This is a genomic window from Mesorhizobium sp. CNPSo 4688 (assembly GCF_057784295.1).
In genome coordinates this window covers 163,925-277,508 of the sequence record NZ_JBWLUY010000008.1, presented here as the reverse complement: position 1 = coordinate 277,508, position 113,584 = coordinate 163,925, and the positions used below count along the sequence as shown (strand labels likewise).

The following is a 113,584-nucleotide window of genomic DNA, read 5'->3' as shown; positions in this document are numbered from 1 at the left end:
TGGAACCAGCACGGCGCCTGGATCGTGTCGGGCGAGCGCCGTCTCGGGCCGGGCGTCGAGGAGCGCTTTGGCTTTGGCCGGACGATCGACGCAAAGACGGCGCAGGCCGAGGCGGTGCGCCGCCTGACCTTCCGCTCCGAGCTTGCCGCCCTGCTCGGCCAGGACGGGTTTCTGGTCCTGCCCACCGTTCCGGGTCCCGCCCCTCTCGTCAAAAGCGAGCCGCAGCAGCTTCAGGCCTACCGCGAAAGGGCCTTGCATCTTCTGTGTCTTTCGGGTCTTTCCGGCTTTCCGCAAATCACCCTGCCGCTGGGCTCGGTCGACGGCGCCCCTTTCGGCCTCTCGCTTCTCGGCCCTCCCGGCAGCGACATTGCCCTGATACGGCTCGGCCGGCGGCTTCTCGATACGGCACGAAAGGCCTGATCCATGGACACACTGACCCGCATGCGCGCCTTCATCGACGTCGTCGAGGCCGAAGGCTTTTCCGCCGCTGCGCGCAAGATCGGCCGCTCCAAGGCGCTGCTGTCGAAATATGTGCGCGAACTCGAGGACGAACTCGGCGCGCTGCTGCTCAACCGCACCACGCGCCAGTTCTCGATGACCGAGGCCGGACACACCTATTACAGCCGCGCTTCGGAAATCGTGCGCGAGGTCGACAGCCTGGCCGACGCGGTACGCGAATCCTCCGGCGACGTGCGCGGCAGGATCAAGCTGTCGGCGGCACGCACCTTTGCCGATGCGCCGATCGGCCAGTCGCTGATCGACTTCGCCAAGCAGCATCCCGACATCGTGCTCGACATCCATCTCGACGACCGTTTCGTCGATCTGGTCGAAGAAGGTTTCGATCTTGCCGTGCGCATCTCGCGGCTGGAGAACTCGTCGCTGATCGCTCGGCGCCTGGGGCCATTCTCGGTCAGGCTGTGCGCATCGCCGGAACTGATCGCCAAGCACGGCAAGCCGACGCGCCCGCAGGATCTCGCCAACATGCCCTGCATCGTCGATACCAATGGCCGTTCGCTCGCCAACTGGCGCTTCAAGGGCGAGGGCGAAGAGTCGGTCAGCGTCAATGTGTCGGGGCCGATCGAGGTCAACAGTCCGATGGCCGCACGTGCTGGAGCCGTGTCGGGCCTGGGCTTCACCATCCTGCCCGATTTCATCGCCGCCCCTGACCTCGCCTCCGGCCGGCTGGTTTCTTTGCTCGACGACCGCATCCAGTCGGGCAGCGGCATTTTCGCTGTCTACCCCCACCGCCGCTATCTGCCGGCCAAGGTTCGCGTTTTTGTCGATTTCCTGGTGCAGTGGTTCAAGACGCGCGAAGGGGCCTGACCTGTCTTAGCTGTGTCGCGGTCCCAATTTCGCCCGCTTTCTGGTAACCTCTCGAAATCTCTCCGAGGCCGATGGAACAGCGACCGAGAATGCACTTGAAACAGCACGCAATCATGCTGGCTTCGGCCTTGGCGGCGCCTTTTGCCACCGTCGGAGCGGCTGCGGCGCATCCTCACGTCTTTGCCGAGGCCCGCCTCGACGTGATCCTCTCGCCGGATCACCAAAGTGTGAAAGCGCTGCGCCACCTCTGGCGCTTCGACGATTTGTTTTCGAGTACGGTGATGATGGAGTTCGACAAGAACTCCGACCTGAAGCTTGACGACAAGGAGCTGAAGGATGTCGCCGACACCGTCCATGCCTCGCTGGCCGAGTTCAACTATTTCCAGCTCGTCACCGTCAACGGCAAGGACGTGCCGATGACGCCGCCGCCGCATTTGATGGCCAATTTCGACAATGACCAGCTGATCATCCTGTTCGAATCCGAACCGAAAGAGCCGATCAAGCTCGCCGGCAAGATCGATTTCGGTGTCTACGATCCGACCTTCTACACGGCGATCGATTTCACCGAGGATTCGAACATCACCGTCGAAGGCCTGCCGTCGAACTGCACCAGCAAGGTCATCCGGCCCGATCCGGACGAGGCGATCAAGGAAAACCAGAAGACCTTGACGGAAGCCTTCTTCAACGACCCGACAGGCACCGACATGAGCAAGATCTTCGCCACCAAGCTCGAACTGAACTGCCCGCCAGAAGGATAGATCCGGTGATGAAACCGTCCCTGCGTTTGGCATTCGGCCTCGTGGCCGCTGCCCTGGTGATGACGCACTTTCTCGGGCAGGCCCACGCCCAGAGTTCGCTCGGCATCGGCGTCAATGACGGCATGGCGCCGACCACCGGACTGTTCGCCCACATCCTGATGTGGATCAATCTCAGGCAGCAGGAATTTTACCGCGCGCTGGCGACAGCGATGAAGGCGATGCGCGAGGACGGCAGCAAGATGTGGCTGCTGATCGGCCTGTCCTTCGCCTACGGCATTTTCCACGCCGCCGGCCCCGGGCACGGCAAGGCGGTGATCTCGTCCTACATGGTCGCCAATGAAGTGGCGCTCAAGCGCGGCATCCTGTTGTCCTTCGTCTCGGCGCTGCTGCAGGGCCTGACCGCGGTCGTGGTGATGCTGCTTGCCTATTTCGTCCTGCGCGGCACCGCCATCTCGATGACCGACGCGGCCTGGTTCATGGAAATCATGAGCTACATCTTCGTCACGCTGTTCGGCGCCTGGCTGTTGTGGCGCAAGCTCGGGCCAACGGTCCTGCGCTGGTTCGGCAAGGCGCCCGCCTACAGCCTGTCGGCGGCGCATGCCGGCCATTCCCATGGCCATTCTCACGCCGGCCACTCGCATGCCGCCCACAGCCATGCGGCGCATGGGCATGCGCTTCACGCCCATCACGATCATGCCGCGCACGATCACCCTCACGATCACAGCGCCCACGATCATGCCGGACACGATCATTCCCACCATGATCATTCCCATCACGACCACGCTCACCACGATCATGCGCATCACGACCATACTCATCATGATCATGCGGCGGGCGAGGTCTGCGATACGTGCGGCCATTCGCATGCGCCCGATCCGGCGCTGCTGTCGGGCGACCGCTTCGACTGGCGCACGGCGTGGTCGGCGGTGGCCGCTGTCGGCATCCGCCCCTGCTCCGGAGCGCTGATCGTGCTCAGCTTCGCGCTGCTCAACGGCCTCTGGCTCGGCGGCCTGCTGTCGGTGCTGGCGATGTCGCTCGGCACCGCCATCACCGTCTCGGCGCTGGCGACCATTGCCGTCACCGCCAAGAACTGGGCGGTCTATTTCGCCGGCGACGGCCGCATGGGCAACCGCATCCACACCTTCGTCGAGATCGGCGGCGCCGCCTTCGTCTTCCTGTTCGGACTATTGCTCCTGTCGGCGAGCCTGACCGGCAGCGTTTGACGCTAACGGGTCAGCCCTGACCCGCTATCTTGCCGCCCAATTCATCCTCGATATGGGCACGGATAATTTCATCAAAGCTCTTTTCGGCGCTGAAGCCGAGGTCTCTTGAACGCCGTGCCTCGAAGCGCGTCGGCCAGCCCTTGACGATCGCCCAGATCGTTTCGTCGGGCTCCTCACGGATCAGCTTCACCACCTCGGCGCCGGCAATGCGCTCCAGCGCCTCGATCTGCTCGCCGACGGTGACGGCAACGCCGGGCATGGTCAGATTGCGGCGCGGCCCGACGGCGGCACCATCGATCCCCGCGGCATGGATCAGGAAATTCACCGCCGAGCGCGGGCTGGCATGGGTGTGCAGCACCGAACGCGGCACCGGCAGGATCGCCTCCTGCCCGGCGAGCGGCTCGCGAATGATGCCCGAGAAGAAGCCCGAAGCCGCCTTGTTCGGCTTGCCGGGCCGCACGCAGATGGTCGGCAGCCGGATGCCGATGCCGTCGAAGAAGCCGCGCCTGGAATAGTCGGCCAGCAGCGCCTCGCTCATCTGCTTCTGGGTGCCATAGGAGGTCAGCGGCGTCGGGTGGAAGTCATCAGGGATGACATCCGGGAACGGCGCGCCGAACACCGCGATCGACGAGGTAAAGACGAGGCGTGGTGCAAAGCCTGCCAGCCGCACGGCGTCGAACAGCGCCCTGGTGCCATCGAGGTTGACGCGGTAGCCGAGATCGAAATTGGCTTCCGCCTCGCCCGACACGATACCGGCGAGATGGAACATCACGTCGGGGCGTGAAGCGACCAGGCTTTCGGCGGCACCGGCATCGGCAAGGTCACCGGTATGCGTGGCGATGCTCACACCCTCCATCGCCGGCGCCTGCGGCGGCACGATATCGTGCAGGTCGAGCGCCGTGATCTTGCGGCCGTTGAGCGTGCCGTCCTTGGCCAGCCGGGCGATAAGCTTGCGGCCGACCATGCCGGCCGCGCCAGTAATCAGGATACGCATGTCGAAAGCCTCTTATTTGCCTTTGTTCTGGCTGCGGCTGCGCAGCCAGAACACCAGAAAGAATGCCAGCACGAAGCCGATGCCGACGATGCCGGCAAGAACCGTCGAGACATTGCCGAGCGCCAGCATCACCGTCGGCAGGTAGAACGCCGCGATGCCGAACAGCAGCATGATCCAGGCTGCGGCAATCAGCGCGTTTCTGTTGTCGCGATCCATCATGCCGTCCTGCCGTCACGGGTGCTCGTCAACTTGGATGCCAAAGCCATGAAATTCCCTGTCAGTGATAATGGCCGTGATGCGCTGGCGCACCATGGCCGTGGTCATGATCGTGATCGTGCTCGTCATGGCTGTCGGCGCACTGGCCGAATTCCGGCTCGACGGTGGCGTGGCTGATGCCGTGCTCTGCGGCGAGCCGCTTCTTGATGGCGCTGACCGCCTGATGCGGGTCGACGCCATCGTTGAGGCAGGCATGCAGCGTCGCCATGTTGCTCGAGCCATCCAGCGACCAGACATGCATGTGGTGCACCTCGCGCACGCCCTTGACGGTGCCGGCAATGTCCTTGGCAATGAGGTCGCGGTCGAGGCTCGCCGGCACGCCTTCGAGCAGGACGTGGGCGGCTTCGCGCATCAGCGACCAGGCGGTGGACAGGATCAGCACCGAGACCAGCACCGACAGGATCGGATCGATCGGCGTCCAGCCGGTCGCCAGGATAACCAGCGCCGCCACGATCGCCGCCGCCGAGCCGAGCAGGTCGCCCAGCACATGCAGGATGGCGCCGCGCATGTTGAGGCTGTCGCGATCGCCGCCATGCAGCACGAAGAAGGAAGCGATGTTGACCAGAAGGCCGGCGATCGCCACCACCAGCATCGGCCCGCCCAGCACTGGCGCCGGCGTCATCAGGCGGCCCCAGGCCTCGTAGATGATCCACAACGCGATGGCGAAGATGGCGATGCCGTTGGTGTAGGCGACCAGCGTCTTGACCCGGCCGAAGCCGTAGGTGAGACGCACGGTCGCTGGTCGTCCTGCGAGATGGAAGGCATACCAGGCAAGGCCGAGCGCGATGGAGTCGGCGAGCATATGACCGGCATCGGCCAGCAGCGCCAGCGATCCCGTCAGCAGGCCGCCCAGCACTTCGGCGACCATGAAGCCGGCGGTCAGGCAAGCCGCGATCAGCACACGCTTCTTGTCGGTCGAGCCATGCACATGACCGGCGCCGTGGCTGTGTCCAGCATGCGAACCGTGATCATGGCTGTGCGCCATCGCCTAAACTCCTGCTACGCGCCGAACTCGGCGCGGAAATCCTCGAGCCGCCGCTTCTGCCGGCCTTCGCCATCGAAATTGGCCGGATCGAGCCAGGCCTCATAGGCTTTGCGAAGCGCCGGCCATTCCTTGTCGACAATCGAGTACCACGCGGTATCGCGGTTTTCGCCCTTGACCACAAGATGCTGGCGGAAAATGCCCTCGAACTTGAAGCCGAACCGTTCCGCCGCGCGCTTCGACGGCTCGTTGCGGTTGTTGCATTTCCACTCGTAGCGGCGATAGCCGAGCTCGTCGAAAATGTATTTCATGAACAGGAACTGCGCTTCGGTCGCCGCCGGCTTGCGCGAAATCAGCGGCCCCCAATAGATGTTGCCGATCTCGATGACCCCATAGGCGGGATCGATGCGCATCAATGTCTGGCGTCCGGCGACCTTGCCGCTGGCCTTGTCGATGACGGTGAAGAACAGCGGATCTTCGCTCTTCTCGACCTTGTCCAGCCAAGGCTGGAAATCGGCGCGGGTTTGCGGCGGATAATCGGGCAGCCAGGCAAAGCGGCCGTCGATGTCGGGCACGGATGACGCTTCGTAGAGGCCGTCGCCATGCTTTTCGGCGCTGAGCGGCTCAAGCCGGACGTAGCTTCCTTCGATAGGCTTGCGCTCGGGTCGCGGACGCGCTTGCCAGTCTTTGAGATTTTCAGACACGTAAAACTCCAATCCGTTTGACTTTTGTGAGCAGACGCTCACAAAAACGCGACCCAACAGTAAGAACCACACGGACAGGAAAAATGCTCCACACGATTTCGGCCTTCGACCGCCTCGGCGAGGAAAACGCCTTTGCCGTGCTCGCGAGGGCGACGGCGCTGGCGCAACAAGGCCGCGACATCGTCAATCTCGGCATTGGCCAGCCCGACTTCAAAACGCCGCAGCACATTGTCGAAGCAGCGATCAAGGCGCTGCGCGACGGCCACCACGGCTATACCCCGGCCAACGGCCTGTTGGCGACGCGCGAGGCGGTGGTGCGGCGCACACTGACCACCACCGGCGTCGAGGTCTCGGCCGAGAATGTGATGATCCTGCCCGGCGGCAAGCCGACCATGTTCGCGGCCATCCTGATGTTCGGCGAACCCGGCGCCGAAATCCTCTATCCCGATCCCGGCTTCCCGATCTACCGCTCGATGATCGAATTCACCGGCGCTGCACCCATTCCCGTGCCGATCCGCGAGGAGAACGGCTTTGCCTTCTCGGCTGAGGAGACGCTGGCGCTGATCACCTCGAAGACCAGGCTCCTGATCCTCAACTCGCCAGCCAACCCGACCGGCGGCGTCACCCCGCGCGCCGAGATCGAGAAGTTGGTCAAGGGACTGGAGAAGCACCCGCAGGTCGCCATCCTCTCCGACGAGATCTACGACGTCATGACCTATGACGGCGAGGCGCATTTCTCGCTGCTCAATTTCCCGGAAATTCGCGACCGGCTGATCGTGCTCAACGGCTGGTCGAAGACCTGGGCGATGACAGGCTGGCGCATGGGCTGGTCGATCTGGCCGAACGGTGACAAGGGCGCCCATCTCTACGACAAGGTGCGCAAGCTGGCGGTCAATTGCTGGTCCTGCGTCAACGCGCCCAGCCAGTTCGCCGGCATCGCGGCCATCGACGGCCCGCAGGACGATGTCGACAAGATGATGCGCGCCTTCGACAACCGCAGGAAGATCGTGGTCGAGGGGCTGAACGCTTTGCCCGGCGTCTCCTGCATCACGCCCAAGGGCGCCTTCTACGCCTTCCCCAATGTCTCGAACACCGGCTGGAAGGCGAAGAAGCTCGCCTCGGCACTGCTCGAGGATGCCGGCGTCGCGCTGATCGGCGGCCCCGATTTCGGCATTCTCGGCGAAGGCTATATCAGGCTCTCCTACGCCAATTCCGAAGAAAACATCTTGCGCGCGCTGGAGCGGATCGAGGCGTTTCTGAAGAAGTGACCCCCTCATCCGGCCGCTTCGCGGCCACCTTCTCCCCGCTGGGGAGAAGAGACGGGCACAATCGCCAGCGCCCTCCTCTCCCCTCGGGGAGAGGTCGGATTGCCCCGAATTGCCCTTCGCAATTCGGTTGGCAATCCGGGTGAGGGGGCGTGCTACCCCCTGCCCACAAACGGCATCTTCGTCGCCATCACCGTCATGAACAGCACATTGGCGTCGAGCGGCAGGCTGGCCATGTGGACGACAGCGTCGGCGACGCGCTGGACGTCCATCACCGCTTCGGCGGCGATCGAGCCGTTGGCCTGCGGCACGCCGACGGTCATCGCTTGCGCCATGTCGGTCAGCGCGTTGCCGATGTCGATCTGGCCGCAGGCGATGTCATAGGGCCGGCCATCGAGCGCCAGGGTCTTGGTCAGGCCCGTTATGGCGTGCTTGGTCGCGGTGTAAGGGACAGAACCTGGCCGTGGCGCATAGGCCGAGACCGAGCCGTTGTTGATGATGCGGCCACCCATCGGTTTTTGTCTGCGCATGGCGCCGAAGGCGGCGCGGGCGCACAGGAACGATCCGGTGAGATTGACGCCGACAATGTCGTTCCAGACTTCGACCGGGATCTCGTCGATCGGTGTCGACTTGTAGCTCATGCCGGCATTGTTGAAGAGCAGGTCGACGCGCCCGAAAGCAGCCGCCACCGTCTCGAACAGATCGTCCACCTGATTGGCCTTGCTGATGTCGCAGGCGACCGCCAGCGCCTTGGCGTCCGTCTTGCCGGCTTCAGCGATCGCGGCGTCGAGCACCTGTTTGCGGCGACCACAGAACACGGTGTTCCAGCCCGCCTTGAGCAGCGCCGTGGCGACGCTCTTGCCGATGCCGGTGCCGGCGCCGGTGACGATGGCGGTTTTCTCTGTGAGGGCCGTCATGATTTTGCTCCTGCGCGCCGCGCATCCCCGGCACAAATCGGGATGCATCCGAATGCACCGAGGCATCGCAAATGATGGGGATCATGGCAAGCCGAACAACCTGTGATCGGCCGAACAAAAAGGGCGGTCATTGGCGACCGCCCTGATCTGAACCGGGCTTGGGAGGAGGAAAAGCCGATCCGACTGCTAGAATCATGCGCTTCCTCGGTAAACGAGACGTTAATGCATTTTCCAGACTCGGTCGTACTGCCTACCAGCGCGGGTTCGGCGCGGTCCCGGCCGGGGCCGGCACCTTGGCCGCCGACACCGTTGCCTCGACATGGTCGACCAGCGCGTCCGGCAGGCCGAGCCGGCCGGCGAGGAGGTCGAGATAGCCGCGTTCGGCGCGCGTATCGGGATCGATGGTCAGCCGCGACGCCGTGTACAGCTCGAGCCTCTGCTCATCGGTCTTGGCGCCGGCGACCAGCGTGTCGAGGTCGAGCGGGCTGTCCAGCTCGGCCAACAGGAATTTTTCGGCATCGGAACCGACGCCGGCGAGCTTGAGTTTGCCGGCGATCTTTTCGCGTTCCTCGTCGTCGATATGACCATCGGCCTTGGCCGCCGAGATCATCGCCCGCACCAGGGTCAGCGTGAACTCGTCCTCGCCTTGCGGCGCCTGCGAAGGATGGAAGCCCGTGTCGGCGGGCGGCGGCAGCAATTCCGGCTGGCCGGCGGCCGGCGCCTGCTCGGGGGCATTGCCGGCCTTGTAGTTCTGGTACGCCTTGTAAGCGAGACCGCCGATCGCAGCCAGTCCGCCGAGCTTTATGGCGGTGCCCGTCACCTGGCGTCCTGTGCCGGTCCCAAGCAGCACCGCGGCCAGCGCACCGGCGGCCAGTGGATTGTCCTTGGCCATCTGCACGGCCTGTCCTGCCTTGTCGCGGACGGTGCCGGTGGTGCCGGGGACTTGCGAGCCGAGCAGGTCGTCGAGAAGCTTCTTGGGGTCGAACATAGTGCCTCCAGAAAAAGGCCCGCACCAAACACGGACGGGCGGGTTTTGGACGTTGCAGACGTAGGTCCCGCTTGTTGACATTACAATGACGGACAGGCGCTTTGCCAGCAATGCGGCCTTGCGGAAAATCGGATTGCGATGTGTCGAAATGGACAGGGGGTTGCGTTAGTGTCCCCGCCTTCTGACGAGGGAGGAACTGTCGTGATGGAAGGATCAGAGCGTGAGCCGGCGCGCGACCCGCAGGATCTCGAGCGCCTGCTGATCGACCGGCAATGGGTGGGAGATATTGACGGTATGGTGGCGCTGTTCGAGCCGGGCGCCGTGATCGAAAGCGGCGAGGTGGAATTGACGCGCGGTCGAGAAGCCATCCGTACTCTGTTCGAAGCCTTTGCCGCGAGTGGGCAAAAATTCCAGCGCGGCGAGCAGCGCCCGGCGGCCATCAACGGCGACCTGGCGCTGACCTCGACCCGGCTTCCCGATGGCACGGTGACTTCGGAGGTCGCACGCCGACAGAGCGACGGCACATGGCTGTGGGTGATCGACCGCTATTCCGTCGCGTGGTGATACAGCCAGGCCGTTGCCCCGACGCTAGCTGCCGATATGCTCCCTGCCTTGCGCTTGCGCCAGTTCGACCTGGCGCTGGCGCTCGGCGTAGCGGGCGCGGTCTTCGTCGGAGCGGGCCTCGTAGCAGTGTGGGCAGGAGACGCCGGTAGCGTAGTGAGGCGACAGTCGGTCCTCCGGCGTCAGCGGATGCCGGCAGGCGCGGCAGAGTTCTGCATCGCCCTCGGCGAGACCATGCGAGACAGAGACTCGCTCGTCGAAGACAAAACACTCGCCTTGCCACAGGCTGTCTTCGGCCGGCACCTCTTCGAGATATCTCAGGATGCCGCCCTTGAGATGGAACACGTCTTCGAAGCCGAGCGACTTCACATAGGCCGTCGCCTTTTCGCAGCGTATGCCGCCGGTACAGAACATCGCAACCTTGCGGCCGTCGAGTTGGTCGCGATGTTTTTCGACCCAGGCCGGGAATTCGCGAAAGCTCGACGTGCGCGGATCGATGGCGCCCTCGAAGGTGCCGATCGAGACCTCGTAAGTGTTGCGGGTGTCGATGACGATGGTGTCGGCATCCGAGATCAGTGCGTTCCAGTCGGCCGGCGCGACATAGGTGCCGGCGCTCGTCGCCGGATCGATATCCTCGACGCCCATGGTGACGATCTCGCGCTTAAGCCGTACCTTCATGCGATGGAACGGCATCTCGGCGGCATTGCTGTATTTGACCTCAAGATCGGCGAGGCCTTCGGTGGACTCGAGATAAGCGATCAGGTCGGCAATATCGGCCTCCGAGCCGGCGACCGTGCCGTTGATGCCTTCCTGCGCCAGGAGCAGCGTGCCCTTGATGCCACGGCCGCAGCAGAAGGCGGCAAGGGGCGTCCGCAGAACGCGCAGCGCCTCGAAGTCGCCCAGACGGGCAAATTTATAAAGTGCGACGACGCGCACAGGTTCATGGTTGGTCATCGCCAAGCCACTAAACCGTGGTCAAAGCGGATTCAAGGCAGAGCTAAGGAAGCCTTGTCGGCATTCGCCCACAGGCGCGGCGGCCGACAGATGTGACATCGCGGCAGGCCGGGTTTCGTGGACTCGGAATCTGCCTTCTGCTAATCGGTTGAAATCATCCCCAGGAGAGACAAGCCAATGCCCAGCAAGACCGAAAAGCTCCTGTCGCTGCTCAACGGCCAGCCGGTCATCCCGGTGTTGAAGATCGCCAATGTCGCAGACGCCGTACCGCTCGCCCGGGCGCTTGCCGCCGGCGGCCTGCCGGCAATCGAGATCACGCTGAGAACCGCCGATGCGCTGGAAGCGATCCGCCGCGCCGCCGGTGAGGTCGAGGGCGCCATCGTCGGCTCCGGCACCATTCTCGATGCCAAGCAGTTCGACGAGGCAGCAGCAGCCGGCTCGAAATTCATCGTCAGCCCCGGCATCACGCGCGAACTGCTCGCGGCAGCCAAGGACAGCGACGTTCCCCTGCTGCCTGGCGCCATCACGCCCGGCGAGATCATGGCCGCCCGCGAGGCCGGCCTGCGCTTCCTGAAATTCTTCCCGGCCGAACAGTCCGGTGGCATCGCCTCGCTGAAGGCTTTCGCCTCGCCACTGGCCGATGTGAAGTTCTGCCCGACCGGCGGCATCTCGGCCAAGAATGCCGCCGACTATCTCAGCCTGCCCAATGTCATCTGCGTCGGTGGTTCCTGGGTGGCGCCGGACGAGCTGGTCAAGGCTGGCAAGTGGGATGAGATCGAGGCGCTCGCCCGAGAGGCAAGCAAGCTCAAGAAGTAAACGCCAGTCACGAAAACCCGGCCGGCTTGCGCCGACCGGGTTTGCTGCATTGATATCCCCAGGTTGGAACGAACCCAGCGTAACCCGCAAAAAGGTCGTCGTTCCGGCCTCACGAGAAGTTCAGCCGCGCGTGATCGGCCGGGCTGACCTGGCATAACTGCCTGTGATCTGGATCGAGAGAGTTGGTTCCCGCTCATGGGCTCGAACCACGATTCACGCCTTCAAAGGGCGCTGTCCTACCATTAGACGAAGCGGGAATGCAGCTTGCTGGTTAGCATTCCGCAACGCTGGAAGCCAGTGCTGGATATATTCGCCAAAAGCAAAAACCGCGCGGGTTGCCCAGCGCGGCTTTTGATATTTGTCCAAGCGCGACCGCTACTTCGTCTGGAAGCGGGCGACCGAGAGGAATTTTACGGCATTGCCGGTGAAGCGGTTGGCATCGGCCATCTGGTTGTCCGCCTGGAAACCTGCGGTGTAGACCTCGCTCGGCGGCGTATGCACGATGTTGTAGGCATAGCGCGGCGCAGTCGTCGGGCTGGAAACGGTGGCAATGGTGTCGCCACTGCTCAGTGCCCAGCGCGCCGCCTGCGGTTCGGCCGCCACCACCACGGCCTTCGGCCCGGGCTTCAGGTCGCGGGCCGAGGCCCTGGCTTCCTTGCGCGTCGTTTTCACACCGGCGCCGATCACGGAGGCCGGATCGGTACCGGCTGGACGGGCGGCAATCGCGCCGCGAGGCGTTGCGGCATCGACGCCTGACGGATCGTTGAACGCCGAGCGCGGCTCGAGCGAGGCAACCTGATAGTCGTCGGTGATGCTAGTGGTATCGGCGGCACTGGCCTGTTCGAGAACGGCCTTGACCTCATCCGGACGCTGCGACGGCAGCACCGAGAAGACATCCGTTGCGGTCTGCTTGTGCGCGGCCGTATCGGCCAGCGCCAGCAGAACGCCCTTATCCTGCGGCGAAAGCTCAGCCGGCGGCGAGGAGCGGTCGGGACGCCAGGTCGGCAACGGGACGTTCACGGCAACCTGCGCCGGAGCGGCAGCCCCTTGGTCGGCACTGCTCACATCGGCCATGCCGAACGGCACATTGGTAGGCGCCTGCGCTGTCGCCACTGTCTGTTCGGTGGTGGCGTCGGCCATGCCGAACGGTACCGTCTCAGGCTGCTGCGCCCCGACATCGGCCTTGGGCCGCGGCGCGAAATCGGGCAGCGGCACTTCCTTGGCCGGGAGTGCGGCGATGATTGTCTCCGGCGTGTCCTGCTGCGGCTCGGAATCGTCCGCGCTGTCGTCGGCAAGCTGCGGAACATTGGCGCGCTTGGCATTCTGCGGCGACACGATCGCGATGCCGGGCAGGTTGCTGTTGTCGTTGCTCCTGGCAGCCAGGACCGGCTTCACGCTTCTCGCCGCCGGCGCATCGCTTCTCGGCGACGGCGCGGCGGTCGCGACATCGGCGCTGTCGTCGGCTTCGTCTTCGCCGCCACCGCCAAAGAAAGCGGACAGGAAGCCACCGGATTTCTTGGTGCTGCCGCCAGCGCTGGCCATCATGATGGCCGGAGAACCGGCGCCCTTGCGCGCCTTGTAGGCGGCGAGTGCCTGGTCATAGCCCGGCAGCGGCTTGCCGTCGCTCGGCACATGCAGCGTCTTGCCATTGGGGAACAGGCTGACCAGTTCCTGGCGGCTGATGCCGGGCCAATGGCGCACATTGCCGACGTCCATATGAACGAAGGGCGAGCCGGACGACGGATAATAGCCGACGCCGCCGCCCTGCATCTTGAGGCCGATGTTGCGCAGCTTCTTCAGCGGTACGCCCGGAATGTAGAAGTCCATCGCCTTGCCCAGCATGTGCTGGCTTTCCTTGGCGACGCCTCGGCTGCGGCTGCGCAGCATCGAGTTGGTCGCCGGCGAGCGATAGCCGCAGACGACCTGGATGTAGTCGGTGGCGCCGGCCTGCCGGTAGGCTTCCCACACCAGGTCGAGCAGGCGCGGGTCCATCTTGGTCGGTTCGTTGCGACGCCAGTCGCGCAGAATGATGTTGATCTTCCTGAGGCCTTCCGGATCGTAGCGGCCATTGCGCTTGTAGACGATCTCGGCCTTTTCATGCGTGTGGAGGTGATAGAGTTTCAGCGAGCGCGTTTCGGCGCTTGCGCCGGCAGCAGTTGCGGCAAGGAAACCAAACGCAACAATCACCGCTGCCAGCCATCTCGGCCAGACGCCAATGTGATAGTGCCGCCCGTTGCTGTGTCGTTCGACTTTGTTCAAATCAAAAGGCCTTGCAGGCTGCCGTTTGTCCCCGGATTTGCCCAAACGGATGCGTGGTTCTCACATCCGAATATCGATCCTAATGGTTAATCATCGCTTATTGAAGCCGAAATGCGGTAACACCGTGGCGATATCCCGTCAAAAATAATACACAGGATTTCTTGGTAAACTGCTGGTTTAGATCAAGATTCAGCCTTTTCCGCTACACGATCTGTTACTGTTAGCCTTAATGCGTGAACAACGCCGTTCCGCATCGCCATATTCCCGCCCCAACCCCTCATGCAGCGCTAGATATCGCCTCGCAAGCTGGTCCCGGCCTTGCGCCAACAAGCTGTGGAATTCGGGTTTCCAATGCATGGTCGCTCAAAAGTGGTCCCGGTTTTGAGAGAACGACATGCGGAATGCAAAGACCTAAAGCGCGTCGCCGGATTCCGTTCAAGCGCGACGCGCTTTAGGAGGCAAGCCGGTCGAGGCGGCCGGTTTCCGGGTCGATGCCGTATTCTTTAAGCTTACGGTAGAGCGTCGAGCGGCCGATGCCGAGTCGGCGGGCGACTTCGCTCATCTGGCCGTTATAGTGGTCGATGGCGAGCTTAATCATTTCGAGCTCGACATCGGCCAGCGCGCGCACATTGCCGCGCTCGTCCAACGCCCTCAGCGTGCCGAAACGCTGAAGCAGCCTGGCCGGAGGTTCGATCTCCGCCGCGACGGGATCGACGCCATCAGTCTGGACACTATCGCCTTGCAATTCGCTGCTCCAGACCATGACGGGGTCCGACAGGGACGCGTCGGCCTCGAGATTGACGGTGCCCTCGACTTGTGCCCGGATCTGCGGGAATTCGTCTGCTGTCAGCACGTCGCCCTCGGCAAGCACCGAGGCCCGGAACACGGCGTTTTCCAGCTGCCTGATGTTTCCCGGCCAGTCATAGGCCTGCAGCATGGCCAATGCGGCTTCCGAAATGCCGTGCAGGCGATGGCCCGCAGGCGCCACCTTGTCCATGAAATGCTTGACCAGGTAGGGGATGTCGTCGCGCCGGTCGCGCAGCGGCGGCACGAAGATCGGGTAGACGTTCAGCCGATAGAACAAATCCTCGCGGAACTTGCCGTCCTTGACCTGCTGCAGAAGGTTGCGGTGCGTGGCCGAGATCAACCTGATATCGACCCTGACCGTGGCGCGACCGCCGACCGGATCGACCTCGCCATCCTGCACCGCGCGCAACAGCTTGACCTGCACGTCGAGCGGCAGGTCGCCGATTTCGTCCAGGAACAGCGTGCCCGAATGCGCCTCGACGAACTTGCCGGTGTGTTTGTCGGTGGCGCCGGTGAACGACCCTTTCTCGTGGCCGAACAGGATCGATTCGACCAGATTGTCGGGAATGGCTCCGCAATTGACGGTGACGAAGGGTTTTGAACGACGATCCCCGGTGCCTTGGATGGCGCGCGCCACCAGCTCCTTGCCGACGCCCGATTCGCCCTCGATCAGGATCGGGATGTTGGAGCCCGCCGCCTTCTGGCCGAGCCGGATCACCCGGTCCATCGCAGGGCTGTGCGTGATCATGTCCTTGAAGGTCAGGTGGCCGCCACGCCGCCGCGATGTGCGCTTAACCTCATCCTCGACCGCCTCGACCTTGAGCGCGTTGCCGATCGCGGTCTGCAGCCGGTCGGGGGATGCCGGCTTGACGACGAAATCGAAAGCGCCATGGCGCATCGCCGAAACCACGGTCTCGATGCCGCCCTGCGCGGTCTGCACGATGACGGGAACCGTGATGCCGCGTTCGCGCATCGCCTTCAGCACGCCGATGCCGTCGAGGCCGGGCATGACAAGGTCAAGGATGACCGCCGACACATCGCGCGCGCCGGGTCCGTCGAGAGCTTCGAGGCCGGCCTCGCCGCCATCGGCGACGATGGCACTGTGGCCGAATTTCGTCACCGCCGCCTCGAGCAGCCTGCGCTGCACGGGATCGTCATCGACTATGAGAATGGAACCTGTCATGACTGATTTGAGTTGCCTGCCTGGGAAATCCCCATGGATCATCCTGGCACAGGGTTCTAAACAAGGTTTCAAAAAACCCGGTGAATGAATTCCTTAGGATTTGACCGGCTTGCCCTTCCCCTTGATTCCAGAAGGTAATTGTTGATGCGCAGGATTCTCGGTCGGCAGCTTGCGGCGGCAGCGTCCGGTCAGGGCGCGGCGGAGCTCGGCGACCTGCCGGAATGGAATCTCGCCGATCTCTATTCCGGGATGGAAGCGCCCGAGCTGAAGCGCGACATCGCCAAGGCGGCGGCCGATGCCGTCGCCTTCGAGAACCGCTGGAAGGGCACGCTGGCCGCGGAGGCCGAGCGCGGCAGCGCCGGCAAGCTCGGCGAGGCGCTGAGCGCCTATGAGGCGCTGGAGGAGCTGATCGGCCGCATCGTCTCCTATGCCGGCCTGATCTATGCCGGCAACACCGCCGATCCGCAACGCGCCAAACTCTATGGCGACATCCAGGAGAAGATGACCGACGCCAGCGCGCATCTGTTGTTTTTTGCGCTGGAGCTGAACCTGATCGACGACAAGGCGCTCGAAGCAGCCCTTGCCGCCGATGCCGGCTTTGCCCACTACCGACCCTGGGTGCTCGATCTCAGAATGGACAAGCCATACCAGCTCGAGGATCGGGTCGAGCAGCTTTTCCATGAAAAGTCGATCACGGGGCGCGGCGCCTGGAACCGCCTGTTCGACGAGACGATGACCGATCTGCGCTTCGACATAGACGGCGAGGAGCTGACGCTGGAGCCGGCACTGAACCGCCTGCAGGACGCCGATGGCGAAGTCCGCCGCCGCGCCGCCGAGGCGCTGGCCGCCACCTTCCGCAAGAGCCTGCGCACCTTCACGCTGATTACCAACACGCTGGCCAAGGACAAGGAGATTTCCGACCGCTGGCGCGGCTTCGAGGACATCGCCGATTCACGCCATCTCGCCAACCGTGTCGAGCGCAGCGTGGTCGATGCGCTGGCCTCCGCCGTGCGCGAGGCCTATCCGCGCCTGTCGCACCGCTACTACGCCATGAAGGCGCGCTGGCTCGGCATGGAGGTGATGAACCACTGGGACCGCAACGCGCCACTACCCGAGACCCCGCAGGCGGTGATCCGCTGGGACGTCGCCAGGAACACGGTGCTGTCGGCCTATCAGCGCTTTTCGCCTGATATGGCGGAGATCGCCCGTGTCTTCTTCGACCGCAACTGGATCGACGCGCCGGTCAGGCCCGGCAAGTCGCCCGGCGCCTTCGCCCATCCGACCGTTCCTTCGGCGCACCCCTACGTGCTGCTCAACTACATGGGCAAGCCGCGCGATGTGATGACACTGGCGCATGAGCTCGGCCACGGCGTGCATCAGGTGCTGGCCGGCGGCCAGGGTGCGCTGATGGCCTCGACGCCGCTGACCTTGGCCGAGACGGCCTCGGTGTTCGGCGAGATGCTGACCTTCCGTTCGCTGCTCGATCAGACCACCGACAAGCGCGAACGCAAGGCCATGCTCGCCCAGAAGGTCGAGGACATGATCAACACGGTCGTGCGCCAGATCGCCTTCTATGAGTTCGAGCGCAAGGTGCATGCCGAGCGCAAGAACGGCGAACTGACGTCCGACAAGCTTGGTCAGTTCTGGCTCGAGGTACAGGCCGAGAGCCTGGGGCCGGCGATCAAGCTGCGCGAGGGCTATGAGGTCTTCTGGACCTACATCCCGCACTTCATCCATTCGCCCTTCTACGTCTACGCCTATGCGTTCGGCGACTGCCTGGTGAATTCGCTCTACGCGGTCTACCAGAATGCCGAGCACGGCTTCCAGGACAAGTATTTCGAGATGCTGCGTGCCGGTGGCACCAAGCATCACTCCGAACTCCTCGCGCCCTTCGGCCTCGACGCCACCGACCCCGCCTTCTGGCAGATCGGCCTTGGCGTAATCGGCGGCCTGATCGACGAGTTGGAAGCGCTCGACAGTTGATGCTACGGAGCCGTTGAACCGGTAGCGCAGAGCAACAGGTTCGGCGGCGGCCTCGACTTAGCGAAATCGCAGAACAGTTTAGCCGGAATGCATGTGACGGCAGCTCTGTTCTTGTTCTAAATATCTGTTCTTGAAGAACTCTCGGGCCAAATTTTCCGTTAGCTTTCCAGAATCCGTATGATAGCCTTTCGGACTGAAGCTCAGCCGGTCGCGCGGCTTAGGCCGGACAGCATCCCGGCCGATGGCAGCGGTCCGGCGAATGCGACAGCGACGGTTGGCAATGGGCGGGAAAGCCGAAAGCCGGCAATCGACGACAGACCGGCTGTTCCCTGAACCGCCGAACCACCAATGGATGATCCGATCTGCCAAGGTCATGACTTGAGACGGCGGCGGACGGATCCGACTGGAGAGAGACGATGACCTTCTTCTACATTGTCCTGGCGTTCCTTGTAGGTTTGTTGGTTGGGTGGTTTATCTGGGGCCGGCTGCGCGGTGAGCTTGACAGCCTGCGCGGCGACCTCGACCGCACCCGCGGCGAGCGCGATAGGCTGCGCGCCGATTCCGATCGCCTGACCGGCGAACTCGACGCCTGCGGCAAGACCCGCGCCGATCTCGAACGCCGGCTGCGTGAAACGTCTGCTCCATCGGCCAAACCTTCCAGCTCGGCGCCGGCCGCATTGGTCTCGACACCCGCAACGGCCAAGTCAGCTCCGGCGGCGAAGCCGGCCGCGCCCGCGAAACCCGCCGCGGCAAAGCCTGCAGCCGCCAAGCCAGTTGCGGCCAAATCCGCCGCCAAACCGGCTGCCAGCAAACCCGCTTCTGCCAAGGCGAGCGCCGCTCCGAAGCCCGCCGCTTCAAAGCCGGCTGCAGCCCCGAAGAAGGCTGCACCGACAGCTGCGAAGGGCGACAATCTGCGCCGCCTGATCGGCATCGGACCGGTCAACGACAAACTGCTCAAGGGCCTTGGCGTCACCACCTACGCCCAGATCGCCGCCTGGACGGCGTCCGACGTCAAGCGCATCGAGGACACGCTGAATTTCGACGGCCGCATCGCACGCGAAAAGTGGATCGAACAGGCCAAGCTGCTTGCCGCCGGCGACGAGAAGGAATTCGCGCGCCAGTTCCCGACCGCCGGGACCGCCAACAACACCTGATCTGATCATCGGCAATAAGCCCGACAAAGCGGCGCCTTCGGGCGCCGCCTTTGTTTTCGCAAGTGCCACCGTCTTTGCGCCCTGCGACGCCGCTCCCTCGATTGCACGCCGCCCGCCCCCCATATAGAGCGGTTCTGGCGTCATCGACCGCAGCATCCGAGGCCCATGCCCCTGCCCTCTGCCATTTTCCGCAACGATGAAAGCGGCCGTCAGCTGGTCTTCGACCGCCCGGCCGACATCATCGTCGCCTATGAGGCCAAGGATTTTCTGCCGGCTCTGGCGGCTGCGCAGGCGGCATCTGACGCCGGCAAATGGCTGGCCGGCTATTTCTCCTATGAAGCGGGTTATTTGCTCGAGCCGAAGCTGGTGCCGCTACTGCCCGAGGGCCGGCGCGCGCCGTTGATCTGCCTCGGTGTCTTCGACGCCCCGGTCGAACAGGCGGTACCGCAGGGTGGCGCGGCGACCAATGGTCCGATCTTTGATGCAAGAGCGTCATGGTCGCAGGAGCAATACGCTGACCGTTTCGCGCGCCTTCACGAGCACATCCGCAAGGGTGATTGCTACCAGGGCAATCTGACCTTTCCAGTCCATGCGCAGTGGTCCGGCGACCCGCTCGCCGCCTTCGACGCGCTGACCGGACGCCAGCCGGTAAAGTATGGCGCGCTGATTTCGCTCGGCGATCCAATCGTACTGTCGCGCTCGCCCGAACTGTTCTTCGAGATCGACACCGAAGGCATGATCGAAACCCATCCGATGAAGGGCACCGCGCCACGCGGCGCGACCAAGGCCGAGGACGCGCGGCTGAAATCCTTCCTCCGCAATGACGAAAAGAACCAGGCCGAAAACCGGATGATCGTCGATCTCCTGCGCAACGACATCTCGCTGATCAGCGAGGTCGGCACGCTGGAGGTGCCGGAACTGTTTCGCATCGAGAGCTACCCGACCGTCCACCAGATGGTGAGCCGTGTGCGGGCGAAGCTGTTGCCCGACCTCGGCATCCGCCAGATCTTCGCCGCTCTGTTTCCCTGCGGCTCGATCACCGGCGCGCCAAAAATCCGCGCCATGGAAATCCTGCACGATCTGGAAGCCACGCCTCGTGACATCTATTGTGGCGCCATCGGCTGGATCGCGCCCGGCGGCACGATGCGCTTTTCGGTGGCGATCCGCACCATCTCGCTCTTTTCCAGCGGCGAGGCCGTCTACAATGTCGGCGGCGGCGTCGTCTTCGATTCGACGGCCGAGGAGGAGTATCAGGAGTGTCTGCTGAAAGCGCGCTTCGCGACGGGAACACCGCCGACTTCGACCTGATCGAGACCATGCGCTGGGAGCCCGGCCAGGGGTTCCTGCGTTTCGAGCGCCACCTCGCGCGTCTCTACGGCTCGGCGGAGGAACTGGGCTTTGCCTGCGATCCGCAGCGCATCGGCGAGGTGCTGGCCAACGCCGTCGGAGCGCAGCACACGGCGTTACGCACCCGTCTCGTCCTGCAGCGCAATGGCGAGGTCACGGCTGCAGCTCAGCCTTACGAGCCGCTCGCCGCCGACAAGGTCTGGCGGCTGCAGCTGGCGCGGGTGCGGCTCTCCTCCACCGACACGCTGCTGCGCCACAAGACCAGCCGGCGTCAGCTCTTCACCCATGCTCGGTCTGAATATCTTGTCACCCAGGCCGACGAGGTGTTGCTCGCCAATGAGCGCGGCGAAATATGCGAAGGCACGATCACCAATGTCTTCGCCGATTTCGGTGACGGCGTGCTGATGACGCCCCGGCTCGATTGCGGCCTGCTGCCTGGCGTATTGCGCGCCGAGCTGCTGGACGAAGGCCGCGCCCAGGAAGCGATCTACAGCTATGACGATCTGAAGTCCGCCAAGTCACTCTTTGTCGGCAATTCGCTGCGCGCTTTGATCCCCGCGCGACTTGGACCATGATCCCAGGAAGTGGAAGCCGCTTTTCGGAAAAAGATCATGGTCTGGAAAAAGGCTGACAGAGGTCCGGGAGAAAAGAATGTTCGTGGTTTCGCTGAACTACAAGGTGCCGCTGGCCGAGATCGATCGGCTGGCGCCCGAACATATCGAGTGGCTCAAGGCCTGCTATGCGGAAGGCATCTTTGTCGCTTCCGGACCGAAGAAACCAAGAACCGGCGGCGTCATTATCGCACGCGGCCCCCGTGAGGTGCTCGACGCCAGGCTGTCCGCCGATCCTTTCGCCAAGGCGGGCGCCGCCGACTACGATGTCACTGAATTCCAAGCAAAAATGACCGCCGCTGCATTGGACGCCTACAACGAGGCATGAGCGTCCGCCAGCCCACCCATACGCCGTACGATGGCTCCTCGAAACTCTTCACCATCGGGCTGAAGCCGCTCGGTCTCGACAAATGGATCGAGGTCGACGAACACCTCATCGACCATCTCGCCGAAAAGCGGCGGCTCTATGCCGAAATTCCCGGCAAGGTGTTTGTCGAGGAGAACGACACGCGCGACGCCCAGCGCGAAGTGCGCGACCTCATCGAAGCGCATCTGCTGGCGACATTTCCGGACACGTACCGACGCACGAGCGCGGGGATCGAGGTTATCGGGGCCGAAGGCAACAGAGCCGATGTCTTCAGCGACGCCCCACTGGTCGCAGCCTCGCTGCTCGTCCAGGAAGACCTGATCGTGATGCACCGTGACGACAGCGGCTGGCGGCTCGCCGCCGGCTCGCTGTGCTTCCCCTCATCCTGGTTGCTGGTCGAAAAATTCGGGCGACCGCTGCAGGAGATTCACGCACCGGTGCCGGGCTTCGGTCCGGGCACCAGGCCGGCTGAGCTGATCAACCGCATGTTCGACGGCCTGCAGGACCAGGCCGTCGAGCGCTTCAACTGGTCGATCCAGGCCGACGATGCGCTCTATCACCCGCTCTCCAATGTCGAGCGCGTCGACCGTGCCACCAACCGCCCCTCGCGCTTCCCGGACGGCGATGTCAACGCTCACGCCTTCATCCGCGTCGAACGCCAGACGCTGCGCAAGCTGCCCGTGTCGCGCGACATCCTGTTCACCATCCGCATCCATCTCGACCCGCTGAAGGTGCTGGCGCGGCATCCCGACCGGGCAACGCTTGCCGCATCTTTCGCGGCACAATTGCTGGCCCTGGATGAGGCTCAACTCGACTATAAGGGCATGACCGCTGACCGCGACCGCTTGGGCGAGCTTTTGAAAACGATGACGCGCTGAGCCACGCTACAAGCTGGCGGCCAGGAACTCGACGAATGTTCTTGCCCGGGCGCTGGCCTTGCGTCCGGCCGGAAACAGCGCCCACAGTTCAACAGGCGGCAGCGCCCAATCGATCAGGATCGGCCGCACCGCACCGCTGCGCAATTCTGCGTCGAACATCCATTCGGAGCCGACCGTGAAGCCGATGCCGGCAAGTACTGCCTCACGTATCCCTTCGGCGGAAGTCACGCGCAGCCGCCCTTGGCCGGCAAGCGAAACCTCTTCGGCGCCTCGCCGGAACGTCCAGCGATTGGAAATGCCTGCTTGGACGAAAAGGATCGCCTCGTGCTGCGACAGCTCATTCGGCGCCATGGGTTCGCCCTGGCGTGCCAGGTAGGAGGGTGCCGCCACCACGAGACGACGACAGGTGGCGATCTTGCGCCCGACATGGGCGGGGGCGAAGCTTTCACCCAGACGCAGCATGACATCCACCCCTTCCTCGACGAGGTCGACATTCCTGTCGTCCATCGCCACCTCGATGTCGAGTTTCGGATGAGCGTCGAGGAAGGTCTTCAGCCGGGGCACGACATGCAGGCGGCCGAAGGTCACAGCCGTGCCGATGCGCAACAAGCCGGTGAGTGCCGCCGACGCGCCCCGCGCCGCGTTCTCGGCTTCGTCCGCTTCGTCGACCGCGCGTTTGGCGCCTTCGTAGAAGCTGAGGCCGGCATCGGTTGGCGAGAGACCGCGGGTGGTGCGCGACAGCAAGCGCACGCCGAGCCGTTCCTCGAGCTGCGCGATGGCCTTCGAGACGGCTGGCTGTCCGACGCGCAAATGCCGTGCAGCGGCCGAGAAAGAACCGGTTTCGACGACCCGTATGAAGGTGCTCATCGCTGCCAGCCTGTCCATTTATTCTTCCTCGGAATTAGTTATATGGCAATTATTGCCCTACTTGAACGATTTGGGAATAGCCAATTGCCCTGATGTCAAATCCATTCAGCCATTCGGAGAAACAAAATGGGCAAGCTCAACAACAAGGTCGCCATCGTCACCGGCGCCGCGCGAGGCATCGGTGCGGGCATCGCCAAACGGCTGGCGGCGGAAGGCGCCGCCGTCGTCGTCAACTACGCCTCCAGCCGTGAGGCTGCAGAACGCACTGTCAAGGAGATCGTAGCCGCTGGTGGCAAGGCGACCGCGGTTCAGGGTGACGTGGCCGACGCCGCCGAAGTCGAGAAGATATTCGAGGCCGCAGAGATCGCATTCGGCAAGCCAAGCATTCTGATCAACAACGCCGCGACCGCCAGCTTCGGCACGTTCGAGGAAGCCAGTGAGGCGGATTATCGGCGGCTGTTCGACACCAACGTGCTCGGCACGATCCTGACCACCAAGGCGGCCATGCGCCACTTCCCCAAGACCGGCGGCAGCATCGTCAACATCGGCACGATCTCGAGCTGGAACCCAGTGCCAAACACCAGCCTCTACTCCGCCAGCAAAGCGGCGATCGACACACTGACGCTTAGCCTGTCGAGAGAACTCGGGGCCCGCAACATCCGTGTCAACATCGTTGCGCCTGGCTATACCCACACCGAAATGACCGAGGGCATGATCGGCACCGATTTCGGCAACATGCTGATCGCTGGCGTCCCCCTTGGTCAGCGCTTCGGCAAGCCGGAAGACATCGCCCCGACCGTGGCCTTCCTCGCCTCGGACGAGGCGGCCTGGCTGACCGGCGAACGCATCAACGCGTCCGGCGGCGCTCGCTGATACGACGCCGGCTCAACATCCGCCATCGGGCAGGCTGCGGCCTCCCGGTGGCATCACCGAGCACCTCACGCTGGGGCGCCCCAGGCGTTCTCGCCGCTTTTCGCTTTATTGTGACAATGATCTATGGTTTGTCGCGACGCGGCCAAGCGGCTGTTCCAGAGTGTTTTTTGAAGGAGTGCTCGATAAAATGGCGAATGAAAACTGGCCCGTTTACGGTGAAATCACCGGCCCTGTCGTGATGATCGGCTTCGGTTCGATCGGACGGGGAACGCTGCCTCTGATCGAGCGCCATTTCAAGTTCAACAAGTCGCGCATAACGGTCGTCGATCCGCTCGATACCGATCGCAAGCTGCTCGACGAGCGCGGCATCGCCTTCGTCCAGGAGCACGTCACCGAGAAGAACTACAAGAAGCTGTTGACCCCGCTTCTGACCAATGGTGGCGGCCAGGGCTTTTGCGTCAATCTGTCGGTCGACACCGGCTCGGTCGACCTGATGCGGCTCTGCCGCAAGCTCGGCGTGCTCTACATCGACACCGTCGTCGAGCCGTGGCTCGGCTTCTACTTCGACGCCAAGGCGGACAATGCCAGCCGCACCAACTACGCGCTGCGCGAGGCGATGATCAAGGAGAAGCACGACAAGCCCGGCGGCGCGACGGCGGTTTCGACCTGCGGCGCCAATCCAGGCATGGTCTCGTGGTTCGTCAAGCAGGCGCTGCTCAACCTCGCCGGCGATCTCGGCCTCGAATTCTCCGAACCGGCGCAGGATGACCGCGACGGCTGGGCCAGGCTGATGAAGAAGGCCGGCGTCAAGGGCATCCACATCGCCGAGCGCGACACCCAGCGCACCAAGAAGCCCAAGCCGATGAACGTGTTCTGGAACACCTGGTCGGTCGAAGGCTTCATCTCGGAAGGCCTGCAGCCGGCCGAGCTTGGCTGGGGCACGCATGAGAAATGGATGCCGAAGAACGGCAAGGAGCACAAGCATGGCTCCAAGGCTGCGATCTACCTGGAGCAGCCTGGCGCCAACACCCGCGTGCGTTCATGGTGCCCGACGCCGGGCGCGCAATACGGCTTGCTGGTGACCCACAACGAGGCGATCTCGATCGCCGACTTCTTCACCGTGCGCGGCAAGAAGGGCAAGGTCCAATACCGCCCGACCTGCCACTATGCCTATCATCCCTGCAATGACGCGCTGCTGTCGCTGGACGAAATGTTCGGCGCGGCCGGCAAGCCACAGCCGGTCCATCATGTGCTTGACGAAAACGAGTTGGTCGACGGTGTCGACGAACTCGGCGTGCTGCTCTACGGCCACGACAAGAACGCCTACTGGTACGGTTCGCAGCTGTCGCTGGCGGAGGCACGCAAGCTGGCGCCCTACCAGAACGCCACCGGCATGCAGGTCACCTCGGCCGTGCTCGCCGGCATGGTCTGGGCGCTGGAAAACCCGGAGGCAGGCATCGTCGAGGCCGACGAGATGGACTACAAGCGCTGCCTGGAAGTGCAGTCGCCGTATCTCGGGCCGGTCAAGGGCTACTACACCGACTGGACGCCGCTCGATAACCGTCCGGGTCTGTTCCCGGAGGACCTCGACAAAAACGACCCGTGGCAATTCCGCAACATCCTCGTCCGATAGCGGTTCCATACCCCTGCCTCACCGCCTTGCAATCGCCCGGAAATCGGGCGATTGAAGGGATGCGGACGAGAGCAGTGTGCGCCCCTTTGGGCGCACGAGGGACCGCTCTGGAAACTTGAGGCCACGCACATCGTGTTTCCCAAACGTCGTTTGGCGATTGGGCCGATGCGTCAGGAGAGGATTTCATATGACGATTGCGCGCAAAATTCTTTCGGCGGGCGCGGCGGGCGCTCTTGCGACGATGCTTGCCGCCTGCACCACCGGCGGCTCCGAGGGGCCATCGATCGGATCGCAGCCGCGAGGCGTCGAAGGGTCCTGGCTGAACGCCGAAGGCAAGGCAGTCTCGACATTGAACGGCGGCGTCTTCACCACCGTTTCGGCAGAGACCGGCGAGAAATTCGCTGATGGCAGCTATACCAAGACCGGTGCCACCTCGGTTGAGATCAACGGTACCTCGCTGATCCGGCAGCAACCGATCGCCTTCAACTGCCTGCTGGTGTCGATCAACCAGCTGAATTGCACCAGCTCCGCCGGCCAGAACTTCGTGCTCACCAGGCGCAGCTGAGCCTATCTCATACGGCCTTGCGAAAAGGCGGCGGCGCGATGCCGCCGCCTTTTTTATGCCGGCAAACCGATGCCGATTTCGCCCGCCCTGATTCTTCTTGCATCGCCACAACCGCGATGTGAACATGACCAAAAGCTGGCTGTTATTCTGCAGTCAAGCAAGAGCGTTAAACGCTTGGTCAGATCCATCCGGGAGACGAAGATGAAGAAGCTCGCCGCCATTGCCGCCCTTTCTGCCTCGACGCTCGGCCTGTCGGCCGTGCCATCCTTTGCCGACTACACGTTGAACATCCTGCATTTCAACGACTGGCACAGCCGCATCGAAGGCAACAACAAATACGAGTCGACCTGCTCGGCCGAGGAGGAGGCCAAGGGTGAATGCATTGGCGGCGCCGGCCGGCTGGTCACCGCGATCGCTCAGGAGCGCAAGAAGCTCGAAGGCCAGAACGTGCTGCTGCTCAATGCCGGCGACAGCTTCCAGGGATCGCTGTTCTACATCACCTACAAGGGCTCGGCGGAGGAGGAATTCCTCAATCAGATCAAACCCGACGCGGTGACGCTCGGCAATCATGAGTTTGACGATGGCGAGAGCGCGCTGGTACCTTACCTCGACAAGGCGCAGTTCCCGGTCGTCAGCGCCAATGTCCTGCCCAACGACAAGTCCGGCGCCGCGGGCAAGATCAAGCTGTCGATCGTCGTCGAGGTCGGCGGCCAGAAGATCGGCATCATCGGCGCCGTGACCAATGACACGCCGGAACTAGCCTCGCCTGGCCCCAACATCACCATCGCCGACGACGTCAAGTCGATCACGGCGGAGGTTGAGAAGCTGAAGGCGCAAGGCGTCAACAAGATCATCGCCGTCACCCATATCGGCTACAGGCGCGAGCGCGATGTCATTGCCAAGATCCCCGGCATCGATGTGGTCGTCGGCGGCCACAGCCATTCGCTTCTGTCCAACACTGACCCAAAGGCGGAAGGCCCCTACCCGACGATGGTCGATAACCCGGACGGCTCCAAAGTGCCGGTGGTGCAGGCGGCCTCCTATTCGAAATATCTCGGCGAGTTCAAGGTCGTGTTCGACGACAATGGCAACGTCAAGGAAGCCAGCGGCGATCCGATCTTCCTCGACAAGTCGATCACGCCTGATCCCGCCGTGCTTGCCCGTATCAAGGAACTCGGCGCGCCGATCGAGGCGCTGAAGAACAAGGAAGTAGCCGAGACCACCGAGGCCATCGACGGCAGCCGCGAGAATTGCCGCACCAAGGAATGTGCGATGGGCAACCTCGTTTCCGACGCCATCCTCGACCGCGTCAAGGGACAGGGCGTCGAGATCGTCGTCTCCAATGGCGGCGGCCTGCGTGCCTCGATCGACAAGGGCACCGTGACCATGGGCGAGGTGCTGACCGTGCTGCCGTTCCAGAACACGCTGGCGACCTTCCAGATTTCCGGCAAGGACCTGGTTGCCGGGCTGGAAAACGGCGTCAGCCAGGTCGAGGACGGCGCCGGCCGCTTCCCGCAGGTGGCAGGTCTCAAATATTCGTTCGACAGGTCGGTCGCGCCCAATGCCGGCCGCGTCAAGTCGGTCGAGGTGATGGAAGACGGAGCCTGGGCGCCGATCAACCCGGACAAGGACTATCTGGTCGCTACCAACAATTACGTCCGCCAGGGCGGCGACGGCTACAAGGTCTTCGCCGACAAGGCCAAGAACGCCTATGATTATGGCCCCGGCCTGGAACAGGTGGTCGCCGACTATCTCGCCGCGCACCGGCCCTATACGCCCAAGCTCGACGGCCGCATTAGCGAGATCGCCGCAACCGTGGCAGCGGCTCCGGCCGCCGAGCCGGCCAAGCCTGCCGAACCGGCGCCTGCCCCAGCCGAGCCAGCGAAGCCGGCCGAGGCAGCTCCAGCACCGGAGCCGGCAATGCCCGCGTTGCCGGCAGGCTCTGGCGACATATCCACCACCCCGCCGACCGTGCCGGCGGAAACCGCCCCGGCAGCACCTACCGAACCGGCCAAACCGGCTGAGGCAGTCCCTGCCCCCGCAACGCCTGCCCCGGCCTCGCCGGCAAAGCCGGCCGAGGCCAGCCACGTCATCGTCGCCGGCGATACCTATTGGGACCTGGCCAAGAAGGCCTATGGCGAGGGCGCCAAATGGAAGGTGATCTCTGAGGCCAACAAGGGCTACGAGCCACGCCGGCTGCCGATCGGCGCAACCCTGACCATACCGCCGGCAGCTAATTAGAGCCGGTAGAAATCCGCAACACCCGTCCGGTCCGCCGGGCGGGTGTTGCTTTTCCGGACAGGTGCGGCCAGACGTGGCATTGAAAACGGGCGCAGCGCCGTTAGTTTCGCGGCGTGTCCGGAGAATTGCCATGACGATTGATCCCAAAGCCGCGAAAGCGTTCGGCCCACTGCCGGCTGGACATCCGCCGGTCAAGGCAGGCAAGATCGGCGTCATGCTGGTCAATCTCGGCACGCCCGACGGTACCGATTTCAAGCCGATGTGGCGCTACCTCCGTGAATTCCTGTCTGATCCGCGGGTCATCGAACTCAACAAGGCGATCTGGTATCCGATCCTCTATGGCCTGGTGCTGACGACGAGGCCGAAGAAGTCCGGAGCCAATTACGCCAGGATCTGGAACCAAGAGAAGAACGAGTCGCCGCTGCGCACCTACACCCGCGCCCAGAGCGAAAAGCTGGCCGCGGCCCTTCGCGACCTGCCAGATGTCGTCGTCGACTGGGCGATGCGCTACGGCAACCCTTCAACCGCGAGCGTCGCGCAACGGCTGGTCGCTCAGGGCTGTGACCGCATCCTGTCCTTCCCGCTCTATCCGCAATATTCGGCGACCACGACCGCGACCGCCAATGACCAGTTGTTTCGCGCGCTGATGAAGATGCGGGCGGCACCGGCGATCCGTAGCGTGCCACCCTACTATGACGAGGCGGTCTATATCGAGGCACTGGCGCGTTCGATCGAGCAGCATCTGACGACACTCAATTTCGAGCCGGAGGTGGTCATCACTTCCTATCACGGCATCCCGAAGCCCTATTTCGAGAAAGGCGATCCCTATTACTGCCACTGCCAGAAGACGACACGGCTGTTGCGTGAACGACTGGGGTGGGATGAAAAGAAACTGATCATCACCTTCCAGTCGCGCTTCGGCGCGCAGGAATGGCTGCAGCCCTACACCGACAAGACGGTGGAGAAACTGGCCAAGAACGGCGTGAAATCGATCGCCATCGTCAACCCCGGCTTTTCCGTCGACTGCATCGAGACGCTGGACGAAATCGGCCGCGAGGCGGCCGAGACCTTCCACCACGCCGGCGGCGCGAAATTCGCCCACATCCCGTGCCTCAACGACAGCGCAGAAGGCATGGCGGTGATCGAGGCGATGGTGCGGCGCGAACTGTCGGGCTGGGCCTGAGCCCGCTACGTTGTAGCGATCGATCGCCACTGTTGCGGTATTCTACGCACTAATAATAATCAGCGATCACCTGATTGTAACATTATTGAAACACACCTAAGTGTTTGGTGAAGTCGGTTGCATGGAATCAACGCCATGTCCGGCATCTGAGGGAGATTTAAATGGACTTCAGTGGTTTCGGTATTGCAATTGGTGCGCTTGCCTTTCTGGTGTTGGTGCTTCTTATCAAAGGCATCCGGACAATCCCGCAAGGCTACAATTATACGGTGGAGCGCTTTGGCCGTTACACCAAAACACTGAGCCCCGGCCTCAACCTCATCGTGCCGTTCGTCGACCGCATCGGTGCCAAGATGAACATGATGGAGCAGGTGCTCGACGTTCCGAGCCAGGAAATCATCACCCGAGACAACGCCATAGTCGGAGTCGACGGCATCGCCTTCTACCAGATCCTGAATGCAGCGCAGGCCGCCTATCAGGTCGCCGGCCTCGAGAACGCCATCCTCAACCTGACGATGACCAACATCCGTACCGTCATGGGCTCGATGGACCTCGACGAACTCTTGTCCAACCGCGACGCCATCAACGAGCGGCTGCTGCGCGTCGTCGACGAGGCGGCGCACCCGTGGGGCATCAAGATCACCCGCGTCGAGATCAAGGACATCAATCCGCCGGCCAACCTCATCGAATCGATGGGCCGGCAGATGACCGCCGAACGTAACAAGCGTGCGCAAATCCTTGCCGCCGAAGGTCTCAAGCAGTCGCAGATCCTCGAGGCCGAAGGCCGCAAGGAAGCCGCGTTCCGCGACGCCGAGGCGCGCGAACGCTCAGCCGAAGCCGAAGCCCGCGCCACCCAGGTTGTGTCGGAAGCCATCTCCAAGGGTGACGTGCAGGCCCTCAACTACTTCGTGGCGCTGAAATACACCGAAGCGATGGGCAAGATCGGCACCGCCAACAACAGCAAGGTCGTGCTGATGCCGATGGAAGCCTCGGCGCTGATCGGCACGCTCGGCGGCATTAGCGAGATCGCCAAAGAGGTGTTCCGCAGCGAAGGCACCGCCGGCGCCGCGCGGCAGGCTGCCCGCCCTCCGGTGGTTCGCCCGAGCGAGAACTGAGATCACGCGACAATTGAGATCATAGGAGCATACTCCCATGTTCGACCGCATCATTTCCGAACTTGGCCCGTGGAACTGGATGGTTCTGGGTTTGGTCCTCCTGGTGATGGAGGTCATAGCGCCAGGCATCTTCATGCTGTGGATCGGCATCGCCGCATTGGTGATCGGCTTGATTTCGCTGCTTATCTGGGACGCAAGCTTCTGGACCTGGGAAGTCCAGGTCCTCGCCTTCCTGGCGCTGTCGCTGGTCTCGGCCTTCGCCGGCAAGAAGCTGGTTGGCGGGCGTCATGACGCGACCGACCAGCCGCTGCTCAACCGCCGCGGCGCGCAGATGGTCGGCAAGATGGCCACCCTTGCCGAACCGATCAAGGACGGCCGCGGCCGCATCAAGCTCGGCGATACGCTGTGGCGCGTCTCGGGTCCCGACCTGCCGGCCGGCACACAGGTGCGTGTCGTTGCTTCGGCAGACACCGATCTGGAGCTGACGGTCGAGGCCGTTTGAGACGCTTCTAGCTAGAGAGCTGACGCCGCCTTGGCGATGAAATCCGCAACGAAGGCGGGCTGCGACAGCATCGGCACGTGCGAGCTATTGAGTTCAAGGGTCTCGGCGTTCATCCTGGCCGCGGAATCGCGCTCGACCGCGGGCGGGATGGTCTCGTCCTGCTCCGCGACGATGTACCAGTTTCGCCTTGACCGCCATGCCGCGGTGCTGACCTTGTCGCCGAAGCATCTCACCGCCAACGGACCCTGCGTCGCGTAGACGATATCAGCCTCGTCCGCTGGAATGTCCTGCACGAAGTGCTTGCGCACACCTTCGGCGGTCAGGGCGACATAGCCTTGGCCGTAGGGTTTGATCTCTGCGGCGCCCGGCGCCGGCGTATAGTCCTTCCACCAGTCCTGAAACGATTGACTGCTGTCCGGCGCGCCCGCCGCGATGTAGACTAGGCCCTTCACATTCGGATGGTTGCCCGCCTCGGTGATGACCGCGCCGCCCCAGGAATGACCGCAGAGGAGCACAGGGCCCTGCTGCATGTCGATGACCCGGTGGGCGGCCGTCACGTCGTCGGCCAGCGAGCTCAGTGGGTTCTGGACGGCGATCGCCTTCAGCCCGCGTTTCGTCAGCAGGGGAATGACCTTTGCCCAGCACGAACCGTCGGCAAAAGCGCCATGCACGAGAACAATGGTGTTGATGGCCATGGGTGTCTCCTTTGTGTTGAACTTCGTCCGGGAAATTGTCGCCTACCGCGATGCGCTCGCGGCATTCTCGATGAAAGAGGCCACGTCCTGCGGATGCGACAGCATTACGGCATGACTGCTGCCGATCTCGACCAGCTTGCCGCCGGTTCGCTTCGCCATCATCCGCTGCGTGCTCGGCGGGATCATATGGTCCTGTGTCGTCAGCAAGAAGTAGGTGGGCTTCACCTTCCACGCTGCCTTGGTGAGCTTGGTCTGCGGGGCCTGTAATCCCCATGGCATTTGCGCTGCCGCCATGAACCGCGTCGTCGACGGATCCACATCAGCGGCGAAAGCCGTGGGGAATTTTGCAGGGTCCACCATCAGATAGCCATCGGCCGGTGGCAGCAACGGTGCGCTGGGCTCCTCCGGTGTGGGCTTCTCCGCTAGCTCGATGACGGATTCGCCGATATCCGGCGCGAATGCCGCCAAGTAGACGACGCTCCGGACCTTGGGATCGTAACCTGCTTCGGTGATGACCGCGCCGCCATAGGAGTGCCCGACCAGGATGACCGGATGTTTGGCCGCCGCTATGACGCGCGCAGTGGTCGCGACATCGTCGTCGAGCGTGCGCGTCGGGTTCTGCACGATGAGCGTTTCATATCCATCCTTGGTCAAGATGTCGTAGACCGGCTTCCAACCCGAGCCATCGACGAACGCGCCGTGCACCAACACTATCGAGAGCGGCTGCTCCGTCTGCGCCATGGCGCGGATCGGCCAGGCGATCAGAAATGCCGTCAGAAATGCGCAAAACCATCGAATCATGACGTCAGACTCCTTGAAGTTACCGGCTTTGGTGATCCCTAGCCTTGTTTCTGGCGCGCGATGAGTGCGTCGCCGCAGCGTTTTTTCACCGGACCGAGCGCCTTGACGAATTCGAGCTGCTCACCATCCGGACCCTTGCAATAGATCAGCTCCCAGCCTTCCGAGAGGCCTTGAGTAATGGGGTTGGTGTAGGACTTCATTGGTGCCGCTCGGCGCTGCTGCTCCGACGTAACCGTGATGACGCGATTAGCCCGCACCTGGGTCATTCCCCGGCGCGCCGCTTCCGCTTCCAGGTCGTGGATGAACCTGTTGAAGTCGACGTCATCCCGAACGTAGAAGCAGATGTGCATCGAGCGTGGGAATGCCGGGCTCAGGTGGTCGCGGGGCTCGGCGAAGCTGTCGCCGCTGCCTGAGGGCTGGCCGGCGTCGCGATATTGCAGCAACTCGATCACCACATTGTCGAACTGGATGAAGCGAACGTCGAGGCGCTGGCTGCCGCCCCGGAGATCGGGGATTCCCATCGTGTGCGGGTTAACGCGGCGCTCGCGCGCTTCGATTTCCTGGTCGGTCAACAGCGTGTTGTGGATCGGCTCGCCCTGGAAATCCCCGTCGCGGAAGATCTCGGTGCCGCCCAGCACCTCGGTGTAGAAGGCAAAGGCGCGGTCCATGCTCTGAACGGTGACGCCGAAATGCTGGACACCCTGCAGCCGAGCGGAGAGTGGCGCGGCATCGCGCGCCGATGAAGCGGTGCTTGTCTCTTGGCTCATCATCGGACTCTCTGGTTTCATGGACGCGCTTCAACCCTGGCGAACCGCACGATAGGCGCGCGGCGAAATGCCCGTCAGATTGCGGAACACCTGAGTGAACTTTGCCTGCGAGCCGAAGCCGGTCATCGAGGCGATCTCGGACAACGGCAGTTGGCTTTTTTCCAGCCATTTCTGCGCCTCCTGCACCCGCCGGAAACTCACGTAGCGATGCATTGGCACACCGGTGGTGGCGCGAAAAAGACGTGCAAGGTGGTACTCGCTGACGCCCGCTTGCTGCGCGAGCGCCGAGAGACCGATGTCGTCGGTGAAATGCGCCTCGATATAGTCGATGACTCGTTCGAGGCGATCGCCGTCCAGATCCGGCAGCTTCGCGGGGCGTACCCACCGGTCGATAGAATACTTCTCGAGCAGGTATGCCGCGAGCGCCGCCTGCATGCCGTCTAGATAAAGCCGCTCGGTGGGTTCCATTGCCTTGCCGAGCGCCTCTCGGAAGGCCATGGCGATTCCATAGAACTTCGGGTCTTCTAAGGCGCCGGTATAGGACAGCTCGGCCTTCGCCGGATCGACGTCATAGTCGGCGGCGGCACTTCTTTCGATCAAGCCTGGCGGCAAGTAGATATGCAGGCTTTCGAGCGGTGATGTGATGCCGCTGGCTTTCTCAAACGTGCCCACCGGGCAGACGCAGGATATGCCAGGCCGGATGAAGTGCCGATGCGTCACGCCGTTGGCCGATTGCAGCGCATAAGTCCGGCCGGCGAGCACGAAGACAAGTTCATGGCTCTGGCACACGCCAGGTTCGTGATGGCCCGGCTTCAGCCGCCGGCGGTCGATGCGCAGACTGGAAAAATGCGCCGATGCGACGAGTTCGGTCGTACCTTGATACTTTCGGTCGCTATGCGTGCTGAGCATCATCGCCGACCATATCGCGCGGAGGGGATCGAGGTATTTACGCTTCCTGCGCAGCTATGCGCAGATCTTGCTGTTTCGGGCGCGGACGGCTCGGCTCACCGCTTGCGCAGCAGCCGATACTGGCCGGGCGTAAGTCCCGTCGCCTTGCGAAAAACCCGAATGAAGTTTGCCTGAGAGCCGAAACCGGTCTCGTGCGCGATCTCCACCAGCGAGGGTTTGCCAAGTAGGCGCTTTTGCGCTTCCTGCACGCGGCGGAAAGTCACGTAGCGGTGCGGTGAAAGGCCGGTCACCTCGCGAAACAGCCGCGAGAAGTGGAATTCGCTGAGACACGCTTCCGCAGCCAGATCGGCCAGGCTTATCTCTCCGGTGAGATAGGTTTCGATATAGTCGAGCACCCGCTTGAGCCGCTTGTCGTCGAAATCCGGCAATCGCCCAGGCGGCCGCCAACGGTCGATTGCGTAGGTGCCGAGCAGATATCCGGCGAGCGCCGCCTGCATGCCATCCAGGAACAGCCGATCCGTCGGCTCAGATGGTCGCCCCATGACGTCGTTGAACCCCATGGCGATCTGGTAGAGCTTCGGATCCCTGAGGCAGCCAACGTAGCACAACTCGGCCTTGGCCGGATCGATGTCATAGTCGGCGAGCGCGCTTTGCGCGATGAGAGTATCTGGAAGATAGATGTGCAGGCATTCAAGCGGCGACGTGTTTGCACTTTCGCTTTCTTCGACGCCCCGGGGCAGAATGCAGGCGATTCCAGGCTGGATGAAAAATCGGCCTGTCGCGCCGTTGGTGTTCTGCTGCGCAAAAGCACGGCCGGCGATTACAAAGGCCAGTTCGGTGGACGATCGCACGCCCGGCGTATGGTGGCCCGCTTCAAGAAGCCGCTGCTCGACGCGCAGGTGGGGAAGCTCGATGGCTGTCCTAAGTTGGCTGCTGGCCTGGTACTTGTACTCGCTGTGCGAATTCAGTGCCATGATCGCCTCGCAAAAGCGCTGACGGTGCTCTGTCGATGGGCAGGGCCAATCTGTAGCCTAAATGCTTGGAGTCGACAATCTAGCGATCGAGCGCGGCCGCCGCTTGAAGCGGCGGAAGCGAACTGAAACAGCCTGCCACTATGCTGCGCCGATGCGCAGCAGGTCGTGCAAGTGGACCAGTCCCACCGGCCGCCTGCCCTCGACCACCATCAGGCTGGTTATGGCCGAGTTGTTGATGGTCTGCAGCGCCGTCGCCACCAGCGTGTCGGGGGTGGCTGTCTTCGGCTTTTTCGTCATCACCTGATCGACGCTCATCTCCATGAGATTGCTGCCGATATGGCGCCTGATGTCGCCATCGGTGATGATGCCCACCAACGCGCCGTCAGCCGCTGTTATGGCCACGCAGCCGAATCCCTTGTTCGACAATTCCAGGATCGCCTCGCGCATGCCGGTGCCCGAAGCCACCAGCGGCAGCCTGTCGCCGACATGCATGATCTCGTGGATCTGGGTCAGATTGGCGCCGAGCTGGCCCCCGGGATGGAAGGTGCGGAAATGATCGGGCGTGAAGCCGCGCGCTTCGAGCAACGCGATGGCCAGCGCATCGCCGACGACCAGTTGCAGCAGCGTCGATGTCGTCGGCGCCAGGCCGTGCGGGCAGGCTTCCGGCACGGATGGCAGAAGCAGCACCACGTCGGCTGCGCGCGCCAGCGCCGAAGTCGCGCCTGCGGTAATCGCAATCAGCGGGATCGAGAAGCGCCTGGAATAGGCGACGATACCCATCAATTCCTTGCTCTCACCGGACCAGGACATGGCGATGATGGCATCATCCCTGGCGATCATGCCGAGGTCGCCGTGATTGGCCTCCGCCGGATGGACGAAGAAGGCGGGCGTGCCGGTCGAGGCGAGCGTGGCGGCGATCTTGGAGCCTATATGGCCGCTCTTGCCGACGCCGGTGACGATGACCCGGCCATCGATGCGTGAGATGATGTCGACGGCGTGCGCGAAGGGTTCGGCCAGTCCGTTTTCCAGCGCGGCAGCCAATGCCGCCACGCCGGCCTGTTCCGTGGCTACCGTTCTCAGCGCCGAGGCGATCGAAGCCTCCAAAGGCTTCTTTTCTGGGGATCCCGCATGCATGGCTGATGCGATTAGCGCGTTGCCGTTCGCCTGTCCAACAGAATTGCCGTCCGGCCAGGTCCGACAAGACCCCTTCAACCCTCCGTTAACCATCCCCGTTTACGGTTCGGTAAGTATGGCGCGCTTGCGCCGCGCAAGCAGTGGTGACGATGTCGCGGGCCCAGCCTGAAAAGAAAAAAGGTCGAACGGGCGGAGCCTTTTGCGCTCTGCTTGTGGCGACGAGCGTGCTCGCATTGCTGCGGCCAACTGCGCTTTATGCCCAGGAAACCGAGTTGCGCGGCGAAGTTTCGGAATCGGCGATCCTGTCCGACCAGCAGCGCCGGACCAGGCAATTGAGCAAGGCCAACACGCAGGTCAAGCCGGCGCCTGCCGACACCGCCCCCACGGAGAACACACCAACCGCCTATGTGCCGGCCAGCGATGGCGCCCTGCCTGACGACACCGACCCTTCACAGGCCGGCGCGAACAGCATTTTCGATACGCCTGCGACTACCGACGATTCGTTCGCGGACAAGCCGCCAACCGTGCAGCCACGCCGGCCATCGACGGCAAAACAACGCGCCGCCGACGCGGACAAGGCCAAGGACAAAACCAAGGCTGCCAACAAGAAGAAGCCTGGCCAAGCTACGGACGCGACCACCGCCGGAACGACTTCGACCGACACGACCACAGGCGATACGGACCAGGATACGGCCAACCGCCGCGCCCTCACCGTCGATAGTGTCGACCGGCAGAAGCTCGATCCCGGCGCCGAGCGCACCGATGCCATCGAAGGTCAGAAGAAGAAGCCCGAGGACGACCCCTACGCGGCAACCGGCATCAAGGTCGGCTCCTTCCTGCTGCGGCCGACGCTCGAGCAAGGCGTTACCGTCACGTCGAACGCCGATTCCAGCTCTGGCGGCAAGTCTGCGGTGCTGTCCGAAACGGCGTTGCGTTTCTCCGCCGCCTCCGACTGGCGCGAAAATTCGGCTGTCATCGACGGCTACGGCACCTTCCGCAACACCGTTTCGGGCCAGAAGATCAACGAGGGGCGCGGTCGTATCGAAGGCACGCTCAATGTCGACCTCGACAATGAACTGCGCGCCATCGCCAAACTCGGCTACGAGATTGCGCCGGAATCGGCCTCCTCGCCCGACGCCATTGCCGGCGTCACCTCGCAGCCGATCCGCCAGACCGTCGACGGCAGCCTCGCCGTCAAGAAGGATGTCGGCAAGCTCCGCTTCGCGCTGACCGGCGCGGTCTCCCACGATATCTATGGCGACGCCAAGCTGACGAACGGCACCGTGTTGTCGCAGAAGGATCGCGATTCCACCCTCTACACCGCGACCTTGCGCACCGGCTACGAGATCTCGCCCGCCATCACGCCTTTCGCCGAAGTCGAAGTCGGCCGCCGCGCCTATGATCTGCGCGTCGATTCAAGCGGCTTTGAGCGGTCCTCGACGCGGCTTGGCGCGCGGGCCGGTATCGAAGTGGACATGGGCGAGAAACTGGCCGGCGAATTCTCGGCCGGCTGGCTCCGGGAAGCGATCGACGACAACCGGCTGGAGGCGAATTCGGGGGCGTCGGTGAATGCCGACCTCAAATGGTCGCCCGAACGCGGCACCATCATCGGCCTGACCGCACAGACCATGATCGAAGACTCGACGACGGCCAATGAGAGCGGCGACCTCCTCTATTCAGGCCGCCTCACCGGCGAACGGCAGATCCGCGCTGACCTGACCGGCAACGCAGCCCTTGGCGTCGACTGGCGCAATTATACCGGCTCCGATGGACATGATCTGACATTGAGCGCCGAGGCCGGGCTGACATGGTGGCTGAACCGCTATGTCGGCCTCACCAGCCGCGCCCGCACGGAAAAGCTGACCAGCAATCTGCCCGGGCGCAACTACACCGCCAACAGCGTCTACCTCGGGCTGAAATTGCAGCGGTAGCTAGAAGGCAGCGCCGCGGCGCTCGGAGGGCTTCATCTCGTCGAGCAGCGTGCGGATGACGCCGGCCATGTTCTCGTTCATGTCGCTGCGCCACAGGGCGAAGGCGACATTGGCCTCGACGAACCCTTCCGGCGAACCGCAGTCGAAGGTGCGGCCTTGATAGTGGTAGCCAAAGAAGGGCTGTTGCTTTTCCAGCTTCAGCATCGCGTCGGTAAGCTGGATTTCGTTGCCGGCGCCCTTTTCCTGGCTTTCGAGGATCGTGAAGATCTCGGGCTGCAGGATGTAACGGCCGTTGATGTAGAGATTGGACGGCGCAGTGCCGGCCTTCGGCTTCTCCACCATCTCGGTGATGCGGAAGCCGTGATGCATGTCCTCGCCGCGCCCGACGATGCCATATTTGTGGGTTTCGGCCGGATCGCATTCCTGCACGGCGATGATGTTGTTGCCGGTCTCCTCATAGAGTTCGACCATGGCCTTCATGCAGCTCTTTTCCGACTGCATGATCATGTCGGGCAGCAAGAGCGCGAACGGCTCATCGCCGACCAGTTCGCGCGCGCACCAGACGGCGTGGCCGAGCCCCATCGGCACCTGCTGGCGGGTGAACGAGGTCTGCCCCGGCGCCGGCTGCAGCCGCTGCAGGCGGGCGAGCTGCTCATCCTTGCCGCGCTGGGCGAGTGTGTCGTAGAGCTCGAACTGGATATCGAAATGGTCCTCGATGACCGCCTTGTTGCGGCCGGTGACGAAGATGAAATGTTCGATGCCGGCCTCGCGCGCCTCATCGACGACATACTGGATGACCGGCCGGTCGACGACGGTCAGCATTTCCTTCGGGATGGCCTTGGTGGCCGGGAGGAACCGCGTGCCGAGACCGGCGACCGGGAAAACTGCCTTGCGAACTCGCTTCATGCGTCAATTATCCGTTTGATTGCCTGCTCCGCAATCCCGTTTCGAGACATTTTCACGCCGAAATCGAGGATTACGAGCTGCTGGTGAGAACTTCCAGTGCCTAAAGCATCGACGTGTCTTTTCGTTCCCGACGGCACCTATGGTAAACTAATTCCTAACCCGGTTCGGCGATGAATGGTCTTTCCTGAGATAGTGAAGGAGGAAAAGATGTCCGTTCGCAGTGCCGCAAAACGTTTTACCAGCGTCCTGACGGCGGCCAGCCTCTCGCTCGCCCTGCTGATGCCGGCCGGACCGGCCTTTGCCGATGCCGGTTTCCGGCAATGGGTCGCCGGCTTCCGCGCGACCGCCGTGGCGGGCGGCGTTTCCGGCGCGGTCTACGACCAGGCGTTCCGCGGTATCAACGAACCCGACCCGGTGGTGCTGGAAAAGGCCCGCACGCAGCCTGAGTTCAGCGCGCCCGCCTGGGACTATTTCGACAACCGCGTCCATGACCAGTCTGTTGCAGTCGGCCAGCAGATGGCCAAGAAATGGAAGCCGTGGCTGGACCGGATCGAAGCGCGGTTCGGCGTCGATCGCTACATCCTGCTCGCCATCTGGTCGATGGAATCGAACTATGGCGAGATCCTCAAGCGCGACGACATCATGCGCAATGTCATCCGCTCGCTGGCGACGCTCGCCTATGGCGACCCGAAGCGGTCGAAATTCGCCCGCACCCAATTGGTTGCGGCGCTGAAGATCCTGCAGACCGGCGACATCGACGAAAGCCACTTGATGGGCTCCTGGGCCGGCGCCATGGGCCAGACCCAGTTCATCCCGACCAGCTACCAGCATTATGCCGTCGACATGGATGGCAACGGCAAGCGTGACATCTGGAATTCGATCCCCGATGCGCTGGCGACATCAGCCAATCTGCTGAAGAAGAATGGCTGGCAAGGTGGCAAGACCTGGGGCTATGAGGTCACCATTCCGGCCGGCAAACTGCCCGCTGGCTCGAAGACGCTGGCGCAGTGGCAGGCGCTCGGCGTCGCCAGGGCCAATGGCAAGCCGTTCAGGAACACAACCGACAAGGCGACGCTGAAAGTGCCGGACGGCCGCGGCGGACCGGCCTTCCTGATGATCAAGAACTTCTCCGTCATCAAGGCCTACAACAACGCCGACAAATATGCCCTCGCCGTCGGCCTTCTTGCCGACGAAATCGCCGGCTCTAGTGGTCTGGTGCAGGACTGGAAGCGGCCTTTCACCAAGCTGTCCTTCGAGGAAAGGCAGGAGTTGCAGAAGCGGCTTTCGCAGCACGGGCTTTACGACGGCAAGTTCGACGGCAAGATCGGTGACGGCACGAAAACCGCCATCATGACCTATCAGGCAAAGGTCGGCTTGACCCAGGACGGGTATCCGAGCATGGAAGTGCTCAAATGGCTCAGAAAGAAATAGGGCCAGCTGCAGTGCAGCGCATTTGCGACGCGCAAGGGACGCTGTAGCATCGATCTGTGCATGATCCCTGCGAGGGTCATGCACCAAGGGATGGAGAGGGTGCTTGGTTTCGCCAGCGCGTATCCGTGTGATCGTATTCCGCTTGCCGATCCTCATTCTGGCCGTCGTCGTCCTGGCGACAGGAATCGCCGGCACTTTCCACACACCGGCTTTGGCGCAGGAACAACCGCAGAACCGCGGCTGGTCGCTGCGCGACCTGTTTTTCCCGCGCCGCAGCGAGCGCATCGAGCCGCCGCTCGACATCGGCAAGGCAAAGCCGAAGGTCAAGAAAAAGCCCCGTGCGCCCGTTGAACCTGCCGTTCCGATTGTCGAGAAGGCGCCGGATTCCCGCGTCATCCTGGTGATCGGCGATTTCATGGCGAGTGGCCTTGCCGAGGGCCTCGACGCCGCCTTTGCCGCCAACCCCGCCATCAGGATCGTCGAGCGCGCCAACGGCTCGTCAGGCTTCGTGCGCGACGACGTCTACAACTGGCCCGAACAGGTCAAATCGCTGATCGAGACCGAGAAACCGGCAGCGGTGGTCGTCATGCTCGGCTCCAACGACCGCCAGCAGATGCGCGTCAACGACGTGCGCGAACAGCCGCGTTCCGAGAACTGGACCAAGGAATACGAACGCCGGACCGAGGCGTTCGGCGAGGCGCTGGCGTCGACCAAAGTGCCGTATCTGTGGGTCGGCATGCCGGCCTTCAAGGCGCCGAAGATGACCTCCGACATGCTCGCCTTCAACGACATCTACCACTCGGCCGCCGAGAAGAACGGCGGCGAATTCGTCGATGTCTGGGACGGGTTCGTCGACGAGAACGGCGCCTTCGTCTCGACCGGCCCCGACATGAACGGCCAAGCCGTGCGGCTGCGCTCCGACGACGGCATCAACGTCTCGAAGGCCGGCAAGCGCAAGCTCGCCTTCTACACCGAAAAACCGCTGGCCAAGATACTCGGCCTGGCAGCGCCGGGAAGCGTGGTAACGGCTGCCGCACCCGCCGGCGCCCCGGTCGAGGCGCCGTCCCTGCCCGCCGCGCCCATCGTGGTCGACCGCACGGCGCCGATGCTGCTCAACGATCCGTCGCTCGACGGCGGTACCGAACTTCTCGGCGCCGCGGCGACGCCGAAGGCCAATCCGGATCTGCCCGGCGAAAAACTCATCCTCGAAGGCAAGGCCCCCGAGGCGTCACCCGGCCGCGCCGACGATTTCTCCTGGCCGCCGAAGGCACAGCCGCCGGCGACAGCAGCGGCAACGCCCGATACGACGACGGCAACTCCTTGACCGACGTTCCTGCCTAGCGGCAATTCCGCGCCAAGCCGAACAATGGCACTATCAGTTTTTGGCCGAAGTCAAAGTCGGGGGCGAATATGTCGGCAACGGGCTACGCATTGCTTGGGTTCGTGAGTTGGACCCTTTTATTGCTCACATGGATGGAGATCTTGCGCACGCACCTCGTACTGAGCGGCCGCATCCTCGCCAATGGATTCGCGCCGGATAACGCAGGTCTTTCGCCCTTTTTGCGGCGGCTTGCGCGAGCCCACGCGAATTGCATCGAGGGACTCCCAATCTTCGGAGGTCTCATGGCCTTGGCCATGATGACCTCGCGGACCGGGATCACCGACCCGCTTGCGTACTGGTTTCTCGTTGCGCGATTGATCCAGTCTGCCATTCATTTGACGTCGACCAGTCCAAACGCGGTCAAGGCTCGATTTTCCGCGTTTGCGGTCCAGATGGCCATCGGCCTCTATTGGGCAACCAAGCTGCTGATCAGCTAAGCGCTTCGGCAGGTACGGACAGCGATTCGGCCGCAGATATCGCCAAGCCGAGGAAATGTCTCCGGCGCTGTCATGAATATCAGCGAGGCAACACCGTAGACCCCATCAGCGCCTCGTCGATCGAGCGCGCCGCCTGGCGGCCCTCCCGGATCGCCCACACCACCAATGACTGGCCGCGGCGCACATCGCCGGCGGCAAAAAGCTTATCGACGCTGGTCTTGTAGTCGCGATCGTTGGCTTCGACATTCCTGGAACGCCGGCTGTCGGTCGTGATCTTCATCTGACCGTCCAGCTCCTTCGTGACGCCCACGGCGGCCGGTCCGGCAAAGCCGATGGCGATGAAGGCGAGATCGGCGCGGATGACGAATTCGGTGCCGGCGATCGGCTTGCGCTTCTCGTCGACCTCGCAGCACTTGACGCCGGTCAGCTGGCCGTCTTCGCCGATGAATTCGAGCGTCGCCACCTGGAATTCGCGCTCCGCACCTTCGGCCTGTGAGGACGAGGTGCGCATCTTCGTCGCCCAATAGGGCCAGACAGCAAGCTTGTCTTCCTTTTCCGGCGGCTGCGGGCGGATGTCGAGCTGGGTGACACGCACCGCGCCCTGGCGGAAGGCCGTACCGACGCAATCGGAAGCGGTATCGCCGCCGCCGACGACGACGACATGCTGGCCGCCGGCGATGATCGGATGCGACGGCCATGCCACCGACTGGATCGGCTCGCCGCCCACGCGGCGGTTCTGCTGCACCAGATAGGGCATGGCATCATAGACGCCGCCGAGATCGTCGCCAGGGATGTTGGCCGGACGCGGCGATTCCGAACCGCCGCAATAGAGCACCGCATCGTATTCGGCGAGCAGCTCTGCCACGGGCTTGTCGACGCCGACATTGATGCCGCAATGGAAGGTCACGCCCTCGCCCTGCATCTGCTCGATGCGGCGGTCGATATAGTGCTTCTCGATCTTGAAGTCGGGAATGCCGTAGCGCATCAGCCCGCCGGGCCGGCTTTCGCGCTCGTAGACACTGACCTCGTGCCCGGCGCGGCCGAGTTGCTGCGCGGCCGCCATTCCTGCCGGGCCGGAGCCGATGACGGCGACCCGCTTGCCGGTCTTCTTCTCTGGCGGATAGGGCCGGATATGGCCGGTCTCGTAAGCCTTGTCGGCGATCGCCTGCTCGACCGTCTTGATGGCGACCGGAATGTCCTCGAGGTTCAGCGTGCAGGCCTCCTCGCAGGGCGCGGGACAGATGCGGCCGGTGAATTCGGGGAAATTGTTGGTCGAATGCAGGTTGCGGATCGCATTGTCCCAGTCGCCATTATAGACGAGGTCGTTCCAGTCGGGGATCTGATTGTGGATCGGGCAACCCGTCGGCCCATGGCAGAACGGAATGCCGCAATCCATGCAGCGCGCGGCCTGTTTCTCGACCTCCTTGTCCGACATCGGCAGCGTGAACTCGCGGAAATGCCGGATGCGGTCGGAGGCCGGCTGGTACTTGTGCACCTGCCGGTCGATTTCGAGAAAGCCTGTTACCTTGCCCATAGTCCAGTTCCTGCTGTCCAGATGGTGCGGGGTTCGCCGCACCCGTTAACCCCTTGAGGCAGCCATGGCAACCTTGCGCCAGAGGTCAAACTGTCGCTGAAAGTTCCGCCGGGAAGCCTGGGCTCCCCGGCAAGTCTCAAAAAGCCTATTCCGCCGCCACGCCCATGCGCATGCGTTCCATCTCGATCAAGGCGCGGCGGTATTCGACCGGCATGATCTTGCGGAATTTCGGCCGGAAGGTCGCCCAGTCGTCGAGGATCTCGCGGCCCCGCACCGAACCCGTGTAGTGCACATGGTTCGAGATCAGTTGGTAGAGCCGCTCCTCGTCATGGCTGGTCATGTCGCCCGAGACGTCGACGCGACCCTTGTGGTCGAGATCGCCGCCATGGTGCAGCAGCCTCTCCATCAGATCGTCTTCTTCCGGAACCGGCTCCAGCTCGACCATCGCCATGTTGCAGCGCGCGGCGAAGTCGCCGGCCTCGTCCAGCACATAGGCGACGCCGCCCGACATGCCGGCGGCGAAGTTGCGGCCGGTCTGGCCGATGACGACGACGATGCCGCCGGTCATGTACTCGCAGCCATGGTCGCCGACACCTTCGACGACGGCGGCCACACCCGAATTGCGCACCGCGAAGCGTTCGCCGGCGACACCGGCGAAATAGGCCTCACCCTCGGTGGCGCCATAGAGAACCGTATTGCCGACGATGATCGATTCCGCGGCGACGATCTTCGACTCTTCCGGCGGCCGGATGACGATACGTCCGCCCGACAGGCCCTTGCCGACATAGTCGTTGGCGGCGCCGACGAGATCGAACGAGATGCCGCGCGCAAGGAACGCGCCGAAGGACTGGCCGGCAGTGCCGGTCAGCTTCACCTGGATCGTGTCTTCGCGCAGGCCCTTGTGCCTGAAGCGCTTGGCGACTTCGCCCGACAGCATGGCGCCGGTCGAACGGTCGACATTGCGGATGTCGACCTCGATCTTGACCGGCTGCTTGGCCTCGAGCGCAGGCTTCGCCAGTTCGATCAGCTTGCGGTCGAGCACGTCGTCGATCGGGTGCTTCTGCCGCTCGGTCCAGTGCACCGCTTCATGCGGCGCGTCCGGCTTGAAGAACATCTTGCCGAAATCGAGCCCGCGCGCCTTCCAGTGCTGGATCATCTCGCGCTTTTCCAGAAGGTCGCTGTCGCCGATGATCTGGTCGATATGGGTGTAGCCCATCTCGGCCAGCAACCCCCTCACCTCTTCCGCCACATAGAAGAAGAAGTTGATGACATGCTCCGGCGTGCCCTTGAAGCGCTTGCGCAGCACCGGGTCCTGCGTCGCGACGCCGACCGGGCAGGTGTTGAGGTGGCACTTCCGCATCATGATGCAGCCGGCCGCGATCAGCGGCGCGGTCGAGAAGCCGAACTCGTCGGCGCCGAGCAGCGCACCGATGATGACGTCGCGCCCGGTACGCAAGCCGCCGTCAACCTGCAGCGCAACGCGCGAGCGCAAGCCATTCAGCACCAGCGTCTGATGCGTCTCGGCAAGGCCCATTTCCCATGGGCTGCCGGCATGCTTGAGCGAGGTCAGCGGCGACGCGCCGGTGCCGCCATCATAGCCCGAGATGGTGATGTGGTCGGCGCGCGCCTTGGCGACGCCGGCCGCAACCGTGCCGACGCCGACTTCCGACACCAGCTTGACCGAGACGTCGGCGGCCGGATTGACGTTCTTCAGGTCGTAGATCAGCTGCGCCAGATCCTCGATCGAATAGATGTCGTGATGCGGCGGCGGCGAGATCAGGCCGACGCCCGGCGTCGAATGCCGGACCTTGGCGATGGTGGCGTCGACCTTGTGGCCGGGCAACTGGCCGCCCTCACCGGGCTTGGCGCCCTGCGCCACCTTGATCTGCATGACATCGGAATTGACGAGGTACTCGGCGGTGACACCGAACCGTCCCGAGGCGACCTGCTTGATTGCCGAACGTTCGGGGTTCTTGCCGCCACCGGGCAGCGGCAGATAACGATCGGCCTCTTCGCCGCCCTCGCCGGTGTTCGACTTGCCGCCGATCTGGTTCATGGCGCGCGCCAGCGTGGTGTGCGCTTCGCGTGAGATCGAGCCGAACGACATTGCCCCGGTCGAGAAGCGCTTGACGATGTCGGCGGCCGACATCACGTCCTCTATCTCGACCTTCTTGCGGCCGGTCTCTTCCGCCAGCTTGATCCTGAACAGGCCGCGAATGGTTTGCGCCCGCGCCGTCTCGCTGTCGATCTGCGCGGAATACTCTTTGAACGTCTCCCATGACCCCTGGCGTACGGCGTGCTGCAAGGTGGCGACCGCGTCGGGCGACCACATATGGGCTTCGCCGCGCATGCGGTACATGTACTCGCCGCCGACCTCGAGGCTGTTGCGAAGCACCGGATCGTTGCCGAAGCCGTCGGTGTGGCGGCTGAGCGTCTCGGCCGCAACCTCGTCCAGGCCCACACCCTCGATCAGCGTCGCGGTGCCGGTGAAATACTGCTGCACGAAATCCGACTTCAGCCCGATGGCGTCGAAGATCTGCGCGCCGCAATAGGACTGGTAGGTCGAGATGCCCATCTTGGACATCACCTTGAGGATGCCCTTGCCGATCGACTTGATGTAGCGCGAGACGACTTCGTAGGCGTCGACCTCGGCCGGCAGTTCGCCGCGCTTGTGCATGTCGAGCAGCGTGTCGAAGGCGAGGTACGGGTTGATCGCCTCGGCGCCATAGCCGGCAAGGCAGCAGAAATGATGCACTTCGCGCGGCTCGCCGGATTCGACGACCAGACCGACCGCGGTGCGCAGCCCCTTGCGGATCAGGTGGTGATGCACGGCGGCTGTCGCCAGCAGCGCCGGGATGGCGATCCGATCAGGACCGACCTGCCGGTCCGACAGAATGATGATGTTGTAGCCGCCGGCGACAGCTGCTTCCGCCCGCTCGCACAGACGTTCGACGGCGCCCTGCATGCCGGCAGCGCCCTCGCTCGACCCATAGGTGATGTCGATCGTCTTGGTGTCGAAACGGTCTTCCGTATGACCAATCGAGCGGATCTTTTCCAGATCGCCATTGGTCAAGATCGGCTGGCGCACTTCGAGCCGCTTGCGGCGCGAATTGCCGACCAGATCGAAGATGTTCGGCCGCGGCCCGATGAACGACACCAGGCTCATCACCAGTTCCTCGCGGATCGGGTCGATCGGCGGGTTGGTGACCTGGGCGAAGTTCTGCTTGAAATAGGTGTAGAGCAGCTTCGACTTGTCCGACATCGCCGAGATCGGCGTGTCGGTGCCCATCGAACCCACGGCTTCCTGGCCGGTGGTCGCCATCGGCGACATCAACAGCTTGGTGTCTTCCTGGCTGTAGCCGAACGCCTGCTGGCGATCGAGCAGGCTGACATCCTTGCGTAGCGCGCGCGGCTCGACCGGCTTCAGATCCTCGAGGATCAGCTGCGTGTTGTTGAGCCAGGTCTTGTAGGGATGCCTGGTCGCGATCTCCGACTTGATCTCCTCATCGGAAATGATGCGGCCCTTGGCGAGGTCGATCAGAAGCATGCGGCCGGGCTGCAGCCGCCACTTCTTGACGATCTTCTCCTCCGGCACCGGCAGCACGCCGGCTTCCGAGGCCATGATGACGCGGTCGTCGTCGGTGACGATGTAGCGCGCCGGGCGCAGGCCGTTGCGGTCGAGCGTGGCGCCGATCTGGCGGCCGTCGGTAAAGGCGACCGCGGCCGGCCCATCCCACGGCTCCATGAGGGCTGCATGGTATTCGTAGAAGGCCTTGCGGTCGGCATCCATGAGCTTGTTGCCGGCCCAGGCTTCCGGGATCAGCATCATCATGGCGTGGCTGAGGCTGTAGCCGCCCTGAAACAGGAATTCGAGCGCATTGTCGAAACAGGCGGTGTCGGACTGGCCGTCATAGGAGATCGGCCACAGCTTCGAGATGTTGTTGCCGAACAGCTCGGAATCGACCGAGGCCTGGCGCGCCGCCATCCAGTTGTTGTTGCCGCGCACCGTGTTGATCTCGCCATTGTGGGCGACCATGCGATAGGGATGCGCCAGCTTCCACGACGGGAAGGTGTTGGTCGAGAAACGCTGATGGACGAGGATCAGCGCCGTCTCGAAACGCGGATCCGACAAATCCTTGTAGTACGCGCCAACCTGGTAGGCCAGGAACATGCCCTTGTAGACGATGGTGCGCGCCGACAGCGACACGCAGTAGGCGCCGATATCCCTGTTGTTGTTCTCGGCGTAGATGCGGCCGGAAATGACCTTGCGCAGCAGGTACAGCCTGGCCTCGTATTCCTCGTCGTCGGGAATGTCGGCCGTGCGGCCGATAAAGACCTGGCGATGGAACGGTTCGGATGCCGCGATATCGGGTGCCTTCGACAGCGATGAATTGTCGACCGGCACGTCACGGAAACCGAGCAGCGGCAGCCCCTCGGACTGCGCCGACTCGGCGATGATGTCTTCGACATGAGCGCGCAGTGCCGCGTCCTGCGGCATGAACCAGTGGCCGACGCCGTATTGGCCCGCCGCCGGCAGTTCGACGCCCTGGGCCGCCATCTCCTCGCGGAAGAAGCGGTCCGGGACCTGCACCAGAACGCCGGCGCCGTCGCCCATCAGCGGATCGGCGCCGACGGCGCCGCGATGCGTCAGGTTTTCGAGCACGAACAGCCCGTCCTTGACGATCTGGTGCGACTTGACATTCTTCATGTTGACGATGAAGCCGACGCCGCAGGCGTCATGCTCATTGCGCGGATCGTAGAGACCCTGCGCGGCCATGCCATTGGTGGTTCGGCCGCCATTGGTAATGGACGGATTTTTAACGGCTGCCGCTTTCGTCTGCGCGGCCTGGCCGGTAATCGCAGATGGCGTCAGTTCCGTCATCGTCCTGTCCTCCGTTCCGGCCCCTGGCACTTCTTGCGTTTGGGGCGCTGGTCTACCTTGGGAAGCGACTGGCTTCCGCTCTCATTCTTGCGGCACGTCTTGCGAAATCCTTGGCGAACCGAGCGATGCGCCGCCGGCTCGTATCCGGTATCGTACAGGCCACAGCCGAGCCGTCTACCCGTCGCTCGCGGCAACGGCCGGAGTGGCCCAAATGATACGCCAATCCAGCCTGACTTGTGCGACAAAATAAGACAGCACTACTGTCCTAAATTTTTATGGCAGAAATCCTCAAGCCGCACAAGACCGATTCACAAAAATCTTGGGCGTTTCGCGACAGAAAATTACGCGGCGCGCGGCTGAAACGAAAACTTCGGTCCCCGCACGCCTTTGTGATCGGCCTCTGGCTTTACCGCTTTTTCAGCCCTTGGCCCTTGCGCGTCAAACCCCGAAGCAGCCATGGTCGCGCTCCTTTTCGCAAACAGCCATGGACTTTCCGAATGTTCTTTGCATCCGACAACTGGGCGGGCGTCCATCCCGACATCTCGGCCAACCTGACCCGCCATGCTGCCGGCATCGCCACCGCCTATGGCGATAGCGACCTCGACCGCGCCCTCCACAAGCGCTTCAACGAGATCTTCGAGCGCGAGGTCGCGGTCTTCTTCGTTGCCACCGGCACGGCGGCCAACGCGCTGTCGATGGCGTCGTTGAACCGGATCGGCGGCGTCGCCTTCTGCCATGCGGAAGCGCATATGAACGTCGATGAATTCGGCGCCGCGGGTTTTTACACCGGCGGCGCGCGCATGTCGCCCGTTCCGGGGCCTCTGGGGCGCATCAATCCGCAGGCGCTCGACCAGGCCATCAAGCGCTATTCGCGGGACCTCGTCCCCGCCGGCCAGCCGATGGCAGTGACGATCACCCAGGCGACCGAGGTCGGCACCGTTTACACCGTCGACGATATCAAGGCGATCGCCGAGGTGGCTCGCCGTCACAAGCTGCCGCTGCACATGGACGGCGCGCGCTTCGCCAACGCCGTTGCGGCGACAGAAGTCACCCCTGCCGAAATGACCTGGAAAAGCGGTGTCGACATCATCTCCTTCGGCGGCACCAAGAATGGCTGCTGGATGGCCGACGCGGTCGTGGTCCTCAACCCCGACGTGGCGCGCGACCTGCGCCTGCTTCGCCAGCGCGCCGGGCAAACTTTCTCCAAGGCGCGCTTCATCTCGGCCCAGTTCGAAGCCTATTTTACCGACGATCTGTGGCTGAGGATGGCGCGCCACGCCAATGCGATGGCCGCAAGGCTGGCGGCGGCGATCGAGGACGCGCCGTCCGGCCGGCTGGCCTGGCTGCCGCAGGCCAATGAAGTGTTCGCCATTCTCGACCGTACCAAGGCGGAAAAAATGCAAGGCCACGGCGCCAAATTCTATGAATGGGGCGTGCCGCAAAGCTTCGACGGCCACCTCGGTGACAATGAAGCGATCTACCGCTTCGTCGCCAGCTTTGCGACGACCACTGAAGAAGTCGACCACCTCGGCCACATGATTGCCTGAGCTTTTCCGATGACCAAGCCACCTCTCGGCTCAACAATGCGGCTGGTTCGCCCGGCGCCGAACGTGCTGGGCTTTTACGATGGCCGCATCGACGGCGTTCGCGCCTGGTCGGACGAGCCGAACTGGCTGGACGACGGTGCCTATGCCCTCGGCATCTGCACCTATGCCGTTGTCGACGGGCCGCACGCGCTTGTCTACGACACGCATATTTCACTGCCCCACGCGCGCTTTGTCCGGCAGACGCTCGAAGCCATGGGCGTCAGCTCGATCCGGGTCGTGCTCAGCCACTGGCATGACGATCATATTGCCGGCAATGAGGTGTTTCAGGATTGCGAGATCATCGCCAACACGCTCACCGCCTCGGCGCTGGTGCAAAACCGGGCTGAGATCGAAGGCGGCATTCCGCCGATCAAGCCTCTCGTGCTGCCGAACAGGACCTTCGAAGGCAGTCTCGACCTCACGGTTGGATCGATCGCCGTCGAGTTGCGCCAGGTCGAAATCCACAGCCACGACGGCACGGTGCTGTTCATGCCTGGCGACGGCCTGCTCCTGGCAGGCGACACGCTGGAGGATCCGATCACCTATGTCAGCGAGGCGGATCGTCTGGCGCAACACCTGGTCGATCTCGAACGCATGGCCGGCTGGCCGATAGACCGCATCCTGCCCAATCACGGTTCGCTCGAAGCGATAGAACGAGGCGGCTACGACAAAGGCCTCATCGCCGCCACGCAAGCCTACGTCCAAAAACTGCTTCGCTGCCGGCACGAGCCCGATCTGGCGAAGCAGGACTTGAAAACCTTCGGCGCCGACATGTTCGCCACCGGTGCGGTCAAGTACTTCGCGCTATACGAACCCGTTCATCGGCAAAACGTCGAGGCCGTTCTCGCGACCGGCGCCAGCAGAACGCGCTAGGCGAGGAAGGGCCGCAGCAGAAGCTCCAGGCCAAGCAGGATCAGGAAAATGAGGAACCAGCGCCGGAAGGTCGCCGGGCTGATCCGCTGCCGCAGCAACTGTCCCAGCCACATGCCGAGCAACGCCGGCAGGACCGCCAGCGACGACATGGCGATATGCTCGACCTGGAAGGCGCCATGCGAGGCGAGGCCGGCGGCAAGTGCGATGGTCGATACGGTGAAGGAAAGACCGAGCGCCTGGATCAGGTCGTCGCGGCTCAGCCCGAGGGCCTGGATATAGGGCACTGCAGGGACGACGAACACGCCGGTGCCGCCGGTAACGAGGCCGGTAAGAAAACCGACAATGGGCGATGACCAGCGTTCGGCCGACATCGGCACCGTCAATTGCCGCGCCAGCAGCGTATAGACGGCATAGACGATCAGTGCGGCACCGAGGCCGGCGGTCGTCCATTTGACGTTGTCGCTGGCCAGCAGCCATGAGCCGGCCAGCGTGCCGGCAACGATGCCGATCGTCATCAGCCATAGCCGCTTGAGGATCGAGGCAAAGCTCGGTCCCGCGAACAGCTGCCAGAAGTTGGTGACGAAGGACGGCACGATCAGCAGCGAGGCCGCGGCGACCGGCGGCATGATGGTGCCGAGCAGGCCCATGGCCAGCGTCGGCAGGCCCATGCCGGTAACGCCCTTGACGAGGCCGGCGAGCAGGAAGGTGACGGCAATTGCGGCCGTCAGCGCCAAGGAGAAATCAGACATCGCCCTTCATGGGAAGACGGCGCCTATTCCAAAAGAGCCAGACCCCCCGGTTCTGGGTGACACAGATTCCGCGCAACAAAAAAGCGGGGCCGCGCGGCGCCGCTTTCGTCTCGGGTGGAGACGCTTCTGTCCTTGGGCGTGACGCCGCCGTCTTGATTACGCGGCGTTCTTGGCCTCGATCTGCTTGGCCTTCTCGGAGCTCGCGGTAATCGCGATCTTGCGCGGCTTCAGCTCCTCGGGGATGTTGCGGGTGAGATCGACGAAGAGCAGGCCATTCTTCAGCGTGGCGCCCACAACCTCGACATGGTCGGCAAGCTGGAAGCGGCGCTCGAAGGAACGCGAGGCAATGCCGCGATAGAGCAGTTCGGAGCCTTCGCCATTGCCGTCTTCCTTGCGCTCACCCTTGACGGTCAGCACGTTGCGGTGGGCTTCGATCGAGATCTCTTCATCCGAGAAGCCGGCAACCGCCATCGAGATGCGATAGGCGTTCTCGCCGGTGCGCTCGATATTGTAGGGCGGATAGGTCTGCGCGCCATCGGGCTGGGCCAGCGAGTCGAGCATGGTGAACAGGCGGTCGAAGCCGACGGTCGAGCGATAGAGCGGGGAAAAATCAACGTGACGCATGAGGTGTTCTCCTGTTTGAGCAACATGGTTTGCGCGTGGCCGGTGCGAAACCCTGAAAAAGGCGTTTCGGCTAGACCAGCAGCCCCGACATCGGCGGCTGCATCCAACATTTGGGGAGCGCAAAAGCGCATTTCAAGGATTTTTGAAGAGCTGTGAATTGAGGCGTCGATGAACGGCAGATGAACCGCCGCTTCGGCGCCCGTTCAGCCGGCCGGCGCTAGAGTGCAGCCAGGATCAAGAACCAGGCGGCGCCGGATGAAGGTGCCGCGACGAGGCCGAACCGGGTGTAACGTCCCTTCCTCCCGGATCGACAGAGGCCGGAAGCATGCCGCCGCAGGCTGCTTCCGGCCTTACTCGTTGTTCGTCCGCCCCTTGGCGCCCCTCCCTTTGCTTTTCATCCATTGGCGTCTATCACCATGCCGACGCCCTGCCGGGCGAGACACCACCAAACGCAAGCGCCGAATGACGGACCTCTTCCACCCCACGCCAGGCAACCCGCCGCCGCAAAATGTCGCCGGAGGCTTCTTCACCACGCGCGATCGTAAGCAGATCCGCTACGGCCTGTTTGCCGCGGTCACCCGGCCGCTGAAGGGCACGGTCGTCCTGCTGCCCGGCCGCAACGAGTGCATCGAGAAATATTTCGAGACCATCCGCAACCTTGCCGATCGCGGCCTTGGCGTCGCCACGCTCGACTGGCGCGGCCAGGGCGGTTCGGACCGGCTGATCCGTGACCCGCAACGCGGCTATGTCCGCTCCTTCTACGACTACACCGGCGACCTCGAGCAGTTTTTCGAGGACATCGTGCTGCCCGACTGCCGCGGCCCCTACTACATCCTCGCCCATTCGGCCGGAGCTGTGATTGCGCTACTCGCCGCGCCGTCGATGGTCAACCGGGTGCGCCGCATGGTGCTGATCGCGCCATTCCTGACGGTGCCCGATTTTCCGCTGTCTGTAAAAACGGTGCGCCGCGTCTGCTCGCTCTTGTGCTTTCTCGGCCTTGGCCGGCTCTATGCCGCCTGGGGCCCCAGACCCAGGCAGACGCTGCCCTTTGCCGTCAACAAGGTGACATCGGACCCTGAGCGCTATCAGCGCAACACGAAAATCTACGAGGACTATCCAGAACTGGCGCTCGGCGGCCCGACGATCCGCTGGCTGCAGGCCGCCATCAAGGCAAGCGAAGCCATCAGCGATCCGGATTTCATGGCCAGGATCCAGGTTCCGCTGCTGGTGATCGCCGCCGGTGCCGATCAGGTCGTTTCCACCAAGGCCGTGGAAGCCTACACAAGGCGTCTGCGCCTCGGCTCCCTGCTGATGATCGATGGCGCCAAGCATGAGATCCTGCAGGAAGCCGATGTCTATCGCGAGCAGTTGCTCGCCGCCTTCGACGCCTTCATTCCAGGCCAGGACGACCCCACTGCCTGATGCCGCCGGCGCCGCAGGGTGCGGCGCCTTGAGCTTACGCCTGCTGACAGCCTTCTGTCAGGAGGACCGCCCGGCAGCGCCGGACGCACGCAAAGAGCTAAAGATTCTGACAGCCGGTGCTGCCCCGGAATGCTCATCTCCACGTCGAACTGAACGCCAAGGAGATGACATAATGACCGAGAAGACCTGCGCTGCCTGCGATTGCCAGCTGGACGCCAACCCGATCCGCGTCAAGGTCGGCGGCAAGACCGTCGAGGTCTGCTGCGAGGAATGCGCGATTGCATTGAACGAAGCCGGCGCCTCGGTGGCCGGCGCCTCAGTGGTCGGCAACGGGGAGGCCTGAGCGATGCGCCCCGATCATGCAACGGTGGTGCACCTGGCACAGGCACCCACAACCCAATCCGCGACCTTCTGGCGGTCCTTGCGGACACACTGCATTGCGGCGGCCAATTGGATCGGCCGCCAGCTGGAAAGGCGTCGGAGTCGCCTCGCACTGCTCGAAATGACCGACGAACAGCTCAAGGACATCGGCCTGTCGCGCGGAGAGGCCCACACGGAATATATGCGCCGCTTGTGGGACTGAGCCGGGCTGTTTGCGAAAACTCTGACAGGTGAAGTCTCCTGACAGGTTTGGACAGGCCGATCGCCTAGAGTGCCGAACAGCTTTCGGTGCAACGGGGGACGCAACGGTCATGTCGCAGTTCACGGTACAGACGCTCCTGGACACCGGCACCGTCAGGGTAAGGGACGTCGTCTGCAGCGGCGAATGCCGGCACAAGAGCGAAGAAGAATGCACCGCGGCCACGCATCTGGTGTTTCCCTATCGCGGTGTCTTCGTGCGCCATGTCGGCCGCAACGATGCGGTCGCCGAAGCCAACCAGTTGCTGTTCTTCAATGAGGCCGAGCCCTATCGGATCAGCCACCCGGTCGAGGGTGGCGATTCCTGCCTCGATCTCGTCATCGAGGAGGCGCAACTGCAGGAACTGACGCCGAAGGAGCAGCTGCGCTCGGGCAGTGCGTTGGCGTTTCGCCGCCAGCGCCGCCGCATTGACCCGCGGGCTCAGGCGCTGGTGGCAGTGCTGCGCCACAGCCTGAGCCGCAACATTGCCGAAACGCTGGAGGCTGAAACCCTGGCGCTGACGCTGGTGCGGCGCTCTCTCGGCGAGCGCACCTCGCATGCCGCCGGCGCCAGTGCTGGCCGGCAGAAACTGGTCGACCGTGCCAAGCTCGTTCTGTCCTCGGATCTGTCGCGGCGCTGGACGCTGGCCGAGATTGCCGCCGAAGTCGGCGTCTCGCCGGTTTATCTCACACAGGTTTTCCAGCAGGTCGAGGCGATGCCGCTCTACCGCTATCATCTGCGCCTGCGTCTGGCGCGTGCGCTCGACCTTTTGGGCCGCTACGACAATCTGACGACGCTCGGCATGGACCTCGGCTTCTCCAGCCACAGCCATTTCAGCGCGGCGTTCAGGCAGGTCTATGGACGAACGCCGGCGGAATTCCAGCGCTCGATCAAGCCGCGCTGAAGTTATCAGCCGCGCAGGGCCGCCATCGCCGCCGCGTGAAGTTCCGGCGTCGCCGCGGCCAGTACGTCGCCGCCCTTCTCCGCCGGGCCGCCGTCGAAGGTGGTGACGACGCCGCCGGCCTTTTCGATGATCGGGATCAGCGCCACGATGTCATAGGGCTTCAATCCGGGATCGGCGACGATGTCGACGCTGCCCGAGGCGATCATGGCGAAGGCGTAGCAATCGGCGCCATAGCGGACGAGTTGGACCTCTTTTTCGAATTTGTCGAAACGTGCGCGCGCCTCGCCTTTGAACAGCGCCGGCGTGGTGGTGAACAAGGTCGCCTCGTCGAGCTTCGTCGTCTTGCGCGTCGACAGTTTCCGCGGGCCGCCGGGGCCTTCATAGTGGGAGCCGGAAGCGTTGGCGTAGAACAGCTCGCCGGTGAAGGGCTGCGCCATCATGCCGGCGACGGCATCGCCGTCGACGGTGAGCCCGACCAGCGTCCCCCACACCGGCAGGCCGGAAATGAAGGCGCGGGTGCCGTCGATCGGGTCGATCACCCACACGTGCTTCGAGGAAATGTTTTCGCTGCCGTGCTCCTCGCCCAAAATGCCGTGATCGGGATACTCGGCCGATATCAGCGCCCGGATGGCGCGTTCCGTCTCACGGTCGGCTTCCGTGACCGGATCGAAACTGCCCTTTTCCTTGTTGGCTACCGCGCCCTGGGCGCGGAACCGCGGCAAGGTTTCAGCCGCCGCCGCTTGCGCGATCCGGCGCATGAAATCGATGCTGATGTCCACCTGATTCTCCCGCATTGCAGAGTGCCCGACCCGGTCTGCCGGCACTTTTGCGCCAAAACAAGCCGGTTTATCGATTTATCACTGAGATAACTGTTGCCAAAATATCACATTGGCGCCACCGAAGCGCAATTTCCACATCAGAGTGAATTAAAAAAGGGTGGAGTCGGTTGACATTTGTGCATCGCACAATAACTTTGTTGTCGGACAGGTTTTCCTGTTCATGCCCTCCTTGGGCGTTTCCTCCCTAGACTTCGACCGTGTCGTGCAAACGATGCGGTCTTTTTTTACGCCGCCGCATGGCTGGCGCGGGATCTCATGGATAGCCACCGCTCCGGCGTCATTCGGCAGCCAGCGGCAGGTCGATGAAATGGTGGTCGGGCATCGCCATCAGGTCGGCCGAAAAGCGCGCCATATCGTCGGCCAGCGCATCGAAACCGGCGGATTTCTGGAACGTCCGCTCATTCATGTAGAGCCCGCGATTGACCTCGATCTGCAGCGCATGCAGATGGCGCGCCGGCCGGCCGTAATGCTCGGTGATGAAGCCGCCGGCATAGGGTTTATTGTGGGCGACGGTGTAGCCCATGCCGATCAGCAGGCCGATCGCCGTCTCGGTCAGCGCAGCCGTGGCCGAGATGCCGAAACGGTCGCCGACGATGAAGTCCGGCCGCAGGCCGCTGTCGCCCACCCTGATGCTGGCGGGCATCGAATGGCAGTCAATCAGCACGGCATAGCTGAACCTGGCATGGGTCCTGGTCAAAAGCCGCTTCAGCGTCTCGTGATAGGGCTTGTAGACGGCCTCGATGCGCTGCACGGCCTCCGCCAGCGGCAGGCGGCCGGAATAGATGTCGAGCCCCTCGCCCACCAGCTTGGGCACGGTGCCGAGCCCGCCGGCGACGCGGGCCGAGCGGATGTTGCAGAAGGACGGCACCGGCTCGGCGAACATGCGCGGGTCGAGTTCCCACGGTTCGCGATTGACGTCGAGATAGGCGCGCGGAAAATTCGCCGCCAGCATCGGCGCGCCGAGCGCCACCGCGCTGCCGAACAACTCGTCGACATAGCAATCCTCGGAACGGCGGATGGCGTTGCGGTCGAGCCTGGCCATGGCCAGGAAGCGGTCGGGATAATGCCGGCCGCTATGCGGTGAGTTGAAGACGAAGGGAACGCGCTGCTCGGCGCCCGATCGGATTTCGAAGGGTGGAACGACCGAAAAATCCTCGGCTGCCGTCGTCAATTTGAACGAACCCGGAAACAGCAATGCATCATGATGGGAAACTGCCACCTCATCGGTCGCATGTCCAGCATTTCGGCGCGCCAGAAACCCCGTCAAATCAGGATTAATGCTGCTAGCGTTCACTTGATGTTTACCGTCACCTCCTCATATACAGGATGGTTAACGGGTTTGCCGGACGGCAGGCTTGGGCGGGTGATTCGGACGGGATAAGATGGCACGCATTCTGCTGGCGGAAGACGACGACGACATGCGCCGGTTCCTGGTCAAGGCACTGGAGCGGGCCGGCTACCATGTCAGCGATTTCGACAATGGTGCCAGCGCCTATGAGCGGCTGCGCGAGGAACCCTTCTCCCTGCTGCTGACCGACATCGTCATGCCGGAGATGGACGGCATCGAGCTTGCCCGCCGCGCCACCGAGATCGATCCCGACCTCAAGGTGATGTTCATCACCGGTTTCGCGGCCGTCGCGCTCAACCCCGATTCCAAGGCGCCGAAAGACGCCAAGGTGCTGTCGAAGCCCTTCCATCTGCGCGATCTCGTCAACGAGGTCGAAAAAATGCTGCAGGCCGCCTGAAGCACTTCGGGCGCGATGCCGCCGCTCGCCTTGGCGGCGCGACAAAACGAGCCGTTCTTTCCCTTTTCCGGCTATTGACGCGCTGGATCAAAAATGGTGTATGCGCGGCTTCGGATGGGCGTGTAGCTCAGCGGGAGAGCACTGCATTGACATTGCAGGGGTCACAGGTTCAATCCCTGTCACGCCCACCATCCAGACCAACGCGGCTTTGATTTGTTCCGCATGCCATCATGCGCTTGTCGGAACGAGATGACACTGTTCATGGCTCCGCCATGGCGCAAGGTCATCGTTTGGCGGCGGCGCCGCCAAACCATTTCCTCCAGAATATCCATTTGGACCTTCTGCGCTTGCGAAGCCGGACAATCGGCCTGTCGAAATCATCCGGGTTACCGCACTCGGTTAGAAACCGTCGCCGCCATTCGTCGCTTTCCTCGTTTCGCTGCGGGCTGAGACTCACCTTGCCCTCACGGGGGACGGGAGCATCCAACCCCGCCAGCAGGCCGATGCGCTGGCTGATGCTGTCGAAATCATCCAGCGTGTCTTCATAAAAAAGGCGGAGCGGTTCGATCCCGGTCCTGGCAAAAAACGAAGTCCAGCGACCGGTGCCAATGGCTATCTGGGCAAGGGCGAAGTCGATGCCATACGCCGAATACTCGGCATTTTTCACGGCAGCAGATTTGCTGGTCCAGGCACCGTCCTGCCATGCTTTCGCCCAGGAAATTGCCTGGCCCAGCCGATCGCGTCTTTCAAGGTATATCCACACCGGGTCAGGAAACCACTCGGTAAGCCTGATATCCCTGCTTAGCTCATAGAAATGGGACGGAAATAGTTTGGTTGCGGCCACTCCGTTTGGCGTAGCGCTGGCGGCAATACGGGCGCAACGCTCGACGGTCGGGGTCTTCTCTTCCCGGTTGAAGTACTCTTCCGGATTTCCCAGCACGCCCGTGCTGCGCATCTTTTCGCAAAGAAGCGTGCTGCCGGATCGCTGCAAGGTCGCGATAATGAGCGTCTTGCCAGGAGGTTTCCAACCTGTGGGCGGGCTGATCGGCATGTCTGACAAATACCAAGGAGACCACAGCCGAGTCCACCTTGCCAATTCAAGGAATGCAAAACCGCCCCGGCGCGAGCCGGGACGGCGCGGCCTCTCGGCCGGATCATTGCGGCCGCGGATCGGGCCTGTCGGGCTTGTCATGGGGGTTGTTGTTGCCTTCACGGCACGGGGTGCCGATGCCGCAGCATTTGCCGTTATAGGTGACACCAGGCTTGGTCTTCTCGCATTCCCTCGGCGGTGCCGTCTGACACCCCGCCAGCACCGAAACGGCGATGGCGGCGAGAAAGACGTTTCTTGAAGCGATAGACATGGACGTTCTCCTTGATGGGTCGTGTTTGCTACACAGCGCTTGGTCGCGGGCGGCAACGAAATGGTTCACGAGCAAACTGAAATCGCCGGCAAAGCCTTTGCGGTGCAGGCTGGTGAGCGGGCACGACAATGCCTGGGACAAATTTTCAGTCGTGACGCCCGGGCGCGATGGCTTTAAGGCTGGGGACAAGACGCGATGTTCGGGGGAACAATGCGAATGACGACATCAGTATGGTCGATGATCTCCGACCATTGGCGCACTCGCTCCGGCGGGTGGCCATGACGTCAATTCCGGCGGAGCGGAAGGCGACCTGGCGACGCATCTACCTCGAACTCAAACGGGCGAGGAAATATCTCCAATCGCCAGGTTCAAGCCTTGGCGGCGTTCTGGTTGCGGCAAAGCGAACGCTCGAACACAGGCGCGATGTCAGGCTTCGCCTCAGGGCGGCGCGTGACGCATACCCTGCCTTGCCGATTGCGGCGGGGAAGGACAGCTTCATGCTCGTCCGCATCATTGGCAACGATCTCGAGCCGCGGCACCGCAAAGGCCAGTCCTTCGACAATGCCAGCTTCATCCTCGACAATGAGCCTGCCTTTCCTGACTGCGACAAGTTCTGGATCGTCAATCGGATAGCCGATCCGGATGAGGAGGCCCGCATCGTCAGGCTGCTGGAGGGCCGCGGCCAGAGCTTTGTGCGCATCCCTTTCGACCTCGAGGCCTATGGCCGGATTGCGTGGGATATCGACAGGCTGGCGGCAAAGGAACTCCGGTTTTCCGGCAAAGGCGGCCGATCGGCCGAACTCACCGCGGCGCGCTACGAAACGTTCATCAGGCACAGCAAGAACCGCTATCTGATGAACAACAACGGCGCCCGCAACAAGGCGCTTGAGATCGCCCGCACGCGGGCGAAGTGGCTGATGCCGTGGGACGGAAACTGCTATCTGACCGAGCAGGCATTCCGGCAGATACGCTGGGCAATCGAGGCAAGGCCGTATCTGCCCTATGTCCTCGTGCCGATGGCGCGCATTGTCGAAAACCTGGCTCTGCTCGACGAGAATTTCAAACCGCCGGCCAGGGAAGAGCCCCAGATCATCTTTCGCGCCGACACGACCGCGTTGTTCGACGAAGATTATGCCTATGGCCGCCGGCCCAAGGTCGAAATGCTGTGGCGGCTCGGCGTTCCCGGACCATGGGACCGTTTCCGCGACGACCCGTGGGATTTCCAACGCCCGTCCCTGGCCCCCGATGCCGGGCTTTTCCACAAGGCCGGCTGGGTGGCGCGCCTGGATTCCGGGCGCTCGCATCTGGAAATCGGCAAGGCCGGTTTCGTCGCCCGCTGGGGCAGCCGCGACGAAGCCATCGTCGATATGATCGACCGCTGCGATGCCCTGGCGACCGCCGCCAGGCTCGACCCGTCGCGCCTGGTTTTTTACGACGACGCTGTTCTTGCAGCAGTATCCCAAGGCAATGACGTCGAGCTTCGCCGCCATCTCGAAACTGCCGCGAGCGAGGTGCTCGCCCGCGCTCCTGGCACCGATCTCGATCAAGCAGGCGAGCCTGCCCGCCTGCGCCATGTCCTGCACGACGCCACCGTGCTGGCGCTGGCGGCGACCGTGCTCAGTGAGCAGCGCTTTGCCGCCGATGCCGCGCAACGGATCCGCACATGCTTCATCGACCCTGACACAAGGATGAACCCGTCTCGCGCAAAACAAGGTGTCTTCGAGCTCGGTGGTCTCCACTTCTTTCTCGATGCCGTCCGCCTTGTCGAGCGGGCCGGGGCGCTGACCGGGCGGGAACGGGAGGACTTCCGGACCTGGCTTGGCGGCTACGGCAAATGGCTGGCCACCGTACCGGCGACAGAGTTTGGCAAGCACTGTATTCTCAGCGATCTTCAGCGGGCATCGATCGCAATGTTTCTGAACGACGGCGCAACGCTGGCCAGGGTCCGCCTCCACGCCCGCGAAAGGCTGGCGGCCGAGATCGCACCCGACGGCTCGCTTTTGAGCCAAACCTCCAGCCTGTGCGGCGCCATGCTCGCCTTGCAGGGCTGGACAGCCCTGGCGCGGGTGTTGTCCTCGGTCGGCGACGATTTGTGGCGGCACCAGGCTGCCGGGGGACAGGGCCTGGTCACGGCGCTGCGCCGGTTTGCCGCCGACATCGACGGCCAAGATGTTGAGACCATCGACCGGGATCTGGCTCGGCCACTGCTGTTCGATCTCGCATGCCACGGCCCCGAGACGACAGCGCTTGATGTCAGCGTCGGGAGATCGCTTTTCCATCCCGACCAGGGCATCGCACCGTTCTGGGTCTGGCGAAGGCAGTGATAGACTAGATCCTGATCCCGGCTTTCCAGAGCCGCAGCCGCGCTTTCAACAGCGGGCTGGATTCACGGGTCGCGATCGGCCGGATGTAGCGCCTGATCGTCCTGAACAAGGCATTGGCCGGTTCGGAAGCCTGCGATCTGGCGATCATCTCAAGCGCCTGTTTCAGTTCGCCAAAGCCGTCATGCAGAATATGGGCCGCACAGGCCGTGGCATAGGGATGACCGGCCTTCGCCGCGGCAAAATAGGACGCGAAATCCTTGCCCATGGCGTGGCCGTGCACTGTCTTGCGCGACAGAGCCAAAAGCATTGGCAGCGGCATCTTGGGACGCGCCTCGAATTGCACCGTCATGCGCGACTTCAAAATGGCTTCCCCTGCTGCGTAATCCTTCTCGCGAAAATAGGCCGCCGCGATCTTGAGGGGATAGGCATCGTTTTCAGGATCGAGCGCGTAGGCCTTGCCGAGAATGTCCCTCGCCTGCGCCGGGCTGATGTCGTCCTCAATGTTCAGGAACGCCGACAGATAGCCGAACGCCGCTTCGAATGGATGATAGTCGGACTGATGCTGCTCCAGCTCTTCGAGCATGAGTTGCGCCGCCAGGGGCGGGCTGAACAGCGCCGTGGTCCTGGTGCACGGAACGCCGCTCATCACAGACGACACGGATGCGAACACGCTGCTACCGGCGTAAATCCGCTGACAACGCGCCAGAAGGCCCATCTCGAAAAATGCCCTCAGCGTCTCATCCTTGAATTCGTTGGCGCCGAAATCGTCGGTCAGCAACGCGCCGGTTTGCGACCTCAGATAGTCGAGCGTCGCCCCGTCCTGGCCGACCAGCAGAGTCGCAATACCCTGTGACGCGAGCTCGGCCACAATCGCCTTGGCCAGCGTGGAAGGGATTACCTTGCCGTTGAAATTCAGCATCGAACGGTATTTGCCGCGAACGATGTCGCCGCTGCGAAGATGCAGGCCTGCCATCTGCCCCGGAAATCGGCAGGATTCGGCGGTGCGCAGCGCATGGTTCACCGGCTCGGCAAAGCCGAGAGTCCTGATCGTTTCGGATGTCGCGATCAGCTTTCCCTTGTCGCGAAAAGACTCCAGAACGTTGAAATCGTTGCAGAGCCAGCCGCGAAAAAAGCTTCGGCGGGCTGACGCATTCAGGCTTGCGCGGGTGAATTTCCCTTTCTTGAGAACCTCGAGATCCGTCTCTCTGATCTTTTCGCCCAGCCAGTGTTTCTCGATGAATTCGGGATTAAATATTTTGTCGACCGTATCGACAATGTGAAACGTCTTGTCCGAGACGGCTCTCTTCCAGGTGAAACCGAAGCGGTGGCCTGTCGCATCGGCAAGCGCCTTTGCATTGACCATGGCCAGAAGCCGGCCGCCCAGCCCGTCATCCCTGGTCGCGGCAATCAACTTTGCATGCTGAGGATCGGGATCAGGCCGCGCCGAGGCGGACGTCACCCTTCTCAACATGGCTGAGAAACCACGCATATGTCTGTTCCAATCCACTGCGAAGCACGTAGCGCGGGCGCCATCCCGTTGCAAACAGCCGCGACACATCCATCAGCTTGCGCGGCGTGCCGTCCGGCTTGGTCGTATCAAAGGTGATCGTAGCCTCGACGCCGGCGACGGATGCGACGGTTTGGGCAAGCTCGGCAATGGTGACATCCTCCCCCGAACCGACATTGACTTGGCTGTCGCCGCTATAATTCTTCAACAGCCAGACCAGCGCATCGGCAGCGTCGTCGACATGCAGGAATTCGCGCCTCGGCGTGCCCGAGCCCCAAACCTCGAGGCTGCTGCCGCCGCTCAGCGCCAGCGCATGCGCCTTTCGCATCAGCGCCGGCACCACATGGCTGCTCTGAAGGTCGAAATTGTCGCCTGGGCCGTAAAGGTTGGCCGGCATCGCCGAGATATAATCGACGCCGTGCTGGCGCCGATAGGCCTGGCACAGTTTCAGCCCTGCGATCTTGGCGATCGCATACCATTCATTGGTGGGCTCGAGCGGGCCGGTCAGCAGTGCATCTTCCGGGATCGGCTGTGGCGCGAGCTTGGGATAGATGCAGGACGAGCCGAGAAACAAAAGCTTGCCGACCTCGCTGCGAAAGGCGCTGTCGATGACATTGCTCTGCATGACCAGATTGTCCTGCAGGAAATCGACGGGGAACATGTCATTGGCCAGGATGCCACCAACCTTGGCGGCCGCCATCACCACCGCGTCCGGCCGGTGCTCGGCCATCCAGCGCCGCACGCCGGCCTGGTCGAGCAAGTCGAGCCTGTCGCGGGATGCGGTGAGCACCTCGCAATCCTCGCTCGCCAGCCGTCGCACGACGGCCGAACCGACCATGCCGCGATGCCCGGCGACGAAGACACGCTTGCCTTTCAGCTCAAATGTCACGTCCATCGGCCTGCCTCACGCAGAACGGCTGTTCTGCCGCGTGCCGCCGGCAGCACGCGCCAGATCGGCCTGCACCATTTCCGCCACAAGATCCCTGAACCCGGTCGTGTGCGACCAGCCAAGTCTCGCCTTGGCCTTGGCGGGGTCGCCGAGCAAAAAGTCGACCTCGGTCGGCCGAAAATAGCGCGGATCGATACGCACCAGGACCGTGCCCGAGCCGGCATCGACACCAACCTCGTCGACACCCTCGCCTTGCCAGCGGATGCTGCGTCCGGTCTCGGCAAATGCCAGTTCGACAAATTCGCGCACCGAATGCGCCTCGCCGGTCGCCAGCACGAAATCGTCGGCTTCGCTGTGCTGCAGAATGCGCCACATGCCTTCTACGTAGTCGCGCGCATGGCCCCAGTCACGCCTGGCGTCGAGATTGCCGAGATAGAGCGTGTCCTGCAGGCCGTGTTGGATCGAGGCGACGGCTCGTGTGATCTTGCGGGTGACGAAGGTTTCGCCGCGCGTCGGGCTTTCGTGGTTGAACAGGATGCCATTGGCGGCGAACATGCCGTAGGCTTCGCGGTAATTGACCGTGATCCAGTAGGCGTAGAGCTTGGCCGCGGCATAGGGCGAGCGCGGATGGAACGGCGTCGTCTCGCTTTGCGGGACCTCGCGCGCCTTGCCGTAAAGCTCCGAGGTCGAGGCCTGGTAGAAACGCACCGATTTTTCCATGCCGAGGATGCGGATCGCCTCCAGCAGCCTGAGCGTGCCCAACGCATCGGCATTGCCGGTATATTCGGGCGTCTCGAAACTCACCTGGACATGGCTCTGGGCGCCAAGATTGTAAATCTCGCTCGGCCGCGTCTCCTGCACGAGGCGAATGAGATTGGTTGCATCGGTCAGGTCGCCATAATGCAGGAAAAAGCGCGCACCGCGCTCGTGCGGATCGACATAGATGTCATCGACGCGCTCGGTATTGAACGAAGATGAGCGGCGTTTGACGCCATGGACAATATAGCCCTTCCGCAGAAGAAAATCTGCAAGATAGGCCCCGTCCTGCCCGGTTACACCGGTGATGAGCGCCACTTTTTCCGTCATTGCCGCATTCGTCCGCATCTAATCCGGCAACGGAATACAGATTTGACGCAAGAACGCAAATCCCCCACACGGGGGATACTTTTCAGCCAACGGTTGCGTTGCGCTCAGGCACCCGCGACCGCGCAGAAATGCTTCATCCTGGCCAACGCAAGCGCGGGATCGGCGAGCAACCCTGCCTGGTCGCCAAGGCGAAAGATGTCGGCATAGTGCAGGATGCCGCGCGCCGACTGCATGCCGCCGACCATTGTGAAATGATCCTGATGGCCGTTGAGCCAGGCCATGAAGACAATGCCAGCCTTGTAGTACTCGGTCGGCGCCTCGAAGATCTTGCGCGACAGTGGCACCGTCGGCGCCATCAGCGCGTCATAGCCGGCGCGGTCGCCGTCAGCCAACTTCGCCAGGGCCGCATTGGCGGCCGGGGCGATGGCGTCGAATATGCCGAGCAAGGCGTGCGAATGCCGCTTCCCGTCGCCTGCGATCAGTTCAGGGTAGTTGAAATCGTCGCCGGTGAACATGACGACGCCGTCCGGCAACCGGTCGCGCAGGGCGACTTCCTTGCCAGCATCGAGCAGGGAAATCTTTATCCCTTCGACCTTGCCGGCATGGCGCTCGATGATGGCGACGACGGTGTCGAGCGCAGTCTCGAAATTCTCACTGCCCCAATAGCCCCTTAGTGCCGGATCGAACATGTCGCCCAGCCAGTGCAGGATGACCTTGCCGGAGGCCTGACTGAGGATGCGGTCGTAGACCCTCATATAATCATCCGGGCCTTTGGCGACCGCCGCCAGCGCCCGACTGGCCATCATGATTGCCTTGCCACCCTGCCCTTCGATGAAGGTGAACTGTTCCTCATAGGCGGCGATCACGTCATCGAGCGTCCTGGCAGCCCCCGGCATCAGATGATCGGTGCCGGCGCCCGATGCCAGATCGGCGCCTTCGACGCTGCGCGCCTCGGCGATCGAGCGCCGGATCAATTCCTGCGCATTTGTCCAGTCGAACCCCATGCCGCGCTGCGAGGTATCCATCGCTTCGGCGATGCGGAAGCCGAGCCGCCACAGATGGTGGCGAAACGCCATCGTCCTGTCCCAGTCGACCGCAGGCTTCGACCACGGATTGGTCATCGCAAGCGGGTCGGCGACGACATGCGCCGCGGCATAGGCAATGCGCGGGAAAGCAGCACCTATTCTGGGCTCCACCGGGTTGCCCACGAGCTTGTAGCTGACGCGGCCGCCATTCTCCGCAGGCAGGGTAATATCCATGGCAACCTCCGTTTCCAGCATCCTATAAATGGAACGTTCCAATAAATCAAGAAGCTTTATGATTCCTGAGATTGAACCGGTCCAAATGCCGAAAAGAGGCCAAGAGCCTTGCTAGGCATCACATTCATCAATTTTTCGATCCTCTCCAGAATCCCGATTGACTCTCGTTTGGCACAGTGATTAGAACGTTCCAATAGATTTGCCAATCCAGGCGGAGGAAACCACCCGTATGGCCAGCCGGCCCAAGGCAACGATCCTGGACATCGCCCGCGAGGCCGGTGTGTCCAAATCGACGGTGTCGCTCGTGCTGCAAGGCTCAGGGCTGATCCGGCCTGAGACCGCGGTCAAGGTTCGCAAGGCGATCGAGGATGTCGGCTATGTCTACAACCGCGGCGCCGCCAATCTGCGCAAGGCCCACTCCAACGTCATCGGCATGGTCATCAACGATCTCACCAACCCCTTTTTCGCCGAGCTGGCGGTCGGCATGGAGCGTGTCTTCCAGTCGGCCGGCATCGTGCCGTTCATCGCCAACACGGCGGAAAATCCTGTTCGTCAGGAAGAAGTGCTGAAGTCGCTGATGGAACAGGGCGTCGCAGGCCTGATCGTGTCGCCGGCGCGCGGCACGACGCCGGGCGCCTTCCGCCGCATCGAGACGGCCGGCGTGCCGGTGGTCTTCGCGATGCGCCGCCTGCCGGACAGCCGCATCCCGGTGATCGCGCCCGACAATCATCGCGGCGCGTACCTTGCGGCCGCCCATCTGATCGGCAAGGGCCATCGCCGGCTGGCTTTCTTCGGTGGCACGTCCGATCTGGTCGTCTATCAGGAGCGCCTGGGCGGCTTTCGCGAAGCCTGCGAAACATTGGGCATCGCCAGGCGCGACGTGCTTGTCGTCGAAGGCGAAACCAGCCGAAGGGGCGGCATCGCCTGCCTGGAAACCGCCCTTGCCATGCCCGAGCCACCGACGGCGGCGCTGTGTTTCAACGACGCCGTTGCCTTCGGCGTCATGCTGGCGCTACGCAAGCGCGGGCTGGAGCCCGGCGCGGATTTCGCCGTTGTCGGTTTCGACGACGTGGTCGAGGCCGAGCACTACATGCCGGCGCTGACCAGCGTCTCGGTGGACACGGCAGGCCTTGGCGAGCGCGCCGCGCATGTCATGCTGAAGATGATCCAGTCGCGCACCACGCGTGCCGAGGACCATATCGGCGCCGTCAATCTGGTCGTCAGGGAAAGCTGCGGTCCCGATCGCCGCGCCCGGAACACGCCTGCAGGAATGGGAGACGCGGCATGAGCGTCAGATGGGGATTGATCGGCGCCAGCACGATCGCCAAACAGTTCATGATCAACGCCATCCGTGCGCAAGAGGGTGGCGAGATATCAGTGGTGATGAGTTCCAGCCCGGAGCGGGCCAAGGCCTATGCCGCGGAAAACAACATTCCGCTCGCCGTCTCGACACTCGACGACCTGCTCGGCGCCGGCATCGACGCCGTCTACATCTCGACCACCAATGAACTGCATCTCGAACAGGCGCTGGCCGCCATCAAGGCGGGAAAGCATGTTCTGTGCGAAAAGCCGCTGGCGCTGACCAGCGCCGATGCGCGCACCATGGTCGCCGCCGCCAAGGCAGCCGGAATCGTGCTTGGCACCAACCATCATCTGCGCAATGCCGGCGCCCACCGCGCCATGCGCGATGCCATATCAGCCGGCCGCATCGGCAAGCCGATCGCCGCGCGTGTCTTCCATGCCGTCTACCTGCCGGAGAACCTGCAGGGTTGGCGCATCACCAAACCTGAGGCCGGCGGCGGGGTGGTGCTCGACATCACCGTGCACGATGCCGACACGCTGCGTTTCGTGCTTGGCGACGACCCGATCGAGATTTCCGCCTTCACCCAGTCGGCCGGCATGGCCGGCAGTGGGCTGGAAGACGGCGCCATGTGCATCTGGCGCTTCAAGTCCGGCGTCATTGCCCAGTCGCATGAAGGCTTCACCACAAAGTTCGCCGACACCGGCTTCGAGGTGCATGGTTCGGAAGGCTCGTTGATCGGCAAAAATGTGATGACGCAAAAGCCGGTCGGCACGGTGCTGCTGCGCACAGCCAAGGGCGAGGAGGAACTGAGTTTCGACCACGAAGACCTCTACGTCCGGTCGCTGCGCCAGTTCCACGCCGCCATCAGCGGCAAAGGCCAGCCCTCCGCCACCGGCGAGGACGGCGTCTGGTCGCTCGCGTCAGCAGAAGCGGCGTTGCAGTCGGAGAAATCCGGCAAGGCGGTCGCAATCGATCCCAAGCTCGGGAGTGCCAAGTGAGCAAGCTCGTCTCCGCCGCTGCGGCCGCCGGCCTGATCAAGGACGGCATGACCGTATCCGTCTCCTCGTCGAGCGGCCTCGGCTGCCCGGATGCGGTGCTGGCCGCCATCGGCGAGCGCTTCGACACCGAAGGTCATCCCAAGAACATCACCACGCTGCACCCGATCGCCGCCGGCGACATGTACGGCATCAAGGGCATCGACCATCTGGCCAAGCCCGGCCTGTTGAAGCGCACGCTCTGCGGCTCCTATCCCTCGGGCCCCTCCTCGTCCGAGCCGCCGCAGATTTGGAAAATGATCGGCGACAATTCGGTTGCCGCCTACAATGTGCCGTCCGGCATCCTGTTCGACATGCATCGGGAGGCCGCCGCCAAGCGGCCGGGCGTGCTGACCAAGGTCGGCCTCGACACTTTCGCCGATCCGCGCCACCAGGGCTGCGCCATGAACGCGGCCGCCAGCGAGCCGATCGTCTCGGTGCAGCAGTTCGACGGCGAGGAATGGCTCTATTTCCGCGCGATCGTACCCAACATCTCGATCATCCGCGCCACCACCGCCGACGAGCGCGGCAACCTCACCTATGAGCATGAAGGCGCCTATCTCGGCGGTCTCGAACAGGCACTCGCTGCCCGCAACAATGGCGGCATCGTCATCGCGCAGGTCAAGCGCGTGGTCGAGAACGGCACGCTGAAGCCGCACGATGTACGCGTGCCCGGCGTTCTGGTCGACCATATCGTGGTGGCGCCGGATCAGTTGCAGACGACGCTGACGCCTTATGATCCGGCGATTTCAGGCGAGATCTTCCGGCCGCTGTCGAGCTTCCGCAACGCCGAGATGAACGTCCAGAAGGTCATCGCACGCCGCGTTGCCATGGAATTGCGCGACGGCATGGCCGTCAACATCGGCTTCGGCATCTCCGCCAACGTGCCACGCATCCTCCTTGAGGAAGGCCAGCACGGCAAGGTCACCTGGGTGATCGAGCAGGGTGCGGTCGGCGGCGTGCCGCTGCTCGACTTCAAGTTCGGCTGCGCCTCCAATGCCGAGGCGATCATGCCCTCGCCGCACCAGTTTATCTACTTCCAGGCCGGCGGCTTCGACGCCTCGCTGCTATCCTTCCTGCAGATCGACCGCCACGGCTCGGTCAATGTCTCCAAGCTGTCGGCACGGCCGCATGTCACCGCCGGCGCCGGTGGCTTCGTCGACATCACCGCGCGGGCGAAGAAGATCGTCTTCTCCGGCTTCTTCAATGCCGGTGCGAAACTGTCGCTCGCCGAAGGCGGCATCCGCATCGACACCGAAGGCAAGGTCAAGAAGGTGGTCAACGAAGTCGAGCACATCTCCTTCTCTGGCAAGCGTGCTGTCGCGCAGGGGCAGGACATCACTTACGTCACTGAGCGCTGCGTGATGAAGCTGACGCCGGACGGCCTGATGGTGACGGAACTGGCGCCGGGCATCGACCTCGAGCGCGACGTGCTGGCGCAGTCCGAGACACCGCTCGGCGTCGCCAACGACCTCAAGGTCACGCCGACGGCCCTCTACCAGGATCGGCCGATCGGCCTGTCGCTGAATGGCGGCGCTTCGCTCGGAGGCGCACATGACTGAGCGCCTCGTAACTTTCGAACAGGACGGCGCCATCGGTATCGTCACGCTGCGCCGGCCTGAAAAGTTCAACGCGCTGGACATCCCGATGCTGCGCGCTCTCGGAGCCGCGCTCGACGAAGCCGAGATGGCTGAAGGCGTGCGCGTCGTGCTGGTCCGCGGCGAAGGCAAAGGCTTTTGCGCCGGCGGCGACGTCGAGGCCTGGGGTGGCATGAGCGCCGCCGACTTCCAGGTGCAATGGGTGCGCTATGGCCACCGCGTCTTCGACCGGCTGGCAAGGCTCCGGCAACCGACCATTGCGGTGCTGTCCGGCCATGCGCTGGGCGGCGGGCTGGAACTGGCAGTCGCCTGCGACTTCCGCGTCGCAGAAACGCAGGTGAAGCTCGGCTTCCCCGAGACCTCGATCGGCGTTGTCCCCGGCTGGTCCGGCACGCAACGCGCCGTGCGCCGCTTTGGCGCCCAGATCGTCCGCCGCATGGCGCTCGGCGGCGAAGTCTTTGCCGCCCCCGACGCGCTCGCCCTCGGCATCGTCGACCGCGTGGTCGAGACCGGTCAGGCGTTCGCCGAAGCCAAGGCGTGGGCAGGAAAAATCGCCGAACGCGGACCGCTCGCAACCGAAGCCGCCAAGCTGATGATCGCAGTCGCCGAAGGCGAGGAAAGCGCTGCCGCTACGGAAGCCCTCGCCAGCGGCTTCATTGCGCTGACCGGCGACCTCAAAGCCGGCGTCGGCGCCTTTAAGACGAAGCAAAAGCCGGCCTTTTCGAGATCCTAGAGAAAGCATGATGAACGCACCGCTCAACATTTCCATGCCGACTGAGGCGTCCAAGGCGCCAAAGGCTTACCAGCTCCTGATCGACGGCAAGCACGTCGATGCCCGCGATGGCCGTATGCTGGAGCGCAACAGCCCCGGCCACGGCTTCACCGTTTCGCGCTATGCGCAGGCCGGCGAGCCCGAGGTGGAAGCGGCGATGCAGGCCGCGCACAGAGCCTTCGAGACCGGCCCGTGGCCGCGCATGAAAGCCTCCGAACGCGCCGCAATCCTGCTCAAGACGGCCGACCTGATCGAGGCACAGCTGGAAGACATCGCCCGGCTCGATGCGCTGGAATCCGGCAAGCCGATCGCTCAGGCGCGCGGCGAAATCGGTGGCGCCGTCGACATCTGGCGCTATGCCGCCTCGCTTGCCCGCACGCTGCATGGCGAGAGCTACGCCAATCTCGGCGACGCCATGCTGGGCGTGGTCGTGCGCGAACCGATCGGTGTCGTCTCGATCATTACGCCGTGGAATTTCCCTTTCCTCATCGTCAGCCAGAAACTCCCCTTCGCGCTTGCCGCCGGCTGCACGGCGGTGGTGAAGCCCAGCGAAATGACCTCGGCCTCGACCTTCCTGCTCGGTGATATCCTGCTCGAAGCCGGCCTGCCCGCCGGTGTCGTCAACATTCTGGCCGGTCTCGGTGCCGATGTCGGTGCGCCGATGGTTAGCCATCCCTTGGTCGAGATGGTGTCCTTCACCGGCTCGACCCGCGTCGGCAAGATGACCATGGCTGCAGCCGCGCAGTCGTTGAAGAAAGTCTCGATGGAGCTCGGCGGCAAGAACGGCCAGATCGTCTTCCCCGACGCCGATCTCAAGGCAGCCGCCGACGCCGCCGTGTTCGGCGGCTTCTTCAACGCCGGCGAGTGCTGCAATGCCGGCAGTCGGCTGATCGTGCATGAGGCGATCGCAGACGATTTCCTCGCCGCTGTGAAGGCCCTCACCGCTAAAGTGACGGTAGGCGATCCGCTCGACGACCGCACCAAGGTCGGCGCGATGATTTCCGCCGATCATCTGAGTAAAGTCGCGGGTTACGTAACGGCAGCGGCAAGAGACGGCAGCAATATCTACAGCGGCGGCAAACAGCTGGCCTCGAATGCCGGCCAATACCTCGACCCGACCATCATTCGCGGCGTCACGCAGGACATGGCCATTGCGCGTGAGGAAGTCTTCGGGCCGGTGCTCTCGGTGCTGACTTTTGAATCGATTGAAAAGGCGTTGCACATCGCCAACAACACGCCTTATGGTCTGTCGGCAGGGGTGTGGAGCGCCAGCATCGACACCTGTATGTCGGTGGCGCGTGGTGTGCGTTCGGGGACGGTTTGGGTGAACACATTCATGGAAGGCTACCCCGAGCTGCCATTCGGGGGCTACAAGCAGTCCGGCATCGGACGCGAACTCGGCAAACGCGCTGTCGAGGACTATACCGAGGAAAAAACAATCCAGTTTCATCGCGGCCAGCGCACCGGTTGGTGGGTCGGCTGAGTTTGGAAGAACCCGACGGGCATCCGTCGGTTTTGTGAATGCAACAAAGGGAGGTAGTACATGTTGCGCAAACTGCTTATCGGAACGGCTCTGGCGACGACCTTTGCTTTCTCGGCCCATGCCGAGGACGTCAAGGAAGTGCAGATGCTGCATTGGTGGACGTCGGGCGGCGAAGCGGCTGCTCTCAACGTCCTCAAGGGCGACCTGGCCAAGGAAGGCTATGCCTGGAAGGACGTGCCGGTGGCCGGCGGTGGCGGCGACGCCGCCATGACCGCGCTGAAGGCAATGGTCGCGGCCGGCAACTACCCGACCGCATCGCAGATGCTCGGCTACACCGTGCTCGACTACGCAGCGGCCGGCGTCATGGGCGACCTCACCGAGACCGCGAAGAAGGAAGGCTGGGACAAGTCGGTTCCGGCAGCCCTGCAGAAGTTCTCCGTCTACGACGGCAAGTGGGTCGCGGCTCCGGTCAACGTCCACTCGGTCAACTGGCTGTGGATCAACAAAGCGGTGATGGACAAGATCGGCGGCGCCGAGCCGAAGACCTTCGACGACTTCGTTGCCCTGCTCGACAAGGCCAAGGCGGCTGGCGTCATCCCGCTCGCTCTCGGCGGCCAGAACTGGCAGGAAGCCACCATGTTCGATTCGGTCGTACTGTCGACCGGTGGACCTGAGTTCTACAAGAAGGCCTTCAACGACCTCGACGACGAGTCGCTCAAGTCCGACACGATGAAGAAGTCGTTCGACAATCTTGCCAAGCTCGTCACCTATGTCGACCCGAACTTCTCGGGCCGCGACTGGAACCTTGCCACCGCCATGGTCATCAAGGGCGACGCCCTGGTGCAGGTCATGGGCGACTGGGCCAAGGGTGAGTTCAACGCCGCCAAGAAAACGCCGGGCACGGACTTCCTGTGCTATCGCTTCCCGGGCACCGACGGCTCCGTGATCTACAACTCCGACATGTTCGGCATGTTCAACGTTCCGGACGACCGCAAGGCCGCCCAGGTCGCATTGGCCACCGCCACGCTGTCGAAGAGCTTCCAGTCGGCCTTCAACGTCGTCAAGGGTTCGGTTCCGGCCCGTACCGACGTTCCGGACACCGACTTCGACGCGTGCGGCAAGAAGGGCATCGCCGACCTGAAGGCTGCCAATGAAGGCGGCACGCTGTTCGGCTCGCTGGCCCAGGGCTACGGCGCGCCTCCGGCGGTCGCCAATGCCTACAAGGACGTCGTTTCGAAGTTCGTCCATGGTCAGATCAAGACCTCGGACGAAGCCGTGACCGAACTGGTCAAGGCAATCGACGACGCCAAGTAAGCGCTATGCCTAAACCACCTTCCCCGCTTCGGCGGGGAAGGTTTCACCTCAGGATTGGCCGGCCTGAACACCATGCCGACCAAGGACCCGTATGCACGGGGCCGCCTTGCCGCCTGACGGCAGAGCACGGACGACCCGAAACGGGAGGAGCCTCATGAGCAGTGTAGCGACAACACAGATCAAGCTGACGCCGGAGCGGCCGCGCGCTTCTGTGCGCTCGCGCCTGCAGGACGCCCTGCCGAAGATCGTGCTGGCGCCGAGCTTCGCCATCACCATCGTGTTCGTCTACGGCTTCATCCTGTGGACGATCTATCTGTCCTTCACCAATTCCAAGACCTTCCCGTCCTATGTCATCACCGGCTCGCGCGCCTATCAGCGGCTGTGGGGCTGGACCTTCGACACCGACCCGCCGTCGAGCTGGTACACGTCGATCACCAATATGGGCATTTTCGGCTTTCTCTATATCGCCATCTGCCTGGCGCTCGGCCTGTTCCTGGCCATCCTGCTCGACCAGAAGATCCGCGGTGAAGGCGTGTTGCGGCCGATCTATCTCTACCCGATGGCGCTGTCCTTCATCGTCACCGGCGTTGCCTGGAAATGGTTCCTCGACCCCGGTCTCGGCCTCGAGCAGACCCTGCATCAGTGGGGCTGGACGAGCTTCCATTTCGACTGGATCAAGAACAAGGATTTCGTCATCTACACCGTGGTCATCGCCGGCGTCTGGCAGGCCTCCGGCTTCATCATGGCGATGTTCCTGGCCGGCCTGCGAGGCATTGACGGCGAGATCATGAAGGCGGCGCAGATCGATGGCGCCACAACCTTCCAGCTCTACCGCCGCATCGTCATCCCGCTGCTGCGGCCGATTTTCCTGTCGGCCTTCATCGTGCTCGCCCACCTCGCCATCAAGTCCTACGATCTGGTCGTCGCGCTGACCAGCGGCGGCCCCGGCGGCTCGGCCTGGCTGCCCTCCAACTTCATGTATGAGTACACCTTCAAGCGTAACGAAATGGCCGTCGGCTCGGCCAGTGCGGTGATCATGCTGATGACCATCGTCGCCATCATCGTGCCCTATCTCTATTCCGAACTGCGGGAGAAGCCGCGATGAGCGCTGTCGCCACCCCTGCCCGCCAGGCCTCTAGCGGCATGAGCACCAAGACCCTCAACCGTGTCGTCATCTACGGGCTCTTGGCGCTGTTTGCTCTGTTCTATCTGATGCCTCTGTTCGTCATGCTGGTGACGTCGTTCAAGACCATGGACGAGATCCAGAACGGCAACATGCTGGCGCTGCCCAAGGCGCCGACCTTCGACCCCTGGCTGAAGGCCTGGGGCGAGACCTGCGTCGGCCTCACCTGCGCCGGGATCAAGGGCTATTTCTGGAACTCCATCAAGATGGTGGTTCCGGCCGTGCTGATCTCGACCATGCTCGGCGCGCTCAACGGCTATGTCTTGACCAAATGGCGTTTCCGCGGCGCAACGCTGGTGTTCGGGCTGATGCTGTTTGCCTGCTTCATTCCGTTCCAGTCGGTGCTGTTGCCGATGGCGACCATCCTCGGCAGCCTGGGACGTTTCGGTGTCTCGCTGCAGAACTCGGTCGGCACCAGCTTCGGCCTCGGCAACCCGACGGTCAATCTGGTCTTCGTCCACGTCGTCTACGGCATTGGCTTCACCACTCTGTTCTTCCGCAACTACTACGAGGCGTTCCCGAACGAGCTGATCAAGGCCGCACAGGTCGACGGCGCCTCCTTCTTCCAGATCTTCCGCCGCATCATGCTGCCGAACTCGATGCCGATCTTCGTCGTCACCGTGATCTACCAGTTCACCAACATCTGGAACGACTTCCTGTTCGCCTCGGCCTATGCCGGCACCGGCGACTCCATGCCGATGACGGTGGCGCTCAACAACGTCGTCAACACCTCGACCGGTGTCGTCGAATACAACGTCAACATGGCGGCCGCGATGATCGCGGCTCTGCCCACCCTGATCGTCTATGTCGTCGCTGGCCGCTATTTCGTGCGCGGGCTGATGGCCGGTGCGGTCAAAGGCTGAGCTATCACGAAGGAACGACCCATGGCTTTTCTGGAAATTGATGGGCTGAAGAAGCGCTTCGGGAATGTTGAAATCCTGAAGGGCATCGATGTCGAGCTCGAAAAGGGCGGCTTCCTGGTGCTGGTCGGCCCGTCCGGTTGCGGCAAGTCCACCTTGCTCAACACCATCGCCGGCCTGGAGCAGATCACCGAGGGCGAGATCCGCGTCGACGGCCGCGCCATCAACGATCTGCATCCTTCCAAGCGCGACATCGCCATGGTGTTCCAGAGCTATGCGCTCTACCCGAACATGACCGTGGCCGGGAACATCTCCTTCGGCATGGAGATGCGCGGCGTGCCGGCCGACGAGCGCCAGAAGGCGATCGACAAGGTGGCCAAGGTGCTGCAGATCGGCCACCTCCTGCAGCGCAAGCCGAGCCAGCTTTCCGGCGGCCAGCGCCAGCGCGTCGCCATGGGTCGGGCGCTGGTGCGCGACCCCAAGCTGTTCCTGTTCGACGAGCCGCTGTCCAACCTCGACGCCAAGCTGCGCGTCGACATGCGCATCGAGATCAAGCGCCTGCATGCCACCACCGGTACCACTATCGTCTACGTCACCCACGACCAGATCGAAGCAATGACGCTGGCGACCAAGATCGCCGTCATGCGCGACGGCGAGGTACAGCAGTTCGGCACGCCTGCCGAAATCTACAACAACCCAACCAACCTGTTCGTCGCCGACTTCATGGGCTCGCCGGCGATGAACCTGATCCCGGCGACCATCGCCACATCGGGCAATGCGCTGTCCGTCGTGCTGCAGCGCGAGGCGCGCGAGCCGATCACGCTGCCGATGGCCAATGCGCCGGCGGGTCTCTCGGCCTTCCAAGGCAAGCCGATCATCTTCGGCGTCCGCCCGGAAGCGCTGACCGATCCCGAAGGCGCCGAACGCAACGCTTCCAACATCGCCACTGCCGACCTGCACATCGAGGTGGTCGAGCCTGCGGGCTCCGACACGTTCGCGGTCACCAATCTCGGCGGCAAGCCCGTTGTGGCGCGGCTGCGCGCCGACGCCAACATCCAGCCGGGCACCAGCACGCCGCTGGCCTTCAACCTGACCAAGGCAGTGTTCTTCGATCCGGCGACCGAGAACCGCATTCGCTGATGCTATGACAAACCCGGACATCGTCATCATCGGCTCCGGCATTGGCGGCGCCACGATCGCTTCGGGTCTGGCCGGCAGCGGCGCTTCGATCCTGATGCTGGAGCGCGGCGAACCCTTGCCGGCAACGTCGCATGCCCGCGACACACGTTCGATCTTCGTCGACGGCCACTATCGGCCCAAGGAGATGTGGCGCGAGGCCGGCGGCGCCGCCTTCAACCCCGGCAATTACTACTATGTCGGCGGCAATTCGAAGTTCTATGGCGCGGTGCTGATCCGCTACCGCAAGGAAGACTTTTCGGCCATGGAGCACTTTGGCGGCGTTTCGCCGGCATGGCCGTTCTCCTATGACGAATTCGAACCCTGGTATTCGAAAGCCGAGCAGCTGTTTCGCGTCCGCGGCACGCTCGGCGAAGACCCGACCGAGCCGTTCCATTCGATTCCCTACGCCTACAAGCCGGTGCCCGATGAAGCGCCGATCGCACGTGCCCGCGCGGAACTGAAGGGGCTGGGCCTGCATCCGGCATCGCTGCCGCTCGGCGTCGACATCGACACCTGGCTGAAGGAAGGCAAGACCGGCTGGGACGCCTTTCCGAACACCGGCCAGGGCAAGATGGATGCCCAGACGGCGCCGCTGGCGGCGGCGCTCAAGGACGAAAACATCCAGCTCGAGACGGGCTGCTATGTTGAATATCTCGAAGCGGCGCCGAACGGCAAAAGCATATCGGCCATCCACTACCGGCAGAATGGTGAGCTGAAAAAGGTAGCGCCAAAACTGGTCATCCTGTCCGCCGGCGCGGTCAACTCCGCCGTCATCCTGCTGCGTTCGCCATCCTCAGATGGCAAAGGTCTCGCCAACCGCTCCGACCAGGTCGGCCGCAATTTCATGAACCACAATTCGAGCGCCATGCTGGCGATCGATCCGCGCCGCAGGAACGATTCCGTCTACCAGAAGACGCTGATGCTGAACGACTATTATCTCTCCGACGGCAAGGGCGGCAAGCCGCTCGGCAACGTCCAGCTGCTCGGCAAGATTGACGGCAACATGCTGAAGGCCAATGTGAAGTCCGTGCCGAAATTCGCACTGGATTACATGGCCGGACATGCGGTCGACTGGTATTTGATGTGCGAGGACCTGCCCGATCCGGAAAGCCGTATCATGGTCGACGGCAAGGACATCGTCATGCAATGGCGGCGCTCCAACATGCAGTCGCTCGACGGGCTGACCAAGGTGATGCGCGAAAACTTCCGCGCCTGCGGCTATCCAATCGTGCTGTCGCGCCCCTTTGACAAGCGTACGCCGTCGCACCAGTGCGGCACGGTCAAGATGGGCGACGATCCGGCGACGTCGCCGCTCGACCCGTACTGCCGCGCCTTTGATCACCGCAACCTGTTCGTCGTCGACGCCAGTTTCCTGCCGAACTCGGCAGCGGTGAACCCGGCACTGTCGATTGCAGCACAAGCGCTGCGGGTCGCCGAGCACATCCGCCAGACGGACCTCGCGGCATGACCCGCCCCTCCGCCATCGTTACCGGCGGCGCACGCGGCATTGGGCTGGCGTGCGCCGAGGCGTTGGCCGATGCCGGCTTCGACATTGTGGTCGCCGATCTCGCCGAGCAAGCTGCAGACGGACTGGCCGCCGACATCACCGCGCGTGGCGCGAAGTTCGCCTATATCCGTTGTGATATAGCCAACCTGGATGACCATGCGGCCCTCGTCGACGCCGCCACGCGTGCCTTCGGCCGCATCGACTGCCTCGTCAACAATGCCGGCGTAGGCGCCGTGGTGCGTGGCGATCTGCTGGAGCTGAAGCCGGAGAATTTCGACCGTGCGCTGAACATCAACCTGCGCGGCACCGTCTTCCTCAGCCAGGCCGTCGCCAAGGCCATGCTCGCCACGCGGGGCGACTATCCAAAGTCGATCATCACCATCACCTCGGTCAGCGCCGAAATGGCCTCACCGGAACGCTCGGATTACTGCATCTCGAAGGCCGGCCTTTCGATGTGGGTGAAGAACCTGGCGCTGCGGCTCGCGCCGGAAAACATCGGCGTGTTCGAGCTGCGCCCAGGCATCATCCGCACCGACATGACGGCCGGCGTGACCGCCAAATACGACGCGCTGATCGATAGCGGCCTGGTGCCGGCAAAACGCTGGGGCGAAGCATCCGACATCGGCGCTGTGGTGGCGACGCTCGCCGCCGGCAAGCTCGGCTTTTCCACCGGCTCGATCATCAATGTCGACGGCGCGCTGTCCGTGCCGCGATTGTAAGGGTGATGCCATGACCGACTACATCATCGTTGGCGCCGGCCCGGCCGGCTGTGTTCTCGCCAACCGGCTAAGCGAGGATCCGGGCAATGCGGTATTGCTGCTGGAAGCAGGCGGCAAGGACTGGCATCCGCTGATCCACATGCCGGCGGGCTTCGCGAAGATGACCAAGGGCATCGCGTCCTGGGGCTGGTCGACTGTGCCGCAGAAGAACATGAAGGATCGCGTCTTCTGGTACACACAGGCCAAGGTGGTCGGCGGCGGCTCCTCCATCAATGCCCAGATCTACACGCGCGGCAACGCCCGCGACTACGACGCGTGGGAGAAGGAAGAGGGCCTCGCTGGCTGGGGCTATCGGGACGTGCTGCCCTATTTCAAGCGGGCCGAGAACAACCAGCGCTTCGCCAACGATTTTCATGGCGACCAGGGGCCGCTCGGCGTGTCGAACCCGATTTCGCCGCTGCCGATTTGCGAGGCCTATTTCCGTGCCGGGCAGGAGATGGGCATCCCCTTCAACCCGGATTTCAACGGCGCTGCCCAAGAAGGCGTCGGCTATTACCAGTTGACCCAGAAGGACGCCCGGCGTTCATCCGCTTCGGTCGCCTATCTGAAGCCGATCCGCGCCCGCAAGAACCTGACCGTCAGGACCGATGTGCTGGTGACCCGCATCGTCGTCGAGAAAGGCCGCGCCATCGGCGTCGAGATCGTCGACAGGCCGGGCGGCCAGAAGACCATCCTGCGCGCCGAACGCGAGGTGATCGTCTCGTCCGGCGCCATCGGTTCGCCGAAGCTATTGATGCAGTCGGGCATCGGCCCGGCCGATCACCTGAAATCGGTCGGAGTGACGCCGGTGCATGATCTGCCCGGCGTCGGCTCCAACATGCAGGACCATCTCGATTTGTTCGTCATCGCCGAATGCACCGGGGACCACACCTACGACAACTACGCCAAACTGCACCGCACGGCATGGGCCGGCTTGCAGTATCTGCTGCTGAAGCAGGGACCCGTCGCGTCCAGCCTGTTCGAGACCGGCGGCTTCTGGTACGCCGACCCGACCGCCGCCTCGCCCGACATCCAGTTTCATCTCGGCCTCGGCTCCGGCATCGAAGCCGGCGTCGAGAAGCTGAACAACCCGGGCGTCACCTTGAACTCGGCCTTCCTGCGCCCGCGCTCGCGCGGCACGGTGCGGCTGAAGAGCGGCGATCCGGCCGACCACCCGCTGATCGATCCGAACTACTGGTCCGATCCCTATGATCGCGCGATGTCGATCAAGGGGCTGAGACTCGCGCGCGAAATCATGCGGCAGAAGGCGCTTGCCCCTTACGTGCTGCGCGAAGTGCTGCCCGGCCCGTCGCTCGCCAGCGATGAAGAGCTGATCGATTACGCCTGCCGCACCGCCAAGACCGATCATCACCCCGTGGGCACCTGTCGCATGGGCCATGACGATATGGCGGTGGTGACACCGGACCTGCGCCTGCGCGGCATCGAAGGCTTGCGCGTCTGCGATGCCTCGGTGATGCCGCGCGTACCCTCTTCCAACACCAATGCGCCGACCATCATGGTCGGCGAAAAGGGCTCGGATATTATCCTTGGCCGCGAGCCGCTGCCGCCGGCGGTGTTTTCCGGCAACCGCGCCGCATAGTCATTCGGGAGAGCCACTCAATGATCAGGCATTGCGTCTTCGTCAAATTCCGGGGCGATGTTCCCGACGCCGAGCGGTCGGCGATTCACGCCGACCTCGAAGCGCTGCGCCAGGTAATCGACGGCATGGACACGGTCCACTTCAGCGCCAATGTCAGCCCGGAGCCGTTCGCGCGCGGTTTCAGCCATGGCTTCACCATCGACTTCCGCGATGCCGCCGCCCGCGACGCCTATCTGGTGCACGAGGCGCATCAGCGCGCCGGCGCCCGACTGGTCGCCGCGCTCGAAGGCGGTACCGACGGGCTGATGGTGTTCGATCTCGAGATCAGCCCAGCCTGAGCGCCACGACACCGGCAACAATGCTGAGCGCGGCAGCCCCGCGCCAGCCCGTCATCTTTTCGCCCAGCGCGAAGACCGAGATCATCATGGCGAACAGGATCGAGGTCTCGCGCAGCGACGCCACCGAGGCGATCGGCGCCTTGGTCATCGCCCACATGACGATCCAGTAGGCGGCGCCACTGAGCACTCCGGTGAACAGCCCGGCTTTCCAGTCGCGTGCCAGCACAGGCAGTGCCTTGGGCCCGCGGAAGACGAGACAGAGCACCAGCGCGCCAAGGGCATCGCAGATGAACAACCAGGCGGCATAGCTCTGCGCGGTCGCCGCCAGCCGCGCGCCGCTGCCGTCGGACAGCGTATAGCTGGCGATGAAGATCGAGGTGCCGAGCGCAAAGGCCACCGCGCGCAGATTGATCCGCTCCAGATGCGCGCCGCCGCGAAACGACATCACCAGCGTGCCAGCCGACAGCAGCAGGATGCCGAGGATGGCGAACGGCGCCGGCATCTCCCGCACCACGACAACGCCGCCGAGCGCGGTCAGCAGCGGCGCCGTACCGCGCGCCAACGGATAGGTCTGGGCGAAATCACCGGCCTTGTAGGCGCCGATCAGGAAGGTCCGATAGCCCATGTGAAAGATCACCGAGGCGATGATGTAGGGCCACACCTCGGCCTTCGGGAACTCGATGAAAGGCAGCACGAACAGCGCGGCAAACCCCATGCCCAGCGTCATCAGCGTGATCGACAGGAAGCGGTCGAGATGCACCTTGACCAGCGCGTTCCAGATCGCGTGCATTGCGGCCGCGGCAAGCACCGCGAAGAAGACGAAAAGCGTCATCGAGGGCTCACCGACCTCCCGAGCCCAATGGCGTTTCGAGATCGATATCGACCCGGAGGGGGAAGTGATCGGAGGCCACCTCGCCGACATCGGCGCTGACCGATCGCACGCGGTCCGCGAATATGCCTCCGACGAAGCAATGATCGAGCCGGCGCTTTGCCACCTTGCCGTCGATGGTCTTCACATGGGTGTGGAAGTCAGCAGTCGGCTCGCTGGCAATGGAAACCGCATCGACAAAACCGTCGAGGTAGGCGGCGCCGCGGTGATAGGGCGCGCTGCCGACGATGCGGCGATATTCCACGCTGCCCGGCTCCATGTTGAAGTCGCCCATCCAGATCGCCGCCTGAGGATTCTCCGGCTCGCCTTCGCCGCTGGTCCAGTTGCGGGAAGGCTCGTCATCAATGCCGCTCCACGGTCCGCCCTCGGACGGCGCACGGCGATGTTCGGCAAGCAGATAGTCGATCTGCTCCAGCCGCTCCTCCACTGCTATATGGGCGAGGTGCAGCGACAGGAAACGCACTGGGCCGGCCGGCGTGCGGATCATGCATTCAAGCGCGGCATTGCGGGTGTTGAGCGGCCTCAGCGTGCGGCGCATCGGCAGCGCGTGCAGACGCGACCAGACGATCGGCAGCTTCGACAGCAGCATGGTGCCGAACTGCCGGCGGCGGTTGACGATGCGGCCATCGCGCCGCTCGCTTGCGTCCATGTCGAAGGCCGGGCCGTAAACCCAATGATAGTCCGGCAGCAGCCTCGACAGGATCTCCGGCTGGTCGTCCTCATTGCTCCGCTGCCAATGCCGCTCGACCTCCTGCAGCGCAATGATGTCGGCGCCGTCGACCAGCCTGGCGCAGCGCGTCAGATCGTAGCGGCCGTCACCGCCAAACCCGTACTGGATGTTGTAGCTGACCAGCTTCATTGCTTATCCGGCTCAGTTTCGGTGATGGCAGTAGCGGTTCAGTGGATTGGTTGCAATGTGCACGAGAACGGAAGTGGCTTGTGCCAGAACCTCCCCGCCCTTGCTGCACTATCATGCACCGACTCCCGCCCGGCTCGGTATCCTCCGCACGTCGGAAAACGCCGCGAGGCGCGCCGTGGAAAGTGATGGCGCGAAATTGGCGCTAGTCGGTCGTCAGCGGCTGGAACCGGCCCGCCGGCGATGCGGCCAGTTCCGCCCAGTCGATCTCTTCCTCCAGCCGGTGATAGGCCTCGTCGCCGATCGTGCCGTTGCGGCGCAGCTCCTCGAGCGTGTCGCGCTGGCGGTTGATGGCATAGAGGCGCAACCGATCGTATTCTGTGGCGGCCTGTGCATCGTCCGGGTTTTCCGCGATCACGCGCTGAGCTTCATACTGCTCTCGCACGACGGCAGCCGCCGCCGAGGTCTTGCGGCTGAGGACATCGAGAGCGGCCTGCATGACGGCGACACGCGCCTGCGCCACCTCGTTGTCGACCGTTCTGTCCGGGGCGAAGTTGATCCAGCGCAGCAGCGGCTTCAGGGTCATGCCTTGCAGTACCAGCGTGCCCAGCACCACCGCGAAGGCGGCAAGCACGATCGGGTCGCGGTGGGGAAAATCGGCCGGCAGGGCAATGGCCACGACCAGCGTCACCAGTCCGCGCATGCCGCACCAGCCGACGAGCACGGCACCGCCAAATGTCGGCAGATCGCGCCTTGCCTCTTCGCTGCCAAGGCGGGCAAGCCATCGGATGATGGCGACGTAACTCCCCACCCAGACCAGCCGCGCGACGATGACGACGACCAGCACGGTTCCGGCAAAGAGAAAGGCTTCGCCCTGCCCGTCGCCAGCAAGCCTGCCGACGATCGTGCGTGCCTGCAGGCCCATCAGCACGAAGGCCAGCACGTTGAGCACGAACACCGCCGATTCCCAGACCGAATAGGTGCTGACGCGGCGCCGCGCCGACATGCGGCGGGGTGCCCTGCGCGCGATGGTGATGGCGTAGACGACAATGGTGATGATGGCGGAAAGGCCGAGCTTGTCTGCGATGATCCAGACGGCAAAGGTTCCGGCAAACTGCACCACCGTGCTGCTTGCCGCATCCTCGATCCGGCCGAGCGTCAGCAGCGAGATGCGGCCGAACACATAGCCCGCGACCAGACTGCCGATCGTTGCCAGCAGGATCACCGGGATGGCGTTGCTCAGCATGATCGTGCCGAGCGCGGCCGAAACCGCCAGGCGGTAGATCAGGAGTGCGGTGGCATCGTTGAGCAGGCTCTCGCCCTGCAGGATGGCCGTTATGCGGTGCGGCACCTTGAACTGGCTGAGAACGGCACTAGCCGCCACGGCATCCGGAGGCGCGACAATGGCGCCCAGCGCGATTGCCGCCGCGATCGGCAGGCCGGCCATCTTCCAGCCGACAAAGGCAACCACCACGGTGGTAAAGACAACGGCGCCAAGCGCCAGCAGCGCCAGCGACAACCGGTAGCGTTTCAGGTCGCGCAACGAGGTGTCATAGGCGGCGTCGAGAAGCACCGGCGCGATGAACAGCGCAAGCGCCAGTTCCGGATCGATCTCGATCATCGGCGCGCCTGGCACGAAGGCAATCGCCACCCCGGCCAGAGCCAGCAGGGAGGGATAGGGAATTTCCAGCCGCCGCGACAGCGCCGTCAGCGCGACGGCGGCCAGAAGCAGGACAAGGGTCAGTTCGAAAAGCGCCATGGCCCATGGTAGCGGCGAAGCGGCATCGTGGGCAGTGGCTGGATGGCAAGATGCTGTTGATTGTCCAGTACGCTTCCGGCTCTGGCCTGCAGCCGCTCATCGCACCGGCTTGAATCGACCGCCTCAGTTTTCCTGAGGATGCTGCTTTATTAGTGCAGCACCAGCATATCGCTCGACGAGAACGATATCTCGGCCTTCTCGCCGACTGCCGGCGGCGGCGTTGCCGGGCTGTTGAATGTGTCGAGCGAGACCGTGTTACCGCCGATACCGACGCGAACCCGGATGACCGAGCCGAGGAAGTGCACTTCGGAAATTTCGCCTGACAGGCTGGAGTCACGGCCAGGCTGGCGTCCCAGCGAAATCGCCTCCGGCCGCAGCGCCAGAGACAGCATGTCGCCGGACTTCGACCCGTTGAGCTTGCCCTTGAGCGAGACCTCCTGCGTGTTGACCTGCACCGTGCCGGCCGCGGCATCGGTGACCTTGCCTTCGAGCACGTTCAGCGTGCCGACGAAATTGGCGACGAACTTGGTTGCCGGGCGATTGTAGATCTCGAACGGCGTGCCGACCTGCTCGGCCTTGCCGCCATACATCACCGCGATGCGGTCCGAGATCGACAGCGCCTCTTCCTGGTCATGGGTGACGAAGATGGTGGTGATGCCAAGCTTCTTCTGGATGGAACGGATTTCCTCGCGCAGCGACACGCGAACCTTGGCGTCGAGCGCCGACAGCGGCTCGTCGAGGAGCAAAAGCTTCGGCTTCGGCGCAATCGCCCGCGCCAGCGCAATGCGCTGCTGCTGGCCGCCGGAGAGCTGGTAGGGATAGCGGTCGGCCATCTGCGGCAGTTTGATGATGTCGAGCATCTCGGCAACGCGGGCATCAATATCTGCCCTGGGCATGCCGGCGACCTTCAGTCCAAAGCCGATGTTCTGCGCCACCGTCAGGTTGGGGAACAGCGCATAGGCCTGGAACACCATGCCGACATTGCGCTGGTTGGGCTTCAGCCTAGTGATGTCCTTGCCGGCGACGACGATCTTGCCCGCCGACGGCTCTTCGAAACCGGCGACCATTCGCAGAACGGTGGTCTTGCCGCAGCCGGACGGCCCGAGGAAGGAAACGAACTCGCCCGGCTCGACATCGAGATTGAAATCCTCGACCACAGTGGTGGCGCCGAAGGATTTTCGCACATGCTGGATGGAGAGGAATGGTTCGGCCATGGTTTTTTCTTTCGATCAGTACTTTGTCGATCAGTTCGGGCGGTTCGCCGATCTCGGCGCGAACCGGGACAGGATCTGGATCAGCGACATGCAGCCCCAGGTGATGGCGAAGGCGATGATGGCAAGCGCCGCCGGCTCATAAGCGCGGTTGGCGCCAACGTTTTGCAGATAGGGGCCGAAGGCGGGTCGGTTGAGCAGGCTGGCCATGGTGAATTCGCCAATGACGATGGCGAACGTGAGGAAGGCGCCCGACAACACCGCGATCAGCACATTGGGCAGGATCACTCGACCAATGATCGTGCCCCAACCGGCGCCCAGAATCTGCGCCGCTTCCGTCAGCGTCCTGACATCAATGGTGCGAAGGCCGGTATCGACGGCGCGGTACATGTAGGGCAGCGCCAGCATCGCATAACCGATGACCAGCAAGGCATTTGTACCCATGTCGGTCGCCAGGAACGGCAGCGGCGAATTCGAACCGTACATCCTGATATAGCCGAAGACGATGACGATGGCCGGAATGACCAGCGGCAGCAACGTGATAAACTCGACGATCGGCCGCAGTTGCGGCAGGCGCAGCCGAATCCAGTAGGCGGCGGGCACCACGATCAACACGCCGAGAATGATGGTGAAGACGGCGGCTAGCACCGAGTAGCCAAAGGTCGCCTGAAAACGAGGGTCGCCAAGCACGATCTGATAGGCGTCGAAGGAATAGGCGCCGCGACGCATGCGCATGGAGAATTCGACGGTCGCGATCAGCGGAATGAAGAAATAGGCCGCGCCGAGGATGAAGACGACCCAGGCCCAGAATTTGCCGGACTTCATTTCAGCCACCTCTCCGAGCGGGTTCGGAACCAGATGTAGAAGACGTTGGCCAGACCGGTGATGACGATCATGCCGAAGGCGATCGCATAGCCGAGATGCGCATTGTGCAGCACGTCGCCGCGGATCTGCGCATAGAGCAGGATCGGCACGATGTTGAGGGAGGAGCCGGTCAACGCATAAGCGGTGGCGATGGCGCCGAAGGCATTGGCGAAGAGCAGGATGACCGTGCCGAGGAAGCTCGGCCAGATCACCGGGATCACCACCATGCGCCAGTATTGCGCCTGGGTGGCGCCGAGCGTCGCGGCGGCCTCGCCCCATTCCTTCTTCAAGCCGTCGATCGCCGGCGTGATGATGACCACCATCAGCGGGATCTGGAAATAGACATAGGTCAGCGTCAGGCCCCAGAACGACAGGATGTTGAAGCCGTGTGCATAGATGTTGAGGCCGAAGACCGTGTTCAGAAGTACCGTCGCGAGACCGAGCCGTCCGAGTGTCGCGAGGAAGGCGAAGGCCAGCGGTACGCCGGCGAAATTGGAGGCAACGCCGGAAAAGGTTAGCGTTGCCGAGCGTATCCACTCCGGCAGGCCGCCGCGCACGATCGCGATGGCGATGGCGAGCCCGGCGAAGGCACCGATCAGCGCCGAGGAAAGGCTGACCTTGAGCGAAATCCAGTAGGCGGCGACAATCGATGGCTGCGCCAGCGCCGCTATGTTTTCGAACGTGAATTCGCCGGCATCGTTCTGGAATGCGCCCAGCATCAGATAGAGCGTGGGCAAGATGAGGAACATGATTGCGAAGATGAAAAATGGCGCGACACCGAGCCATTGCGTCGGCAGTCGCAATGCGCGCGCCTCGCTGGGGGGCGCGGTCTTCCCGGCGACTGCGTGATCGGAAAGCGAGAGATCTGTCATGCGCCGGCTACCGTCTCCGAGGAAAACCGGGCGGCCGCGAGGCCGCCCGGTTGGCTTCAAGCCTTACTTGACGTTGGCGCCGACGACGGCATCCCAGTTCTTGGTGACGGCTTCCTTTGCCTTGCCCTGCTCGTCCAGCGTCGGGAACACCGCCGCAGCGTAAGCCTCAGCCGGCGGCAGCTTGGCCATCACGTCCGCCGGGAGCTTGCCGTTCTTGGCAAGGTCGTTGAAGCGGATCGGGTGGCAATAGCCTTTCAGCCAGCCGATCTGGCCTTCGTCGGAGTAGAGATACTCCAGCCACAGCTTGGCAGCGTTCGGATGCGGTGCGAAAGCACTGATCGCCTGCACGTAGACGCCGGCAACGACACCCGTCTTCGGCACGACGACGTCGACGGGCGGATTACCCTTCAGCGTGTCGCGACCGGCAAGTGCATTGTAGTCCCAGGTCACCAGGATCGGCGTCTGGCCTTGAGCCAGGGTCGCCGGCTTGCCGATGACCGGCACGAAATTGCCGGCGGCATTGAGCTTCTTGAAGAAGTCGAGGCCGGCGGTACCGGCAGCTTCGCCCGCAGCCGCGCCGCCGGAAAGGCCAGCGGCGTAGACAGCCTGGATGGCCTGGTTCGAGGCGCGCGGGTCGCCGGCAAGCGCCACGGTGTTGGCGAATTCCGGCTTCAACAGGTCAGCCCAGTCAGCCGGCGCTTCCTTGACGAGGTCCTTGTTCACCAGGAAGGACAGCACGCCGTAGTAGTCGCCGGTCCAGTAACCCTCGGCATCCTTGGCGCTATCGGGGATCGAATCCCAGGTCGACACTTTGTAGGGCTGGATCAGGCCATCGGCCTTGGCGGTCGGACCGAAGGACAGGCCGACATCGATGACGTCAGGCGCCTGCGGACCCTTGTTGTCCTTGTTGGCCTTGATCGCCTCGACCTCGTCGCCGGAGCCGGCGTCGGGGTTGAGCTCGTTGACGGTGATTTCCGGATACTTCGCCTTGAAACCGTCGATGACGGCGCCATAGCCACACCAGTCATGCGGCAGCGCGATGGTGGTGAGCTGGCCTTCCTTCTTCGCCGCGGCAACCAGTTCATCCATGGACTGGGCCGACGAGATAGCAGAGGTCGCCATGAGGGCGACGGCCGATAGGGAAAGCACTTTCCCCGTAAACTTGAACATGTGTTCTCTCCGTTGAACTGGCGTCGCTGGACGCCTGCGATGCGGTATCTTTTTCATGTGACAGCCAGATGAAAGCTTTTTGAAACTGGCCCCCGGCGGCACGAAAAGTTAACTCTTTTTAACAGGCTGTAGCAATTAGCCCGCACTTAATTTTCCGGCTAATGGTTTATCGCCTCGTCTCCTGCCCCTTGCCCTTTCCTTTCCCCTCGTTTCCAGATCAAGTTCCGGCACCGCACTCCGCCTCAGACGGTGCCGGCAATGGCATTTTCGAGCAGCGTCAGCGCTGCCTTCTTGGTCAGCTTGACCGGATTGCCGCCGGCGGTCGGATCGACCACCGCCATATCGGCGATCAGCCCCTTGCGCTTCTTGTCCATGTCGAGCCCCTTGATCAGGCCGGGCAGAGCATGCGGCACCTTGAGCTCCTTGCGCAGTTTGATGATCACCCTAGCGAAGCCGTCAAAGCCGCCCTTGATGCCGCAATAGGCGGCAAGCCGGGCGATGCGCTCCTCGATCGAGTCCCGGTTGAAGGCCAGGACATAAGGCATGAACACCGCATTGGTCATGCCGTGATGGGTGTCGTAGAGCGCGCCGATCGGATGCGACAGCGAATGGATGGCGCCCAAACCCTTCTGGAAGGCGGCGGCGCCCATGGCGGCCGCGCTCATCATATGGGCACGGGCGACCAGGTCCTTGCCGTTGGCATAAGCCTTGGGCAGGTTCTCGAACACCAGGCGGATACCTTCGACGGCAATGCCGTCGGCCATCGGATGATACCCCGGCGCGCAATAGGCTTCGAGGCAATGAGCCAGCGCATCCATGCCGGTGCCAGCGGTGATGAAGCCCGGCATGCCGACCGACAATTCCGGATCGGCAATCACGATTGCCGGCAAAAGTTTCGGATGGAAGATCACCTTCTTGGTGTGCGTCGCCTCATTGGTGATGACACCGGCGCGGCCGACTTCGGAGCCGGTGCCGGCGGTGGTCGGCACGGCAATGATCGGCGCGATGGCATCCGAATTGGCGCGCGTCCACCAGTCGCCGACATCCTCGAAGTCCCAGACGGGCCTCGTCTGCCCGGCCTGGAAGGCGATCAGCTTGCCGAGATCGAGCGCCGAACCGCCACCGAAGGCGATGACGCCGTCATGCTTGCCTTTCTTGAACACGGCAATGCCGGCGGTCAGGTTGGAATCGACCGGGTTCGGCTTCACCTCGGAAAACACGCCATAGGGCACCTTGGCGTCGTCGAGGATTTTCAGCGTCGAAGCGACGACCGGCAGTTTCGCCAGCCCTGGATCGGTGACGAACAGTGGCCGCTTGATGCCGGTCGCTTCCAGCACCTCGGGCAATTCCTTGATGCGCCCTGCGCCGAAGCGGACGGTGGTCGGGTAGTTCCATTTGGAGATCAGCTTGGACATGTCTTGTCTTTCAAAAAATCAGATGGCTTCGCGCAGGTGGAAGGATTTCGGTCGGGTCAGATTGTCGTAGCCGAGCGCCGACAGGGCAACGCCCTTGCCGGTGTCCTTGACGCCGGTCCACACCAGCGCCGGATCAAGATAGTCGCAGCGGTTCATGAACACGGTGCCGGTCTCGACGCGGTCGCCGATCGCGATGGCGTGCTCAGTGTCGCGCGTCCAGATCGAGGCCGTCAGCCCGTAGGGGCTGTCGTTCATCAGCGCGATCGCCTCCTCGTCGTTGCGCACCTTCATGATGCCGACGATCGGGCCAAAGCTTTCCTCGCGCATGACGCTCATCTGGTGGTCGACACTGGTCAGCACTTCCGGCGCCAGGTAGGGCGAGCCGGCTTGGTCATTAGCCACCTTCATATTGATATGTGCTACCGCGCCTTTGCGCAGCGCCTCGGCCTTCTGCTCGCGGATCAGGTCGGCGAAGCGCGCCTGCGCCATCGGCCCCATTGTCGTCGCCTGCTCCAGCGGATTGCCGACGACATAGTTCTTCGTCTCTGCAATGAAGCCTTCGACGAACTGGTCGTAGACCTTCTCATGCACATAGACGCGCTCGATGCCGCAGCAGCACTGGCCGGAATTGTAGAAGGCGCCGTCGACCAGATTGGCCACCGCATGGTCGAGTTTGGCGTCGGGCAGCACATAGGCCGGGTCCTTGCCGCCGAGCTCGAGGCCGAGAGTCATGAAGGTGCCGGCCGCCGCCTTCTCGATGGCGCGGCCACCGCCGACCGAGCCGGTGAAGTTGACATGGTCGATCTTGCCTGAGCCGAGCAGTTTTTCGGTCTGGGCGTGGTTGAGCACGACATTCTGGAACACGCCCTTGGGCAGCCCAATCTTGTCGAAAGCCTGCTGAAAACGTTCACCCACCAGCAGCGTCTGCGCCGCGTGTTTCAGGATAACGGTGTTGCCGGCCATCAGCGCCGGCACGATGGTGTTGACCGCCGTCAGATAGGGATAGTTCCACGGCGCGATCACCATGACAACGCCGAGCGGATCCTTCTTCACATAGCGGCGGAAGCCGTCCTTCGGATTGGAAGCCGGCACGGATTTCAGCGCAGCTTCAGCAATCTCGACCATGTAGTTGGTGCGTTCCTTGACGCCGCCGAACTCACCGCCATAACGCACCGGGCGCCCCATCTGCCAGGCGATCTCCGGCACGATCTCGTCGGTCATCGCGACCAACGCTTCGAGCATCGCCAGCATATACTTGCCGCGCTCTACGATCGGTGTCAGCACCCACTTCTCCTGCGCCGCCTTGGCGCGCTCGACCGCCGCATTGATCGCCTGGTCGGTCGCGATCGGCCGCTCCGCATAGATCGAGCCATCGATGGGGGATTTGAGTTTGACCGTTTCGGTCATCGTTTAAGTCCTCGCACTTCTTTGAAATCGAAAATCATCTGGCTTTGTGCTGCCCCTCATCCGCCTACCGGCACCTTCTCCCCGTATAGCGACAGGGAGAAGGGAAAGCTCCAACGTCGCGCCCCCCCTCTCCCCGTTCTTCACGGGGGGTCCGAAGGACGGGCGAGACAAGCGGCTCGCCCCGGAATAGGTAAGGGTGAGGGGCAGCGCCGACGTTTCGCAGGCTATCCTAGTACCGCTCGAACCCCCTGTGCAGTTCCCAATCCGTAATGCGGCGGTCGTATTCGAACTGCTCCCACTTCGCGGTGTGGACATAATGTTCGAGCACGTCGTCGCCGAGCGCCTGCTTCAGCATCTTCGACTTGGCCAGCGTCTCGGTGGCGTCCCGAAGCGTCTTCGGAATCTCGGGCAGGCGCGAGGCCTGATAGGCATCGCCGACGAACGGCTTTTGCAGTTCGAGCTTCTCGTCGATGCCGGCAAGGCCGGCTGCGATCAACGCGGCGAAGGCCAGATACGGGTTCAGGTCGGCGCCGCCGATGCGGCATTCCATGCGGATGCCCTTGGTGCCCTCGCCGCAGAGGCGGAAGCCGGCGGTGCGGTTGTCCTCGCTCCACATGATCTTGGTCGGCGCGAAGGTGCCGGCCTGGAAGCGTTTGTAGGAATTGATGTAGGGCGCCAGGAACCAGGTGAACTCCTTGGCGTATTTCAGCTGACCGGCCGCCCATTGCTGGCCGAGCGTCGACAAAGTCCAGTCCGCCTTTTTGTCGAAGAACAGCGGCGTCTTGCCGTCGGCGCTCCACAGCGAATTGTGGATGTGGCTGGAATTGCCGGCGAGCCCATAATTGTACTTCGACATGAAGGAAATCGACTTGCCTTCGGACTCGGCGATTTCCTTGGCGCCGTTCTTCAGGATGACGTGGCGGTCGGCCATGTCGAGCGCCTCGGCATAGCGCACATTGATCTCTTCCTGGCCCGGACCCCATTCGCCCTTGGAGTTTTCGATCGGGATGCCGGCGGCCTCCATCTCGTTGCGAAGCCGGCGCATGACGCCTTCTTCCTTGGTGGTGATACCGATCTGGTAATCGCCGATATAGGGCGAGGCAGTGTCGAGGCCCTGCCAATGCTTCTTGCGGGCGGAATCGTAGGTCTCGTTGAACAGATAGAATTCAAGCTCGGAGGCGAAGTAGCCGATATAGCCACGCTCCGTCAGCCGCTTGACCTGCTTCTTCAGGATGGCGCGCGGCGAATGCGGCAGGTCGTCATGGGTCTGGTGGTCGAGCACGTCGCAGATCACGAGTGCTGTCTTTTCCAGCCACGGAAGGCGCCGCAGTGCCGCCAGATCCGGCTTCATGACGAAGTCGCCATAGCCCTTCGACCAGCTTGCCGCCTTGTAGCCCGGCACCGGCTCCATATCGATGTCGGCGGCGAGCAGATAGTTGCAGCCGTGCGTCTCGTCATGGGCGGAATCGACGAAGTACTGCGCCAGGAAACGCTTTCCCGCGAGCCGCCCCTGCATGTCGACGATGCAGGCCAGCACCGTGTCGATCTCGCCATCGGAGACCGCTTTCTTCAACTGAGCGAACGAGAAATTTCCGGCCATTCCTTTGGCACTCCAGCGCTGGACGATTGAGGGGTAAATGAAACCATGGCCGGCGCGAGGCCGGCCATGGCCATGATGGTTGACGTCAGTGGCCGGTTTCGCCGACCGCCTGTTCGGCTGCCTTGATCGCCGCCTGCCGGGCCGCGATGATGTCGCCGAGCGGCGGGCCCTGGAAGCGGTTGCGTTCGAAAGCGAACCATACGATCGCCGTCAGGATGAAGAAGCCGACGGTAATGTAGAGCGCCCAGTCGTTCGGCGGCTGGATGCCGATGACGAAGATCAGGATCATCGAGACGATCGAGAGAACGCCGAACAGCATGAAGATGCCGCGGCCCATATTCCACGGCCCCATCTTGTCCCATTTCGGCGTGCCCCAGGCCAGCATGCCGAGCACGATCGGCACAGTGAAGGACAGGAACAGGAAGATGACGGTGCAGGACACGACGATGGTGTAGGCCGAGGTGCCGGCAACCGAGACCAGCGTCGAACCCCAGACGAACAGCACCGACAGGATCGATGCCGTCCAGATCGCCGCCACGGGCGTGCGGTAGGTCGGGCTGACCTTGGCGAGCGCCGCCGAGCCGGGCAGGCCGCCGTCACGCGAGAAGGCGAAGATCATGCGCGAAGCCGAGGTGACGGTTGCGAGGCCGCACAGCAGCTGGGCGATGAACACGACGAGATAGACGAACTCCTTGAGCCCCGTGCCGACACGCTGGTCGAAAGCCCAGAAGAACACGTTCCAGCCCTGCTTGGCGGCGTCGTCCATGTTCGGGATCATCAGCACGAAGGCGGCCAGGAACAAATAGCCGAACACCGCCGACCAGATCACCGACATCACCATGGCACGCGGCACCGAGGAAGCTGCCTTGATCGTTTCTTCCGAGGTATGCGCCGAAGCATCGTAGCCGGTGATCGTATAGATCGGCAGCAGGAGGCCGAGCGCGAACACCCAGGCGTTCGAGACTGACGGCCAGACGCTGGCGCCGGCCTCACCCGAGTAGTTGTGGAAGGTGAAGAGCCGGCTGAAGTCCCAGGTCTCGGCGGAGAACAGGCAGACGACCGCGATCAGGATCGAACCGAAGAAGATCAGATAGCCCGAGAAGTCGGTCAGCTTCGCCGTCAGCTTGATGCCGAGATGGTTGATCAGTGCCTGGGCACCGGTGATGATAATCAGAAAAATCATCTGGTTGGTCAGCGTGCCCTCGATGCCGAGCGTCGGTCCGAAGGCGCCGATGAAGAACGTCCAGGTGCCAACATTGATGGCGCCGAGCACGGTGATCAGTCCCAAAAGGTTGAGCCAGGCCGTGACCCAGCCGGTCCCGCGATTGCCGAGGATCGAACCCCAGTGATAGAGGCCGCCGGCCGTCGGATAGGCCGAGCTGATCTGCGACATGGCGACCGCAAAGGTCAGCGAGACGAAACAGCCGACCAGCCAGCCAATGCCGATGCCGATGCCGCCGGCGCCCGACGTTGCCTGTGCCAGCGAATTGATGCCGCCCGACAGGATGCAGATGATGGAAAAGGAAACCGCGAAATTCGAGAAGCGGCTGAGCCGCCGCTCCAGTTCCTGGGCATAGCCCATGCTGTGGAGGTGCTTTACGTCCTCCGCCTTGTCGACGTCTGAATAACCTGGTGCTGCCATTTGAAGTCCCCTTTGCGTTCTTTAGCTGGCCGGCCCTGCCCCGGTCGGCTTGCGCCGGCCGGAGCATGTAGTCTTGCTGTTAGCCAGCCGTCTGGCCAACGGCTTTTTCCGCAGCCGCGATCTCCACCGCGCGGCGAGCAATATCGGCGCCGATCGGCGGGCCCTTGAAGCGGCGCGACTCGATGCCGAACCACAGAACCACGAGCAGAACGATTAGGCCGATGGCATAGTTGATCAGGATGTCGAATGGCGGCTGGATGCCGGCATACATCAGGACCAGAACGCCAAGCACCGTGATGACGGCGAATGGCTTGGACCAGATGCCGAGGCGGAACGGACCGAATTCGGTCCAGGTCTTGCCTTCCGCAAGCAGTCCAGCCGCCACCGGCATGGCGTAGGACACGTAGAGGAACAATGCACAGCCGGCGGCCAGTGCGGCGAAGGCCGGCGAGTATAATGTCGCTGCGACCGCGAGCGTCGCTCCGAGCCAGATCGCCGCCACCGGCGTACGCCATGTCGGGCTGACGGTCTTCCACACCGACGAACCGGGCAGGCCGCCGTCACGCGCAAAGGCGAAGATCATGCGCGAGGTCGACGTCAGTCCGGCCAGCGCGCAGATGAAGTTCGCCAGCACGATCGCGATGGCGATGATGCTCTTCAGCCAGAATGGTGCCGGCAGGTTGTTGAAGAGATTGAACCATGCATTGGCGCCATCCTTGGCCGTCGCCGCCAGATCGGGGCTGGCCAGCACGAACGACACGGCCATGACGAAACCAAACACCAGCGACCACAGAACCGAATGGATCATGCCGCGCGGCACCGCCACGCGGGCATTGTGGGTCTCTTCGGACGTGTGGGCCGAGGCATCGAAGCCGGTGATCGTATAGAGCGGGTAGAGCAGGCCGATCAGGAAGGCGACCAGTGCCGTCCGTGCGGTGGGAACGTATCCGGCGCCTGGATCACCGGTATTGTTGACGAAGGTGGTGAGCCGCGAGAAATCCCAGCTTGCGCCCCAGATCAGGAACATCGCGGTCAACACGACGGCGACGACCAGAATGAGGTAGCCCGAGAAATCGGTCAGTATGGTGGTGAGCTTGATGCCGAAATGGTTGATCAACGCCTGCGCGACCGTGATGATCACAACGCCGATCACCTGCTCCTGGTACCCCCAGGCGGATACGTCGTGGCCGAACACGCCGGACCAGACAAGGTCCTTGAACAGAGCATAGACACCGACATTGACCGAGGCGACGACGAAGATCAGACCGAGCAGGTTGATCCAGGCCGTGGCCCAGCCCCAGCCGCGCCCGCCAAGAATTGACGACCAGTGGTAGAGACCGCCGGCCGTTGGGTAGGCCGAGCCGATCTGCCCAAGCGACGCAGCCACGATAAGTGCAAAGACGCCGCCGATGATCCAGCCGACAGTCGCCTCGAAGCCGCTGCCGGTAGCCATGGCCAGCGGGAAGGACGTGATGCCGCCCGCCAGAATACAAATGATCGAAAAGGAAATCGCGAAGTTCGAGAAGCCGCTCATGCGGCGAGCCAATTCCTGGGCATAGCCCATGCTATGGAGGGTTTTTACGTCCTCCGACCTCTCATGGTCTGATGTATCCGGTCCTGCCATTTTCGTCCCCTCTTGTTTCTTAACTGGCCGATTGAACTGACTTTCCCATTGCGTGTCGTCGAGAACCCTTGGCCTCCTCGGGCTCCAGATCCGAAAAAATGCCGGTGAGCAGATCCGCCCATTTCCGCTGCCCGGTCTCGCCGGAGATTTCGTCGTTGCGGATTTCGATCATTGCGCAGGCAAGGCCGCGCGAGCGCGCATGGCGCTCCAGGGTGAAGTAGACGCGGTCAGCCGGCGAATAGGGTTCGTTGACGCCGACGGTGACGCCGGAGAGACGCTGCAGCGCCGCTATCAGCGGCGAAGCCAGCCGGCGGTCGTCATCGTGGATGATGCCGATATGCCAGGGCCGGCTCCTGCCCTTGTAGACCGGGGTGAAGGAATGCACCGACACCAGCCGCGTTTCCTGTCCGCGCGCCAGCCGGTCGTCGATGATGTTTGCGATCGTGTCGTGGAACGGTCGCCACGACAAGGCGATGCGCTCGGCGCGCTGCGTATCCGACAGGCCGGCATTACCTGGAATGATCGTCGTCTCGCTGACCGGCGGCACCAGGTCGGGCGCGTCGAGCGGACGGTTGCAGTCGACGATGAGACGCGAGATGCGGGTTTCGATGAGCGTGGCATCGAGCGCTTCAGCCATGCGGCGGGCCACCGGCAACGCGCCCGGGTCCCAGGCGATGTGGCGGGAAAGATCTTCGGCGGGCAGGCCGAGCGTGCCGAACTCAGCCGGCAGGAAATTGGAAGCGTGATCGCAGGTCAGCACGAAAGGGCTGGACCCGCCGGGATTCGTCACCCCTACGGTATCAGACGATGCAAGGCTGGCGGGCCGTGCTCTCTCCATACTGCCGTCCCCTGGGGAGCGCTGTATCTTATGTTACGTATTTTGCCTCATTGCGTCCCTGTGGATGATTTCATACAGTTTATCCGGCTTTGTCAAACGCGATTTCGGGGAAGCGGTGTAGACATGGCCAAGGGTGGGGAAAACCATGATTTCCAGCATTGCCGAACTGATTTCGGACCGCATCGGTACGATGCCGGCCGGCGAGCGCCGCGCCGCGCAGACGTTGATCGCCAACTATCCGCTGATCGGGCTGAAGACGGTCGCCGAGTTCTCGACTGCCGCCGGCGTATCGTCACCAACGATCCTGCGCTTTGTCTCCAGGCTGGGGTTCCAGAACTATCCCGAATTCCAGTCGGCGTTGCAGGACGAGCTGGCGGCGCAGTTGCAGTCGCCGGCATCGCGTACGCTCAACGCGGCGTCCCCAAGCGGTGCGATATCGCCGATGCTGGAAGCGACGCTGGAAAACTTGCGCGAGACCTTCCGGCATCTCTCCGACAGGCAGCTTGCCGATATCGCCGCCAGGCTTGCCGAGCGACGCGGCAAGACCTTCCTGATCGGCGGCCGCTTCACCGATCCGCTGGCGCGTTACATGGCCGCCCACCTCGCCATCATCCAGCCCGATGTCTATCACCTCGCCGGCCAGGAGAGCATCTGGCGCGACCGGCTGATCGACATGGGCAAGCGCGACGTGCTGGTGATCTTCGACATAAGGCGCTACCAGGACAGCCTGGTGCGCTTCGCCGAGACGGCGCATCAGCGCGGCGTGCAGATCGTTCTGTTCACGGACCAGTGGCTGTCGCCGATCGCCCGCTTCGCCCGCCATGTCATCGCCGGCCGCACCGCGGTGCCTTCGGCATGGGATTCCTCGGCGGCATTGTTCGTCGTCGCCGAGACGCTGATCAGTGCTGTCACCCGGCAGCTCGAGGCCGATAGCGCCAGGCGCATCCGCGACCTGGAAAGCCTGCGCTGACAGCCTCAATCCCGGCCTCAGGCGCGCAACGTTACGCAGATTTAATGTGCATGGCCGCGGCAGAATTGCCATAAAGCCATGATATTGCCGTGGCTTCGCACATACCGGGTGCGTCGCTGCGCGTTTTTTGCTTGGGGAAACCGGTCGATTTTGCCTACCGGAGTGCCGATGGCCGCCTGGAAACAGATCGTTTTTGCGCTTGTGATCCTGGTCGCGGCTGTCCTGGCCTGGGCGCGCTTCTTTCCAGGCGCGCCGGAGGCCCTGGCACGCTGGGGCATCGACTGGGCCTATGCCTCGGCACCCGCCACGACCGGCGCGGTCGATACAACGAAACAGGCAGGCGGCCGCAACGCCGCCGCGCGGCCGGCAAATGTCGTTGTCTTGCCGGCGGGCACCGCAACCATCAACGATCGCCTGCAGGCGATCGGCACCGGCCGCGCCAACGCTTCGGTGACGGTCAACCCTTACAGCTCAGGCCGGCTCGTTGAATTCCTGGTCCAGTCCGGCACCCGTGTCGACAAGGGACAGATCATCGCCGTCCTCGATTCCGAGACCGAGGTGATCGCTCAGGATCGTGCCAAGCTCGTCGTACAGGACTCGCAGAACAAGCTCGACAGGGTGATATCGCTGCGGGCTTCCAACGCCGCGACACCGGTCGCCGTCGCCGATGCCGAAGTGGTGCTGGCGGTCGCCAAACTGGTACTTCGCGATGCTGAACTTGCCCTGCAGCGCCGCTCGATCGTGGCGCCGATCGCCGGCACGGTCGGCATCCTGCCGATATCGGCCGGCAATTACGTGACCAGCCAGTCGGCGATCGCCACGCTCGACGACCGCTCTTCCATCCTGGTGGAGTTCCTGGTGCCGGAGCGCTTTGCCGCCGCCGTCAAGGTCGGCGCGCAGCTGTCGGCGACGCCGATCGCCAATCCGAGCAAAGCCTATACCGGCACGGTGTCGGCCATCGACAACCATATCGACGAAAAGAGCCGCACCCTTCTGGTCAAGGCGGCGATCGCCAACCCGGCGGATTCGCTACGCGCCGGCATGTCGTTCGGCATCACCATGCGCTTCCCCGGCGACACCTATCCGGCGGTTAGCCCGCTGGCGATCCTGTGGGGCTCCGACGGCGCCTATGTCTGGCAGGTCGAGGATGGCAAGGCCAGGCGCGTTCCCGTGCGCATCATCCAGCGCAACACCGAGACCGTGCTGATCGACGCCGACATCGAGGACGGCGACATGGTGGTCACCGAAGGCACCCAGAGCGTCAGCGAAGGCGGCGAGGTCCGCATAGCTGGCCAGGCCCAGCGCGCCGCCAACGCCGCCGAAGGCTCATGACCGCAACCGCCAACGCCGCCAGCGAAACCGGCTTCACCGCGCTCTTCATCCGCAGGCCGGTCATGGCCTTCGTGCTCAACACGCTGATTGCGGTGGCCGGCCTTGCAGCCTTCTACGGCGTCGAGATCCGCGAACTGCCCGATGTCGACCGCGCCGTCGTCACCGTGTCGACGGCGTTCGAAGGTGCTGCCGCCGAAACGGTCGACCGCGAGCTGACCGACACGATCGAGGGCGCGGTCGCGCGCGTCTCCGGCGTCAAGTCGATCTCGTCGACCTCGTCCTTCGGCCAGAGCCGCGTCACCATCGAGTTCAATGACGGCGTCGACCTGAACGTCGCCGCCTCCGATGTGCGCGACGCCGTCGGCCGTGTCGCCAACCAGATGCCGGACACCGCCGATCCGCCGCGCATCGTCAAGGCCGACGCCAACTCCGATCCGGTGATGCGGCTGGCCGTCACCTCCGATAGCATGTCGGTGCAGGACATGACGGTGATCGTCCAGGACCAGATCGAGGACGAACTGGCTGCCGTGCCGGGCGTCGCCGACGTCCAGGTCTATGGCGATCGCGACAAGATCTTCCGCATCGATGTCGACCAGAACAAGCTGGCGAGCCTAGGCTTCACCGTCGCCGATTTGAGAGCGGCACTGGGCTCTGTGGCCTTCGATTCGCCGGCCGGTTCGATCACCACCACCAACCAGGACTTGATCGTTCGCACCACAGCCGATGTGACGACGCCGGAAGAGTTTGAAAACATCATCATCGGCGGCACGACGCGCATCCGCGACGTCGCCACCGTCACGCTCGGCCCCGACATCGGCCAGACCTCATTGCGCTCCGATGGCAAGACAGGCATCGGCCTCGGCATCATCCGCCAGGCGGAATCGAACACGCTGGATATTTCCACCGGCGTGAAGGCGGCCGTCGCCACGCTGCAGGAAAACCTGCCCAAGGGCATGTCGATCAAGATCACCAGCGACGACGCCGTCTTCGTCAACGGCGCCGTGCACGAGGTCGAGATCGCGCTCGGCCTGTCGATCTCGATGGTGCTGATCGTCATCTACATCTTCCTGCTCGACTGGCGCGCGACGCTGATCCCCGGCCTGTCGATGCCGGTCGCCATGATCGGCACCATTGCCGCGATCTATCTCGCCGGTTTCTCGATCAACATCCTGACCTTGCTGGCGCTGGTGCTGGCGACGGGCCTCGTCGTCGACGACGCCATCGTCGTCTTGGAAAACATCGTGCGACGGCGCAACGAAGGCATGGGGCCGCGTGCCGCCGCAGTGCTCGGCGCCCAGGAAGTGTTTTTTGCCGTCATCGCCACGACGCTGACGCTGGTCGCCGTCTTCGTGCCGATCTCCTTCCTGCCCGGACAGACCGGCGGCCTGTTCCGCGAATTCGGCTTCGTGCTCGCTATGTCGGTGCTGCTCTCCTGCGTGGTAGCGCTGACGCTGTGTCCGATGCTGGCCTCGCGCATGCTGACCGGCGCCTCGCTCCACTACGAAGGCAGCCACGGCATTGGCGCGCGCATCGGCGGCGCGCTGAATTCGGCCTACAAGCGCGGCCTGCATGCCTGCCTCGGCGCGCCCTGGATCGTGCTTCTGGTCGCGGTGCTGTTCGCCGCCACCGCCTTCACCTTGTTCGGTACCATCCGCCAGGAACTGACGCCGAGCGAGGACCGCGCCGTCGTGCTTTTGCGCATCAACGCGCCGCAAGGCGTCAGCCTCGACTACACCGCGCAACAGATGCAGAAGATCGAGCGGCTGATCCAGCCGCTGCGCGATTCCGGCGAGATCGTCTCGACCTTCGAAAATGCCGGCCAGAACGGCGCCTATAACTCCGGCTTCATGGTGATGACACTGGCGCCGTGGGACGAACGCACACGCAGCCAGCAGGAGATCATGGCCGAGATAACCCAGCTGACCCGGCAGGTGCCATCCGTGCGCATCTTCCCGGTGCAGGCCAACAGCCTCGGCATCAGAGGCGCAGGCAACGGCCTGCAATTCGCGCTGGTCGGCAACGACCGCAAGGCGCTGGGCGGCGCGGCGGTCAAGATCATCGCCCAGATGCAGGCCGACCCGCGCTTCCAGAACCCGCGGCTCTCCGTCGACCCGACGCAGCCACAGCTGGCCGTCGCCATCGACCGCGAGCGCGCCTCCGACCTCGGCATTGACATCACCGGGCTTGCCAACACGCTGCAGGCGATGCTCGACGGCAATGATGTCGTCGACGTCTACATCGCCGACCGCAGCTATGGCGTGAAGCTGGTTTCGACCACCAATCCGATCAACGATCCGACCGATCTGGAAAACATCTTCCTGAAGACCGCCGACGGCCGCTTCGTGCCGATGTCGACCATCGCCACGCTGACCGAACGCGCCGTGCCGCCGTCGCTGACGCGCGAACGGCAGCAGCCCTCGGTGGCGATCACCTCCAATCTGAACGGCAATTTCGCGCTTGGCGACGCGCTTGGTGTCGCCGAGCAGATCGCCACGCCGCTGCTGCCTCCGGGCAGCCGCATCCTGCCACTGGCGGAAGCCGCGACGCTGGGCGAAACCAACAGCGCCATGGTCACCATTTTCGGCTTCGCGCTGGTCATCATCCTGCTGGTGCTCGCTGCCCAGTTCGAAAGCTTCGTCAGCGCCGTCATCATCATGGCGACGGTGCCGCTCGGCCTTGCCTGCGCGATCTTTGCGCTGCTTTTGTCAGGGACCAGCCTCAACGCCTACAGCCAGATTGGCCTGGTGCTTTTGGTTGGCGTCATGGCCAAGAACGGCATTCTCATCGTCGAATTCGCCAACCAGCTGCGCGACCGTGGGCTCGGCGTGCGCGAGGCGATCGAGCAGGCCTCGATCATCCGCCTGCGGCCGGTGATGATGACGATGATCTGCACCATCCTCGGCGGCGTGCCGCTGGTGCTGGCCACCGGTGCCGGCGCCGAAGCGCGCATCGCGCTTGGCTGGGTGATCGTCGGTGGGCTGGGGCTGGCCACCGTCTCGACGCTGTTCCTGACCCCGGTTGCCTATCTCCTGCTCGGCCGCTTCGTCACGCCGAAGACGCATGAGGAAGCCAGGCTGAAGCGCGAGTTGGAAGAAGCTGCGTATACGAATGTGAAGCCGGCCGAGTGATCAGCGCTCCTCTCCCCGTCGCTATACGGGGAGAGGATGCCGGCAGGCAGGTGAGGGGCAGCACCAGCTTCTCATACGTTAGCGCAGCCCCTCATCCGCCCTACGGGCACCTTCTCCCCGTGAACGGGGAGAAGGGGAAGTCACGGCTTCAAAAACACTTTCCCGTTCGGCTTGGCCAGTTCCACTGGCACCTTCGCCATCGCCTCGTCCAGCGGCAGCACCGCTGTCACATCCGTCGACCAGCGGCCGTCGGAAAAGCGCTTCTGCGCTTCCATGATCGCCGGGCCACGTTTGTCACGGAACTGGCGCATCCATTCGACCAGCCAGAAGCCCTCAATATGCTTGTGCTGGAAGATCATCTGGCCGGGCTCGCGGATAACCGTCGTGTCCGGATCGAGGCGGCCATAGATGATCCAGCGCGCGCGCTTCGGCATGGCGTCGAAGATGGCCGAGGCCAGCGGCCCGGTCACTGCGTCGAGGAAGATGCGCGGCTGTTCGGTCTTGACCACTTCGCGCAGCGCCGCCCTGAAATCAGGCGCCTTCTCGTTGAGCACGTGGGTAGCACCAATCTCTTTCAGCAGCGGGATCTGCTCGTCGCGGCGCACGGTGACGATCGGCCGATACCCGGCCTCCTTGGCCAGGCCCGCGATCAGCTTGCAGAGCTGGCTGGCGCCGGCGGTCATGATGAAGGCCTTTTCGCCGGCCTCCTTGACGATGTCGAACATCGCGATCGCGGTCAGCGGGTTGACGATCAATGCCGCACCGTCCTCGTCGCGGACGGTGTCGAGGAGCGGGATGCAGACAGCGGCTTCGGCGACCGCGTATTCGGCCCAGGAGCCCCAGTTGGTGACGCCGGTGGCAAAGGCGACGCGCTTGCCAGCCAGGCTCTCGGCATAGGGCTCATCGCCGGTGGCGACAATGGTGCCGACGCCCTCGAAACCGGCCGGTTGGCCCTTGGCGCGCGGCTGGCCATACTGGCCCTTGATGAACATGACATCGGACGGATTGATCGAGGCGAGGCCGACCTTGATCAGCACCTGGCTCGGTCCGGGCGTCGGCACGCCGATCCTGCCCGGCTGGAGATACGGCTCCATCGCTTCCAGCACTGTGCCAGTCGGCGTCCGGGTATAGCCGTCGCCGGTGAGCAGCAGCGCTTTCATGTCGGAGGGGATGGCCATGGCGGGCTCCTAAGGTTTGAGGATGAGCTTGCCGGAGGAACCGCGGCCCAGCATGCGTGTCAGCACGGCGGCTGCATCGGCAAGCGGATAAGTGCCTTCGATCACCGGCCGAACCTTGCCGGCGAGGTACCAGCCGACCAGCTCCTTCATATTGTCGGCGTAGATACGCGGCTCCTTGGTGGTGAACGCGCCCCAGAACACGCCGACGACCGAAAAGCCCTTGACCAGCGCCAGGTTGACAGGGAATTGTGGGATGGTGCCCGAGGCAAAGCCGATGACCAGCAGCCGGCCGTTCCACGCCATCGAGCGTGCGAGCACATCGAAGATTTCGCCGCCGACCGGATCGAAGCCGACATCGACACCTTTGCCGCCGGTGACCTCTTTCAGCGCCTCCTTGAGGTTGTCGTAGCCGAGCGCGATGTCGGCGCCGGCTTCGGCGGCAATGCGGTGTTTTTCCTCCGACGAGGCGACACCGATGACGCGGGCGCCAAGCGCCTTGCCGATCTGGATGGCGGCGATGCCGGTTGCGCCGGCCGCGCCCAGCACGCAAAGCGTCTCGCCTTCCCTGAGCGCGCTGCGCTGCTTCAGCGCATAATGCGACGTGCCGTAGCCGGCCAGCAGCGCGCAGGCGTCAGCGGCAGGCATATCGGGCGGCAAAGGCATGACGAACGGTTCGGCAGCGCCAACCCGTTCGGCATAGCTGCCATGGGTCGAGAGCGCGGCAACGCGGTCGCCGACCTTGACCGATTTCACCCCCGGCCCGACAGCAATCACCCGTCCCGCGACCTCCATGCCGGGCACGAAGGGCAGCGGCGGCTTCATCTGGTAGAGACCCTGTACCAGCAGGCCGTCGGGATAGTTGACACCAATCGCCTCGGCCTCGATGACGACGGTGTTGTCCTTGGCCTCCGGTTCCGGCCAGTCGCCATAGACGAGCCGGTCGAGCGGCGCGAATTCGCGGGCGATGATGGCTTTCATGCCTCACACCTTTTCCTGCGTGTATTTCCTGAGCTCGGTGCGCGCCACTTGCCGGCGATGCACGGCGTCCGGCCCGTCGGCCAGCCGCAGCGTTCGCAGATGCGTCCATGAGCGCGCCAGCGGCGTGTCCTGGCTGATGCCTTGCGCGCCGAACATCTGAACGGCCTCGTCGGTGACCTTGAGCGCGACGCGCGGTGCGATGACCTTGATCTGGCTGATCCAGGGGGCGGCGGCACGTGCATCGCCCTGGTCGATCATCCACGCCGCCTTGAGGCAGAGCAGCCGCGCCATCTCGATCTCCATGCGGCATTCGGCGATGATGTCGAAATTGGCGCCGAGTTTTGCCAGCGGCTGGCCGAAGGCCTCGCGCCGCACCGAGCGCTGGCACAGCATCTCCAGTGCCATCTCGGCCTGGCCGATGGCGCGCATGCAATGGTGGATGCGGCCGGGCCCGAGCCTGCCTTGCGCGATCTCGAACCCCCTCCCCTCGCCGAGGATCAGGTTGGAGGCCGGCACCCGCACATTGTCGAAGCGGAGGTGCATGTGGCCATGCGGCGCGTCGTCATCGCCATAGACCTGCATCGGTCGAAGCTTGGTCACGCCCTTGGTGTCGGAAGGCACCAGGATCATCGAATGCCGGCGGTGCTGCGGCTCGCTGTCGCCGCCGGTGCGGACCATGACGACATAGATGGCGCAGCGCGGATCGCCGGCGCCCGACGCCCACCATTTCTCGCCGTTGAGCACATAGTCGTCGTCCTGCCGTTCGCAGCGCATGGCGATGTTGGTGGCATCGGACGAAGCGACATCCGGCTCCGTCATCAGATAGGCCGAGCGGATCTTGCCCTCAAGCAGCGGTTCCAGCCACGCTTTCTTGTGATCCTCCGAGCCATAGCGCTCCAGCACCTCCATATTGCCGGTGTCGGGCGCCGAGCAGTTGAAGGTTTCAGCACCCAGATGCGCCTTGCCCATCTCCTCGGCCAGATAGGCATATTCGACCGTCGAGAGCCCATAACCGCGCTCGGAGCCGGTCAGCCAGAAATTCCACAGGCCGCGCTCTTTGGCGGCTTTCTTCAGTCCTTCGAGGATCTCCGTCTGCCGCGCAGTGTAGACCCAGCGGTCGCCACCCTTGCCGACCTCGCTCAGAAATTCATGGTCGAGCGGCATGATCTCCTCTCGCAGCATGGCGGCGACGCGGGCGTGAATCGGCTTCAGCCGCTCGGTCATGCCGAGAGTCATGTCGCTCATCGTGTGTTCTCCTCAGCCGCACCCAGGCCGCGCGCCGCGAACGCGACGACCTCGCCGACAATTGCCTCGATATCCCCGTCCGTCTCTGTCGGGCGCGGCGTGTACCAGAACAGCGGCGAGTTGAGCGTCAGGAACATCAGCTGCTCGGCAATGCCGATCGTGCCGAAGCGCATGTCGCCTTCGTCGCGCGCGGCGGCGATCGCCTCGCGAAAGATGCGCCCGTAAGCGTCGCGCGACTGCATCAGCCGGGTGAACTCCTCGCGCTGTTCGGGCGTCGTCGCGCCGCGCAGATAGAGCTCGACGCCTTCCCAGACGACGCGCTGGAACGGCTTGGTGCGGATCATCTGGCCGCAATGGATGGAAGCCATCTTGCGCCAGCGTCCGATCGCCGGACCGGGTAGCGCGCGCACCGGCTCGATTGCCGCAAAATTCATGTCCATGCCGGCGCGGAATACGTCGGCGAACAGATCGGCCTTGGACGGATAGTGGTGGTAGATGCGGCCCTTGGTCGAGCCGAGGCTGCGCGCGACGTCGTCGATGGAGCTCGCCGTATAGCCGCGCTGCATGAAACAGAGGGCGGCGGCGCGCAATATGTCGGCGCGCGGGCGATCGAGCAGTGGAGCTTCGACGCTGAGCATCGGTTTCGCCTTTCGCCTGCTTCCGCAGCGATGCTGCATTCAAGGCCTTTACGTCCGGGCAAAAGATCAACATACTACCGGGTATGTTGTCAATGCGGCAACCGCCCAACGAGGCGAAGTTTCCGCGGGGAGGATCGATGAGCTATCTCGACGAGCTGTTCTCAGTTGCCGGCAAGACCGCACTGGTGACCGGAGCCGCGACCGGCATCGGCCGCATGGTTGCGACCGCCCTGGTCCAGGCCGGCGCCACGGTGATGATCGCCTCGCGCAAGGGCGAGGATTGCATCAAGGTCGCGGCCGACTTGAACGCGCTGGGCGCCTCCGGCCGCGCCGAAGGCTTCCCCGGCGATGTCTCCACCGAGGCCGGCATTGCCGCGCTGGTCGCCGAGGTCAAGGCGCGGACCGAACGGCTGCACATCCTCGTCAACAATGCCGGCATATCCTGGGGCGCCTCGCTCGAGGATTTTCCCTACCACGGCTGGGCCAAGGTGTTCGCTGTCAACGTCACCGCCGTCTTTCATCTGACGCGAGAATTGCTGCCGCTGCTGGAAGCCGCCGCCAGCGATGCCGATCCAGCCCGCGTCATCAATCTGGGCTCGGTGATGGGCACGCAGCCGCTGGCCGACGATGCGTACTCCTACACGGCGTCCAAGGGCGCCGTTCACCATCTGACCCGCACGCTGGCAATCGAGCTTGCGGCGCGGCGCATCACCGTCAACGCCTTCGCTCCTGGCCCCTTCCAGAGCCGCATGACCGCCTTTGCCACCGGCACCGAGGAAAAGGCCAAACATGTCGGCAGCCATGTCCCCATCGGCCGTATCGGCGTGGCGGATGACATTGGCGGCGCAACGCTCTATTTGTGCAGCCGTGCCGGCTCCTATGTCACCGGCGCCATCCTGCCGATCGACGGCGGGCAGTCGGTGCAGCATGGGCTGACACTGTTCAAGGAATGAGCCGCGGTCGGCGGCAAATGGAGGACGTCGCAGTGGAACCGATCAGTCTCGATGTGCTTTTGGCCAGCGTCGGCAAGGAAGTCGGCGTCTCCCCTTGGCGCGTGGTCACCCAGACCATGATCGACCAGTTCGCCGACGCCACCGACGACCACCAGTTCATCCATTGCGATCCCGAGCGCGCCAAGCGCGAGACGCCGTTCGGCGGCACCATCGCGCATGGTTTCCTGTCTTTGTCGCTGCTCTCTGCGATGACCTTCGAGACCATGCCGCCGCTGGAAAAGGGCAAGATGGGCGTCAACCACGGCTTCGATTCGCTGCGCTTCCTGGCGCCGGTGAAGACCGGTTCGCGCATCCGCACCCGTTTCGTGCTGGCCGACGTTAAGGTCAGGCCATCCGGCTGGGTGCAGACGGCGCATGACGTGACCATCGAGATCGAGGGCTCGAAGAAGCCGGCGCTGACCGCGCGCTGGCTGACGCTGACGCTGATCGAGCGTGAGCCGGAGACCGCATGAGCGGCGACGCCAACGCAATCGACCAGGCAGCGCTTGCCCCTTACCTCGAAGCGCACATTCCGGGTTTTGCCGGGCTTCATTCCATCGAAAAATTCAAATCCGGCCAGTCGAACCCGACCTATCTGCTGACTGCGGCCAGCGGCCGCTATGTGCTGCGCGCCAAGCCGCCGGGCCAACTGCTGAAATCGGCGCATCAGGTCGACCGCGAATTCACCGTGATGAAGGCGCTTGCCGGCACCGCCGTGCCGGTGCCCCGAATGCTGCATCTGTCGGGCGAGGACTCGCCGATCGGCCGCATGTTCTACGTCATGGAGTTCCTCGACGGCCGCATCTTCTGGGATCCGGCCGTGCCGGAAGCCGCCGGCAACGATGAGCGCGCCGCCCTCTACGATGCCATGAACGCCACGCTGGCGGCGCTGCACGATGTCGATGTCGAAGCGGTCGGGCTCGGCGATTTCGGCCGGCCGGGCAATTACTTCGAACGCCAGCTGGCCCGCTGGACCAGCCAATATCGCGCCTCGGAGACCGACACCGTCGACGACATGGACCGGCTGATCGCCTGGCTGGAGACGCATATGCCGGCTGATGACGGCCGTGTCTCGTTGGTGCATGGCGACTACCGGCTGGACAACATGATCTTTGCAGCCAGTGAGCCAAAGGTGCTGGCGGTGCTCGACTGGGAACTGTCGACACTCGGCCACCCCTTCGCCGACATCGCCTATCAGTGCATGCAATGGCGCCTGCCGCACGCCTCGGGCTTTCGCGGGCTTGGCGGTATCGACCGCGCCGCCCTCAGTCTGCCCTCTGAGGAAGCCTATGTCGCGGCGTATTGCCGGCGGCGCGGGCTGGCCGGCATCGACAATTGGAGCTTCTTCCTCGCTTTCTCCTTCTTCCGTTTGGCGGCCATCTGCCAGGGTGTCTACAAACGGGCGCTCGACGGCAACGCCTCCAATCCCGAAAAGGCCAAGACTTATGGCGAGGCGGTGAAGCTGCTGTCGCATCTTGCCGGAAAACTGATCGACCGAACCTGAACCGACAAGGAGGCATAATGGGCCGTTTTGACGGAGCGACCGTGCTGATCACCGGTGCCGCCGGCGGCCTCGGCCGCGGTGCTGCCAAAGGCTTTGCCGCTGAAGGCGCCCGCCTGGTGTTGTCCGACATCGACGAAAAGGTGCTGGCAGAACTTGCCGGCTCGCTGCAGGCCGAAACAACTATCCTTGCTGGCAACATAGCGGACGAAAAACTGTCAGAGGATCTGGTGAAACTGGCGGCCGATAAATTCGGCCGGCTGGACATCGCCATCAACAATGCCGGCATCGTCCAGAGTTTCGTGCGCCTGCCGCAAGTCGCCTCCGACGAGGCGCGCCGGGTGCTGGAGATCGATCTGCTCGGCGTTTTCTATGCCATGAAGCACCAGATCCCGCAGATGGAGCGGCAGTTCAAATCGGACGGGAAAGGCGGCGCCATCGTCAACATCGCCTCGGTTGCCGGGCTGGTGGGCGCACCGAAACTGTCGGTCTATGCCGCCGCCAAGCATGGCGTCGTCGGGCTGACCAAGTCGGCTGCGGCCGAATACGCAACCAAGGGCATACGCATCAATGCCGTCTGCCCGGCGCATACGCGAACGGCCATGGTCGACAGCTTCGTGCGCATCTCCGGCGCGCCGGAGGCCGAAGCCCTGGCCGAGCTGACACGCGGCGTACCGATGAAGCGGGTGGCTGAAGTCGACGAGGTCGTGACCGCCATCCTGTTTGCCGCTGACCCCGCCAATTCCTTCATGACCGGCCACACGCTGGCCGTGGATGGCGGTGTCGGCGCGATTTGATAACCCCAGATTTGGTAACCATTGCCGCAGGGGAACCTGCCGCGCCCTTGTCCGTTTTCGTACAGCGTATATAATTTGGCCAACACCCCACCACATGAAGGCAGACTCACGTGCCGCTGAGCGTCCAGAAACGCCGCGAAAAACAAAAGGCCGAACTGCGTTCCGAGCTGCTCGACGCAGCCCACAAGCTCGTCAAGGAAGAGGGCTATGAAGGCCTGACCATCCGCAAGCTGGCCAACCGGGTTGGCTATGCGCCGATGTCGGTCTATTCCTATTTCGCCGACAAGCAGGACATCCTGTTTGCGCTGGCCGAGGATGCGTTCGAAACACTTGCCCGCAACATCGAGGCGCACCCCTCCGACGACCCGATCGAGGCGCTGAAGGCAGTGATGACCGAGTATGCCGCCTTCGGGCTCGGCAACCCCAACGAATACCGTACCGTCTTCATGACTGAAAAGACCAAGCTGCCGGAGGGCAGAAGCTATGAGGACATGGAAGAGGGCAACCCGGCGATGAAAGCGCTGATCTCAAGGGTCGAGGCTTGCGTTGCCGCTGGCAAATTGCACGGCGATGCGCGCGCGATCGCCACCATGCTGTGGGCGGTCGGCCACGGGACCATCTCGTTGCTCATTACCTTTCCGTTTTACCCCTTTGGCGATCCGCAGGCTTTCGTGAAGCGGATGTGCGATTCCACCCTTGCCTCGCTCACCACGCAGGACGTGCCACCGCTGACCAAGACTCCGGTCAACTGCTGAGCACCTGGGTATCCCCCGCCCCTTCAATTGAACGTCCGGCCTGACAGCTTCGGCTGTGTCAGTCAGCCGCAATTTTCGGCGTTCAAAAAAATTGTCGTACGTGTACGTTTTCTGACTTGAAAACCCGTTTCCTCGGACGTATGTGTACACTGTATTGTACATGTACAAAAACAATTTATCCTATGGAGACTGACATGAACAAGACCCCTCTCGCCCTCGCCGCTGTGCTGGCGCTCTCCGGCTCGGCGTTCGCTGCCGGCGACAACCATTCGCCCAAGCAGGCCCCGGCTGCCACCTGCGTCGACACCACGACCCATGCCAAGCTCGATTGCGGTGTGACCGGCTCGGTCGAAAAGTCGGACGCCAAGGCGAAGGGCCCGCGCACCGGCATCGAGATCGACCCGTGGATCGTGCCGAGCACGTTCTAAGGTGATTAAGCTCGACCACCGAACAGCACAACGACTAAGGGCGGCAGGATAAATCCCGGCCGCCCCTTTTTCCGCGGCGCATGCCGGGTTTTCCTGAACTCAAGCCGTGGCGGAGAGACTTATGTCTTCCGCGGCTTCCGCCCTGGCACGGTCTTGGCCTTGCCGGGTCTTGCCGGCGCACCGGAGATGGAGGTCGCGGTGATCGACACCGGATCGCTGGCCGGGAACGTGTCCTCGAGACCTTCCTCAAGTTCCTCTTCGGCACTCACCTCGTGGTGCTGTTCATGTTCGAGCGAGCGGACCGCCGCGGTTTTCCTGGCTGACTTCGGCGCGGATTTCGACGGCATTGGCATTCTCCCTCGACAGGCGCAAGCAGAACGAGCGTACGCGTCAAACGTTCCTACGCCGCCGCGTCGCTGGCTGCCTCCGACAGGAAAGTAAAGACATAGTCCGAGAAGGAACGCCAGCACTCGACCCGGAAGGCGTCGGCTGCCGTGCGCAACAGCACGATTTCGCACTTGCCAAGAATGGTGCGCGACGCCGCACCCACAGGGAAAGCTTCCAGCGACAGGTCCTGCGGGCAGCCGGCATTGATCGCGGCGGCCGCCGCCGGGCCGGTGACGGCGAAGGCGACGTTGCGGTGTGAAATACCGACGGCCGAATGCAGCGCGGATACCTTGGCGCAGTCGGCGAGCAGGTCCTTGCCGGCCTCGTCGATAAGAAACCATTCGTCTGGTCCGAGCCACAGCGCCGTGCGGCCGGCCTTCGAAGCCGAGGTCTTCGGGCTCTTCGGCAAGGTCAGCCCGAGCGCCTTCGACAGCGCGGCAATGGAAGCCTCCGGCGCGCGCAGCGACACACGCTCAGCCGGCGGCAGCGCCTCAACCTTCACGTTCTTCGCCGAAACACTGCGCCCGGCCTGCGCCGGACGACGCTCGGCAGCGGATGCACTGGTTTTCACAGCAGCCTTAGCCATTGAGGCGCCCTCCCGTCTCGTCGAAGAACACCATGCCGGTAACCTCCACTTCGATCACCCCGTTTGGCATCGGCACGTAAAGCGTCTCGCCCATCCGGTCGCGCCCGCCTGCGACCAGCGCCAGCGCGATCGAGCGGCCGCAATTTTGCGACCAGTAGCTCGAGGTGACGTGGCCGATCATCTTCATCGGGATCGCCTGTTTGGGATCGGCGACGACCTGCGCGCCTTCCTCCAACACCACCTTCGGGTCCCTGGTTTTCAACCCGACCAGTTGCTTGCGGCCCTTGGCGACGAGGTCGGGCCGCGTCAGGCCTCTGATACCAACGAAGTCGGTCTTCTTCTTGCCGACCGCCCAGTCGAGCCCGGCATCGTTCGGCGTTACCGTGCCGTCTGTGTCCTGGCCGACGATGATGTAGCCTTTTTCGGCGCGCAGCACGTGCATGGCCTCGGTGCCGTAAGCGGTGGCGCCATGCTTTTGGCCCTCGGCCCACAGCGCTTCCCAGACGGCCTGGCCGTAGTCGGCCGGCACATTGACCTCGAAGCCGCGCTCGCCGGTGAACGACATGCGGAACAGCCTGGTCGGCACGCCGCAGATCTTGCCCTCGCGCACCGACATATGCGGCAGCGCCTCATCCGACATATCGATGCCTTCGACCAGCGGCGCGATGATGTCGCGCGACTTCGGTCCCTGCACGGCG

The 113,584-nt window shown here is 63.4% G+C and carries 103 protein-coding genes and 2 tRNA genes (2 of these 105 cut by a window edge); 55 read left to right on the top strand and 50 right to left on the bottom strand.

Features of this window, described 5'->3' with window-relative positions:
* The 4 genes from AC04SH_RS17380 to AC04SH_RS17365 all read left to right on the top strand — a co-directional run.
* Window positions 1-420, top strand: partial view of an amidase gene (locus AC04SH_RS17380; RefSeq protein WP_488575947.1) — the final stretch only. The gene continues 780 nt to the left of window position 1, outside the view; the window shows 420 of its 1,200 coding nt (coding positions 781-1,200); its start codon lies off the left edge, out of view; its stop codon occupies window positions 418-420.
* Between the two features lie 3 nt (window positions 421-423).
* Window positions 424-1,323 (top strand): LysR family transcriptional regulator, encoded by a 900-nt coding sequence (locus AC04SH_RS17375; RefSeq protein WP_488575946.1) that lies wholly within the window; start codon window positions 424-426, stop codon window positions 1,321-1,323.
* 89 nt (window positions 1,324-1,412) lie between these two features.
* Complete coding sequence (locus AC04SH_RS17370) at window positions 1,413-2,081, top strand: DUF1007 family protein (protein WP_488575945.1); 669 nt, start codon at window positions 1,413-1,415, stop codon at window positions 2,079-2,081.
* Between the two features lie 8 nt (window positions 2,082-2,089).
* On the top strand, window positions 2,090-3,304 hold the full coding sequence (locus AC04SH_RS17365; RefSeq protein ID WP_477233401.1) for a nickel/cobalt transporter: 1,215 nt from the start codon (window positions 2,090-2,092) through the stop codon (window positions 3,302-3,304).
* 10 nt (window positions 3,305-3,314) lie between these two features.
* Here AC04SH_RS17365 and denD read toward each other — a convergent pair whose 3' ends face one another.
* Genes denD through AC04SH_RS17345 form a run of 4 tightly spaced genes read right to left on the bottom strand, consistent with a single transcriptional unit; the run spans window position 3,315 to window position 6,260 of the window.
* Window positions 3,315-4,298, bottom strand: a complete 984-nt coding sequence (gene denD, locus AC04SH_RS17360) for a D-erythronate dehydrogenase (RefSeq protein WP_488575944.1) — start codon at window positions 4,296-4,298, stop codon at window positions 3,315-3,317.
* Window positions 4,299-4,310: 12 nt separating this feature from the next.
* Window positions 4,311-4,517 (bottom strand): hypothetical protein, encoded by a 207-nt coding sequence (locus tag AC04SH_RS17355; RefSeq protein WP_352586290.1) that lies wholly within the window; start codon window positions 4,515-4,517, stop codon window positions 4,311-4,313.
* Window positions 4,518-4,575: 58 nt separating this feature from the next.
* Window positions 4,576-5,559, bottom strand: a complete 984-nt coding sequence (locus AC04SH_RS17350) for a cation diffusion facilitator family transporter (protein ID WP_488575943.1) — start codon at window positions 5,557-5,559, stop codon at window positions 4,576-4,578.
* 14 nt (window positions 5,560-5,573) lie between these two features.
* Complete coding sequence (locus AC04SH_RS17345) at window positions 5,574-6,260, bottom strand: GNAT family N-acetyltransferase (RefSeq protein ID WP_488575942.1); 687 nt, start codon at window positions 6,258-6,260, stop codon at window positions 5,574-5,576.
* Window positions 6,261-6,343: 83 nt separating this feature from the next.
* Between AC04SH_RS17345 and AC04SH_RS17340 the strand changes: the two genes are divergently transcribed.
* Window positions 6,344-7,528 (top strand): pyridoxal phosphate-dependent aminotransferase, encoded by a 1,185-nt coding sequence (locus AC04SH_RS17340; protein ID WP_488575941.1) that lies wholly within the window; start codon window positions 6,344-6,346, stop codon window positions 7,526-7,528.
* 152 nt (window positions 7,529-7,680) lie between these two features.
* Here AC04SH_RS17340 and AC04SH_RS17335 read toward each other — a convergent pair whose 3' ends face one another.
* Window positions 7,681-8,442, bottom strand: a complete 762-nt coding sequence (locus AC04SH_RS17335; RefSeq protein ID WP_488575940.1) for an SDR family oxidoreductase — start codon at window positions 8,440-8,442, stop codon at window positions 7,681-7,683.
* A 250-nt stretch (window positions 8,443-8,692) separates the two neighbouring features.
* Window positions 8,693-9,430, bottom strand: coding sequence for a tellurite resistance TerB family protein (locus tag AC04SH_RS17330; RefSeq protein ID WP_352586285.1), 738 nt, complete (start codon window positions 9,428-9,430; stop codon window positions 8,693-8,695).
* A 204-nt stretch (window positions 9,431-9,634) separates the two neighbouring features.
* On the opposite strand from AC04SH_RS17330, the gene AC04SH_RS17325 reads away from it, so the two are divergent.
* Window positions 9,635-9,994, top strand: a complete 360-nt coding sequence (locus AC04SH_RS17325) for a YybH family protein (RefSeq protein ID WP_488576041.1) — start codon at window positions 9,635-9,637, stop codon at window positions 9,992-9,994.
* 24 nt (window positions 9,995-10,018) lie between these two features.
* Here the strand turns inward: AC04SH_RS17325 and trhO are convergent, their stop codons facing one another.
* Window positions 10,019-10,945, bottom strand: coding sequence for an oxygen-dependent tRNA uridine(34) hydroxylase TrhO (trhO, locus tag AC04SH_RS17320; protein WP_488575939.1), 927 nt, complete (start codon window positions 10,943-10,945; stop codon window positions 10,019-10,021).
* A gap of 177 nt (window positions 10,946-11,122) precedes the next feature.
* On the opposite strand from trhO, the gene AC04SH_RS17315 reads away from it, so the two are divergent.
* Window positions 11,123-11,761 carry a 2-dehydro-3-deoxy-phosphogluconate aldolase gene (locus tag AC04SH_RS17315; RefSeq protein ID WP_488575938.1) on the top strand — a complete coding sequence of 213 codons (639 nt, stop codon included), beginning with the start codon at window positions 11,123-11,125 and terminating at the stop codon, window positions 11,759-11,761.
* 183 nt (window positions 11,762-11,944) lie between these two features.
* Here AC04SH_RS17315 and AC04SH_RS17310 read toward each other — a convergent pair.
* The 3 genes from AC04SH_RS17310 to AC04SH_RS17300 all read right to left on the bottom strand — a co-directional run bounded on the left by AC04SH_RS17310 (window position 11,945) and on the right by AC04SH_RS17300 (window position 16,010).
* Window positions 11,945-12,018: transfer RNA gene (locus tag AC04SH_RS17310), tRNA-Gln, on the bottom strand.
* A gap of 118 nt (window positions 12,019-12,136) precedes the next feature.
* Entirely contained in the window at window positions 12,137-13,978 is a 1,842-nt protein-coding gene (mepK, locus tag AC04SH_RS17305) for a peptidoglycan L,D-endopeptidase MepK (protein WP_488576040.1), read from the bottom strand.
* 493 nt (window positions 13,979-14,471) lie between these two features.
* Window positions 14,472-16,010 (bottom strand): sigma-54-dependent transcriptional regulator, encoded by a 1,539-nt coding sequence (locus AC04SH_RS17300; protein ID WP_488575937.1) that lies wholly within the window; start codon window positions 16,008-16,010, stop codon window positions 14,472-14,474.
* A 144-nt stretch (window positions 16,011-16,154) separates the two neighbouring features.
* Between AC04SH_RS17300 and AC04SH_RS17295 the strand changes: the two genes are divergently transcribed.
* The 6 genes from AC04SH_RS17295 (at window position 16,155) to AC04SH_RS17270 (ending at window position 22,350) form a co-directional block, all read left to right on the top strand.
* On the top strand, window positions 16,155-17,993 hold the full coding sequence (locus tag AC04SH_RS17295) for a M3 family oligoendopeptidase (RefSeq protein WP_488575936.1): 1,839 nt from the start codon (window positions 16,155-16,157) through the stop codon (window positions 17,991-17,993).
* Between the two features lie 416 nt (window positions 17,994-18,409).
* Window positions 18,410-19,147, top strand: a complete 738-nt coding sequence (locus AC04SH_RS17290; RefSeq protein ID WP_488575935.1) for a proton-conducting membrane transporter — start codon at window positions 18,410-18,412, stop codon at window positions 19,145-19,147.
* A 165-nt stretch (window positions 19,148-19,312) separates the two neighbouring features.
* A complete protein-coding gene (locus AC04SH_RS17285; protein WP_488575934.1) occupies window positions 19,313-20,455 on the top strand; it encodes an aminodeoxychorismate synthase component I in 1,143 nt (380 codons plus the stop codon).
* Window positions 20,404-21,069, top strand: coding sequence for an aminotransferase class IV family protein (locus AC04SH_RS17280; protein ID WP_488575933.1), 666 nt, complete (start codon window positions 20,404-20,406; stop codon window positions 21,067-21,069). Before AC04SH_RS17285 ends, AC04SH_RS17280 begins: the two co-directional genes overlap by 52 nt.
* 76 nt (window positions 21,070-21,145) lie before the next feature.
* The gene (locus AC04SH_RS17275; RefSeq protein WP_477233085.1) at window positions 21,146-21,433 is read left to right on the top strand and encodes a YciI family protein; all 288 of its coding nucleotides are present in this window, start codon (window positions 21,146-21,148) and stop codon (window positions 21,431-21,433) included.
* Window positions 21,430-22,350, top strand: coding sequence for a heme-dependent oxidative N-demethylase family protein (locus AC04SH_RS17270; RefSeq protein WP_488575932.1), 921 nt, complete (start codon window positions 21,430-21,432; stop codon window positions 22,348-22,350). Before AC04SH_RS17275 ends, AC04SH_RS17270 begins: the two co-directional genes overlap by 4 nt.
* Window positions 22,351-22,356: 6 nt before the next feature.
* On the opposite strand, the gene AC04SH_RS17265 is transcribed toward AC04SH_RS17270, so the two are convergent.
* Entirely contained in the window at window positions 22,357-23,235 is an 879-nt protein-coding gene (locus AC04SH_RS17265) for a LysR family transcriptional regulator (protein WP_488575931.1), read from the bottom strand.
* A 108-nt stretch (window positions 23,236-23,343) separates the two neighbouring features.
* On the opposite strand from AC04SH_RS17265, the gene AC04SH_RS17260 reads away from it, so the two are divergent.
* The 7 genes from AC04SH_RS17260 to AC04SH_RS17230 all read left to right on the top strand — a co-directional run bounded on the left by AC04SH_RS17260 (window position 23,344) and on the right by AC04SH_RS17230 (window position 31,326).
* Window positions 23,344-24,090: an SDR family NAD(P)-dependent oxidoreductase gene (locus tag AC04SH_RS17260; RefSeq protein WP_488575930.1), complete on the top strand. Its 747-nt coding sequence runs from the start codon at window positions 23,344-23,346 to the stop codon at window positions 24,088-24,090.
* A 187-nt stretch (window positions 24,091-24,277) separates the two neighbouring features.
* Window positions 24,278-25,723: a homospermidine synthase gene (locus AC04SH_RS17255; protein WP_488575929.1), complete on the top strand. Its 1,446-nt coding sequence runs from the start codon at window positions 24,278-24,280 to the stop codon at window positions 25,721-25,723.
* A 187-nt stretch (window positions 25,724-25,910) separates the two neighbouring features.
* A complete protein-coding gene (locus tag AC04SH_RS17250) occupies window positions 25,911-26,288 on the top strand; it encodes an Omp10 family outer membrane lipoprotein (protein ID WP_477233090.1) in 378 nt (125 codons plus the stop codon).
* Between the two features lie 201 nt (window positions 26,289-26,489).
* On the top strand, window positions 26,490-28,529 hold the full coding sequence (locus AC04SH_RS17245; protein WP_488575928.1) for a 5'-nucleotidase C-terminal domain-containing protein: 2,040 nt from the start codon (window positions 26,490-26,492) through the stop codon (window positions 28,527-28,529).
* Window positions 28,530-28,659: 130 nt separating this feature from the next.
* Window positions 28,660-29,712, top strand: coding sequence for a ferrochelatase (hemH, locus tag AC04SH_RS17240; protein ID WP_488575927.1), 1,053 nt, complete (start codon window positions 28,660-28,662; stop codon window positions 29,710-29,712).
* A 161-nt stretch (window positions 29,713-29,873) separates the two neighbouring features.
* Window positions 29,874-30,824, top strand: coding sequence for an SPFH domain-containing protein (locus AC04SH_RS17235; protein WP_112559280.1), 951 nt, complete (start codon window positions 29,874-29,876; stop codon window positions 30,822-30,824).
* A 37-nt stretch (window positions 30,825-30,861) separates the two neighbouring features.
* Entirely contained in the window at window positions 30,862-31,326 is a 465-nt protein-coding gene (locus tag AC04SH_RS17230) for an NfeD family protein (protein ID WP_488575926.1), read from the top strand.
* An 11-nt stretch (window positions 31,327-31,337) separates the two neighbouring features.
* On the opposite strand, the gene AC04SH_RS17225 is transcribed toward AC04SH_RS17230, so the two are convergent.
* From AC04SH_RS17225 to AC04SH_RS17200, 6 genes are all read right to left on the bottom strand, one after another.
* On the bottom strand, window positions 31,338-32,021 hold the full coding sequence (locus AC04SH_RS17225) for an alpha/beta fold hydrolase (RefSeq protein WP_488575925.1): 684 nt from the start codon (window positions 32,019-32,021) through the stop codon (window positions 31,338-31,340).
* 42 nt (window positions 32,022-32,063) lie between these two features.
* On the bottom strand, window positions 32,064-32,762 hold the full coding sequence (locus tag AC04SH_RS17220) for an alpha/beta hydrolase (RefSeq protein ID WP_488575924.1): 699 nt from the start codon (window positions 32,760-32,762) through the stop codon (window positions 32,064-32,066).
* Window positions 32,763-32,860: 98 nt separating this feature from the next.
* Window positions 32,861-33,589, bottom strand: a complete 729-nt coding sequence (locus tag AC04SH_RS17215; protein WP_488575923.1) for a VOC family protein — start codon at window positions 33,587-33,589, stop codon at window positions 32,861-32,863.
* Window positions 33,590-33,619: 30 nt separating this feature from the next.
* A complete protein-coding gene (locus AC04SH_RS17210; RefSeq protein WP_488575922.1) occupies window positions 33,620-34,501 on the bottom strand; it encodes a helix-turn-helix domain-containing protein in 882 nt (293 codons plus the stop codon).
* Between the two features lie 92 nt (window positions 34,502-34,593).
* Entirely contained in the window at window positions 34,594-35,472 is an 879-nt protein-coding gene (locus AC04SH_RS17205; RefSeq protein ID WP_488575921.1) for a helix-turn-helix domain-containing protein, read from the bottom strand.
* A gap of 138 nt (window positions 35,473-35,610) precedes the next feature.
* On the bottom strand, window positions 35,611-36,606 hold the full coding sequence (locus AC04SH_RS17200; RefSeq protein ID WP_488575920.1) for a KpsF/GutQ family sugar-phosphate isomerase: 996 nt from the start codon (window positions 36,604-36,606) through the stop codon (window positions 35,611-35,613).
* 149 nt (window positions 36,607-36,755) lie between these two features.
* On the opposite strand from AC04SH_RS17200, the gene AC04SH_RS17195 reads away from it, so the two are divergent.
* Entirely contained in the window at window positions 36,756-38,537 is a 1,782-nt protein-coding gene (locus AC04SH_RS17195; RefSeq protein WP_488575919.1) for an outer membrane beta-barrel protein, read from the top strand.
* Here the strand turns inward: AC04SH_RS17195 and galU are convergent, their stop codons facing one another.
* A complete protein-coding gene (gene galU, locus AC04SH_RS17190) occupies window positions 38,538-39,443 on the bottom strand; it encodes a UTP--glucose-1-phosphate uridylyltransferase GalU (RefSeq protein WP_488575918.1) in 906 nt (301 codons plus the stop codon).
* Between the two features lie 207 nt (window positions 39,444-39,650).
* Between galU and AC04SH_RS17185 the strand changes: the two genes are divergently transcribed.
* The 3 genes from AC04SH_RS17185 (at window position 39,651) to AC04SH_RS17175 (ending at window position 42,692) form a co-directional block, all read left to right on the top strand.
* Window positions 39,651-40,874, top strand: a complete 1,224-nt coding sequence (locus AC04SH_RS17185) for a lytic murein transglycosylase (RefSeq protein ID WP_488575917.1) — start codon at window positions 39,651-39,653, stop codon at window positions 40,872-40,874.
* A gap of 103 nt (window positions 40,875-40,977) precedes the next feature.
* Window positions 40,978-42,198, top strand: a complete 1,221-nt coding sequence (locus tag AC04SH_RS17180) for an SGNH/GDSL hydrolase family protein (protein ID WP_488575916.1) — start codon at window positions 40,978-40,980, stop codon at window positions 42,196-42,198.
* Between the two features lie 86 nt (window positions 42,199-42,284).
* Complete coding sequence (locus AC04SH_RS17175; RefSeq protein ID WP_488575915.1) at window positions 42,285-42,692, top strand: MAPEG family protein; 408 nt, start codon at window positions 42,285-42,287, stop codon at window positions 42,690-42,692.
* 79 nt (window positions 42,693-42,771) lie between these two features.
* On the opposite strand, the gene AC04SH_RS17170 is transcribed toward AC04SH_RS17175, so the two are convergent.
* Window positions 42,772-44,226, bottom strand: a complete 1,455-nt coding sequence (locus AC04SH_RS17170; protein ID WP_488575914.1) for a glutamate synthase subunit beta — start codon at window positions 44,224-44,226, stop codon at window positions 42,772-42,774.
* Window positions 44,227-44,371: 145 nt separating this feature from the next.
* Entirely contained in the window at window positions 44,372-49,108 is a 4,737-nt protein-coding gene (gene gltB, locus AC04SH_RS17165; RefSeq protein ID WP_488575913.1) for a glutamate synthase large subunit, read from the bottom strand.
* 497 nt (window positions 49,109-49,605) lie between these two features.
* Between gltB and AC04SH_RS17160 the strand changes: the two genes are divergently transcribed.
* Both AC04SH_RS17160 and AC04SH_RS17155 read left to right on the top strand, forming a co-directional pair.
* Complete coding sequence (locus AC04SH_RS17160; RefSeq protein ID WP_488575912.1) at window positions 49,606-50,655, top strand: threonine aldolase family protein; 1,050 nt, start codon at window positions 49,606-49,608, stop codon at window positions 50,653-50,655.
* A gap of 9 nt (window positions 50,656-50,664) precedes the next feature.
* The gene (locus AC04SH_RS17155; protein WP_488575911.1) at window positions 50,665-51,567 is read left to right on the top strand and encodes an MBL fold metallo-hydrolase; all 903 of its coding nucleotides are present in this window, start codon (window positions 50,665-50,667) and stop codon (window positions 51,565-51,567) included.
* Here AC04SH_RS17155 and AC04SH_RS17150 read toward each other — a convergent pair.
* Both AC04SH_RS17150 and AC04SH_RS17145 read right to left on the bottom strand, forming a co-directional pair.
* A complete protein-coding gene (locus AC04SH_RS17150; RefSeq protein ID WP_488575910.1) occupies window positions 51,564-52,316 on the bottom strand; it encodes a sulfite exporter TauE/SafE family protein in 753 nt (250 codons plus the stop codon). The two genes, AC04SH_RS17155 and AC04SH_RS17150, sit on opposite strands and share 4 nt — an antisense overlap.
* A gap of 156 nt (window positions 52,317-52,472) precedes the next feature.
* Window positions 52,473-52,940 (bottom strand): Hsp20 family protein, encoded by a 468-nt coding sequence (locus tag AC04SH_RS17145; protein WP_203278585.1) that lies wholly within the window; start codon window positions 52,938-52,940, stop codon window positions 52,473-52,475.
* 462 nt (window positions 52,941-53,402) lie between these two features.
* On the opposite strand from AC04SH_RS17145, the gene AC04SH_RS17140 reads away from it, so the two are divergent.
* The 4 genes from AC04SH_RS17140 (at window position 53,403) to AC04SH_RS17125 (ending at window position 55,885) form a co-directional block, all read left to right on the top strand.
* The gene (locus tag AC04SH_RS17140) at window positions 53,403-54,362 is read left to right on the top strand and encodes an alpha/beta fold hydrolase (protein ID WP_488575909.1); all 960 of its coding nucleotides are present in this window, start codon (window positions 53,403-53,405) and stop codon (window positions 54,360-54,362) included.
* Between the two features lie 172 nt (window positions 54,363-54,534).
* A complete protein-coding gene (locus tag AC04SH_RS17135; protein ID WP_181057448.1) occupies window positions 54,535-54,705 on the top strand; it encodes a hypothetical protein in 171 nt (56 codons plus the stop codon).
* A 3-nt stretch (window positions 54,706-54,708) separates the two neighbouring features.
* A complete protein-coding gene (locus AC04SH_RS17130; protein WP_488575908.1) occupies window positions 54,709-54,945 on the top strand; it encodes a DUF1127 domain-containing protein in 237 nt (78 codons plus the stop codon).
* Between the two features lie 109 nt (window positions 54,946-55,054).
* Window positions 55,055-55,885: a helix-turn-helix transcriptional regulator gene (locus tag AC04SH_RS17125; RefSeq protein WP_488575907.1), complete on the top strand. Its 831-nt coding sequence runs from the start codon at window positions 55,055-55,057 to the stop codon at window positions 55,883-55,885.
* A gap of 5 nt (window positions 55,886-55,890) precedes the next feature.
* Here the strand turns inward: AC04SH_RS17125 and hisN are convergent, their stop codons facing one another.
* Entirely contained in the window at window positions 55,891-56,664 is a 774-nt protein-coding gene (hisN, locus tag AC04SH_RS17120; protein ID WP_488575906.1) for a histidinol-phosphatase, read from the bottom strand.
* A gap of 337 nt (window positions 56,665-57,001) precedes the next feature.
* Window positions 57,002-57,943: an N-formylglutamate amidohydrolase gene (locus AC04SH_RS17115; RefSeq protein ID WP_488575905.1), complete on the bottom strand. Its 942-nt coding sequence runs from the start codon at window positions 57,941-57,943 to the stop codon at window positions 57,002-57,004.
* Window positions 57,944-58,106: 163 nt separating this feature from the next.
* Between AC04SH_RS17115 and cpdR the strand changes: the two genes are divergently transcribed.
* Entirely contained in the window at window positions 58,107-58,469 is a 363-nt protein-coding gene (gene cpdR / locus AC04SH_RS17110) for a cell cycle two-component system response regulator CpdR (protein ID WP_023671195.1), read from the top strand.
* Between the two features lie 116 nt (window positions 58,470-58,585).
* A tRNA-Val gene (locus AC04SH_RS17105) sits at window positions 58,586-58,660 on the top strand.
* Window positions 58,661-58,752: 92 nt separating this feature from the next.
* Here the strand turns inward: AC04SH_RS17105 and AC04SH_RS17100 are convergent.
* Together AC04SH_RS17100 and AC04SH_RS17095 are read right to left on the bottom strand one after the other, a co-directional pair.
* A complete protein-coding gene (locus AC04SH_RS17100) occupies window positions 58,753-59,520 on the bottom strand; it encodes a Stf0 family sulfotransferase (RefSeq protein WP_488575904.1) in 768 nt (255 codons plus the stop codon).
* Window positions 59,521-59,623: 103 nt separating this feature from the next.
* Entirely contained in the window at window positions 59,624-59,830 is a 207-nt protein-coding gene (locus tag AC04SH_RS17095; protein ID WP_488575903.1) for a hypothetical protein, read from the bottom strand.
* A gap of 278 nt (window positions 59,831-60,108) precedes the next feature.
* On the opposite strand from AC04SH_RS17095, the gene AC04SH_RS17090 reads away from it, so the two are divergent.
* Window positions 60,109-62,154, top strand: coding sequence for an alginate lyase family protein (locus tag AC04SH_RS17090; protein WP_488575902.1), 2,046 nt, complete (start codon window positions 60,109-60,111; stop codon window positions 62,152-62,154).
* Window positions 62,155-62,158: 4 nt separating this feature from the next.
* On the opposite strand, the gene AC04SH_RS17085 is transcribed toward AC04SH_RS17090, so the two are convergent.
* From AC04SH_RS17085 to AC04SH_RS17070, 4 genes are all read right to left on the bottom strand, one after another.
* Window positions 62,159-63,643: a hypothetical protein gene (locus tag AC04SH_RS17085; protein WP_488575901.1), complete on the bottom strand. Its 1,485-nt coding sequence runs from the start codon at window positions 63,641-63,643 to the stop codon at window positions 62,159-62,161.
* Window positions 63,588-64,556 (bottom strand): GDP-L-fucose synthase, encoded by a 969-nt coding sequence (gene fcl / locus AC04SH_RS17080; RefSeq protein WP_488575900.1) that lies wholly within the window; start codon window positions 64,554-64,556, stop codon window positions 63,588-63,590. The genes AC04SH_RS17085 and fcl overlap by 56 nt, the downstream gene beginning before the upstream one ends.
* A 9-nt stretch (window positions 64,557-64,565) precedes the next feature.
* A complete protein-coding gene (gene gmd / locus AC04SH_RS17075; protein WP_488575899.1) occupies window positions 64,566-65,636 on the bottom strand; it encodes a GDP-mannose 4,6-dehydratase in 1,071 nt (356 codons plus the stop codon).
* A 104-nt stretch (window positions 65,637-65,740) separates the two neighbouring features.
* The gene (locus tag AC04SH_RS17070) at window positions 65,741-66,895 is read right to left on the bottom strand and encodes a dihydrodipicolinate synthase family protein (protein ID WP_488575898.1); all 1,155 of its coding nucleotides are present in this window, start codon (window positions 66,893-66,895) and stop codon (window positions 65,741-65,743) included.
* A 229-nt stretch (window positions 66,896-67,124) separates the two neighbouring features.
* Here AC04SH_RS17070 and AC04SH_RS17065 point away from each other — a divergent pair, with 229 nt between their 5' ends.
* From AC04SH_RS17065 to AC04SH_RS17005, 13 genes are all read left to right on the top strand, one after another.
* Window positions 67,125-68,183 carry a LacI family DNA-binding transcriptional regulator gene (locus tag AC04SH_RS17065; RefSeq protein ID WP_477233116.1) on the top strand — a complete coding sequence of 353 codons (1,059 nt, stop codon included), beginning with the start codon at window positions 67,125-67,127 and terminating at the stop codon, window positions 68,181-68,183.
* Window positions 68,180-69,196, top strand: a complete 1,017-nt coding sequence (locus AC04SH_RS17060) for a Gfo/Idh/MocA family protein (RefSeq protein ID WP_488575897.1) — start codon at window positions 68,180-68,182, stop codon at window positions 69,194-69,196. The genes AC04SH_RS17065 and AC04SH_RS17060 overlap by 4 nt, the downstream gene beginning before the upstream one ends.
* A complete protein-coding gene (locus AC04SH_RS17055; RefSeq protein WP_477233118.1) occupies window positions 69,193-70,794 on the top strand; it encodes an acyl CoA:acetate/3-ketoacid CoA transferase in 1,602 nt (533 codons plus the stop codon). The genes AC04SH_RS17060 and AC04SH_RS17055 overlap by 4 nt, the downstream gene beginning before the upstream one ends.
* Window positions 70,787-71,563, top strand: a complete 777-nt coding sequence (locus AC04SH_RS17050; protein WP_488575896.1) for an enoyl-CoA hydratase/isomerase family protein — start codon at window positions 70,787-70,789, stop codon at window positions 71,561-71,563. Before AC04SH_RS17055 ends, AC04SH_RS17050 begins: the two co-directional genes overlap by 8 nt.
* A gap of 10 nt (window positions 71,564-71,573) precedes the next feature.
* On the top strand, window positions 71,574-73,085 hold the full coding sequence (locus tag AC04SH_RS17045; protein ID WP_488575895.1) for an aldehyde dehydrogenase family protein: 1,512 nt from the start codon (window positions 71,574-71,576) through the stop codon (window positions 73,083-73,085).
* A 60-nt stretch (window positions 73,086-73,145) separates the two neighbouring features.
* A complete protein-coding gene (locus AC04SH_RS17040) occupies window positions 73,146-74,399 on the top strand; it encodes an ABC transporter substrate-binding protein (RefSeq protein WP_477351039.1) in 1,254 nt (417 codons plus the stop codon).
* A 154-nt stretch (window positions 74,400-74,553) separates the two neighbouring features.
* The gene (locus AC04SH_RS17035; protein ID WP_172224447.1) at window positions 74,554-75,504 is read left to right on the top strand and encodes a carbohydrate ABC transporter permease; all 951 of its coding nucleotides are present in this window, start codon (window positions 74,554-74,556) and stop codon (window positions 75,502-75,504) included.
* Window positions 75,501-76,445 carry a carbohydrate ABC transporter permease gene (locus tag AC04SH_RS17030; protein ID WP_488575894.1) on the top strand — a complete coding sequence of 315 codons (945 nt, stop codon included), beginning with the start codon at window positions 75,501-75,503 and terminating at the stop codon, window positions 76,443-76,445. The genes AC04SH_RS17035 and AC04SH_RS17030 overlap by 4 nt, the downstream gene beginning before the upstream one ends.
* 21 nt (window positions 76,446-76,466) lie before the next feature.
* Complete coding sequence (locus AC04SH_RS17025; protein ID WP_475457650.1) at window positions 76,467-77,582, top strand: ABC transporter ATP-binding protein; 1,116 nt, start codon at window positions 76,467-76,469, stop codon at window positions 77,580-77,582.
* A gap of 4 nt (window positions 77,583-77,586) precedes the next feature.
* Window positions 77,587-79,089 (top strand): FAD-dependent oxidoreductase, encoded by a 1,503-nt coding sequence (locus AC04SH_RS17020; protein ID WP_488575893.1) that lies wholly within the window; start codon window positions 77,587-77,589, stop codon window positions 79,087-79,089.
* Window positions 79,086-79,847, top strand: a complete 762-nt coding sequence (locus tag AC04SH_RS17015; protein WP_488575892.1) for a 3-ketoacyl-ACP reductase — start codon at window positions 79,086-79,088, stop codon at window positions 79,845-79,847. Before AC04SH_RS17020 ends, AC04SH_RS17015 begins: the two co-directional genes overlap by 4 nt.
* A 10-nt stretch (window positions 79,848-79,857) precedes the next feature.
* Window positions 79,858-81,486 carry a GMC family oxidoreductase gene (locus AC04SH_RS17010; RefSeq protein WP_488575891.1) on the top strand — a complete coding sequence of 543 codons (1,629 nt, stop codon included), beginning with the start codon at window positions 79,858-79,860 and terminating at the stop codon, window positions 81,484-81,486.
* Window positions 81,487-81,506: 20 nt separating this feature from the next.
* Window positions 81,507-81,824, top strand: coding sequence for a Dabb family protein (locus AC04SH_RS17005; RefSeq protein WP_488575890.1), 318 nt, complete (start codon window positions 81,507-81,509; stop codon window positions 81,822-81,824).
* Here AC04SH_RS17005 and AC04SH_RS17000 read toward each other — a convergent pair.
* The 13 genes from AC04SH_RS17000 to AC04SH_RS16940 all read right to left on the bottom strand — a co-directional run bounded on the left by AC04SH_RS17000 (window position 81,811) and on the right by AC04SH_RS16940 (window position 97,971).
* Entirely contained in the window at window positions 81,811-82,656 is an 846-nt protein-coding gene (locus tag AC04SH_RS17000) for an EamA family transporter (RefSeq protein ID WP_488575889.1), read from the bottom strand. The two genes, AC04SH_RS17005 and AC04SH_RS17000, sit on opposite strands and share 14 nt — an antisense overlap.
* A 7-nt stretch (window positions 82,657-82,663) precedes the next feature.
* On the bottom strand, window positions 82,664-83,572 hold the full coding sequence (locus AC04SH_RS16995; RefSeq protein ID WP_488575888.1) for an endonuclease/exonuclease/phosphatase family protein: 909 nt from the start codon (window positions 83,570-83,572) through the stop codon (window positions 82,664-82,666).
* A gap of 202 nt (window positions 83,573-83,774) precedes the next feature.
* Entirely contained in the window at window positions 83,775-85,328 is a 1,554-nt protein-coding gene (locus AC04SH_RS16990; protein WP_488575887.1) for a cation:proton antiporter, read from the bottom strand.
* A 149-nt stretch (window positions 85,329-85,477) separates the two neighbouring features.
* Window positions 85,478-86,542, bottom strand: a complete 1,065-nt coding sequence (locus AC04SH_RS16985; protein WP_112559242.1) for an ABC transporter ATP-binding protein — start codon at window positions 86,540-86,542, stop codon at window positions 85,478-85,480.
* Between the two features lie 30 nt (window positions 86,543-86,572).
* Window positions 86,573-87,364 (bottom strand): ABC transporter permease, encoded by a 792-nt coding sequence (locus tag AC04SH_RS16980; protein WP_488575886.1) that lies wholly within the window; start codon window positions 87,362-87,364, stop codon window positions 86,573-86,575.
* The gene (locus AC04SH_RS16975; RefSeq protein WP_112559240.1) at window positions 87,361-88,275 is read right to left on the bottom strand and encodes an ABC transporter permease; all 915 of its coding nucleotides are present in this window, start codon (window positions 88,273-88,275) and stop codon (window positions 87,361-87,363) included. Before AC04SH_RS16975 ends, AC04SH_RS16980 begins: the two co-directional genes overlap by 4 nt.
* A 63-nt stretch (window positions 88,276-88,338) precedes the next feature.
* Window positions 88,339-89,445, bottom strand: coding sequence for an ABC transporter substrate-binding protein (locus AC04SH_RS16970; RefSeq protein WP_488575885.1), 1,107 nt, complete (start codon window positions 89,443-89,445; stop codon window positions 88,339-88,341).
* Window positions 89,446-89,687: 242 nt separating this feature from the next.
* Window positions 89,688-90,860, bottom strand: a complete 1,173-nt coding sequence (locus AC04SH_RS16965) for an iron-containing alcohol dehydrogenase (RefSeq protein ID WP_488575884.1) — start codon at window positions 90,858-90,860, stop codon at window positions 89,688-89,690.
* A gap of 18 nt (window positions 90,861-90,878) precedes the next feature.
* Window positions 90,879-92,267, bottom strand: coding sequence for an aldehyde dehydrogenase family protein (locus AC04SH_RS16960; RefSeq protein WP_488575883.1), 1,389 nt, complete (start codon window positions 92,265-92,267; stop codon window positions 90,879-90,881).
* Between the two features lie 229 nt (window positions 92,268-92,496).
* Window positions 92,497-93,867, bottom strand: coding sequence for a glutamine synthetase family protein (locus AC04SH_RS16955; RefSeq protein ID WP_488575882.1), 1,371 nt, complete (start codon window positions 93,865-93,867; stop codon window positions 92,497-92,499).
* An 85-nt stretch (window positions 93,868-93,952) separates the two neighbouring features.
* A complete protein-coding gene (locus tag AC04SH_RS16950; RefSeq protein ID WP_488575881.1) occupies window positions 93,953-95,509 on the bottom strand; it encodes an amino acid permease in 1,557 nt (518 codons plus the stop codon).
* Between the two features lie 79 nt (window positions 95,510-95,588).
* The gene (locus AC04SH_RS16945) at window positions 95,589-97,133 is read right to left on the bottom strand and encodes an amino acid permease (RefSeq protein WP_488575880.1); all 1,545 of its coding nucleotides are present in this window, start codon (window positions 97,131-97,133) and stop codon (window positions 95,589-95,591) included.
* A 19-nt stretch (window positions 97,134-97,152) separates the two neighbouring features.
* On the bottom strand, window positions 97,153-97,971 hold the full coding sequence (locus tag AC04SH_RS16940; protein WP_488575879.1) for an N-formylglutamate amidohydrolase: 819 nt from the start codon (window positions 97,969-97,971) through the stop codon (window positions 97,153-97,155).
* Between the two features lie 145 nt (window positions 97,972-98,116).
* Between AC04SH_RS16940 and AC04SH_RS16935 the strand changes: the two genes are divergently transcribed.
* From AC04SH_RS16935 to AC04SH_RS16925, 3 genes are all read left to right on the top strand, one after another.
* Window positions 98,117-98,941: a MurR/RpiR family transcriptional regulator gene (locus AC04SH_RS16935; RefSeq protein WP_488575878.1), complete on the top strand. Its 825-nt coding sequence runs from the start codon at window positions 98,117-98,119 to the stop codon at window positions 98,939-98,941.
* 168 nt (window positions 98,942-99,109) lie between these two features.
* The gene (locus tag AC04SH_RS16930; protein ID WP_488575877.1) at window positions 99,110-100,273 is read left to right on the top strand and encodes an efflux RND transporter periplasmic adaptor subunit; all 1,164 of its coding nucleotides are present in this window, start codon (window positions 99,110-99,112) and stop codon (window positions 100,271-100,273) included.
* A complete protein-coding gene (locus AC04SH_RS16925; protein ID WP_488575876.1) occupies window positions 100,270-103,401 on the top strand; it encodes an efflux RND transporter permease subunit in 3,132 nt (1,043 codons plus the stop codon). Before AC04SH_RS16930 ends, AC04SH_RS16925 begins: the two co-directional genes overlap by 4 nt.
* Window positions 103,402-103,541: 140 nt before the next feature.
* Here AC04SH_RS16925 and AC04SH_RS16920 read toward each other — a convergent pair whose 3' ends face one another.
* Genes AC04SH_RS16920 through AC04SH_RS16905 form a run of 4 tightly spaced genes read right to left on the bottom strand, consistent with a single transcriptional unit; the run spans window position 103,542 to window position 107,440 of the window.
* The gene (locus AC04SH_RS16920) at window positions 103,542-104,579 is read right to left on the bottom strand and encodes a zinc-binding dehydrogenase (protein WP_488575875.1); all 1,038 of its coding nucleotides are present in this window, start codon (window positions 104,577-104,579) and stop codon (window positions 103,542-103,544) included.
* Between the two features lie 9 nt (window positions 104,580-104,588).
* On the bottom strand, window positions 104,589-105,557 hold the full coding sequence (locus AC04SH_RS16915) for an NADPH:quinone oxidoreductase family protein (protein WP_488575874.1): 969 nt from the start codon (window positions 105,555-105,557) through the stop codon (window positions 104,589-104,591).
* Between the two features lie 3 nt (window positions 105,558-105,560).
* Window positions 105,561-106,802, bottom strand: coding sequence for an acyl-CoA dehydrogenase family protein (locus tag AC04SH_RS16910; protein ID WP_488575873.1), 1,242 nt, complete (start codon window positions 106,800-106,802; stop codon window positions 105,561-105,563).
* Entirely contained in the window at window positions 106,799-107,440 is a 642-nt protein-coding gene (locus tag AC04SH_RS16905; protein WP_488575872.1) for a TetR family transcriptional regulator, read from the bottom strand. Before AC04SH_RS16905 ends, AC04SH_RS16910 begins: the two co-directional genes overlap by 4 nt.
* A 137-nt stretch (window positions 107,441-107,577) precedes the next feature.
* Between AC04SH_RS16905 and AC04SH_RS16900 the strand changes: the two genes are divergently transcribed.
* From AC04SH_RS16900 to AC04SH_RS16875, 6 genes are all read left to right on the top strand, one after another.
* Window positions 107,578-108,393: an SDR family oxidoreductase gene (locus tag AC04SH_RS16900; protein ID WP_488575871.1), complete on the top strand. Its 816-nt coding sequence runs from the start codon at window positions 107,578-107,580 to the stop codon at window positions 108,391-108,393.
* A gap of 17 nt (window positions 108,394-108,410) precedes the next feature.
* The gene (locus AC04SH_RS16895; protein WP_352556010.1) at window positions 108,411-108,905 is read left to right on the top strand and encodes a MaoC family dehydratase; all 495 of its coding nucleotides are present in this window, start codon (window positions 108,411-108,413) and stop codon (window positions 108,903-108,905) included.
* A complete protein-coding gene (locus AC04SH_RS16890) occupies window positions 108,902-109,936 on the top strand; it encodes a phosphotransferase (RefSeq protein WP_488575870.1) in 1,035 nt (344 codons plus the stop codon). Before AC04SH_RS16895 ends, AC04SH_RS16890 begins: the two co-directional genes overlap by 4 nt.
* 17 nt (window positions 109,937-109,953) lie before the next feature.
* On the top strand, window positions 109,954-110,730 hold the full coding sequence (locus tag AC04SH_RS16885) for an SDR family NAD(P)-dependent oxidoreductase (RefSeq protein WP_488575869.1): 777 nt from the start codon (window positions 109,954-109,956) through the stop codon (window positions 110,728-110,730).
* A 110-nt stretch (window positions 110,731-110,840) separates the two neighbouring features.
* Complete coding sequence (locus AC04SH_RS16880) at window positions 110,841-111,485, top strand: TetR/AcrR family transcriptional regulator (protein WP_477233148.1); 645 nt, start codon at window positions 110,841-110,843, stop codon at window positions 111,483-111,485.
* Between the two features lie 194 nt (window positions 111,486-111,679).
* Window positions 111,680-111,913, top strand: a complete 234-nt coding sequence (locus AC04SH_RS16875; RefSeq protein WP_488575868.1) for a DUF680 domain-containing protein — start codon at window positions 111,680-111,682, stop codon at window positions 111,911-111,913.
* Between the two features lie 119 nt (window positions 111,914-112,032).
* Here AC04SH_RS16875 and AC04SH_RS16870 read toward each other — a convergent pair whose 3' ends face one another.
* The 3 genes in view from AC04SH_RS16870 to AC04SH_RS16860 are tightly spaced (at most 53 nt apart) and all read right to left on the bottom strand, a layout consistent with a single transcriptional unit that may run on beyond the window.
* Entirely contained in the window at window positions 112,033-112,260 is a 228-nt protein-coding gene (locus AC04SH_RS16870) for a hypothetical protein (RefSeq protein ID WP_488575867.1), read from the bottom strand.
* 53 nt (window positions 112,261-112,313) lie between these two features.
* On the bottom strand, window positions 112,314-112,886 hold the full coding sequence (locus tag AC04SH_RS16865; protein ID WP_477233151.1) for a sarcosine oxidase subunit gamma: 573 nt from the start codon (window positions 112,884-112,886) through the stop codon (window positions 112,314-112,316).
* On the bottom strand, window positions 112,879-113,584 hold the final stretch of the coding sequence (locus AC04SH_RS16860; protein ID WP_488575866.1) for a sarcosine oxidase subunit alpha. It continues 2,288 nt past the right edge of the window; only the last 706 of its 2,994 coding nucleotides appear in the window; the start codon falls outside the window, past its right edge; the stop codon is at window positions 112,879-112,881. The genes AC04SH_RS16865 and AC04SH_RS16860 overlap by 8 nt, the downstream gene beginning before the upstream one ends.

Excerpts from the sequence above, each read along its gene's own strand:
- AC04SH_RS17375 (WP_488575946.1), top strand. The coding sequence starts at position 424 with ATGGACACACTGACCCGCATGCGCGCCTTCATCGACGTCGTCGAGGCC.
- AC04SH_RS17370 (WP_488575945.1), top strand. The coding sequence starts at position 1,413 with ATGCACTTGAAACAGCACGCAATCATGCTGGCTTCGGCCTTGGCGGCG.
- AC04SH_RS17365 (WP_477233401.1), top strand. The coding sequence starts at position 2,090 with ATGAAACCGTCCCTGCGTTTGGCATTCGGCCTCGTGGCCGCTGCCCTG.
- denD (WP_488575944.1), bottom strand. The coding sequence starts at position 4,298 with ATGCGTATCCTGATTACTGGCGCGGCCGGCATGGTCGGCCGCAAGCTT.
- AC04SH_RS17355 (WP_352586290.1), bottom strand. The coding sequence starts at position 4,517 with ATGATGGATCGCGACAACAGAAACGCGCTGATTGCCGCAGCCTGGATC.
- AC04SH_RS17350 (WP_488575943.1), bottom strand. The coding sequence starts at position 5,559 with ATGGCGCACAGCCATGATCACGGTTCGCATGCTGGACACAGCCACGGC.
- AC04SH_RS17340 (WP_488575941.1), top strand. The coding sequence starts at position 6,344 with ATGCTCCACACGATTTCGGCCTTCGACCGCCTCGGCGAGGAAAACGCC.
- AC04SH_RS17335 (WP_488575940.1), bottom strand. The coding sequence starts at position 8,442 with ATGACGGCCCTCACAGAGAAAACCGCCATCGTCACCGGCGCCGGCACC.
- AC04SH_RS17330 (WP_352586285.1), bottom strand. The coding sequence starts at position 9,430 with ATGTTCGACCCCAAGAAGCTTCTCGACGACCTGCTCGGCTCGCAAGTC.
- AC04SH_RS17325 (WP_488576041.1), top strand. The coding sequence starts at position 9,635 with ATGGAAGGATCAGAGCGTGAGCCGGCGCGCGACCCGCAGGATCTCGAG.
- trhO (WP_488575939.1), bottom strand. The coding sequence starts at position 10,945 with ATGACCAACCATGAACCTGTGCGCGTCGTCGCACTTTATAAATTTGCC.
- AC04SH_RS17315 (WP_488575938.1), top strand. The coding sequence starts at position 11,123 with ATGCCCAGCAAGACCGAAAAGCTCCTGTCGCTGCTCAACGGCCAGCCG.
- AC04SH_RS17300 (WP_488575937.1), bottom strand. The coding sequence starts at position 16,010 with ATGACAGGTTCCATTCTCATAGTCGATGACGATCCCGTGCAGCGCAGG.
- AC04SH_RS17295 (WP_488575936.1), top strand. The coding sequence starts at position 16,155 with ATGCGCAGGATTCTCGGTCGGCAGCTTGCGGCGGCAGCGTCCGGTCAG.
- AC04SH_RS17290 (WP_488575935.1), top strand. The coding sequence starts at position 18,410 with ATGACCTTCTTCTACATTGTCCTGGCGTTCCTTGTAGGTTTGTTGGTT.
- AC04SH_RS17285 (WP_488575934.1), top strand. The coding sequence starts at position 19,313 with ATGCCCCTGCCCTCTGCCATTTTCCGCAACGATGAAAGCGGCCGTCAG.
- AC04SH_RS17275 (WP_477233085.1), top strand. The coding sequence starts at position 21,146 with ATGTTCGTGGTTTCGCTGAACTACAAGGTGCCGCTGGCCGAGATCGAT.
- AC04SH_RS17270 (WP_488575932.1), top strand. The coding sequence starts at position 21,430 with ATGAGCGTCCGCCAGCCCACCCATACGCCGTACGATGGCTCCTCGAAA.
- AC04SH_RS17265 (WP_488575931.1), bottom strand. The coding sequence starts at position 23,235 with ATGGACAGGCTGGCAGCGATGAGCACCTTCATACGGGTCGTCGAAACC.
- AC04SH_RS17260 (WP_488575930.1), top strand. The coding sequence starts at position 23,344 with ATGGGCAAGCTCAACAACAAGGTCGCCATCGTCACCGGCGCCGCGCGA.
- AC04SH_RS17255 (WP_488575929.1), top strand. The coding sequence starts at position 24,278 with ATGGCGAATGAAAACTGGCCCGTTTACGGTGAAATCACCGGCCCTGTC.
- AC04SH_RS17250 (WP_477233090.1), top strand. The coding sequence starts at position 25,911 with ATGACGATTGCGCGCAAAATTCTTTCGGCGGGCGCGGCGGGCGCTCTT.
- AC04SH_RS17245 (WP_488575928.1), top strand. The coding sequence starts at position 26,490 with ATGAAGAAGCTCGCCGCCATTGCCGCCCTTTCTGCCTCGACGCTCGGC.
- hemH (WP_488575927.1), top strand. The coding sequence starts at position 28,660 with ATGACGATTGATCCCAAAGCCGCGAAAGCGTTCGGCCCACTGCCGGCT.
- AC04SH_RS17235 (WP_112559280.1), top strand. The coding sequence starts at position 29,874 with ATGGACTTCAGTGGTTTCGGTATTGCAATTGGTGCGCTTGCCTTTCTG.
- AC04SH_RS17230 (WP_488575926.1), top strand. The coding sequence starts at position 30,862 with ATGTTCGACCGCATCATTTCCGAACTTGGCCCGTGGAACTGGATGGTT.
- AC04SH_RS17225 (WP_488575925.1), bottom strand. The coding sequence starts at position 32,021 with ATGGCCATCAACACCATTGTTCTCGTGCATGGCGCTTTTGCCGACGGT.
- AC04SH_RS17220 (WP_488575924.1), bottom strand. The coding sequence starts at position 32,762 with ATGGCGCAGACGGAGCAGCCGCTCTCGATAGTGTTGGTGCACGGCGCG.
- AC04SH_RS17215 (WP_488575923.1), bottom strand. The coding sequence starts at position 33,589 with ATGAGCCAAGAGACAAGCACCGCTTCATCGGCGCGCGATGCCGCGCCA.
- AC04SH_RS17210 (WP_488575922.1), bottom strand. The coding sequence starts at position 34,501 with ATGATGCTCAGCACGCATAGCGACCGAAAGTATCAAGGTACGACCGAA.
- AC04SH_RS17205 (WP_488575921.1), bottom strand. The coding sequence starts at position 35,472 with ATGGCACTGAATTCGCACAGCGAGTACAAGTACCAGGCCAGCAGCCAA.
- AC04SH_RS17200 (WP_488575920.1), bottom strand. The coding sequence starts at position 36,606 with ATGCATGCGGGATCCCCAGAAAAGAAGCCTTTGGAGGCTTCGATCGCC.
- AC04SH_RS17195 (WP_488575919.1), top strand. The coding sequence starts at position 36,756 with ATGTCGCGGGCCCAGCCTGAAAAGAAAAAAGGTCGAACGGGCGGAGCC.
- galU (WP_488575918.1), bottom strand. The coding sequence starts at position 39,443 with ATGAAGCGAGTTCGCAAGGCAGTTTTCCCGGTCGCCGGTCTCGGCACG.
- AC04SH_RS17185 (WP_488575917.1), top strand. The coding sequence starts at position 39,651 with ATGTCCGTTCGCAGTGCCGCAAAACGTTTTACCAGCGTCCTGACGGCG.
- AC04SH_RS17175 (WP_488575915.1), top strand. The coding sequence starts at position 42,285 with ATGTCGGCAACGGGCTACGCATTGCTTGGGTTCGTGAGTTGGACCCTT.
- AC04SH_RS17170 (WP_488575914.1), bottom strand. The coding sequence starts at position 44,226 with ATGGGCAAGGTAACAGGCTTTCTCGAAATCGACCGGCAGGTGCACAAG.
- gltB (WP_488575913.1), bottom strand. The coding sequence starts at position 49,108 with ATGACGGAACTGACGCCATCTGCGATTACCGGCCAGGCCGCGCAGACG.
- AC04SH_RS17160 (WP_488575912.1), top strand. The coding sequence starts at position 49,606 with ATGTTCTTTGCATCCGACAACTGGGCGGGCGTCCATCCCGACATCTCG.
- AC04SH_RS17155 (WP_488575911.1), top strand. The coding sequence starts at position 50,665 with ATGACCAAGCCACCTCTCGGCTCAACAATGCGGCTGGTTCGCCCGGCG.
- AC04SH_RS17150 (WP_488575910.1), bottom strand. The coding sequence starts at position 52,316 with ATGTCTGATTTCTCCTTGGCGCTGACGGCCGCAATTGCCGTCACCTTC.
- AC04SH_RS17145 (WP_203278585.1), bottom strand. The coding sequence starts at position 52,940 with ATGCGTCACGTTGATTTTTCCCCGCTCTATCGCTCGACCGTCGGCTTC.
- AC04SH_RS17140 (WP_488575909.1), top strand. The coding sequence starts at position 53,403 with ATGACGGACCTCTTCCACCCCACGCCAGGCAACCCGCCGCCGCAAAAT.
- AC04SH_RS17135 (WP_181057448.1), top strand. The coding sequence starts at position 54,535 with ATGACCGAGAAGACCTGCGCTGCCTGCGATTGCCAGCTGGACGCCAAC.
- AC04SH_RS17130 (WP_488575908.1), top strand. The coding sequence starts at position 54,709 with ATGCGCCCCGATCATGCAACGGTGGTGCACCTGGCACAGGCACCCACA.
- AC04SH_RS17125 (WP_488575907.1), top strand. The coding sequence starts at position 55,055 with ATGTCGCAGTTCACGGTACAGACGCTCCTGGACACCGGCACCGTCAGG.
- cpdR (WP_023671195.1), top strand. The coding sequence starts at position 58,107 with ATGGCACGCATTCTGCTGGCGGAAGACGACGACGACATGCGCCGGTTC.
- AC04SH_RS17100 (WP_488575904.1), bottom strand. The coding sequence starts at position 59,520 with ATGCCGATCAGCCCGCCCACAGGTTGGAAACCTCCTGGCAAGACGCTC.
- AC04SH_RS17095 (WP_488575903.1), bottom strand. The coding sequence starts at position 59,830 with ATGTCTATCGCTTCAAGAAACGTCTTTCTCGCCGCCATCGCCGTTTCG.
- AC04SH_RS17090 (WP_488575902.1), top strand. The coding sequence starts at position 60,109 with ATGACGTCAATTCCGGCGGAGCGGAAGGCGACCTGGCGACGCATCTAC.
- AC04SH_RS17085 (WP_488575901.1), bottom strand. The coding sequence starts at position 63,643 with ATGCGTGGTTTCTCAGCCATGTTGAGAAGGGTGACGTCCGCCTCGGCG.
- fcl (WP_488575900.1), bottom strand. The coding sequence starts at position 64,556 with ATGGACGTGACATTTGAGCTGAAAGGCAAGCGTGTCTTCGTCGCCGGG.
- gmd (WP_488575899.1), bottom strand. The coding sequence starts at position 65,636 with ATGACGGAAAAAGTGGCGCTCATCACCGGTGTAACCGGGCAGGACGGG.
- AC04SH_RS17070 (WP_488575898.1), bottom strand. The coding sequence starts at position 66,895 with ATGGATATTACCCTGCCTGCGGAGAATGGCGGCCGCGTCAGCTACAAG.
- AC04SH_RS17065 (WP_477233116.1), top strand. The coding sequence starts at position 67,125 with ATGGCCAGCCGGCCCAAGGCAACGATCCTGGACATCGCCCGCGAGGCC.
- AC04SH_RS17060 (WP_488575897.1), top strand. The coding sequence starts at position 68,180 with ATGAGCGTCAGATGGGGATTGATCGGCGCCAGCACGATCGCCAAACAG.
- AC04SH_RS17050 (WP_488575896.1), top strand. The coding sequence starts at position 70,787 with ATGACTGAGCGCCTCGTAACTTTCGAACAGGACGGCGCCATCGGTATC.
- AC04SH_RS17045 (WP_488575895.1), top strand. The coding sequence starts at position 71,574 with ATGAACGCACCGCTCAACATTTCCATGCCGACTGAGGCGTCCAAGGCG.
- AC04SH_RS17040 (WP_477351039.1), top strand. The coding sequence starts at position 73,146 with ATGTTGCGCAAACTGCTTATCGGAACGGCTCTGGCGACGACCTTTGCT.
- AC04SH_RS17035 (WP_172224447.1), top strand. The coding sequence starts at position 74,554 with ATGAGCAGTGTAGCGACAACACAGATCAAGCTGACGCCGGAGCGGCCG.
- AC04SH_RS17030 (WP_488575894.1), top strand. The coding sequence starts at position 75,501 with ATGAGCGCTGTCGCCACCCCTGCCCGCCAGGCCTCTAGCGGCATGAGC.
- AC04SH_RS17025 (WP_475457650.1), top strand. The coding sequence starts at position 76,467 with ATGGCTTTTCTGGAAATTGATGGGCTGAAGAAGCGCTTCGGGAATGTT.
- AC04SH_RS17020 (WP_488575893.1), top strand. The coding sequence starts at position 77,587 with ATGACAAACCCGGACATCGTCATCATCGGCTCCGGCATTGGCGGCGCC.
- AC04SH_RS17015 (WP_488575892.1), top strand. The coding sequence starts at position 79,086 with ATGACCCGCCCCTCCGCCATCGTTACCGGCGGCGCACGCGGCATTGGG.
- AC04SH_RS17010 (WP_488575891.1), top strand. The coding sequence starts at position 79,858 with ATGACCGACTACATCATCGTTGGCGCCGGCCCGGCCGGCTGTGTTCTC.
- AC04SH_RS17005 (WP_488575890.1), top strand. The coding sequence starts at position 81,507 with ATGATCAGGCATTGCGTCTTCGTCAAATTCCGGGGCGATGTTCCCGAC.
- AC04SH_RS17000 (WP_488575889.1), bottom strand. The coding sequence starts at position 82,656 with ATGACGCTTTTCGTCTTCTTCGCGGTGCTTGCCGCGGCCGCAATGCAC.
- AC04SH_RS16995 (WP_488575888.1), bottom strand. The coding sequence starts at position 83,572 with ATGAAGCTGGTCAGCTACAACATCCAGTACGGGTTTGGCGGTGACGGC.
- AC04SH_RS16990 (WP_488575887.1), bottom strand. The coding sequence starts at position 85,328 with ATGGCGCTTTTCGAACTGACCCTTGTCCTGCTTCTGGCCGCCGTCGCG.
- AC04SH_RS16985 (WP_112559242.1), bottom strand. The coding sequence starts at position 86,542 with ATGGCCGAACCATTCCTCTCCATCCAGCATGTGCGAAAATCCTTCGGC.
- AC04SH_RS16980 (WP_488575886.1), bottom strand. The coding sequence starts at position 87,364 with ATGAAGTCCGGCAAATTCTGGGCCTGGGTCGTCTTCATCCTCGGCGCG.
- AC04SH_RS16975 (WP_112559240.1), bottom strand. The coding sequence starts at position 88,275 with ATGACAGATCTCTCGCTTTCCGATCACGCAGTCGCCGGGAAGACCGCG.
- AC04SH_RS16970 (WP_488575885.1), bottom strand. The coding sequence starts at position 89,445 with ATGTTCAAGTTTACGGGGAAAGTGCTTTCCCTATCGGCCGTCGCCCTC.
- AC04SH_RS16965 (WP_488575884.1), bottom strand. The coding sequence starts at position 90,860 with ATGTCCAAGCTGATCTCCAAATGGAACTACCCGACCACCGTCCGCTTC.
- AC04SH_RS16960 (WP_488575883.1), bottom strand. The coding sequence starts at position 92,267 with ATGACCGAAACGGTCAAACTCAAATCCCCCATCGATGGCTCGATCTAT.
- AC04SH_RS16955 (WP_488575882.1), bottom strand. The coding sequence starts at position 93,867 with ATGGCCGGAAATTTCTCGTTCGCTCAGTTGAAGAAAGCGGTCTCCGAT.
- AC04SH_RS16950 (WP_488575881.1), bottom strand. The coding sequence starts at position 95,509 with ATGGCAGCACCAGGTTATTCAGACGTCGACAAGGCGGAGGACGTAAAG.
- AC04SH_RS16945 (WP_488575880.1), bottom strand. The coding sequence starts at position 97,133 with ATGGCAGGACCGGATACATCAGACCATGAGAGGTCGGAGGACGTAAAA.
- AC04SH_RS16940 (WP_488575879.1), bottom strand. The coding sequence starts at position 97,971 with ATGGAGAGAGCACGGCCCGCCAGCCTTGCATCGTCTGATACCGTAGGG.
- AC04SH_RS16935 (WP_488575878.1), top strand. The coding sequence starts at position 98,117 with ATGATTTCCAGCATTGCCGAACTGATTTCGGACCGCATCGGTACGATG.
- AC04SH_RS16930 (WP_488575877.1), top strand. The coding sequence starts at position 99,110 with ATGGCCGCCTGGAAACAGATCGTTTTTGCGCTTGTGATCCTGGTCGCG.
- AC04SH_RS16925 (WP_488575876.1), top strand. The coding sequence starts at position 100,270 with ATGACCGCAACCGCCAACGCCGCCAGCGAAACCGGCTTCACCGCGCTC.
- AC04SH_RS16920 (WP_488575875.1), bottom strand. The coding sequence starts at position 104,579 with ATGGCCATCCCCTCCGACATGAAAGCGCTGCTGCTCACCGGCGACGGC.
- AC04SH_RS16915 (WP_488575874.1), bottom strand. The coding sequence starts at position 105,557 with ATGAAAGCCATCATCGCCCGCGAATTCGCGCCGCTCGACCGGCTCGTC.
- AC04SH_RS16910 (WP_488575873.1), bottom strand. The coding sequence starts at position 106,802 with ATGAGCGACATGACTCTCGGCATGACCGAGCGGCTGAAGCCGATTCAC.
- AC04SH_RS16905 (WP_488575872.1), bottom strand. The coding sequence starts at position 107,440 with ATGCTCAGCGTCGAAGCTCCACTGCTCGATCGCCCGCGCGCCGACATA.
- AC04SH_RS16900 (WP_488575871.1), top strand. The coding sequence starts at position 107,578 with ATGAGCTATCTCGACGAGCTGTTCTCAGTTGCCGGCAAGACCGCACTG.
- AC04SH_RS16895 (WP_352556010.1), top strand. The coding sequence starts at position 108,411 with ATGGAGGACGTCGCAGTGGAACCGATCAGTCTCGATGTGCTTTTGGCC.
- AC04SH_RS16890 (WP_488575870.1), top strand. The coding sequence starts at position 108,902 with ATGAGCGGCGACGCCAACGCAATCGACCAGGCAGCGCTTGCCCCTTAC.
- AC04SH_RS16885 (WP_488575869.1), top strand. The coding sequence starts at position 109,954 with ATGGGCCGTTTTGACGGAGCGACCGTGCTGATCACCGGTGCCGCCGGC.
- AC04SH_RS16875 (WP_488575868.1), top strand. The coding sequence starts at position 111,680 with ATGAACAAGACCCCTCTCGCCCTCGCCGCTGTGCTGGCGCTCTCCGGC.
- AC04SH_RS16870 (WP_488575867.1), bottom strand. The coding sequence starts at position 112,260 with ATGCCGTCGAAATCCGCGCCGAAGTCAGCCAGGAAAACCGCGGCGGTC.
- AC04SH_RS16865 (WP_477233151.1), bottom strand. The coding sequence starts at position 112,886 with ATGGCTAAGGCTGCTGTGAAAACCAGTGCATCCGCTGCCGAGCGTCGT.